Source organism: Photobacterium leiognathi (genome assembly GCF_030685535.1).
Taxonomy (GTDB): Bacteria; Pseudomonadota; Gammaproteobacteria; order Enterobacterales; family Vibrionaceae; genus Photobacterium; species Photobacterium leiognathi.
The window spans coordinates 1,095,757-1,211,099 of sequence record NZ_CP131599.1; the positions used below are offsets into that span (position 1 = coordinate 1,095,757).

Genomic DNA, 115,343 nt, shown 5'->3' on the forward strand with positions numbered 1-115,343 from the left:
AATTTGCAGACTCATCATCTGGGTTTACACCTTGCTCCCACAAGCTGACGTGATGTAAACGCTCATTTTGCTCTGTCGAGTCCATCATTTCACGTAAGTGATACGCCTTTAGCAAATCATGAGGAGCAAGTGCTTTACCACGGGCATTTTGTGAATCGAAAAACTGGAATGCTTCACTCAAATCATCCAACGTAACTTGGATTAGTTCGCACTTGTTAAGTACAAAATTGAGTAGTTCCTGTTTTTCTGTCGCAGGCAGGTTCGCTACTCGCTCAGATATCAGTTGTGCATTATTCTTGAGGTTTTCGATACTGACCGATGATTCAAATCTATGCTCAAGCAAGCTAGATGAAATGCTGTTCTCTTCACCGTCCAGAATGGTGCAAAGCAAGGTTAGTGTCAGCAAGCGCTGCTGACCATCAACGATATTAAGTACGGCACTTTCTGAATCTTTGTCTTGATGCAGTACCACCGTACCAAGCCGATAACACGGCTTAGTACGGTGATTAATAATGTCATCAATCAGTTGATTAACGTGCTTGGGTTGCCATTTGTATGGACGTTGGTACTCGGGAATCGTAAGCGATTTCTCCAACAACTGCGCAATGGTTTGAGGCTGATTGAAGACAATTGCCATGGTTATATAGCCTGTTCAACGATAGCGTCAGTGAGGTGTAATTGAGTTGTTTTAGATCGTTCTAAGCGAGCTTTGAGTTGGTTACATAAAACCATCATTTCTTCGACTTTAGTAACAATTCGATGTTGCTGAGCTATCGGAGGCAATAACAGTGGCATTTTGTTCAAAATACCGTGGTTTAAATTTGTCATCGTTGTACCTATAGACTTTCCACCTAGATACTCACGTACATAACTAGTTCTAAACATCAAAAGTATGTATTGCCTTGATAGACTTTGATTAAACTTCAACACAAAACTTCCAGTACCGCAAAGCCACCCTTCTTCACGTTTACTTACAAGAGCACAACGCCCCATCTCACCACGTCTAGCCATTACGATATCGTTTTCAAAAAGTTTGTATGAACTCAATTCACTAACTTTTATATCACTGACAGTTATTGAATTATCTTCGATAATTTTGGAATCAATCATATGTGATGGATTAATTAGTGGAGTTCCACCCTCAATATAATCTCGTTTATGAATCATGGAACCAAATGGACCTGTAGCAACCTCATTTGACATATCTGAAAAACGACACCACTCCCACCCATTCGGCAGGTCAAACGGCTTTTCATCATCAGCGATCGGCGGTAGTGCTTTTTGCTTTTTGATTTTCTTCTCTTTGATGAGCTGCGCTTTTTCTTCTGCAATACGCTCTAACAGCACTGATGCAGGTTCATCGTTTGGATCTTGTGGGACAAGTTTACCCATCACCGCCAGTTGCAGAATGGTTTGTTTTAGCTGGTCGATGCTCTCTTCTGTGGTGAATAATGTATCGAAGTGATCGCTAATGCGAGCCCAATTTTCCATTAACTCATCGGCATCTGCTGAGTGAGTTAATGTGTTGAGTAGTGTGCTCACTAACAACTGATGCGCTTCAATGCTGTCTTCAGTTTGTTGCTCAAGCTGATCGCAGAGTGTCATTAATTCATCGACTTTAGCGACGATGCGGTGTTGTTCTATCGTAGGAGGAACTGGAATAGTGAGTAGTGCTAAAGACTCAGAGTTAAGAGTGAATCCCATAATGGCATTCTTCTTATTACCTGAATTTGCAATGCTAGGAAGCACTTTGAACAAGTAGTTTTGTTGTATTCCTGTATATGGAAAAATGGAAATAATGGCTTCATTATGGTAGGCATCCACATCTAAAATAGAAACTTTGCCGACCGTCAATTTAAAGCTCATTAGCATAGTGCCTGAACGTACGGGATTCTTTTTGAATACCTGCTCACATGCTACTTCACTTACTTTTTTTGATGAAGTTTCTACAGTCCCTGTATCATTAAGATCTGCAATACTAATCCATGGAACCCCTTTTTCTGTTTCATCCCAATATGTCGCGTTTTTGGTAGCAGGAGTCTTACCCGGCGCATAATCTGCGATATCAGGGAAATACGCCCATTCCCAGCCTTGGGGCAAATTAGGAAGATCTTGTGAAGTCAGAGGCGGAAGCAATTTAGGCTTCTTAATTTTCTTCTCTTTCACTAACTGTGCTTTTTCAGCCGCAATGCGTTCAAGCAATACAGACGCAGGCTCATCATTCGGATCTTGCGGCACTAACTTACCACGCACCGCCAATTCTAAAATCAGCTCACGCAGTTTCTTCATGCCATACAGCTCTAATTTTTTGCTGCTGCCACGCCCAGAAGTGGATTTGGTTTTTACCGCTGATGTCCACGTATCAATGTGTTGGGTAATTAACGTTTCAACTGTCATGATCACGCCTCGCTGCCAGTTGATGATTTCAGCGCATCACCCAAGATGTTCTTTAACTGATTACGTAATTCTGTGATCTCTTGTTGCTGCTGTTGGTAGCTTGCCAATAGCTCTTGGGGATCATGAGCAATCACTTCTTCTTGGTGCGGATTTTTAATGTCTAAGTTGAAGTTACGCGCAATAATGTCTTCAATCGAGACTTTCCACGCATGTTCATTTTCAACACGTGTTGCAAAACCGTCCGCTTCATTGCCCCACCAATCAATCTCTTGCTGGAACTCTTCAAACTTCATTGGTTTGGTTTTGCTGTAGTTCTTCACACCTTCAGGGTATGGGTGCTCATAGAACCATACATCTTTGGTTGGTTTGCCTTTAGTGAAGAACAGAATGTTGGTTTTAATGCCTGTGTATGGGTTAAATACCCCATTTGGTAAACGCACGATAGTGTGTAGGTTACATTCTTCCGTCAGCATTTTTTTGATTTTGGTTTTAACGCCTTCGCCAAACAGCGTACCGTCAGGCAATACCACGCCTGCACGACCATCTTGATCTAACACTTCTACAATCAGTTGTAAGAACAGATCGGCGGTTTCACGGGTTTGCATCTCGGCTGGGAAGTTCTTTTCAATGCCGTCTTCTTCCGTACCACCAAATGGCGGGTTGGTCGCAATCACGTTAATGTTGCTGTCCCAGTTCGCCAACGGTTTGTTTAAGGTATTACCATGTTTGATTTGCACTGGTACTTCAATGCCGTGCAGCATCATGTTAGTAGTACATAACAAGTGCGGTAGCTGTTTCTTTTCAACACCGTGAATTTGGGTTTGCAGTGTTTGGTGATCTGCTGCGGTTTTCACGTAATGTTCTTTAACGTGATCCACTGAACAAGCAAGGAAACCACCCGTACCACATGCTGGATCCATAATGGTTTCACCCAGCTTAGGATCAAGGCGATTAACAATAAATCGCGTTACCGCACGAGGCGTATAGAATTCACCCGAATTACCTGCGCTTTGCAAGTCACGAAGAATTTGCTCGTAAATATCACCGAATAAGTGACGCTCTTTTGAATCGGTAAAATCAATTTCGTTAAGCTTATTGATCACTTGGCGAAGCAATGTGCCGTTTTTCATGTAGTTAAAAGCATCACTGAATGCCGCTTTTACAACTAAACCACGGGGATTCTTCTCGCCATTAACGGGCATATTTTTAAGATGATGGAACAAGTCATCATTCACAAACTCAAGTAACTTTTCGCCTGTGATCCCTTCAGCATCTGCAGCCCAGTTACGCCATAAGTATTTTTCGTTTATCGGTGCTTGGTAATCATCTTGTTCAAGTTCTAGCTCTTCTTCCTGAGCATCGAAAACTTTAAGGAATAATAGCCATGACATTTGACCAAGGCGCTGTGCGTCACCATCTACACCTGCGTCTTTACGCATAATGTCTTGAATAGATTTAATTACGGAACTGATAGACATGTTTTACTACTTTAGCTAACTGAAATTGTGGGGAATTATAACAGAGTAGATGTTGAAATAACTGATAGATACCAGTCTAAATTGATAGGTATTTGCTCAGTTACGACAAATTACAAGTTACTCGACTAGTTTTAAAACAACCCTTTCATACAAGTATGTGATGAAAGGGTCATCGTTTATGCGGATTGATCTAATTGAGGCTGATAGATAGCGGCTTCTAACTCATTAACTGCTTCTAAATATTGCGGTTTACCACCAAAGCCTTTATTAATGATTTCTTTTGGACGACCCATTTCATCAAATGGTTTTACTTTTAGAACGTGAATATTTTCAATCTCTTGCACACCTTCATCGGCGTACTTTTCAAGTAGATTATTCAACACATGCTGCGCTGTTTCACCGTACTTAGTAAAGTAATTACGCTTTTTAACGTTCTCTGCACGCTCTTTTCGGGTTAGTGGTGGCTGGTCGTAAACGACATGACAAATCATATCGAATGGATCCATTTCTTTACCCACTTCTTGCTCTAAAGCATCCCAAATAATGCCAAGCTCAGCTAATTCATCAATAATCGCTTGCTTGCGATCGGCATCATTCCAACGCTTGGTAAAATCATCTAACGAGGAAAATTGCGTTGCCATGGCTTTACGTGTGTAGTCTTTGAATGACTCTGTCACTAACTTGCCATCACTATCGTAATATTGCACACGCTCAGCAATTTTAGTGACGGTGACACCTGATACATGGAATTTCTTCACTTCTTCCTGAACCGGTTCATCTCCACCTTGCGGTGTATTGTCATCTCCCGAGGGCGTATATGGCGGTGGTGTCGGCTCTAAAATTGTATTCGGATCAATATCATCATCGTCAAACGGTGTTTCTAACGTATCTTCGCCATCAATGCCATTGACAATATCATCCAGATCTTCTGGGTTTTCAAAGTCATCAGGCTTCGCCACTTTTACTCGCTCAGGTGTTCCATCAAAGCGTTCATCAGCAAATAGCTCTGTCGCTTTTTTGAAATCTAAAATCGAAAACCATAATTTTCCGTAGCGATCATCAATTCGTGTTCCACGACCGATGATCTGCTTAAACTTCGTCATCGATTTAATCGTGGTATCGAGAACAACTAATTTACACGTTTTTGCATCAACCCCTGTGGTCATCAACTCTGATGTTGTTGCAATTACAGGGTATGCCTTTTTCGGGTTAATGAAATTATCTAGTTGAGCTTTACCAATTTCATCATCGCCAGTAATTTTCATCACGTACTTTTCATTCTTAGCCATTTGCTCAGGACAGCAGTTGGCAATGGCACGACGCATACGCTCTGCATGGTCAATGTCGTTACAAAAGACGATGGTTTTTGCCATTGGATCCGTACGTTTTAAATAGTTCGTGATGGTTTGAGCGACTAATTCTGTCCGCTCATCAATCACCATGGTGCGATCGAAGTCTTTCTGGTTGTAGATTCGATCTGTAATGGTTTCACCGTGTTTATCTTTTTGCCCTTTTGTTGGTCGCCAACCTTGTAAATCAACGTCTAAATCAACACGAACCACTTTGTAAGGGGCAAGGAAACCGTCTTCAATACCTTGTTTTAACGAATAGGTATAGACAGGTTCACCGAAGTATTCGATGTTAGAAACTTCATCGGTTTCTTTTGGTGTTGCAGTTAAGCCTATTTGAGTTGCAGAGCTGAAATACTCTAAAATCTCTCGCCATGCGCTATCTTCAGACGCACTACCCCGATGGCACTCATCCACAACAATTAAATCGAAGAAGTCTGGACTGACATTCTTAAATATTTTCTTGTCTTCTTCTTGTCCAGTCATTGCTTGGTAAAGGCCAAGATGAATTTCAAACGCAGGATCGATACTACGATTACCAATTTTGGTCATTGCGGTATCAAACGGCTGAAAATCGTTATTTTTGGTTTGATCGACCAAAATATTACGATCTGCTAGGAAAAGAATACGTTTCTTAGTCCCTGATTTCCAAAGGCGCCAGATGATTTGAAATGCGGTATAGGTTTTACCTGTACCTGTCGCCATCACTAGCAAGATACGGTCTTCACCAGAAGATACGGCTTCAATAGTCTTATTAATCGCATTTAATTGATAATAACGTGGAGACTTACCACTACCATCGTCATAGTAATCTTGCGTGATCAATGGTAATTGCGTAGCAGTATAGCCTTTCCATTGGCAGTACTTTTCCCAAAGCATTTGTGGGGAAGGAAAATCTTCTAAACTAATTTCAGACTCTAGCTTTGCTGGATTTGTTTTATCGTGAAATATAAAACCATCACCATTACTGGCAAAGACGAATGGAACTTCAAGCAATGATGCGTAATCCAACCCCTGCTGCATGCCTTTGCCGATCTCGTGCTTGTTAGCCTTAGCTTCAACAACGGCAAGTGGAATACTCGGCTTGTGGTACAACACAATATCGGCCGATTTCACTTTTTTACGAGCCGCAATCTGCCCACGTACGACGACCTTACCATCTCGTAATTTTACTTCCTGGCGTATTTGCGTCATATCATTCCAGCCATTAGCTTTAATAGCTGGAAGGATAAATTTAGAAATAATGTCGGCTTCAGAAAGCTGAGATTTGGAAAATTTTTCGACCATGTGACTTTCATTCCATCTGTTATTGCAGATGATTATATAACAAAGTTCATATGATTGTAGTATTTGATCGTAACAAGATTTGTTATTTATGTTGTTTGATCACATAGTTAGCTTCACTTTAATTAACTAAAAGCTGCAATTACTCGCTCTCTATATTGCCCTAATTTGATACGTTCAGATTCTTGATAAATCATTTCACTGCTACTGTTAGAACTATTTGACACTTCGTCTTCCCAATCAATTAAAAGTGAAGAAAAACCACTATCTGAAGTCGTACTACTTTCATTGGCTTTTATTTTCCTGTTACTAATGATGCATTTGACAGACTGAGCAGCATCGATATACATACAAGACTCTGGTATATCTTGTTCTATACGTTCAGCAAACTCGACCAAATTACTTTCAGCAAATGTATAAAACCATGCATCTTGATTAACGCTATTCGTTACACGCAAAATACGCCCCAATACCTGTCTAAAATATAACTCGGTTTTAACCGCACTTAAGTGACAACAAACTTGAAGTCTTGGTATATCAGTACCTTCACTAATCATTCCCACACTGACTATCCATTGTGTTTTATCATTTCTAAAACGTTGAATTTCTTCCATTGGAGATTGATGGTGATAAGTAACGATAGAAACAGTTTGCTTAAGTTCAACATCTAACAACTTTTGTATCCATTTAGCGTGTGATACTGAAGCTGCAACAATCAGCCCTGCTGCATTCGGTGTTCTTTTTCTAATCTCGCAGAGCTTTATACAAGCCGACTTTAATATATAGATAACAGCAGCCTGATTATGGATAATCGATTGATATGACGCTTTTGTATGTTGAAGTAAGTCAGCAATTGATGAAAATGAGTGACTAGATTCATCTTTAATCGATAAACCTTCATTATCAACTAATACAATCTTAGGCCGACGACAGACATTATCTTTAACAGCTTGATTTAATGTATATTGATAATCACAGACTAACATTCCTTCAGGATCAGAATATTCCGCCATTGCTATGGGTAAACGATCAGAGCGCCAAGGCGTACCTGATAGGGCTAATGTATATTTAGCTAGTCGCTGTACTTTACATACGACTTGCTCTCCCCATGAATTACTTTTCCCATCTTCGTCAAACGAACAATGATGGATTTCATCAAACACGACAAAAATTCGATATTTCTTTAATGTTTCCCAAAAAGAATCATCAAGATATTTGATGCTTTGGTATGTGTACGATGCTCCTAAAGTTCCTAAGCCCCCACTAAACGCGCATGATAAATAAATTGAAAATGTCGCTTTGATTCCCTCTGCGACTGCAGAAGAAGGCGAAAAACAGAGTACTAAGTCTATTTCATCATTATTCAATAATGATTTGGCGACATCCGCGGCCATGATTGTCTTTCCAGCACCTGGAGTCGCTTGGCAAAAGAAGTGTGAATGTCCATTGATATATTTATCTAACGCTTTATTAGCGCACTCCGACTGCCACAACCTCAGCATAGGGACACCTTGCTATTTTTTACCTCCAAACGATTTGTTAACGCATTAACTTTGCCCAAAAGTTTAGCGGAGCGTTCTTTAGCTGTATCAAAAAGCGGGATCAATATTTCCTCGTCATTAGGGAAACGATTAAGTAATGATTGGTATTCTTCTACTTCGCCCAGTGTTATTGCGAGCTCAGCTTCATACTCCTTTTTCTCTTGAACTAGGATTTCGATAATGTTGCCAACACAATTTGATGTTTTTAGCTTTTCATCACTTTTTGGCGCAAAAGATTGAGCTCGAAATTTATCTGTTATTGAGTAACGTTTATCTCTTCTTTTGCCTAAAGATGTTAGCCATCCATTTTTTTCAAACGATAGAAGTTGTCTATAGACATATTGCCTTGCTTCTTCTTTATCAGTAAACGACATATCTTGACTCAGTAGCGCATCTCTAAGCTCTATCACCGAAAAATCATCCATCTTATTTTCAATCAATAGGTTAAACATATGAGCATTTATTTTGATGATTGTATTCATGTGTAAATTTATACCAATAAAAACTTAGGATTGCTAAGTATACAAAAATCAGTAAAACTTAGACAATCTAAGTTATCTATAGGTTTAAAAGAAATGTCTAAGTGGAATACAACAACCCCATTCCAGCGAGGCTCAAGGCTGCGCGTAAAAAAGCAAAAATCACCCAGAAGGATTTAGGGGTGAAAATAGGTATGGAAGAAAGCTCTGCAAGCGGCCGAATGAATCATTATGAAAAAGGGCGTCATGTACCAGATATTGGTACTTTGAAGCGTATGGCAGAAGAGCTAGGTGTTCCGCTGCATTATTTCTTCTGTGAGAATGAATTAAGTGCAGAACTTGTGTGCGCCATTGAAAAACTGAGTGATGAAGATAAAGCTGCGTTACTTGAAAAGTTGTGTTCCTCTAATTAAAGAAATCTTTTATCTTCTCTAAGACACTGTAACTGACTATCTATTTCAAAGTGCGATATTCAATACTTAGTACATTAATCCCGACAGAATCGCTTGGTAGTTAAGGTACGACAGAATCGCTTGGTGATCACAAATAAACGAAGCGAGTGGCTAACTCGCTTTTGCCCCTTTATGTGTTAGATCTTTTACTCATTCATATCGTGTTAACGTGATTTTGGATTAGTTATATTGACTGTATATATAAACAGTTTAATGAACCGTGGTGACTTTATTGCGTGAGTTCTGTTTTTAATAAGACTGATTAAATACATTTCTTACTTTTCATACCCTCTAACAAAGCGTTCAGTGTGATAAAGTGCTATCAACTTCATGATATATATAGATTATATCGATTATGATAAAGGTATTTTATGAGTATATTTTTGCGCGAAGGTAAGAATGCTTATTAATATACTGTTAGCAGTCTCATTGTCGTATCCTGAATAGGTCGTTATAGAATGAAATATAAATTTACAATCTCAATATTTAGTCTTTTTGCCGTAATAATTTTACTTTTATATGTTAAAGAGTTCCATGGTGGGCTTTCCGATTCTCATTCAGTTTGGGGTGAATTTGGTTCTTTCTTTGGTGGTGTTCTAAGTCCGATAGTAAGTGTTCTTGCATTTATCGGTCTTCTGTACTCTATGGATCAAACTAAAGCACAGTTTAAACAACAAAGTGAAGAAAACTCCTTTTATTCTTTGCTAAATTTCCATCAGTCCAAGACTAATCAAACTGTATATAAAGGCTCTGTTGGTTTTGATGCTTTCAAAGCTTTATCGGAACAATTCGATATTAGCTATAATGATTTTTGCTTTTCTTTTGCTAGAAGAAAAATTCAGGAAGATCCGACTGAACTTCCGAGCTTTGCCTACGATTTTCTATCCCGTATCATTGAAGAGCGTTCCCCTTTAAATGAAGGCACTGGGAGAGAGTTAGTTATTTACTACTTCGGGCTAAGTGAAAATAAAAATGAATTATTTAAAGGTCTATTTGATGCAAGTATCATAGATGATGATAAATCTAGAATTGAAGCAATTGGAGATACTCTAATAAGACAAATGAAACCAGATGATCGGGTTAAATTAATAGGGGAAATCTATAATAACTTTTACCACGATCATGGGCATATATTAGGGCATTATTTTAGAAACCTTTATTACACTCTTCAGCTAGCAGACTCTACAGGCAAGAACGATTCATATGCAAATATATTAAGAGCGCAATTATCAAGATATGAGTTAAATCTATTATTTTACAATGCATTGAGTAAGTATGGGTCGACCAAATTTAATGCACTATTAGTTAAATATAATATTCTTAATGGCTTATATAATTGGGATGTTTGCTACAAGCCAGAACCAGATGATTTAAAAAAAGACTTAGCTCTTTTATATTGCTCGAACTGCTAACAAGGAATTTAAGCGGCGTTATCCCTACTTTTCCTAATACGTACCAGCTAAAATAGAGCAAAGTGCCTAACAAACTTTTGTCCAAAAACGAGTTTAAAAGTCGCAAAACAACTTTGATAAGTAACTCTTACCATTTGTAAAAACATGAGAAATTCAGGTTTAGTTTCTCATGTTTTTTCACTTAAAATATAAAAAAGCTAAGAGTTACCATAAAGCCATAGCGGGTAAAGGTTCTCTCACCTTTCTGAATAAGATAAGTTATTCGATGAAGTACGTAAAACGGTTATCGAAAGTGGCGAAATCGTACAGTAACTAATCTGTTATTAGTTAGATATAGGGCAGCGAAAATATTCACTGCCCTATTTTTTATTCTTTAATATGCTCAAGGTAATAGTTGTAAAGCTGTTCAACATCGCCACTGCACATCAATTGCATGGCTTGTTTTAGTTGTTGCTCTGACCAATCCCACCATTGCATTTCCGTTAGCATCTCAACTTGTTCTGGCGTAAAGCGCTCTTTAACCACATGGTTATTAGCGACGACAACAGTATAAGGCGCAACATCTTTGGTGATCACTGAACGTGAGCCGATCACCGCGCCATTACCAATGTTAACTCCTGGCATTATCATCGCTTCAGAGCCAATCCAAACATCATTACCAATCACGGTATCACCAGCACGCTTAAAACCACTTGGGACATCGTCACCAAACGCATTACCAAACGGGAATGTTGAAATCCAATCAATGCGGTGACCTTGATTTCCCGCCATCATGAATATTGCCCCTGACGCAATAGAGCAAAATTTACCAATGATCAGTTTATCAACCTCGCCAAATACCCCACTTTGCCAAACCTCTTGTGTGACCTGATCACCAAGCAAGTAGCGAACCGCTTGCTCCTCAAACGATTTACCATGGTAATAACCTGAATAATAACTGTAATCACCGATTTCTATATTAGGGTTAGTAATAGTGTCTTTAAGCTTTTGACTTTCAAGCCATGTTTCAAACTGCATATTTAACGCCCTGTTCATTCATTGCAGTCAGTTTAATTGTTCTTTATTCTTACCAGAAGTGAACAATTAGAGATTCAAAATTACCATATGGAAATAAAGTGGCTAAGTTACGTCCCTATTTATTTGGCGTTATGCGAAGAAAAGAGCATCGCAAAAGCAGCAGTAAAATTAAACTGTTCAAGTGCCCATATCAGTCGTCAACTACGCCAACTTGAAGCGCTTTTAGATACTCAACTTATTCAGCGAACAACAAGACAATTCAACCTAACCTATGATGGATTAGCATTCTACAAACAAGTAAAAGCACTATTTGCGCACGCAGAATCTATCAATAAACAATTACATGTAACCAATTCAGTATCAGGAAAACTTCGTATTGCAGCATCAGCATCTTTTGGTTCAACGCTACTGAGTGAACATCTTGCTGACTTCAATTTGTGCCATCCTAATATTGAATTAGAAGTCGCCTTTACTGAAACACCACTCGATCTGATCGATCAAGGTTTTGATGTCGCTTTTTACTTCACAGAAACGCCACCTGATGGTTATGTGGGCCATTACATTCGCCACCTTCAATGTAAACCTTTCGCCCACTCAAGCTATATAGCGCGTAATCCTGCTATTACTCATCCATTGGATTTGATTGAGCACCAGCACATTATTTATCGAAATAGCGAATTCACGCTCGATAAATGGTGCTTTATTAATCAAACAACACAAGAAAAGACAAATATTATTCTTAAACCTTCAATGAGTTTTAGCCTAGTCACTGTTATGACCGAGGCAATGATCAAAGGCTGCGGTATTGCTATGCTCGATGAAATGGCACTCAGTCACTTAGATAGTGATAAACGAACACATATTATTAATATATTACCAGATTGGTTTACACCCAATCGTTTGCCTTTATATATCCTTTATCCGAAACGTAAGCACCTAGCCCAGCGTACAAGTCTATTTGTTAATTTTATTCGTCAACAATTTGAAAAAATAAATTAGCACTGAAAGATAAAATGAATGAAATAAAGAGAAGAATACTGTTTTAAAATTTCTAATATCGTCCCATCAACGTTGAGTCAGTCATATTTTATTTGAATTAGGTATGAGATATAATTTAAAAGATTTGTATAATGATTATAAAAATGAATGTAATAGCTGCTCAATGCTATTGATTCTTAATACCCATGATCGATAAATAACACTGCCCTACTTATTTATCTTTTAAAAATATATTCAATTTTCTTTCATAATCATTAACTGCAAATAACCAAGCAAATATTGCTGCCGAGTAAATAAATAACAATAGAGGCAATTAATGGTTACTATTACTATTGATGGACAATCTTATAACATCGATAAAAACCAAACCCTTTTAGCAGCCGCAAAAAAATGTGGTATTGAAATTCCTTCTTTATGTGATGTTGATGGTTTCGGTCAAGACTGCATACTTTGCGATGTTGAAATCGCAGGAAAAGGGATTGTAAAAGCTTGTGATATTCAACCCATCGACGGCATGGTTGTAACTACAGAATCGCAAATTCTAGCGAATATTAGAAAACACAGCCTTGAACGTATTTTACAGCGAGCCAATACCAACTGTAGCGTGCCACCTTGTCAAATTGCCTGCCCTGCAAACGTAGATATTCAGTCATATCTGTACTTCATTGCCAATAACGAACATTTAAAAGCCATTGAAGTGATTAAAAAAACACTGCCAATGCCGCTATCTATTGGTCGTGTTTGTCCTGCTTTCTGTGAAGCAAAATGCCAACGTAACTTAGTTGATGAACCATTAGCGATTCGCCAGCTTAAACGTTATGCTGCAGATATCGATCTTAAAAAAATTGAAAACTACACGCCAGTTAAGAAAGAAAGCAAAGGCAAAAACATTGCCATCGTTGGTGCAGGCCCTGGTGGTTTAAGTTGCGGTTACTTCCTTAGCAATGAAGGTTACAACGTCACTGTATTTGAATCAATGCCGCAAGCTAGTGGTTGGTTACGTTACGGCATTCCCGAATACCGCTTACCTAAAGCCATTCTAGATAAAGAAATCGACATCATGTGTCGCAATGGCATGACAATTAAAACCAATACAAAATTAGGTGAAGATTTTACCCTTACTTCTTTAAGTGAAGAGTTTGATTCTGTTTGCTTAGCCATTGGTGCGTCACAAGCAAGTGAAATGAACTATACGGGTAGCGATCTTGATGGTTGTTACTTAGGTGTTGATTTCTTAAAAGATCTGGCGATGGAAAAACAATACAGCGTTGGCAAGAAAGTCGCTGTTATTGGTGGTGGTAATACTGCAATTGACTGTGCCCGCTCTGCATTACGTTTAGGCGCTGACACTACCCTTATTTACCGTCGTACCCGCGATGAAATGCCAGCAGAAACCTACGAGATCGAAGAAGCAGAACACGAAGGCGTGAAATTCCACTTTTTAACCAATCCTGTTGAGAATATTGCTGATGAAAACGGCCGTGTTTGCCAAGTGAAATTAGAAACAATGGCACTAGGTGAACCTGATGCCTCTGGCCGCTGCTCACCAAAACCAACCAGTGAGTACACACTTGAAGACTTTGATACTGTGATCGCAGCAGTATCACAAAAAACAGATACCAGCTTTTTAGCTAACGAAGACATTGAATTATCATTTAGCCGTTGGAATACCATCAATGTTGATAAAGCGACCATGCACTCTGGGGTCAAGAATATCTTTGCCATTGGTGATTTTCGTCGCGGTCCAGCCACTGCAATTGAAGCAATTGCTGATGGCCGTAAAGCAGCAAAAGCCATTGATGAATACTTTGGCGGTAACATGGAAAAGCTTTACACGGAGTCTTTCCGTTCTCGTAATGTTGAACGTAGCCATTTGATCCGTCCTGAACATGCAGAAAAGCTAAAACGTGTGATGGCATCGATAACAACAGGTGATAATACCCAAGAAATTGATGCTAAGTTGAATCATGCTTTAGGTAAATTACTACGCGCTAAAATGCCAGAGCTTACCCTAGCGCAAAGAGAACAAAGCTTTAGTGAAGTAGAAACAGGGCTTTCACAGCAAGCAGCTATTGATGAAGCCAACCGCTGCCTAAGCTGTGGTTGTGATGCAGGCAACGACTGTAAACTGCGTCACTACGCAACAGATTATAAGGTTGATCGTAAATTGTTTATCAACCGTGCCGTACCTTTAGCAAACTAAAAATCACGGTCAACAATGACGTTTATATCGTCTTTGTTGACCGATTTTCATTAAGACGCCAGCTGAAAATCACCTAACAGCGCGTTATAAACATCTTTGTTATGTAATACCCCAACCAATTGATTATTTTCAACCATGAGCAATGGTTTGTTATTGAGTCGCTTCAGCTCAATGGCATCTCGCATAGTAATATCAGGGCTGACCATCACTATAGTGGTGTCATTAATATGACTTGGAATAGCATCTGTAAGTTGCCATGAAAGACAATCAACATTACCTTCATTCACGATAGACAGCGTGTCCTGATTCTGGGCGATCCAAAGCTCATCAGCATCACAGACTTTATAAGTATTCCCCCGTTGCTCTAACGCGTTTACTGGCGTCATCAATGAGCGCCCTTTCAATACATTTAACGGATTAGTATATGCGACAAAATCACGCACATAATCTGTTTTCGGATTCAGTACAATCTCTTCAGGTTTTCCGTGTTGAATCAGCTCTCCTGACTCCATGATCGCGATATTGTTACCAATTTTAAGTGCTTCATCTAAATCGTGACTGACAAACAAAATCGTCTTATTTAGTTTGCTTTGTAGTGCTAATAATTCATCTTGTAGCTGCGCACGGATTAATGGATCAAGCGCTGAAAAAGGCTCATCCATCAGTAAAATATCCGTATCCATAACAAATGCACGTGCTAGTCCCACCCGTTGCTGCATCCCGCCCGATAACTCTGATGGATACTTATCTTCCCATTCAGCCAGCCCCACCATTTCTAACTGCTCTCTAGCGCGCTGATGGCGCTCTTTTTTCGGGATATTTTGCATTTCAAGCCCAAAAGCAACGTTATCTAATACAGTTAGCCATGGCATTAAGGCAAATTTTTGAAACACCATCGAGACACGATGAGTACGAAGATGCTGTAACTTAGCTTTTGAACAGTTTGCTAAATCTACAGTTTGTTCACCATCTTTAATCAACAATTCGCCACGGCTTATATCGTTCAATCCATTAACCGCGCGTAATAAACTTGATTTACCCGAACCAGACAACCCCATTAGTACGCAAATCTCGCCTTCTTTGATTTGCAGGCTAACGTTATTAACCCCAACAACTTGGTTTGTTTCATCAATAATTTGTTGACGGCTTTTACCTTGATCTAATAACGCTAAGGCTTGTTGCTGTTTATCGCCAAACACCACATCCAGATTGTTAATCGTTATTGCATTCATGATCACAGCTCCTTTTGTGCTGGTGTTTTACATAATCGGTCTAAAATAATCGCAACCAATACAATCGCAAGTCCCGCTTCAAAACCTTGCGAAATGTTCACGGTATTTAGTGCACGTACAACAGGTTTTCCTAATCCATCAGCACCGACTAACGCGGCAATAACCACCATAGACAAAGACAACATAATGCATTGGGTGATGCCCGCCATAATACTCGGCATCGCTGCGGGTAACTCGACTTTTAACAGTAACTTCATTCGACTTGCACCAAACGCTTTGCCTGCTTCAATTAAATCTTCAGGTACTTTCGTGATCCCTAAATACGTGAGTCGTATTGGCGCTGCAATGGCAAAAATAATGGTCGAGATAAGTCCCGGTACAATACCTAGTCCGAACAAAACCAGCGTTGGAATTAAATAAACAAACGTCGGCACTGTTTGCATTAAATCTAAAATAGGTCGCATCAGGGTGTACAACCAAGGACGATGCGCAGACATGATCCCGATTGGGACACCAATAAGCACTGAAATACTTGTGGCAGCAAAGACTAACACAAAGGTTTCTAACATCTCCTGCCAGTAGCCTAAGTTTAAAATAACTAATAATGCTGCGACAACAAAAACCACTAATGAAATTTTACGGTGTAAGTACCATGCTAACGCCGCGGTGATTAAAATAGGCAGTGCTGGCGGCATCCACTTAAATACATCAACTAAAAATAGAATTACGGTTTCTAAGAAAAATGAAATGGCGTCAAATAACCCTGCAGCATTGATAGTTAACCAATCAACACCTGCTTCCATCCATTGACCCAAAGGGATTTTATTATCCGTAATGAAATTCACACTTTTGCCTTTTATTTGATAAGACGATGCTTACCACCTTATTTTTATGAAGTTTTACAATAGCTAATAACAAAGAAGTACCTGCGCTAATAAACAAGAAGTGATTATTAATGCAGTATTTGAAGAAAGGATTAAGATTGCTTTAAGTAATCCAACACCGCAGTGGTGACTACTTTACCTTCGCGAGTTTTAACGTCTTTGAGCCATGCTTCCACTTGCTGTGGGTTTTCGCTCAACCATTGACGTGCTGCTTTTTCAGGTTGAACCTTTTGATTAAGGATCGCTTCCATTAAGCTATTTTCCATTTCTAAGCTAAATGAAAGATTTTTCAGAAGTTGTCCAACGTTTGGACACTCGGTTAAATAGTTACTACGAACATTGGTGTACACATTGGCACCACCATAGTTAGGTCCAAAAAAGTCATCACCACCAGCAAGGTATTCCATTTCAACGTTGCTATTCATTGGGTGTGGTGCCCAACCTAAATAAACAATCCACTGATCACGGCGTACAGATCGAGATACTTGCGAAACCATCCCTGCTTCACTTGATTCCACTAAACTAAAGTCTTTTAAACCAAACGCATTCGTATCAATCATTGATTGAATCAAACGGTTACCATCATTACCAGGTTCAATACCGTAAATACGGCCTTTAAATTTATCCGCATGTTTTGCCAAATCTGCAAAGCTCTTAACACCTGCGTCATAAACATACTTAGGTACAGCTAACGTATATTTTGCACCTTCTAAATTCGCTTTTACTGTTTCAACCGTTTTGGCTTCACGATATTTCGCAATATCGCCTTCCATGGTCGGCATCCAATTACCTAAAAAGACATCAATATCACCATTCGCCATTGATGAGTACGTCACGGGTACTGACAGTAAATCAGTTTTCGTACTGTAACCCATTCCTTTTAAAAGCTCAGAAGTTACCGCTGTGGTTGCTGTAATATCCGTCCAGCCTACATCAGCAAAACGTACCGTATCACATTGGTTAGCATAACTATTAAAAGCAACTGAGCTTAACGCTAAGGCAAGAAGTGTTTTTTTAGTAACAGACATAATTATTCCTTTGTCTTTTTATTTATCATTATTAAGTACGTATATCCCACGTACTTATTGTGAATTATTTCGTTGGGTCGTTTCCCAATCAGGGGCAATCCATACAGGTACATTGCCTGCAGGAAGCGGGGTTCTCTGTAAAATAAAGTCAGCAGCTCGCTCAGCAACCATGATTGTTGGCGCATTAAGGTTACCGTTCGGAATCGTCGGAAATATAGAAGAATCAACAACACGCAAGTTTTCAATACCGCGAACACGACACTGTGGATCCAGTACTGCCATCACATCGTCATCATCACCCATTTTACAAGTACAAGATGGATGATAAGCACTCTCGACATTTTCTTTTACCCACTGATCAATAGCCTGATCAGACGTGACATCCGCTCCCGGTTGAATCTCATCACCACGGTATTGATCCAATGCTGATTGCGCCATAATTTCACGGGTTAAACGAATACAATCTCGCCAATCCTGCTTATCTTGCTCGGTAGAGATGTAATTGAATTCAATTTTAGGTTTTGCATGCGGATCATTAGATACAACAGAAACTGTACCTCGGCTCTGTGGCTTATTAGGCCCCACATGCACTTGGAAGCCATGACCATCAAATGCAGCACGACCATCGTATCGCATCGCTGCAGGTAGAAAGTGATATTGAATATTTTACCACTTTAACCCTTTACGCGAACGAATAAAGGCGCAAGATTCAAAATGGTTAGTCGCACCTAAACCGGTATGAGTTAATAGCCATTGCGCGCCAATTTTACCTTTGCTGACTAAATCTAATTTACTGTTCAAGGTAATAGCTTCATTACAGTGGTATTGGAAGTAAACTTCTAAGTGATCTTGTAAATTAGCCCCCACCCCTGGAAGATCATGCACAAGATTAATCTGCGCGTTTTCCAATACTGCAGCAGGTCCAATGCCTGACAATTGTAATAACTGGACTGAACCAATGGATCCAGCACTAGATATCACTTCTTTTGTGCGTCAATACTTGAGATAGCTTACCTGACTGTTCAAATTCAACGCCTACCGCTTTTTTACCTTCTAAAAGGACTTTTCGTGCCACAATACCTTTTTTCAACGTCAGGTTTGGACGTTTTAATGCACGACGTAAATAAGCATTCGATGTCGATGCACGCACACCTTTATCAACAGTCATATGCATGGCACCAAACCCTTCTTGTTGGTAACCATTGTAATCATCCGTTTCGGGATAACCAGCTTCTTTACCAGCATCAATAAAGGCTTTGTAAAGTGGATTGAGTGCCATGTCATTACCATTACACGTGCCAACAAGACCTTTGCTACCACGATAAGCGTTACCGCCTTTGAACCATGTTTCAGCACGACGAAAATACGGTAAACATGCTTGGTAATTCCAGCCTGTAGCCCCTTCTTGTTCCCATTCGTCATAATCACATGCGTGACCACGTACATACACCATGCCGTTGATAGAAGAACTACCGCCCAGTACTTTGCCTCGTGGACAATGTAATTTACGTCCGTTTAAGCCTTGTTCTGCTTGAGTTTCAAACTGCCATGCATATTTTTCACTGTTCATTGGGTATGACAGTGCCGTTGGCATTTGAATAAAAATACTGCGATCACTACCACCAGCTTCTAGCAATAACACATCATATTCACCGCTTTCACTTAAACGGTCAGCTAATACACACCCTGCCGAACCCGCGCCAACAATAATGTAGTCATAATGCTGGGGGTTATTTTGCTGCTTATTTTGATCCATCAAAATCGACTCCATCCATTAAGCATAAGGGCTTTGGTAATCGCCCAATTCAATCAGTACACTTTTGGTTTGGGTATAATGTTGTAAGGTTTCTATTCCATTTTCGCGTCCAATCCCTGATTGCTTATAACCGCCAACAGGCATTTGCGCAGGAGAATCCCCCCATGTATTAACCCAACAGATCCCTGCTTGTAATTGATGGATAACGCGGTGGGCTCTCGCTAAGTTTTGGGTAAACACCCCCGCAGCTAAACCATAGTGAGTATTATTGGCGCGAGCGATAACATCGGTTTCATCGCTAAACTTAATTACCGACATCACAGGCCCAAAAATTTCATTTTGAACATGAGACATAGATTCGTCGCAATCAATAAAAACGGTAGGTTGAACGAAATTACCTTGGGCTAACCCATTATCAGTACATTGGTATCCGCCAGTCAGCAAGGTGGCACCACTTTGTTTAGCGGTATCAATGGCTGATAGCACTTTTGATAAGTGTGATTTTGAAATCAATGCGCCAATTTGAGTCTCCATATTCATCGGATCGCCAACGATTAATAACTCAGTTCGACGCTTAAGTTGCTCTATAAAGGTGTCGTAAATAGTCTCATGAACATAAACACGTGTGCCATGTGTACATACTTCACCTTGGGTATAGAAGTTAGCCACCATTGCTGCAGAAACTGCATGATCGACATTAGCATCATCAAAAATGATCATTGGCGATTTGCCGCCTAATTCCATCGTGACCGACTTTAAGGTTTTAGCACTATCAGCCATTACCGCTTTACCTGTGCCGATTTCACCCGTAAATGACACTTTAGCGATATCAGGGTGTGCCGTTAGCATCTGTCCTACTCGGTAATCACCTTGTACAACGTTAAAAACGCCATCCGGTAGACCTGCTTCAGTAAAAATCTCAGCAAGCTTTAGAGCTGATAACGGTGTTTCTTCCGATGGTTTGAAAATCATGGCATTACCCGCAGCAAGCGCAGGCGCTGATTTCCACATCGCAATTTGAATAGGATAATTCCACGCACCAATACCAGCACAAATGCCCAATGGTTCTCGACGCGTGTAAAAAAACTGATTTTCACTTAAAGGTTGCTGCTCGCCTTGAAGCCCAGGTGCTAACCCAGCAAAGTATTCAATAACATCAGCACCGGTTTCTATATCAACTGCTATCGCTTCTTGTAACGGTTTACCAGTATCTTTTACTTCCAATGCTGCTAATTCGTCATTGCGCTCTCGCAGTAACTCCACAGCACGTAATAAAATACGGCTACGCTCAGTTGCCGTCATAGTCGACCATGTAGAAAAGCCTTTTTTAGCTGCACTAATGGCTAACTCAAGATCCGCTTGAGAGGCTTGCCCAATAGTTGCTAGCGGTTGACCATTAGCTGGGTTATACGTTGTAAATTGAATATCAGACGATGCAGTAACATAGTTACCATCTATGTATAGTGATTTCATATCCATTTGAAACTCTGAGAAATTATAATTTTGAATAAAAAGCCAGTTGCTTTTCTAAATAATCATTAATGATCATGCGAGCATTATTCGCATCAATACCTTTAGGGTTTAATGTTCCGCGTAACCAGATACCATCAATTAATGAAGCTATACCATGGGCAACCAGTTCAGCTTGAGAATGTGGTAGTAGCCCTTTTAATTCGATCTTTAAATGCGATAGCAAACGTTTTTCATTAACTCGCTGCAAACGTCCCAACTGTGCGTCATGCATAGCGTAAGACCAAAAAGCTAACCATGTTTTCGCTACTTTATTTTCAGCTTGGTAACCATCAAAATTACTCATGATAATGGCATTAATTCGAGCTTGATGATCATTGCGTGGGATTTGGCTTAATGAGGTTGTAACACTCATTGACAAACGACGTAAAATTTCACGCATAGTCTCTTCTAATAAACCATGCTTACCACCAAAATAGTGATTGATAATCCCCGTTGACACCCCTGCTTCTTTACTGATCAAAGAGATACTTGCTGCATGTAAGCCAACTCGTTCAATGACTGCCATCGTGGCATTTACAAGCTGTGGTTTACGAATATCAGGCATTCCAACCTTTGGCATAATGCCCCCATTTATTTTTATTGAACGATCAATTAAGTATAAATGGTTACACATTTTTAACATTAAATCAAAATAAAACCAAAATCACAGTTTAAAAAACCATCAAAACAAAGAAAGCCACTAGGTAATCAACAGAATGGTAAATGTAACAATATATTCACAATGAGAGTGTGAATTAAAAAGTGATACATACAAGTCAAATAACCAATACACATTGGGAATAATTATTAAACATAGGGAAATAACATGTATCGATAGAAATGAAAATATTAGTAAGGTGAGCTCGATAGCATAAACTCAATTTGATTTTTTAATTTAGTCATTTTGGTTTATAGTACTCAAGCTAATAACTAGAAGTTCATAGACAATGAGTATAAAAAATAGAATTAATAATGTTTACCGATACTTTGAACCTAATTTATCAATTATTGGCTACCTAGGTGCAATTGGTTTTCCTTTGTACTATATTGTTTGGAACTATTTATTCCCCCAACAATATGAAAACTTATTGCTTAGAGTTATTTGTGGCTCCCTTTTTATTCCTTTTATTTTAAAAGATCACATGCCCAATTGGTTTTCACGTTTTAAAGACATCCATTTTGTCTTTACGTTAACCATTGCTTTGCCCTTTTTCTTTAGCTATATGTTACTAATGAATGATTGGTCAATTATCTGGATCATGTCATTCATGACAGCCGTCTTTCTTTCTATTTTATTGATTTATGATGTCTACATCATTACTGGTATGTCGATTATTGGTATTGCCACAGGTGTTACTGCTGCTTTATCTTTCAATCATGTCGAAATCCATAATTTTCACTGGGGCTATGTTGCTGTCATTTCCTTTGCTTATGTAACAGGCATTGCATCCCACTATCGAAATCACGTCCATTATGAGGACCAATTGCTTTTTGCTCGTAGTTTCAGTGCTGGCATCGCCCATGAAATGCGTAACCCATTCAGTTCGCTTTATTCTTCGATGGAGTTAATGTTAGATATTCTGCGCCAACGTAGCGAGCAATGTGCACATAATAATGAAGAAAATATCAATGAATTAAAGTCTATTATTAGAAGTAACATGACGGTTATTAATAATAGTAATGAAACAATTAACCTATTATTAAGTTCAATTAACGAACATGCTATTTCAAAAAACACATTTCAAGAATACTCAATCGTTAATGTTATTAAAAATGCCGTTGAAAGCTATGGCTATCAATCATCTGAAGACAGAAATCTAGTTACCGTTAAATATAATAAGGATATGACTTACTTTGGTAGTGATATTTTGTTTCGCTACGTTATTTTCAACTTAATGAAAAATGCACTTTATTATAAAGGTAAAAAGAATTTTAGTATCGAAATTAATATTGATATAAATAAATTACACAATGTTATTAAAGTAAAAGATACAGGTATTGGTATCGCTAAAAGCAACATAAGCTCTATTTTCGATGAGTTTTATACTCATGGTAAGAAAAACAGTTCAGGACTTGGTCTACCTTTTTGTCAAAAAGTTATCACTGCATTTGGTGGTTCTATTTGCTGCCAGTCACAGCAAGGAGAGTGGACTGAATTCACTATCCTACTTCCAAAAATTGATTCAAAATCAACAAATAAGCTTAAATACGAACTGCTAGCGCAAAAGCGCCTTTTGTACATTGGTGATAACAATCAAGATGTGTTTGAACTACAAAAGAACTCATTTTCTTTTGGTTATCACTTCCTAACGGTAAGCCCATTCCGCCTTGTTGATATTGATCAGCACTTAAACCAAGCTGACATGATTTTAGTCAACCTTGATAGTTATGGTGAGCATAATTATTACATGACAAAACTTCAGCATAAATTAGCTTTATCAACAACCAAAGTGCTTTACCTTTACCGTGAAGAGAAAGCTTTACACTTAATTTTAAATCCAAAGGTTAATTATAAGTTAGTAAATCTAGATAAACTTAAGCCGGGAGTAACAGAAGGGATCTGTAGATACTTTTTCACTCACTTTAATCAAGAAACAGTTCCCAGCCCAAATAGTTTAGAAACTCAATCAATTTTATTGGTTGATGATAATACTTCACTTCGGATGTACACAGGTATTTTATTACAGCGTAGTGGTTACCATGTTATTCACGCAGAAAACGGACTAAAAGCACTACAACATTTAGATACACATAATGTTGACCTTATTATGATGGATTTAGAGATGCCATTAATGGGGGGATTGGAAACTGCGAAACAGATACGTGGTAATGACCAATACAAAAACCATCATCATACTCCGATCATCTGTTTCTCTGCTTCTCTTAATACAGAGCAACAGCAAGAGTTAAAAGCCGCTGGCATGAATGGTTTTATCTTCAAACCAGCGACAAAAGATCAAATATTTGAAACCATAGATCGCTACCTTAATTAATCATCAAAAAAATACCCACTACCCTCATAACGTTTACGTGAACGTAAGGTGGTAGTGGGTAAAAAATCTAAATTACTTTAGTGCTAAATCCTCTCGCATAGCTTTGCAAACAGATACGATGGTTTCAATTTCCTCATTGGTTACATCGCTGTTTAATGAAATACGAATAACGTTCTTATTCTTTGGTGTCGCTGGGGAGCAGAACACAGAACCAAAAACATCACGTGATTCTAGATAATCACGGATCACTTCGGTATTTTCATCATTACCACTTTCCAATGCGATAATTTGGGACTCACTTTGAATGCGATATCCAGCATTCCCTAAGCCTGCACGTAACTTTTCAGACTGAATAAATAAGTTTTTACGCTTATCATCAGCCCCTTTAATCACATCCAATGTGGCTTTTAAGATCTCTAATTCATGATTGAGCAAAGCTGAACTAAAAATCGCAGGAAACGCAGTAAACGGGAATGACTGTGCAACTTCCTTACTACATAAAATCGCCCCTGCACGATAAGCAAAGGCTTTTGCTAAACTTGCCGTTAAGAAATCAACTTGATCTGTAAGCCCTAATTCAGCCACCAGCCCTGCACCATTTTTACCATGCGTACCTAATGAGTGAGATTCATCTACCAACAAGGCACAACCGTAGCGATTCGCTATCTCCACTAATGTATGCAGCGGAGCAACCGTACCAATGGTGCTGTAAACCGAATCCACCATGATCAATCCAGGTCCTTCACGTTTAATTTGTTTTTCTAAATGACGCATATTGTTATGCAAGAAAGTTTGAATATTCCCTTCAGCGCGTTTTGCCCCATCCCATAACGACATGTGAGCAAAGAAGTCGATATAAATCGGCGTGCCTTTAGGAATAATGGTTTGGATCAGTCCGACATTTGCCGCCCAACCTGATTGTGAAAGGACACATTTATCAAAACCAGTCAGTGCTGCCAATTGCTCTTCAAATGTATCGCCTGTTTCTGATTGGTGTTGAAAAACAGCAGACATGACCACTTCATGTTTATGTTCAGTGATGGCTTTTAAGTGTTGTTGACGAATATATTCGTTACCGATGATCGCCAAGTAATCATTACTTTGCAAGTTAATTGATGTTTCTGAAGGAGCTTTACCTAATACAAGATGTTTTTTATTTTTACGAGAGTAAATATCTGCCTCTAAATGAGCATCAACTTTTTTTTATAAAGCTAGGAAGTGATTTAATTTTTACATTTTTCATTGTTATTACTCTTTTTATTAAAAGGAGTAATAATTCTACCAATAAGATTTCTTAAATCCTAAATAAGTAAGTATTTAATTAATATGCTTATGTCACAATTAACAAATTTAATGTTGAGTAATCAATCTAATTTAACAACGCATTTATTTCAATAAAACTTACTTATTAGTATAATATAATTTTCTTATTTAAAAGTTAGCCGATCAAATGAAATTCAGCGCATTTATTTTTGATATGGATGGTTTATTACTTGATACTGAACGTGTTTGTATGGATGTTTTTAAACAAACTTGTAAAAGTTTCAACCTTCCCTATTTAGAAACAGCTTACCTTAATATCATTGGACGTAATGAGTCAGGTGTTGAAGAAGTATTACGTGCTAGCTATGGCGATACTATGGACTACCCTGTTTTTAGAAAACAATGGAAACAGACTTACCTTAACATTGTCGAAAATCAGGCAATTCCAGTCAAAAACGGTGTCATAGAGCTACTGCAATGGCTACAACAGCAACATGTACCTATGGTTGTAGCGACATCAACGAATAAACAATTAGCATTAAAGAAACTTGAACTTGCTGGGCTTAGTTCGTTCTTCTCTGCTATCACTGCGGGTGATGAAGTCAGCAAAGGCAAACCTGATCCAGAAATTTACCTACTTGCGGCTAAACGACTGAATGTTAAACCAGAGCAATGCCTTGCGTTTGAAGATTCTAATAATGGTATAACTGCAGCGATTGCTGCCAATATGCACGCTTTTCAAATCATTGATTTAGTAGAACCAAGTGATGAAGTAAAAGCCTTTGGTCATCATGTTTTCTCTTCAATGCATGAAGCACTAGCATTATTAAAGCAACAAGTTTGATAAACAATATTAAAGCGAAATAACTCTAACTCTGGCGAACATGTCAGAATTAGATCCATAGAACAGGAATTCAACCAAACAGCTCAAGTTTTCCCCTTCTTGAGCTGTTTTCATTTATCTCATTCCTAACAAAACTAACCATTATCTAGCGTAACTTAGTAATAAATATTGCTGATGTTTCATTTTTTATACTAAAAATAACAATGACATATTTATAACACTTGTTTAGTTTTATTTATGCTTAATATGTATAGAATAGTGCAATTTTGCATTGTTCAATTACCTATAAACAAAGCAAATATCACTGAAACAATACATAACATAAGGGATACTGATGTTTAAATTTCCAAAAATGCTGAAATGGGTATTTAGCCTTGCTCTACTTCTTCAATTAACAGTTTGTGGTATCAACACCATCCCGACACTTGATGAGCAAGTAAACGCAGACTGGGCACAGGTAGAAAATAACTACCAACGTCGTGCAGATCTTATCCCTAACCTTGTTGCGACAGTAAAAGGTTATGCAAGCCATGAAAAAGACACATTAACCGCTGTGACTGAAGCGCGTTCAAAAGTCTCTTCTATGCAAGTCACACCAGAGACATTAAATAACCCTGAAGCATTTAAGAAGTTTGAAGCAGCCCAAGGCGAGCTAAGCAGTGCGCTGTCTCGTTTAATGGTGGTTTCAGAGCGCTACCCTGATCTAAAAGCAAACGAGCAATTCGTAGCCCTACAAGCACAACTTGAAGGCACAGAAAACCGTATTGCTGTGGCACGTCGTGATTACATCAACAGCGTAAAAGCATTCAATACTGAAATCCGTACCTTCCCTGGTCGTATTTGGCACTGGATCATGTACAGCGATCTGAAAGCAAAACCAAACTTCTCAGCAACAACACCCAATGCTGATGTTGCACCTAAGGTAGCCTTCTAATGATGAAAAAAGTCCTGTTATTTGCCGGACTCTTGTTATTCATAAGCCATGCTAGCTTTGCTCAACCCGTGTTTCCTAAACTCACGGGTCGAGTAGTTGATGAAGCGCATATACTCAATGCCACACAAAAGCAGCAGCTAGAACAGCTGCTTGCTGATGAAGAAAAAACCTCATCAAACCAAGTAGTGGTGGTTACCGTGCCTTCAACTAATGGCGTCCCTATTGCTGACTACGGTTATCAACTGGGGCGTAAATGGGGCATTGGCACCAAGCAACATGACAATGGCGTGTTATTGATTGTTGCTTATAACGACAAGAAAATCCGAATTGAAGTCGGTTACGGTTTAGAAGGTGCATTGCCTGACGCAACCGCAATCAGCATCATTAACCATGAAATCAAACCTGAATTTAAAGCTGGTCGCTTTGCCCAAGGTATCGAAAAAGGCACATTAGCCATCATTGGTGCCATTAAAGGCGAATACAAACCCGTTATTCAAGAAGAGCAACCACCATACGATCTCTACTTGTTTATTCTGTTTGTAATTGTTATTCAAATCATTGCCTTTAGTCGACGTCGCAGTAACCGTTCACGCTATTACCGTCGTAATGGCGATGTCTTTAGTAGTGGTGGCTTCGGCTCATCAAATCACTTCCCACACTCTGGTGGTAACGGCGGTTTTGGTGGTGGAAGCAGCGGCGGCGGTGGCTTTAGTGGTGGCGGTGGCGGCTTCGGTGGCGGCGGCGCATCAGGAGGATGGTAAGTGAAGCTATTTACAAATGAACAACTAGAAACAATTAGCCAAACCATTGGTGATATTGAGAAAACAACCGATGCCGAGTTAATGACCGTTGTGGCTACCCAAGCTGACGATTATTACTTTGTACCAACGTTATGGGCAGCGATCATTGCATTATTTATCCCTGCCCTACTCAACTTCACGCCTTTTTGGTTAGAGCTAAACGATATTCTAATGTGTCAATTAGCAGGCTTTATCGTCTTTACTCTGCTATTTAGAATACCAGCGATTAAATACCGCCTAGTGCCAAAATCCGTCAAACATCGCCGTGCGAGCTTAGTTGCGAGAGAGCAATTTCTTGCCAACGGCATTCACCGTACAAAGCAGCATTTAGGCGTGATGATCTTTGTTTGTGAAGCTGAGCATTATGTTGAAATAATCACTGATTACGGCATTAGCGAACACATTAGCGATGAAGCATGGAGCTCGATTGTCTCCGACTTTACCCATAATGTGCGTGATGGCAAAACTTACGAAGGCTTTCTGCAATGCTTAGAGCAATCGAGTAAGTTATTAGCGAATGCTTATCCACTAACAGAGGCTAAAAACGAATTACCTAACTGTTTAGTGGTCATTGGCGAAGCCTGATTTACACTTGCTATATAACAATAAAGGCGCTCATTGAGCGCCTTTTTCTTTATTACCATTTTGATGTGTATATAAGCAGCTAGGCACTTCTCGGCAACAACGTATTAAATAGCTTAATCAGTGTTTCGCCCTAATATCACGCCCCGTCATTTGTTAAATAAACAATGTTTCATGTATCACCCATTAATGTTATTTTACAAAAGATTGGCAGTTGTTAACAAAATAACACTATATTTTTTGTTTAACGTACCCAGCTACGTTGTATACAGTAATTAAACATTTAAAAGGACATCCGATGAGAAAATGTTCACTTTTCGTAACAATGCTCCTGGCTATTGGTACCCTCTCTTTTTCAAAAGCTATGGCTGAAACCGTAATAATGCATAAAAATATTCAAGGGGTTTCCAAGATCACTTTAAATTCCGCGGGGGATCTTTTCATTAAACAAGGGAATAAGGACTCTCTAAGAATAGAGATAGATAAGGCACTCGTACCTGAACTTGATGTATTTAAAACTCGGAACACGCTCAATTTAAACCTAAAACATAGTAATAACTATCAGCCTAACTCGGTGAAATACTACGTTGTTATGAAAGACATCACTGAGATTAGTACAAAGAACTCAGGAAAAGTTGTTATTTCCTCTAACATCAAGGCAAAAGATCTTGATTTAAATGCCGAAAATAGCGGTAGTATTTCGGCTGAAAAAATTAATGTCCGTGATTCAACCAATATTGCACTCGTTAATAGCAGCAGTATTTCAGTTGGAAATTTAAATACAAATAACTTCCAGCTTAACCTGAAAAATAGTGGGTCAATTAATATCAGCAACCTTAATGCAAATAACCTTAATTCATCACTTGCAAATAGTGGTTCCATTAATATTTCAGAAGGTAAGGTAAATTTGCAAACGATTAAACTTGAGAACTCAGGAACATATAAATCAGGCGTCCAAGCTAGTCATGCAGATATTCATATTTCAGGCTCTGGTAGTGTTTATGCCGATATAAAAGATCAGGCTTCAGTCAATATTTCAGGTAGTGGTGATCTCTATCTTACAGGAACACCCGCGCTTAAATCGGTATCTATAACGGGATCAGGGCAAATACACTCAATGTAAGCTTACCCATTTAATCTTATCTAAGATAATCGTCACGAGCATGTGATTCGATATAAACAATAAACAACTGATTTTAAAAATAGAAAACTCACATAAACCAGCTGTTTTTATTCTTATCATGCTGTCTTTTTTGGAGTTTTAAAAAGTTAAAACAAAACAGGAAACTAATGAATAATTCAATAAAAGCTAAGCGCTACGACTACCTGGATAATATTAAGTGGGTGTTGACGATAATTGTGATTTTGTTTCATAGTGCGATGACGGCATACTGGAATGACATCGGGTATAATTTGCCTCCCGTCAAAGCATCGATGCAATATCAATATTCGATATTAGACACATTTGTGAAAATCAATGTGTCATATTTCATGTCACTATTTTTCTTTATCTCCGCTTACTTCGTTCTCCCCTCCTTTGAGCATAAAGGGGCTGTAAAGTTTATATTGGATAAACTAAAGCGCCTCGGACTTCCTACTTTAATGACCTTACTGGTGATCTTTCCAATCATGTCGACTGAATTTGCCATATCAAACATTAAAGACTTTTTCCTTTCCGGAAATATTGAATTAGGCGTTACCTGGTACTGTTGGACCTTGTTCGTGTTTTGCGGGGTATTTACACTCTACTCTCAAATCAGCGCTAGAAATCAAAAAGTTTTCGTTGATAAACCGATCCCTTCATTTTGGACGATTCTACTGTTTACGATCATTATGATCCCTTTCAATTTCTTTGGCTTGTACCTAATGAAAACGCTAGGTAGTGATTTCTTGGGCTTTCATCTCCTTAAAAATTTTCCTATGTATATCAGTATGTTTTACTTAGGTATTATGACTTACAAGTACCAATGGCTAGATAAGCTGGAATTGAAACACGCCTTTTATGGGATCCTTATGTGGATTATAGCGATGTCATTCATCAAGCCGATAGCTTCCGGCTATGGTTTTGATGCAGATATGGTTACTCGTGGATTCACCGTGATAGGTATGTCGATGTTTCTGCTATATTGCTTCAAAGAGCTATTCAATACCAAGGGGCGATGGAGCTCATTATTGACCCGAACCGCTTTTGCTGCTTACGTTGTGCAGAATGTCCCAATGAAATTTACCGCAGATTTTTATCAGTCTTTTATGACTCAGACTCCCTTAATAAACTTTGTCGTTATTGCTATTCCTTCGGTGATAGGCTCTTTTGCGATTGGCTATCTTATTTGTAAGACACCCATCCTAAAACGTATCTTCTGAAAAACTAAATATGTGACTCTGTCATCGGGTGACGGAGTCACATCAAGTTAGATTTATAACTCATATAACCCACAGTAGCAGTCACAAATACCCCCATCTACACTACATCTCCTTACTTTACACTCTATCCTTAATCGTCTTGCGATCCCTAGGTTTTGTGAATAAAAGAATCGTTCTGATGGTAAATCGTATCCATTTTGCTTGCGTAAGTATTTAACATATCGACGGCTTCAGCAAAGTGATATTGCTCGCTGGCATGGTGTGATAGTTCGGTTTCATCAATCGTTAACTGCATATCTTTCTGATACTGAGAGTGATATTCCACCTCTGTAGAAAGCTCAATGTTCACATTCGTATCAAAATAGGCGGTTTCTAAACGCATCTTTTCATGCGCTGATAAGGTTTTATTGGCATCAACCACCATTTGCGCTAATTCTTGCTTAACATCTTTAACTATTTGATCTGTGGCATCGGTGATCGTCAAAATAGGGGTTTCATTATCGTCACCGATGATCGTGACTGTGGTGGTGAGTTGCTCGTCATACACTTCCCCTAGCCGAACTTCCCCACTGGCGACATTGACAATATTTTGTGATGTGAGCAAATGGTAAAAAGACTGTCCACCAATAACGATAGCGCCTGTAATAATTCCTAAGGCTATAATCAATGCGTTCTTCATAAACATATCTACTATCAACGAGTTATGTTTTTAATATTATGCTCGAACCAAAACCTTTTTGTGATTAACCTCACACTATTTTGTTTTATCGCAGTAGCAATAGCTGACGTTTACAAATAAACAAACACTGTATTTTATAAATCCCTATAAAACCAAACAGTTAAAGTAATTACTCTATAATTGAAAAATACAATTACATATCTCACTGTTTATAAAAGGGAAAAGAAATCCACACCAAAATTGAGCAGAATAAATCACCATGCTATTACTGGTAGGCATTGATATCTTCTGAATATGCCCCCAAATAATAAGCAATAAACGGGGTAAATAGAAAAGCAAATAGCGATCAAACATCGCTAACCATAAAACGCTTATACTCTATATAAACAACGTGTTACGACGTGCGTTGGTTCCTATTTTTTCGTTTTCTTTGTTATCTCCAATATCAAAGAAAATTCGTGGAAGGACATGACTGTGAATACAAAAACAACAAACGTGGCTCAAGATCTTCAAGCGCCGATTGCCAAGAAAATCCCCCACACAATGACCATCCATGATGATACTCGCATCGACAACTATTATTGGATGCGAGATGACAATCGTGCCGATCCTGAAATCATTGCGCATCTTAACGCTGAAAATGCCTACACTGATGCGGTAATGGCGCACACAGAGGCACTACAACAACAGCTATTTGAAGAAATTAAAGGTCGTATCGTTAAAGACGACAACTCAGTACCAGTTAAACAAGGGAACTATTTCTATTTCAGTGAAGTGACTGGTGATAACGAATATGCCGTATCTGTTCGTGCTGATGACTTTAACGGCACGCATAAAACAGTCTTACTCGATGTCAATGAACTCGCTAAAGGTCATGAGTATTATAACGTTTCTAGTATGAGCGTTAGCCAAGACGAGAATCTATTAGCTTATGGCGAAGATACGGTCAGTCGTCGTATTTACACCATTAAAGTGAAGAACTTAGCAACGGGTGAATACCTTGCCGATGAAATCACAGGCACCAGTGGTTCTATTGCATGGCAGAACGATAACAAGGCGTTCTACTACATCAAAAAAGATCCACAAACCCTATTAGGTTATCAGGTTTATCGCCACCAGCTAGGTACTAACCAAGCTGACGATACGCTTATTTTTGAAGAAACCGATCCGTCTTTCTACACCTCAATTGGTAAGAGTAAAGATAACGAGTTGGTGTATATCTGGCACTCAAGTACTGAAACCAGTGCGGTATCAATCATTGACGCTAATGATCCAAATGCCACTGCAACGCCATTTTTAGAACGTGAAGAGGGCTTGGAATACAGCATTTCTAAATTGGGTCAGCAGTTTTACGTATTGACGAACTATGAAGCGGTTAACTTCCGTTTAATGAAAGTCGATGCTGATAAGCTGGGCGATAAAACAGAGTGGCAAGATGTGATTGCACCGCAAGAAGGTGTAATGCTGGAAGACTACGAGCTATTTGATAACTTTCTTGTTTACCAACAGCGTTCTAATGGCTTAACCCATATTACGGTTCGCCAATTAGATACCAATGAAGAGCGTGAATTACGCTTTAATGATGAGGCTTTCACCGCTTTCTTCTATGGTAATAAAGAGTTAAATACCAATAAGCTACGTCTTTACTATTCAAGTATGACAACGCCAGCCTCTCACTACGATATCAACCTTGATAACAGTGAGTTTACGTTATTAAAGCAAGCTGAAGTGTTAGGTGATTTTAACGCTGATAATTACCAATCTGAACGTTTAATGATCTCTGCACGTGACGGTAAATTAGTGCCAGTTTCTTTGGTTTATCGTAAAGATCTATTCAAAAAAGACGGCACCAACCCGTTATATCAATACGGTTATGGCTCCTATGGTTCAACTATTGACCCAAGCTTTTCATCATCACGCTTAAGCTTGCTTGATCGTGGTTTTGTTTACGCGATTGCCCATATTCGTGGCTCTGAAATGTTGGGTCGTCCTTGGTATGAAGACGGTAAAAAACTGACCAAGCAAAACACCTTTAATGATTTTATTGATGTGACCAAAGCCCTTGTTGAGCAAGGCTATGGCGCTAAAGATAAGATCTTTGCCGTTGGCGGCTCTGCAGGTGGTTTATTAATGGGTGCTATTGCCAACCAAGCACCTGAATTATATTGCGGTATCGCAGCACAAGTGCCGTTTGTGGATGTGGTAACGACTATGCTTGATGAGTCGATCCCACTGACAACGAACGAATACGATGAATGGGGTAACCCAAATCAAAAAGAGTACTATGAGTACATGCTAAGTTACTCGCCATACGATAACGTAGGCAAACACGACTATCCAAATATGTTAGTCACAACAGGTTTGCATGACTCACAAGTACAGTACTTTGAGCCAATGAAATGGGTTGCTAAGCTGCGTGAAATGAAAACGGACAATAACCGTTTGCTGTTTAAAACCGATATGGAAGCTAGTCACGGTGGCGCATCCGGTCGCTTTAAAGCACTGCATGAAGATGCTCTAGAATATGCTTTCTTTATCGATCTATTAAATGAAAAAGAGTCTAAATGATTAGTTAATAATCTAAACAAATAGGTTTAATCGCATTAATATCATGGCGTGTTCGAGATTGAAATCATCACCGATCACGCCATATTCTCTGCATTAATGTATATAAGCTTGAGATTTAGTGTTCATGTCTCCGTTCATGTCACCATTCCCCCTATCTCACACTATTCTCTAACCTAACTCAATGCAGGGCTAAACTTTGTCCACCCCATTAGTAACAAACAAGCAAAGAACACCCACACTAATGCTGCCAATGATAGCGTCCAAACTAGCTCATATTTATAACTAAAGTAATAAACAGCAATAAGATATGCCGCATAAGGGATTAACGAATAGAGCCCAAATAATGCCGTCATACGCAAATCTGCCATGGTGCGTTCTGTACCGACAATGTAGTGAGCGATTAAAGCAAAGGTGGGAAATAACGGCACTAAGCCTGAGATATAAAAGCTCTTACTTTTAGAAAGTAACGCAATGAGTAAAACAGCAAAAGCCCCTAACAAGCACTTGAAAAATAACGCTACCATCGATGATCTTCCTTTATCAGATCGCAGTGATCACTTCTTAGATGGCAGCAATTTACCTTAAAATTCAAAACAAGAGTTAATAGTAAAGTGTTACACCTTATTAACTGTTTAAATACGCTTTGCACGCAATGCTTGAGCAATACAAAACTTAGCTACCAACTTATGAAAAGGCTTAATGAACGCCATGTATAAACGTCCAGATCGTGTTTTTAAATTCACCAATGTTGAAACCGCATATTCTCTTTCAGAAAGCTTTAATACGGATAACCACATATCCATATTTTTCTCATAAGCTGCAGCAACTACCTCCGTTTCCGATACCGATTCAAATACAAGAAAACCAGCTTGTTTACCTGTGGCGATTTGCTCTTTTGGTAACGACATTTCCGTTGCGCCCGCTGAAAAACCTAGCCACCCCATGATCTTATTTCTTATTTTCATTGCAATAATCACAGGCTTAGGTAGATGGGCAAAAATCGCATAATACACATCAATAGCATTTAAGTTCTGTTGACTAATATTGACGGAAAAGGAATCACGATAATAGCGACCTTTTTCATTGCCTGAGATCCCTGCTGAATTTGGAAAGGTAATTTCTTTGATCATTGTAAGCTCTCCCTGATAAACGTATCTCTACATTAACAAATATTCCATTTCCAGATACTTGGGATAAGTGGTGCGAACGCACATTCCTAAATGATATTTACAATTAATCTACATCATCGTTTCTACACTTTTTTCACCTTGGTACTTTTATCCTTTCCAGACTCTTCAATTCACTGTCTTTATCCAAGGATAACAATGTCAAAACTGACTTTATCAAGGCTATTACTGATCATTGGCTCAATCTTTTTTCTTGGCAGTATGGGTCTAACATTAAGCCATATCGGAGATCCCCATTACCAAACACACAGCTGGTATCACTTCTTTCGAGAAGCGAGCAGTAACTTGATTTTATTAGTGATGGTTTACTTGATTTACTTTGGCTCAGCTGCATGGAGAACACCAACATCGTGGAAAATATTATGTGTGATTTTTGCCGCTTTCTTTTTACCGTATTGGATGGGTGCGCCTTTTAATGATGCATTGAGTGCGCCACATTTTCGTGCTGCCTTAACGCATACATTACAAGCGGGATTAATGTACAGCTCTCTCTTGATTGCTTATTCAGAATTTAAATAGTTGAGTTTTTGATGATTGAACTTTTCAGAGCAAAAATATTAACCTAATTTGCTAATGCTTTAACTCGTTATACATAGAAATATTCTATTCATAAAAACACATAAAACTAAGCTGTGATTTATATTAATAAACAGGATTTCGACAATACTTAATATAATTAAAAACAAAAGTATCAGTTTGTAAATATCAATCACCTGTTCAGCTTTCATTAATTAAAACACTGTTTAATTTAGATTTTAATATTCCATGGTTATTCCAAAGAGAATATCCATACATAATAAACATGCATCTTTATAAGGTTTATCGAAATGTCTATTCAGAGCATAACATCAGGTACGGTGTTTAAGCATGGATCATTTTTATCAAACATGCGTTATTCAGACACCACAGGGATTGATAGAATCAGGAAAAAGTTTCGCCTCTATTGCTGGTGTGTTTTATCGCCTAAAGTAACTAATGAATTAATAAGCTGCTTCGATGTTCCATTGCTTAAAAAATTAATTACGGTACACCCATCTTTTATTGAAAAACCATTAAAACCATACGGTTGCTTGTCATGGGATAAAAACCAAAGAACACGGATGCTGAAAAAGCATCTGCAATTTATGCTGAACAATTTTTCTTCAAACCTTTTAAATATATACCAGCATAAAGGCTATAAACTTTGGCAAATAACAGATAAGAACGACAATATTTACAATATATATCTTGATGCAGGTTACTCACGCGAGGGCTCTATCGGCATTACATTAACGGATAATAACGATACACAGTTGTATTGTATTAGTTTTACCGTTAACCAGGAGCAAAGCCTTTTACATATTGGTGCTTTACAAGGCCCAGACAGTGATATTGAGAACCGTCAAGCACTTATTAAACAGTTAACCAAAGGATTGTATGGCTTACGCCCTAAAGCATTAATGGTTGAATTAGTTCTTATTTTTGCGGACTGTTACCAATTAAAAAATATTACTGCCGTTAGCAATAAAGGTCATATTTACCAAGCACTACGTTATATTGGTTCAAAACGCACTGCTGTTAGTTGTGACTATGATGAGTTATGGCAAGAATATAATGGTATTAAGCAAAACAAAGAATTATATCAGTTGCCGTTATCACCGAAACGAAAAGACTTAACCCTACTCAATAGAAATAAGCGCAAGCTGTATAAACATCGTTATCAGTGGCTTGATGAGTTAAAGCCATCACTGCAATTAGCTCTTCAATCATCAAAGTAAAAAAGAAAACGCTCTACAAAAACAGAGGCTCTGAACAAGTCAGAGCCTTTTTTCAATCTTTTGTTCTAAACCTAGGATGTCTGTTAATGGTTGTTATTAACATTTCCTAGCTTTAACCAAGTATCAATCACAGTGTCTGGGTTTAATGATACCGAGCTAATACCTTGATCCATTAACCACTTAGCTAAATCATCATGGTCTGATGGTCCTTGACCACAAATTCCGACGTACTTACCCGCTTTTGTTGCCGCATCAATCGCCATTTTCAGCATTGCTTTAACCGCAGGGTTACGCTCATCAAAGAGGTGTGCAACATCACCAGAATCACGATCCAAACCAAGCGTTAACTGAGTCATATCGTTCGAACCAATGGAGAAACCGTCAAAGTACTTTAAGAAATCATCCGCAAGTACGGCATTTGATGGCAGTTCACACATCATGATCACTTTCAGACCTTGATCACCTCGGCGTAAGTCATTTTTCGCCAGTAACTCAATAACCGATGCAGCTTCACTAGGCGTACGAACAAACGGGATCATAATCTCTACGTTCTTTAAGCCCATATCATTACGAACACGTTTGATCGCTTGTGTTTCAAGCTCAAAGCAGTCTTCAAACACTGGAGAGATATAACGAGATGCACCACGGAAACCTAACATAGGGTTCTCTTCATGTGGCTCGAAACTTTGACCACCAATTAAGTTACTGTACTCATTCGATTTGAAATCAGACATACGTACAATCACACGTTTTGGCCAGAATGCCGCAGCAATGGTTGAGATGCCTTCCGTCAGTTTACTTACGTAGAAATCAATAGGATCGTTATAACCTTTGATTTTCTCGCTGATCTGCGCTTTTAACTCGTCACTTTGCGCATCAAAATTAAGTAACGCTTTAGGGTGAATGCCAATCATTTTATTGATGATAAATTCTAAACGCGCTAAACCTACGCCTTCATTCGGTAGCTGCGCAAAATCGAATGCGCGCTCAGGGTTCCCCACATTCATCATCACTTTAGTTGGTAGAATTGGTAGTTCATCTACCGATGAGCGTCGAACTTCATAGTTCAACTCACCTTGATAAACATAACCTGTTTCACCTTCTGCGCATGAAGCAGTAATAACAGCGCCATCGATTAGTACTTCTGTAGCATTACCACATCCGACAATCGCAGGAATACCTAACTCACGAGCAATAATAGCAGCGTGACATGTACGACCGCCACGGTTAGTAATAATCGCTGAAGCACGCTTCATCACAGGTTCCCAATCTGGATCTGTCATATCAGTAACAAGGACATCCCCTTCTTGAACCAGTGACATTTGATCAAGTGAATCAACCAAGCGGACTTTACCGCTACCGATACGTTGACCAATAGCACGACCTTCTAATAACACATCTGCTTTATTATTAAGCTCATAGCGTTCAATTACGTTTTGAGATTCTTGCGAACATACCGTTTCAGGACGCGCTTGAACAATGTAAAGCTTGCCATCAATACCATCTTTAGCCCACTCAATATCCATCGGACGTTGATAGTGCTTTTCAATGATCATTGCTTGTTTTGCAAGCTCTTTAATTTCTTCATCATTAATTGAGAACTGGTGCTGTTCTTCAGCTGAAGTATCAACAATGTCGACTTGCTTACTAATTTCTTGGTTATCTGAATAGATCATCTTGATGAGTTTTGAACCAAAGTTCTTTCTTACGATCGGCGCATGTCCAGCTTCAAGCATTGGTTTGTGAACATAAAACTCATCAGGGTTTACAGCACCCTGCACTACCATTTCACCTAAACCCCAAGAAGAGGTAATGAACACCACTTGATCAAAACCAGATTCAGTATCAAGCGTAAACATCACACCAGAGGCTGCTTTATCAGAGCGCACCATGCGTTGAATACCCGCAGACAGTGCAATACCCTTGTGATCAAAACCTTGGTGAACACGGTAAGAAATGGCGCGATCATTAAACAATGATGCATAAACATGCTTCGTTGCTTCTAAAACAGCATCAACGCCTTTTACATTAAGGAATGTTTCTTGTTGCCCCGCAAAGGAAGCATCAGGTAAATCTTCTGCGGTTGCAGATGAACGAACCGCTACAGAAAGTGCTTGATTACCATCAATCAATTCAAGGTAATCACGACGGATGCTCTGTTCTAATTCACGTGGAAACGGCGCATCTAAAATCCAATTACGGATGGTTGAACCTGTTTCACGTAGTGCATCTACATCATTAACATCAAGAGTACCTAGCAAATCGTAAATACGATTATTCAGCCCTTCATATTCTAAAAACTCATGGAATGCGTGAGAGGTAGTCGCGAATCCGTTAGGAACAGACACTCCCGCATTTGAAAGGTTTGAAACCATTTCACCAAGCGAGGCATTCTTACCGCCAACTTGGTTCACATCATTCATTGATAACGTATTGAACCAAAGGGTGTGCTTTTGCATGTGTTTCTCCGACAATAATCAACTACCATGTAAAGAAAAGGCAAACGTTTGCTTTAATCAGCAAAAAAATTTTCACTTTTAAGTCAGGTTGTGGACTTAGTAGCAAAATATTTGATCACTTTTCTATACCTTAAGCGCATCTTATCTAACTTTATTTCATGATTTAAACTTATTATGCATCCCAAAATTAGAACTCGTGACGTATTCTACATTTCTGATGGAACCGCTATTACTTGTCAGACAGTTGGTCATGCTGTGCTTGCTCAGTTCCCTCTTAAAGTCAATGAACAGACCTTTCCCTTTATTGAGAATGGGCACAAAGTCACTGAAGTGATAAAAGAGATAGAACGATCTTTTTTAGCGACGGGAGAAAAGCCTTTGGTTTTCTTCTCTATGGTTGTGCCAGAAATAAAACAACAGCTATTGTCAGCAAATGCCCTGTTCTACGATGTATTACAAACCATGGTCAATTTCGTTGCTGAAGATCTACAGCTAGAAGCCAAGCCACAACTGCAACGCTCACACAGTGTCGGTAAAGATCAAGACGGCTATTTTGATCGAATAGCGGCTATCGAATACACCCTTTCACACGATGACGGCATCTCTCTTCGTGGTTTAGAGGAAGCTGATTTAATATTGCTTGGCGTGTCACGCAGTGGGAAAACGCCCACCAGCCTTTATATGGCAATGCAATTTGGTTTAAGAGTAGTGAACTATCCGTTTATTGCAGAAGATTTAGCAAAAATGCGTTTATTACCTGAATTTGAAATTCACCGCCATAAGCTGTTTGGCTTAACCATAGATCCAGAGCGCTTAACAGAAATTCGCAGCAGCCGACTCGCTAACAGTGACTATGCCAGTGAAAAACAATGTGAAGAGGAACTACTGAGTGTCGAGAGCTTATTCAGACGAGAAGCGATTCCTTACATCAATACATCAAGTATGTCGGTAGAAGAGATCTCAACCCGTATATTAGAGAGAACGGGATTACAACGTCGTTTATTCTGACACCCTTTTGTAATGACACTTATTACTTCAACTAAAAAAGCTCTGAACAATCGGTTTGTACAGAGCTTTTATTATTCAGCTTAGATATTAGTTCTTTGGTGGTTCTGGTAATACCGGAGGCGTACTGTCCATATAAGTTAAGAAATGCATCCAGATATCATGAGTTCTTTCTTTGGTTAGCTGGGTTTTACAATCTAACGCCATTACATTACGGATCGTACCGTCACGCCACTGCGTATAAACCGCACTACACTGGGCTTTCATATACACTTCCCAATCTTGTTGGGCTTGTTCAATCGCCTTAACGAGCTTTGGATCTTCTTTATTATGCTCAAGACTAGCTGTAAAATATTTCGATAATTCCGCTTGAGCTGAATCTAACTTACCTGCAGCACATTCATTGATTTCAAGGGTGTTACGAGGATTATCGCAATCCAATACTTTCTTTGCTGCAAACGTTGGAAACGATACACAAACTAAAACAAGAAACAGATACTTATTCATATTTGGTCTCTAAATAACAATAAAAGTCACAGCATTTTCACCAAAGAAGTACGTCGTGTGTCCTTTAAATGAATCTGCAAATTCGCCACAAACAATAAAACCTTGTTTTTAAATGAGGAGCTTAATTGAATATCCAAAATTTAGGTACTGATTTGTGTTAACAATTTTCCTCAGCTAACACCGCTAATTGCCCTATAAGCTTAGCACCAATCCCTCAAAATCGGGCTTCTTCTGATAGCCAATTAGCTTGCAATCCGCCATCATTAATTATATACGGCCTAAATTGATCTTTGAGGTGAGGCAGTTGATAAAGAAATGTGTAATAGTTTGTAGTTTGCTATTGGAACGCGGTAGATTTCTGCAGCAGTAAGCAGAAAATGAATACGAACAACCTAAGTTGTCCGTACCATTCATTGATATTACAACCGCTTTATTTTTATGGATGAAGATGTTTTACCTAAGATAACTTTTATCTTTATGAGCTATATAGCTCCTCGTTGAATAGCTATATCATTTAGATGATATTTCCCACACGGCAACACTGCCTGAAATTTCATTACCAATAATAACAAGTGGCTTACCTGTTGCGCTGTTTTCTGCAGAAACAAATGTCATCCCTTCCGGTGCTAAATCACCCGTAATCGCTTTGCCTTCTTCCAAACCACGGTTGATAAAGTAATCAACATAATGTGCCTTACTCGGTTCAGTAATATCATAAACAACTACACCACCCATACGCTCTAGGCCAATGAAGGCGTAAGTTCTATCACCTACTTGACCCACTGTTAACGCTTCTGGTTCTGCACCTTTTGCATCAGAGCGTGCATCACCTGCATTTTCATCTTCATCATTATTAAATGCTTGACCGTGGATCTTGGCAGTTAGCAGCCCAATTTCATCACCAGAATCAAAAATCATCTTGCCTTGGCTGTCTAGAATAGAAAATGAACGCCCACCGAAGGTATATAGTGCTTCATATTTTCCATCGCCATCTTTATCACCTAATTGAGGATTAACTTTTAGACGACCAATATCGGTTTCATCATTTTTTAAATAATTAAAGTTACCAGTTAGAGTTAATTTCTTAGCGCGAATATCGTTAACAAACGAGAGACAACCGTCTTTTTTATCAAAGTCTAAACCGCCTTGTTCTTTACAGGCGTCTTCATCTTGGGCGTCAAAGAAATATTCACGCCCATCACCTTCATTGGCAATCACAACGTAGCTTTTGCCGTTAACGGTATAACTGGCTAACGTATCAGGTTGGTACATACCATAAAGACCAGGATAAGCCTTCATATTAATGCCACCATCTTTATCAGATGCATCCATTTTATATTTCGACCAATCTTTAAAACCTAGCCCTTGTAAGGTAATCGTGTTCGTTGCTAAATCGACTATCGCAATACCGTTATTTTCTTGTAATGAAGCGTAAGCTTTTTTACTGTCTTTTGAAACAGCAACATATTCCGGCTCAATATCTTGCGCGACTGTACTAACAATTTTCTTCCCCTTAATGGTCTGTCCATTAGGATTTGAGAAAACCATTCCTTGTTGCTCAAGCTTGGTTTGCTGCACATTAAATTGGTTAAAGCCTAGTAATGTTGCTTTATCAGCTACTTTTCCATTATCAATCGTAATAATACCAATAGAACCCTCTGGATCTGTGAGGTAATCACCTGATGGCTCACCTTCATTGGCAACAATAACTTTGGTTTCATCTGGCGTAAATGTCACCATATCTGGCAAATAGCCCACTTCGACATTCTTAATAAAAGCAGGCTTATCTCCACTTATGTCATAAAAAGCAATCGAGCCTTTTTCACAGGTTTTATCTGCTGCAATAGCCACAGCAGCCAATGCCTGTGTTTCAGCTATCGCAATACTATTTGCATTACCTTTCGTATGTTCTGCTAAATTAATTGTATAAACAGAAGATAGATTACTATTATTGGTTACACCTTTAGCAGATTGTTTTAAATCAGATACATTAAATTTAGTGGCGTCAATAATTTCGACTGTCGATGTTTTGCCTGAGCCATTAATTGCAAAAATTCGTTTTTTACTATTTTGATAGGCGACAATTTCTGCTGCACCTTCGGGAGATTGTGCATTTAATAAAGCACGACCAATAAGATTTATTTCAAACGGCTTTTCAGTGGCGTGAGCAAAATTAAATGAAGAGGATAAAGAAGAAATTACTAGTGCTGTCAATAATGGCTTTTTCACGGTCAATCCTTAACGTAAACAAAAAACCGCCACACTTTGGCAAAGCGATATTTAATTTTTACTACAATCGTGGGATATATTTATGACAACCAATATAAAATTCATATTTCCTAACAACACTGCTCTTTCACTAAGTCTTTAATTTAATAATAGAAATTTCTTATATGAATGTAATTTGACAGATTAATTCACTTTTTTGGATTGCGCTATTTACTTGATTTAACTAAAATCTACTCATCGGATGAGTCGTATAGTGCGACACACTCCACAAATATATTTGTGCGAATGTAAATTATCGCTACAATACGCGCCCTCCCCAAAGGCGGGATTTTCAACGAAGGTTATGCTCTATGAAAGAAAAAGTAGTCGATTTTATCAAACGTAAGCGTGAGGTTTTAGCGCATCACCAGTTTGAATTTAAAGACTGGCTATCACCAACAATTCGCGACTATTGGGTTGAGTTCCTAAACAAAGCGAACAACAGCCAATTAGCTTCATGGGTGAAAGAGCATAATTTAGTCTCTGTTGCGAATGGCAACTCTGTTGAGGTTGAGAAACCTGAGCCAATTGAAATGCACCCAGAAGCTGAAAAGCTAATGAATTCATTGGTGGAAACATTGGGTGAAGAGATCCATGTTGGTCAATGGCTAACAGTTGATCAATCACGTATTGATCGCTTTGCCGAGGTAACAGATGATCACCAATGGATTCACACTGATCCTGAGCGTGCGCAAACAGAATCACCATTTAAAACAACCATTGCTCATGGCTTTTTAACGCTATCCCTACTATCTGTATTAACAGATAGCGTTGATCCGGCGAATCAGAAGTTTCCAACAGCAAAAATGACTGTGAACTATGGTTTAAACCAAGTGCGTTTCCCGTACCCTGTGAAATCAGGTACGAATGTACGTGCGCGTACTAAAATTCAGTCAGTTACGCCTATTAAACGTGGTTTAGAGATTGTTCAAGAAATTACAGTTGAAATCGAAGGCTGCCGTCGCCCAGGTTGTGTAGCTGAGTCTGTTGTACGTTTATACTTCTAAATCATAAATGCATTACGAAAAGCCGAGCCTCTGCTCGGTTTTTTTATATCTAGAGATCAAACACTCGTACGTTTCAGAGTAAACCTAACTTTTCATTAATCGATCTTTATCAAATTAAATACGGTGGTAAGGTACAACGCTATTCCGACTATTGGTATTTCATCATGAAAAAGTGGCTTAAATTTATCCCTCTTATCCTGCTTGTAGGTTACTTCATTACTTACGATATTGTGACTCAAGTTGAAAGCACTCACCCTTCTGCACAAACAAGCCAACAATAAACTTATTCTCATGATTAGCAGCATGGTTTGAATGCCATGCTCTGATCGCTACTTTTTTAGCAATTGGCTTTTCAGGTCAAATTTCTTTGACTACGCTTAATAATGAAGCGGTTAGAGAAGAAACATTATGTTGTAAACCTAACCTTTCAATTATCGCTATACATAGATTTAACAAGCAATGTTATGCTTAAAACACGCACTAGAAAGCATTAAGACTCTCTAAAGCGAAAAACACTGTTACCAAATCATATATTCTTCCAGTTTATAGTATATGATTTGGTTTTTTTCGTCTCAGCCTCATCAATAATTCCACTAATAGCTTTGCTATATAAGACAGAATTTATCTCAATTCTCTATATCAACAGAATGTTATATACCCAAGCGACTTCAAGATGCCTGATTCAGAGCGAAGTCACTGAGTTGAATTCAAGGAAGACAACGAAGCGGAATAGCTAGCTCTTTCCAAGTTGTCTGACGCAAGAAGTCAGCTCAGTGACACGCTCCCAAAGGGCGAGCGTCCTTAGCTCTCAGACTTTGTTAACGATTCTCAATGTAGAACCACTATATCTTCGAATCGTTGCCGCGCCTGAGAACTAAGGTCGTCTCGCTGAACACTGCATCTTGAGGTTGCTTGGGTATACTGCTTTACCTACATAAACTTACCATGTAAATTTAAAAATATTCTCTAAGTTACAGTTAGGTATATTAAATGCCATCCACTACTCGCGTTTTTATTTCTCAATCCACACAACCATGGTTCAACCTTGCTGTTGAAGATGCTATTTTCCGTAATATGCCAGCCGACCAACAGGTACTTTTCTTATGGCGTAATGCTGACACTGTGGTTATTGGCCGAGCTCAAAACCCATGGAAAGAGTGTAATACAGGGAAAATGGAACAAGACGGGATCACTCTTGCACGTCGTCAAAGTGGTGGTGGCGCAGTTTTTCACGATCTTGGTAATACCAACTTCACTTTTATGGCTGGTAAGCCACAATATGATAAGAATGTCTCAACTAATATTGTGCTATCAGCATTAAAAACGTTAGGCATTAATGCTAAAGCAACAGGCAGAAATGATCTGGTTGTTGAAGTGGGTGAAGATGAGAGAAAATTCTCAGGTTCAGCTTACCGTGAAACCATGGATCGCGGCTTTCATCACGGCACATTATTGCTTAATGCTGATCTTACTCGCTTAGCAAATTACCTAAATCCAGATAAAAAGAAACTCGAAGCCAAAGGGATCACATCTGTACGCTCTCGTGTGATAAACCTTAGTGATATTAATCCTAATATTCATCATGATAACGTCTGTGAAGCCATTAAAGAGGCTTTCTTTGCTCACTATGGTGAGAGCGTAGAAGTTGAATATATCTCAACAGAAAATCTGCCTGATATGCCCGGCTTTAGCGAAAAATACCAAAACCAATCAAGTTGGGAATGGAATTTCGGTAACACGCCTCAATTTATGCATAGTATGGATGAACGCTTCGCATGGGGTGGTGTTGAATTACACTTAGATGTGAAAAAAGGCCAAATTATTGCAATTAAAACCTTTACTGACAGCCTTGATCCAGCTCCTATCGAGTTACTCGAAGCTGCTTTGCTCAACATTGAATATAATGCGTCAGCCATCAATAACGCGACTATAGCGCTTGTAGAGCAACACCCTGAATATACCGATACCCTTAACGATATTAACCAATGGCTTAAAAATACCATTGCTTAATTAATATACGAGCTACTCTTATATCGCGCGAATGAGAGTAGCTTATTAGCTATAATCCCAATTAATCACTGAACCATGATCATAAACACCATCGCTGTAAGCTGGTGTAAAACTAATGAAGATATTGCCTTTATTAATCGGTAAGTTTGATGATATATCTTTCGCTATCAACCCAATGAAAAACATTGTGTTTTGATTATGTAATATTTGGTATCGATTAATTGCTGATAAATTAAGCATTATTATAAGCATAGTATTTTATATACACTTAATAAAGCTTACAAACTATGGCTAACTATATAAGTCCCTTATAGTAAGAAATGCGTAATATAAGCATAATGCAGATACTTAAACAAAAACGGCGATGTCTTTAACATCGCCGTTTTTGTTCAATAATGATTAAGAAAGCGTATTTATATCACTGTCACAGTCATCACAACAAGGATTAAGCACCCTTTCTTTGCAATTGAAAGGCTCAATGTGAATAATGATATCGACGACTTCATCTAACTCGTAAAGCAAGTGAGATTTGAAATTCTCAGCAATGGTATGCGCTTTATCAACACTCATTACTGGATCAACCAGCAAGTGGAAATCAAGTAAAATCGTACTGCCTGTTCTGCGGCTACGAATCGCATGGACTTCTTTAATATCACTGTCTTCTGCTGCATAAGCCTGAATTTTACTTTCGATATCAGCATCTGCTTTCGCTTCTGTGATTTCTAATACTGCTAACCATAAAATTTCTGCCGCTGCTTTTAAAATCATCGCGGTTACAATCAATGCTGCAATCTGATCTAAATAATGTAACTCTGGCACGAAGTAATTCGCAATCACAGCGATAGCGACAGGCAATGAGCTAAGAGCATCTGAACGATGGTGCCATGCATTAGCATATAAAGCACGACTATTGATTGCTTTGGCTTTAATTGCTGTCCAACGGTAAAGGAGTTCCTTTACAACAATAGATACAATTGCAGCAGCAAAAGCTAACATGCCCGGCTTACTATGTGCCTGCTCACTGATCGATGTTAACGATTCCCACCCAATACCGATGCCAACCAGCGCTAGCAAAACACCAATAAAGATATTTGTCAGGGTTTCAAAACGACCATGCCCATACGGATGCTCTTTATCTGCTGGTGCAGTCCAATAACGAGAACCAATAAGAATAGCAGTATCAGTGACTAAATCAGAAAAACTGTGCACACCATCGGCAATCAAAGCCTGACTACCTGTCATTGTACCTACTGTAATCTTAATAAAAGCCAGTGCGATGTTCGCGAGAGACCCTATCCATGTGACTTTTTGTATAACTTTAACTGCAGTATCAGACATAACCGACCAATCGAATCACTATATAAAGCTACATATGATAACGAACTTCATTAATAAATGAGACATTTTTATGAGTAGATTTATATGAAGACTTACATAGCATGATAGAAGAACTTAATTATATTCATGAAACTGTAAGCTTGTATATGTTCTAATGTCTTTTCTTGAGATATTAAGAATTATTTGCCAACAACCATGTAGTTAATAGTTAAAGTATAACCACAATGATGATATGCCTTTTAAAAATATAGACATACCTCTTAAAAATAATAGTGAAGTTCATGCTTGTTAATGTTTTAATTACAAATGTAAATACAAATTATTGATAGAAATATTAATTACCTTAAATGTAATTTTTGATCACATTATCCATAAAAAATATCAGGTCTATATTTCATAATCCATAATTTTGTACATAATGAAATATGTGAATCAATATTCTATATTGTTCAACAGAAAGGAAACTTTATGAGAAATCTTGCAGATTTTATACATCATATGGAAGGTGGAGACCAAAACTTCACAATTTGGGTACATGACTCAAATAAACGCTATAAAAAACTGCTTGTTTCGGATTGCAAAAGCATAAACTTAAATGATTTCTTGGAAAATCAACTTAATGTTATCGTTGAAATCACCGCATTAGACGGCTCTAACCAAGCCTACCTACTGCTTCCAGAAATCAACGCAGCGTCAACAATCAGCTTCGATAACGGAGAAGTCATTTCTTATATCGATGCTAAAGCAGCTTAATTATGGCAAGGGAAAACTCGAACAATTAAGAAATACTACGGCTAGGCTTTCTTTATTCTTCCCTCTAAAAACAGATCCTCGGATCTGTTTTTTTGCCTCCACGAAGACAATATCCATTTTCTTTTAGGTGATATTATACGAATCATTATCTACTTACTAATAATTTTATAAATTTATTAGAAGTGAATCTCAAATTATAAATAACTACTATTTTTCGATTTGTTAATCATAAGCTAGGGGTATTTGACGATAACCCATGGATTATTTTGCGACTGATAAGACGAACAAGCTTTTTCACCATCATCCCAGCCTTCATTAAACCGCGTATTAGAGCCATCTAGCGTAAATATATAACAGCTTCAGCAATGCTGACTCACAACCTTGGTTATAGCCATAGTGATAAATACTATTGTATTCCACATTACTTACGTACTTATCTGGTACAAAACGAAAACCATCATCAGTTGTGTGGGCACATCCCGTTACCATCAATGTAGCAAAACAAACTAAGCCTAATTTTTTCTTCATCACATTACTCAATCGAATATTTATACTGAGACAAAGAATGTTTGGTTCACATAAAAAAAACTGTTAATTTAAAATCGCTCTTTTTTACAACCGATATCACATTTGAAGCAAAAAAAGCGGCTACCAAGTTAATTACTTGATAACCGCTTCAATAACATTAGTTATGACGATTAAGGCTCATCAACAACTGGTTTTGGTTGGTAATGCTCAGGCTTAAGACCTAAGAATTCTGGAAGTAGTGTGCCTACAGAAATCGAAGACCATGTACCCGTTAAGATACCAATGAACATTGCAATCGAGAAACCTTGTAGCGAGGCACCACCTAATAACCATAGTGAGCCTACAGTCATCAGTGTTGTACCCGAAGTCACCATTGTACGTGAGAATGTCGCAATAATAGCTTCGTTGTTTGTCGCTTCAATATCTTGGTTTGGTTTCGCAATCAATAGTTCACGAATACGGTCTGCAATAACGATGGAGTCATTCAATGAGTAACCTAGAATTGCCAAGATTGCAGCAAGTACTGTTAGGTTGAACTCCATTTGTGTCATCGCAAAGAAACCAACCGCTAAGATAACATCGTGTAGTAGTGCAAGTAATGAACCAGCAGCTAGACGCCATTCAAAACGGTAGCTCAAGTAACCTAGGATACATAGCATAGTAACCAGTAATGCTAGGCCACCTTGCTCAGCAAGCTCTGCACCAACTTGAGGACCAACGATACTTGTATTTAGCACTTGTACATTTGCATGTAGTGGCTCAAGTACTTTAGTGATCTCAGGGTACTGAACGCCCTTCGCCGGTGCGGCATAACGTAATACCCAACGACCAGGCTCATCAGCGGCAATAACAACTACTTCTTGATTAAAGCCTGCATCCATCAGTGGAGTAATTTCACTGCTAGTGATCTGGCTGTTCATTTGTACTTCACTAACGACACCGCCAGTGAAATCTAAACCCCAGTTAAGACCACGAACACAGATAAACGTGATAGAAATAACCATTAATGCGATCGAGACAATACCCGTCATGTAACGCAATTTGGTTAAGTTTTTAATAATCCAATTTTTCATTGCGTTAAACCCTTACATCTCGACGCGAATCACGACCCCAAACCAAGTTAATAATGGCTCGAGAAGCGAAAATACCAGTAAACATACTTGTTAGTAGACCTAGACCTAGCGTTAATGCGAAGCCTTGGATTGGACCGTTACCGATAGAGTAAAGAACAACTGCAGTGATCATGGTTGTGAAGTTAGCATCGAAAATAGTACCAAATGCACTACTGAAGCCACGGTCAATTGCTTGGGCAAAGCTACGACCTTCACGGATCATATCGCGGATACGTTCAAAGATAAGTACGTTGGTATCAACCGCCATACCGACCGTTAATACCAGACCAGCGATACCTGGAAGCGTAAGAACTGCACCTGGAATAAGCGCTAACAGACCAAATAGCATGATCATGTTACAGATAAGTGCAACGTTTGCTACCCAACCTAGACGACGGTACCACACAGCCATAAATAGCAGTGTTACACCCATACCTAGAGCAAGTGCAGCGAAACCATTTTTGATGTTTTCAGCACCCAGTGTTGGACCAATAGTACGTTCTTCAACGATAGTAACAGGCGCTGTTAATGAACCTGCACGTAGAAGAAGGGCTAATTGTTGTGCATCTTCCAAAGAACCAGCGCCAGTAATACGGAAACGACTACCTAGCTGAGTTTGAATCGTTGCAACACTGATGATCTTGTTAGTTTGTACTGTTTCGCCTTTCGCATTACGGCTGTACTCACTGTAAGAGGTTGCCATTGGCTTGCCCACGTTCATACGTGAGAAGTCAGACATCATCTTACCGCCTGCACTATCAAGCGTAATGTTTACTTCAGGCGTACCATTTTCACCAAAGCTTGCACGTGCATCAACAATGTGATCACCACCAAGAACAGGCTTACGGCTAACACGTACTGGGTTACCGTTTTTGTCAGGTAGGATCATTGTGCTACCTGTACCTTCTTCTTTCACCGCGTAGAAAGCAAGGCTTGCCGTTGCACCGATAACGTTCTTCGCAGCAGCAGGATCTTGAACACCTGGTAGCTCGATACGGATACGGTTTTCACCTTGACGCTGAACTGATGCTTCAGTAATACCTAGCTCTTCAATACGGCTACGCATTGTTTGTAGGTTTTGCTGAACAGTTAGGTTGCGAAGATCTGTTTTTTCTTTTTCACGAAGAGCAAGAACTAGGTTATCACCTGAACCATTTGTTGCTTGCCATTGTGGATATTGTTCACGAATGAACTGACGGATCTTGCTGTTCGCTTCTTCGCTAGGTAGACGAACAATGACTTCATCGTTGCCTTTAAGCTCTGCACGACCACCACGGATCTCTTGCTTACGGAAATCAACACGTAAGTCATCAGATAGTTGCTGCGCATGGTTTTTGTAAACTTGTTTTACATCAACATCTAATAGGAATTGAACACCACCACGAAGGTCAAGACCAAGTTTGATTGGCTCAAAGCCCATGTCTTGAAGCCACATTGGCGCTGCTGGCTCTAATGCAAGCGTTAGACGCTCTTCATTTTTCACCAATGTGTTTAACGCAGCTTTTGTGTCTGTTTGTTGCTTAGTGCTGTCTAATACAACAATCGTACGATCTGGTTTTTGCTCAATTTTAAGCGGATCGATATCGTGCTCTTTTAACACCTTTTGAATTTCAAAAGGTGTTGGCATTGCACCGCCCTTCTTACTGATTTGAACTGCTGCATTTTCGCCAAACCACGTAGGAATAGCACTTAATAGCATTATCGAAACCGTCACAATTAGCACAACATATTTCCATGCTGAGTAATGATTCAGAATCTGTTTCGTATTCTTTTTTCTCATTATTTTTAGCCATGTATCTTGCAACAGATAGCCTGTTGCAGTCGATAGAACACCTATAATTATACCTTTATAGCATGAAAATGTTGCGAGTACTCTTTAATGCATTCGACATAAAAGGAGCAGTACAACTATAGGTACGATAACAAATCTTAATAACGCGATGATTATTAATAATTTTATTAATTTATTGAGAGATTATTACTGTTAGAAGAAAACTATCGTTATCTAATCAATAATAACGTTAGGCAACTTGACGAAGTTGACCGTATTGGGAGTAAATCAAATTGGAGTCTTTCCAACCTGAAATACGGGATGAGGAGGATTTAACCTTCAATGCCCACTCTACTGTTGGCGATAAAGGTTCAGCATATCCCACCGTGAGTGGAATCGCCGTTAAAATAGGAAATTCAAACGCCAGTCGATAGTCAGGAGAGACCTCTTCCGGACTTAAATGAATAGCATTGATCAAGCGGTTCGACGTACCCAGTGCAATATTATAATTGCTAAACTCGATACGATGATGTTTACCGTGTTCTGAAACACGATTTGTGCTTGAAAGCGGGAAATTCCATACCAATTTAGAACCATTCACTGATACTGGTAAACCTTGATTCGTTTTACCTTGCGTTAATGGATGATGCTTACCAGATGATTGACCAAGATGATGCTCCGAATTCGAAGATGATGACACTGGTGCAATATGGGTATGAGAAACATAATCTGAGAAATCATCAGCCGAATGGCTAATAGTCTGCATTGTTGGTGTTGAATTAATTAACCCTAACGTTTCTACATGTGTAGATGCCGAAGCTAATGAGGTAGCCCCTAAACAAATACTCAAAATTAGAAAACGCAAGAAGGTTAAAAACATAATACCTAAAAACAATGTACAAAAAAGATTATCTCCGCAATGATAAGGGGCGATAGTCAGTGACACAAGGAAATTATTAACAAAATAGTGTTATATTTTAATTTTATCGGTATTTATCAAATAATTTCCTATCGCAACAAGCCTTTATAATCCATGAAGATAGTTAAACCATCAGGTTTAAGACAAATTTAAGATATAAAAAAGCCGCAGAGCGAACCCCACGGCTATCAATTCTTACGCTGTTATCTCACACTTACAGTGATACAAAGATACCTGCAAGTGCTGCACTCATTAAGTTAGCCAGTGTCGCAGCTAAAACCGCTTTCACACCAAGCTTAGCCACATCACCACGACGCTCTGGTGCCATTACACCAATCGAACCAATTTGAATTGCAATCGAACCAATGTTTGCAAAACCACATAGCGCGAAAGTAACAATTACTTGTGTGTGCTCAGAAAGTGCTTGTTTTACAGATGCGAAATCCATGAAAGCAACGAATTCATTTAGGATCAGTTTTTCACCAATGAAGGTACCTGCTTTCATCATCTCGTGTGCAAGCACACCCACAGCAAAAGCTAATGGTGAGAAAATGTAACCTAGGATTGCTTGCATTGTTAACGGTGTTGTTGCAAACCAATGTGATACCGTATCAAGACCAATTGCACCTGTAATTGTTGCTAGCCAGTGACCTACACCTTCAAGACCTGCGTTTGCCATTGCAATCACACTAACGAATGCAATTAGCATAGTACCGATAGCAACCGATACTTTCATACCGTTCATCGCACCCGCAGCTAATGCATCAATCGCATTACTGTGTTCACTTTTCGCCATTTCAATTTCAGTCTGCTCTTGTGGCGTTTCTTGCTCTGGTACAAGAATTTTCGCCATTAGTAGACCACCCGGTGCAGCCATAAAGCTTGCCGCGATAAGGTATTTAAGATCAACGCCTAAACCTGCGTAACCGCCTAGTACAGAACCTGCTACAGATGCCATACCACAGGTCATAACAACAAATAGCTCAGAGCGAGTCATGCTTGCAAGAAATGGACGAATAAGAAGAGGAGACTCACCTTGAGAAAGGAAGATGTTACCAGTAGCTACTAATGATTCTGCGCGGCTAGTGCCAAGAACTTTTTGAATACCACCACCAAGGACTTTAATGATCCACTGCATGATACCAAAGTAATAAAGAAGAGAGATTAAAGCACTAATGAAGATAACAAGAGGGAGAACACGAATGGCAAAAACGAAACCGCTTTTTTCAATATTAGATAAATCACCAAAAACAAAGTTAATACCAACATCAGCAAAACTAAGAAGACAAGCAACACCATCGCTCATTGCGCCTAACATCTTCTGACCGATCGGGATATATAATACAAGAGCTGCAAAGCTTGCTTGTAAAAATAAAGCACCACCAACGGTTCTCCAATTGATCGCTTTTCTATTATCAGAAAGCGCCACTGCGCATAGAACCAGTACTACGATACCAGCCAATGTAATTAACAACTGCATTATTTCGTCCTGCTGTTTTTTAAATGGGTGTCGAATAATGAAGGTATTGCTGTTTGTTGCCATTGAGGAACGATTGCTTTTGGGGAAAAAGCAAAAAAGGTAGGGATGACGTTAAAACACGTCAACTGTAAAAATGTGTTCGCCCAAGTGTACAACATACGAGTCACCTAAATTAACAAGCTACAAATAACGCAGGTCCAACTCCGTGGGTCGTTCACTTATCCCTGGTGACAGCTTGTAAAATAAGGTGGCTGAACATAAGTGTTCTGACCGAGGCGAGAGTATATAGAGATCTTGCTCACATTAACAATATCATTTTTCAAAAATTGCATATTGAGCAGTTAAATGAATACAATCTGAACAAATGAGAGAAAACGTATTATCTTAAAAAGCATATTCATTACGTTCTGATTTATTAATAACAAAAAGCCAAGCATATTTAGCTCGGCTTCGTCTACTATAGAATCACAAACATTATTTGGTTAATGCTTCATTTAGCCATTGGTCAAAGTGCGATTTAGGTAATGCACCGTTTAGCATGTCAACCATCTTGCCACCTTTAAATACCATAATCGTTGGGATACTACGGATACGGTATTGCGCAGCTAACGCTTGTTGATCTTCAGTATCAATTTTAACGAAACGCGCTTCGCCATCACGCTCTTTCGATACATCAGAGAAAATAGGAGCAAAACCAACACATGGGTTACACCACGGTGCCCAGAAATCAACAACGACAGGCTTATCACTTTCTAATAGTGTAGAGAAGTTATCGCTAGTACCTTCAATTGGCATACCGTCGAATAATTTTTCCTTACATGAGCCGCAGCTTGCTTCGTCATTTATGCGCTCAGAAGGTAAACGGTTCAGTGCTTTACAGTGTGGACAGCGTGTTGTGATTGTAGTCATTGTTATCATCCATCTTTAAACTTTATCTGTGTTTACTGTAACGCTTACAGATAAAAAAACAATATGATTCAACTTATTAGAGCAATAGTTTAAAGCTATCAATCACATAAACGCATAGCTGAAATCAAAACACTGTGTAGAAAAGCAACCGAGATTGTTTTTTAAAACAAAAGAAAATGGGATGCTAATAGCACCCCATTCTGTATTCTTATTTATGAAGCAATCATTTTTGCTGATTACTGACTTTATGACCCTCTAAATTTACGCATGCCCTCTTCTATTTATTGATAGCTATCAATATGTGACACGGTAACAAGAAATCTATTATTCTATTAGTTAGGTGTTGATTCCCTTTCTCTACACTACGCATACAATAGTTATGTATCGAGTTAAATGACGTTTATTTCCTTATTACGTTTTAGTGTAACAGCCCAAGTTCACGTGCTTCTTCAATGGTTAAGCCACTGGCTTGAATATCACGGAAGAGTTCAATACGTCGTCTTGCTGCTGCTTGTTGTTTTTTACTCTCAGCAATATTAGAAGCGGATTCATCTTTGTGTTCCCACTTAGATGAGACGGATGAGATTTCTGAATAATCGATAGAGTTAATAGACACAACAACCTCCTAAAGCAACCTGTGTCGTCATGAGTTACTTAGTATCAAAGGAAATTAACCGAGTTAAGCCGATAAATTTCAGTTTGTGATCAATTCGAGGTTCACGAAATAAAGTCATCAAATCAGAATGAAATGACTAGTCAGTAGTTAATAACAAGCGTATTAATAGAAGTTCTGGACAATTAAATAATGGTGAATATTTAGACATATTTGACCCAACGTCCTTATATATAAGAAATCGTTCTCTCCTCTCGATACAAAATAAAAATCAGACTTGGCTCAAATATTTTCTTATTTATTTCTTCGGTTATTTTATTTGTGATATTGGTGTGTTTTTATTTGATATTAATTGATATCAGAAGGTAAATTGATTAATAACAACTGCCCCTCTCTATTCTTTGTTCTCAGCCAGTCTGCTTTATGTTGAAGCAAGGAGATGAATTTAAAATAATCTATTAATGTCAAATGGTTACTTATAATTTTAAGTTTTGTTTTTGGCAACTTAACATTACATTTTTTATACTACAGTTAGAAAAATAAAAGGCGTAATGTAAGTAAAAAAATACTTAAGGTTTCTATTATGACTAGTCAATTAGCTGAACGCGCTCAACCAGGTGCTATTTCAAATCCAAACACTTTTGCTGAATATCTCACTTTTGTGTTTAAGGAAAATAGTAATAATGATGACGTAAAAGAGATCTTCGCTAAAATACAAGTGATTGAAAAATCAATTGCTCAAAAAGATTTAACCGCACAACTTTCTTTAACCATTGGTATATCAAATCATGGTTGGTCAAAGGTATTCCCTGACATTCAGGCACCTGCGTTATTGCATGATTTTATTGAAATGAAAGACGGTGAACGTCACTTCCCAAGTACACCGGGTGATGTCTTCATTATGATTAAATCTGAGCGTATGGATTTGAATTTCCAAGCCGCCAAATACATTGCAGCAACTCTACAACCTGTGGCAACGCTAATTGAAGATATTCAAGGATTTAAATACTTAGATAACCGCGATATGATCGACTTTGTTGACGGGACCGAAAACCCAAAAGACGAAGCACGATACAACGCAGTATTAGTCGCAGATGACAGTGACATTCACCAAGGTGGTAGCTACCTAACTGTGCAACGTTATGTAGATCGCCAAGGTTTATGGGATAAACAAGCCACAGAATATCAAGAGCAAGTGATTGGTCGTACTAAGCTTGATGACATTGAACTTGATGATGATGTGAAGCCAGCTTGGGCACATAACAATAAGAGTAAAGTGATCATTGATGATCAAGAGATCAAAATGCTACGTCAGAACCGTCCATTTGGTAATGCGATGGAACACGGTACGATGTTTGTAGGCTTTGCAGCATCGCCTGAAATTTTAGATATTTCGCTAAAACAAATGATTTATGCCGACGACAACGGCGATTACGACCGTTTACTTGATTTCGTTGATGCAAAAACAGGCACACATTACTTTATTCCTTCGCAAACATTAATGAATACTTTTGCAGATTAATCTCTTTAGTCTCTTCCCCTGCCCGCCGATGAAAATTGACGGGCATTTTTCTTTTAAAATCATAAACTAATAAAACTATAAATAATTAAAATTATAACTTATTGAAAAATAACAGATACATTATATTTTACAGAATAATTTCTTGATTCCTCGCACGTTCTGTTGTCCCCTATACACTTAATAATTAACCCAATCTATTTATTAGCACTAACGAAGACAATTTCTGGGGGCAAGAATGCGCAAAACCCTTTTAACCCGAGTATCACTGGCAGCTCTTGTTGCTACCGTTGCGGGTTGTTCATCGACACCACCTCCGCCGCCAGCACCAACGGTTGAAAAGAATTTCAAAACAGTAGCAAGTCAATTTATGACTTCTGATGCAACGCGTAGCCAAGGCACCGTTGTCGATCAAGGTATGTTCTACCCTAAAGAAACCTTCTCTTTAAGCTACCGTTACTGTTCAGCAAGCCCAGAGCAAGCAACACAAGATATTGAGCAGTTCTACCAACTAGCGAAGAAGACATGTAAAGCCAACTCTGGCACCATGATCAACCAAGAAAACGATGCTTGGTGTGTACTTCATCCAAATACCGCCGAAGAAACACCAGTGTTCTCAGCACGTATTACATCAACAGATCTATGGGCTGATGTGTGTCCAACAGGACCTTTTGTGACCATGCGTGTAATTGAGAACAAAGACGTTGATCAAGCAGCATGGATTGATGGTGCAAAACAGCTTGGCTACCAACCTTTTTCTGTACACCGTAAGATCGTACCGTCAAGCCAATCACAAGCCGCTTTATTTAATGAAGAAGAAACACCTGCACCAGAGCAAGAGCCATGGACAGAAGAAACTGGCTTTATTGCAACACACGTAGGTGAAACGGTTTGTATGTACAAAAAGACCAAAGATGAAGCTTACGGCGTTACCTATAAAGGTAAAATCCAAAGCGTCAAAGATAACCGTGTTAGCGTACTGGCAACAGAAAAGCTAAAAGGCGATATTCGTGTTGCCCCTGAAATGGATCAACTGCCTTGGTATAAAGAAGCGGTAATTGAAGCTGATGCGCGTTCTTGGTTCATTTGTAACTAATTTCGTAGATTGATTACCAAGTTTAATTGCCCTCTTTTCACTGGTAATTAAAACTATATAAAAATAATGAAGCCCAGCGATACACATGTTCGCTGGGCTTTTTGTTTTCCGTTTACATATACCCAAGCGACTTGGGTATATTAATTTAGCTATAAGATTCAAAGAACTCTAACGTATCTTTTAACGCTTGATTACGTAAGCAGTCTTTTTCCATCAATAGCTCATGGCGAGCATGGGGGATCACCTTCATTTCACATTCAGTGCATTTAGTGCAAAAAATCACATGAGAGTGATTATCTACTACCTTATCATCCCCTGCTTGTAGCAATAATACCTAGCGTATCAATGTGCTCAACATCGCGTATACAGTGCTTAGCCGCAGCCAGTGCTTGCCATACCCAACGAGGGCTAGGACCACCTAAACGTAACTCAGGATGCAACTGATACAAATGTTTTGCCCAGCCATAACGTAATTGGCTTTGGCATTGATCATTAGCCTCAAACGGCTCCTCACGATACGGCTTTTTACCTAACACATAAGAAGGTTGCGACTGATAATGCTCCATGATTTTTGCTATAGATGACGCCACCAGCTTTAATGGAGCGGGCATATTAATACCAAACATTGGAGCATTGAGAACAACCGCATTAAACGGTGTTTGATAGTGCTCTAGATATAAGGTTGCAACAGCGCCTCCCATTGAATGGGCCAGCAAAAAACGATGTTTATAAGCATCTTTGTTAACGACATTTTCAATAAACGTGTGAAGATCAGTGACATAATCATCAAAACAAATCACATGCCCTAATTCACTGTCATTGGTTAACCGACCAGATGCTCCTTGCCCACGATGATCGTAAGCATAAACATCATAACCTTTGCGTGAAAACTCATAGAAAAGCTCCTGATATTTCCAGAAACTTTCATTACGACCATTCACCATTACAACACAGCGTTCATTCTGAGGTTCACGAATACTGATCCAACGGATCGGCACACCGTCTACCCCTTTAAACTCACCCTGTTGCCTCTTCTGCCACATGGCATGCACTTCGCCTGCCATTAATTGAGTAAATACCGATTCCTTGGTAATAAAATCCCTCTCACAATAATATTTCATCATGACAGCATCTTATTTTTATAATTTTATGCGTATTTACATAACCCTTTAACGTCTTCTTGCGTCAAATGAGAGAAATCACAGTAAGGTTCTTGAAGATGAATATGGCGACCCGTCGTATTTAGGAAATACTTTCCAGATTGAAAGCCCAAACGGTAATCATCTTCTAATGATGGTGCATCACTACCAATCATTTTAGATTTCAACGCTTTCTGTGGATGGATTTCATAAATAGTCACATCATCAGGAGGATTACTAAGAAATTCTTGCGTTTTTCTGTAGTTATCTTCGTGCTCAAGTAACATTTCAATCATGCCAGCAGCTTTTGAATGGCCTAAAGCACGACGAATATTGGTCATCCAGCAATGATCAAAAGAAGTATCAATCGGCACAGTTCGGATCACAACAATATGGCGGTACCCACGCTCATAAGCCTCCTGAACAGGGATCGGTGCACATAAGCCACCATCAACCCAATACTCATTCTGAGAATAAATTGGTTGCCTATTTAGCACTGGAACAGCACAAGATGCTTTTAATGCTAAAGACCAGTTTTCAGTATTTAAATTAAAATACGATGCCTGATGGCTGACCATGTTACTTGCTGAAGCTAATACCGTGCGATTACGCATATTCTCACGTCCTTGATGCCAATCTAGCTCAAAGCGTGTTTGCGTTTGCTGCATTAACCAATCGAGATCTAACCCTTCACGACCGAACAAGAATCGGTACACATCGAAGAAATGATGATTTGTGGTTGCCTCTGTAATCACCTTATAGGCATGTTTTTTCTGTCCACAAATATAAGAAGCTAAGTTTAGCGAACCCGCTGATGTACCAATCATTAAAGAGAAAGGATTAAAGTCTTGCTCTAAAAATGCATCCAATACGCCTGCAGTAAAAATCCCTCTTTGACCGCCACCTTCCGTAACCAGTGCTATCTTTGAAATATTCTGAGGTGAAAAAGACAATGCGTCATAATTTTGTACTGCATAAGACACATGCTTACCTATCATGCTCCCCTCTCAACACGTTACGTTTTCGATGCTAATTCATCATACAATAATTACGGGTGATACTAACAAACAGAGTTATAATGTCGAACTGCAAAGTATCAATATTTGATTGTAAAAATATTTGCCTAAATATCTAAATCATTATGCCTTGATATATTTAACTCGCTCATTTGTGAACATTTTTTAAACACTTTTGAACACATGAATAAGCACTCGTTTGAATTACTCAATCATGTAAGGTTTAAACAGTGCATAAACATTCACTCGCGCTTTTAGCTTGGCTGCCAATAGATACAGTCCACCTAATTTACGGTGTAAGAAAATCGCATCAGCGGGCGGTGTATGCCAATAACCACTGTTCATGCTCAATGCGCTGCCAGCATCACGAATACGCTTACCCATATCTGTAACACCGAAATCATATTCACCATTAAAGGCTAATGGTTCGCACGCTTCTAAACACAAATTTACAACGGCTTGTTTTGCGACATCTTCAATAGGCTGATGGAAAAAACCAATCTGCTTTAATGCCGCTAACATGGCGTCACGATCTTGTGTAATAGCCCCAGACATTAACTGACGATAACCTTCCGCAACATGTTCAGGATAGGCACGTGTTGCACCAAAATCTAACAAGATGAACTGTTTTGTCTCTGGGTTATAGCGGTAATTCGCAAAGTTAGGATCGGTTTGGACTAAACGGAACTCAAACACTTCTTTAAACAATAAGGTGAATGCCAAACTCATCACTTCATCACGAACTTCTTGAGGTTGTTTTGCTAATTGCTCAATTTCAATCCCTTCAACAAAGCTCATGGCAAGAATGGTTTCACAAGTTAAATCATCATAGATATCAGGAATTAAGAAACGAGGATCGTCAGCCATTAAGCGTGAAAAGCTTTTTAGATAGTTGGCTTCTTGCTGATAATCTGCCTCTGTATGTAACTGCTTTTTCGCTTCTTCTAATAATTCAGAGACATCAATCGACTTGGGGATCAATCCAGAAAGATTCAGTAAAGTTGAAACGTTATGCACATCGCTATCAATACTTTCACCAATACCGGGATATTGAATTTTTAATGCCAGATCTCTGCCATCTTTCGTTTTGGCGCGATGCACTTGACCAATCGAAGCAGCAGCAACAGGGTAAAAAGAAAATTGCGCGAATTTATCTTGCCAATCTTCTCCCCAATTATGGATCAATACATGATTTAGCTGGCTGATCGGCATCGGTTTCGCATCAGCTTGCAAGCGAGATAACAACTCAGTTAACTCTTTCGGCAGCAAATCACAGGCATCCATCGAAAGCAGTTGCCCAACTTTCATAGCTGCACCACGCAATTGCGCTAATTGATCTGCCACACGCTGGGCGTTTTTTGGGGTTAATAATAACTCTGATGCTTTAGGACGATGCCCTGCAGCCAATTGTTTCACCCCTTCCGCCACCATGCCAGTTGCCACTTTTGATGCTAACGAGCCTAGCTTAGTTAAACGAGATAAACGCCCTTTCGGCACTTTAGAATACTGGTGTGAGTCTTTCATTATTAAACCTTGTTTATCTTGTTTGGTTATTGATGCTAATGAGCTATATCATTTTGCACATTTCTTACAGCGCATCTAAATCATTAAGGTAATGCTCCGCTTGGGCAATAATCGCCGCTTGTTCACTATCATCAAGCTTATCCCAATGCATGAATAACATGCCTACACGAGGGTTCTTGGCTAACAATACCCGATGTTGTGCCATAAAACGCCAATATAAACTATTAAACGGACAAGCATCGCTACCGACTTTCTTTTTAACGTCATAATGACATGATGCGCAGTAGTCACTCATTTTATTAATATACGCACCACTCGCCGCATACGGTTTAGTGGCAACAATACCACCATCAGCAAACAGTGCCATACCTAGGGTATTAGGCTTTTCAACCCACTCTATTGCATCAATGTAAATACCCAAATACCACTGTTCAACCTCACTCGGTGCTATTTCAGTTAATAGGCAAAAATTCCCCGTCACCATCAAACGCTGAATATGATGAGCATAACTGTACTCTAACGACTGTTTTATCGCATAAGACATACACTGCATCTGGGTTTTACCGTGCCAAAAAAACGCAGGCAATGCTCGGTTAGCTGAAAGTGTGTTGTTCTCGCCATAATGGGGCATATTGAGCCAATAAACCGCACGAATAAACTCTCGCCAGCCCAATATTTGACGCACAAAGCCTTCAACTTGCGCAATGTTAATCTCGGAATTAGGCTGCTGATAAGCATTCATGGCGGCTTGTATGACTTGCATCGGGTGCAGCATTTTTGCATTTAACGCAAACGACAACCTAGCATGATACAAGCTCCATGCACTATCACTATGGGTGGTCATCGCATCTTGAAAACGACCAAAATGCGGAAGTAAATAACGACAAAAGTGCTCTAATAAAGCTTGAGATTGTTTACGGCTAACAGGCCATAATAAATACTGCGGAGAAAAGCCTATCGTGCTGATGCTATGCCTTGCTAGTCGCTCTGTAATATCACTAACGTCATTAGTGAACATCAAAGGCTGTGGAATGGCTGCAATATCAGTCGGTTTTAGCTTATTTCGATTCGCTTGATCGAAATTCCATTTTCCCCCTTCAGGCTTCTCTTCACACATCAAAATATTAAATCGTTTACGCATCGCACGATAGAAATGCTCCATCCTATTGTGCTTGCCCGCTGTTAAATACTGATCGATTTCAGTTAACGGCAATAAGAAATGATCCGTGTCTGTGGTTTGGATAGTGACACCATCAAGGGTGAGAGAGCTAAGTTGCTCCGATAAGCGATACTCATCAGGTTGTTGATATTCAAACCCTTGGCATTGGTATTGTTCACAAAGTGAGGCAATTAGCTGCAATAAATCTGTATATGACTCCGTATCATCAAGCGTTAGGTGTAAAACCTCATGTCCGGCTTGCTGTAAAGCCTTAGCAAAGTTTTCCATTGCGGCGAAGAAAGCACAGATCTTTTGCTGATGATGTACCACATAATCGGTTTCTTGCTTTAACTCAGCGATAACGTACAACACATCAGGATTGGTCGACTGATACCAATGATGCTTCGCATTGAGTTGATCGCCAAGAATGAGGCGCAGCATGGTATAACCTTGTTTCATTATTCTGTCCTAATCACTTATTGGTCAATCATCAATATCATAAGTATCTAACGGGTACAGCGTCTCATCTCCGTGCCAATGACGTATAAATGCATGATCAGGATCGAATAAGCGAGTCTGCTTTTCAATATCAAACCAACGTTTGTCTCGGCTATCTGTACCTACACCTGCAATGTATTGCCAGTTCCCCCAATTTGATGCCACATCATGATCGATCAATTGCTGTTCGAAATATGCCGCGCCATAACGCCAATCAAGCGATAATTCATTAAGCAAACAACTGGCGACGATCTGACGGCCGCGGTTAGACATATAACCAGTCTGATTTAATTGCTTCATAAAAGCATTCACCAATGGATATGGCGTAGAGCCCGAGCACCATTGCTTAAAACGTGAAGGATAAAAGCTCGTTAATAAACGTTTGTTTTGAACGCCAGAGAATCGATATAAATGCCGCCCTACCACATGAGCATGCCATTGAAAGAACTCACGCCATAACAATTCAAAGAAAATCCAATAAGTCGAACTGTTAGCAGTTACATTCTGCTCATAGTCCTTAAGCGCAGCCATAATGGTTTTGGCAGATAACGCCCCACAAGCCAGCCATGGTGAGAGCTTAGTTGATAATTCCCAGCCTGAGAGTGCATTACGCGTCTCTTTATAATTAGCTGGTGCATCACAAGAGAAATAACGCTGTAGATGCATTAATGCTGCGTTTTCGCCACCTTGCCATTCGACATTTGGGTTATCTGCAATATAGACACGGCCAATATCTAAATAGTCCGAGCTATTCATTTTAGGTGGCGGTGGTAAATATTTAGGCTGTGGTAGTGGCTTGGTCACGTTTGTATCACGCTCAATCAGCTTACGAAATTTCGAATAGCCGTTTGGCATGTCAGATAAATGAAACGGCAGTTGTTGTTGCGAATATAAAGTATGTGTATCAACTTCAACAAAGCGTAAATGAGGGAAATACTGCTTAATATATTGCCACTGTTGTTGCTCATACCAACCACAATGACGACTTCGATAAATCACATTAATTCTGTGTTGTTGGATCAAGGCAGGTAGTGATAGCAAGGGCTCGGCTTGTACCACCACTAACTGCTGCCCTAACTTAGTAAGATTGGCATGAAGTGTTTGTAAAGATTGCAGCAAAAACCGATGTCGGATCTCGCCCATAGATTTAAGCTGATAGCGATTAAACGTCTGCCATTGAGGCTCGATGAAATAAACACATAGTAAGTTATCAGCATGATCCCGTACTTGATGAAAAATTTCATTATCATGTAAACGAAGATCTTGAGTTAACCAATAAAGAGCTCGTACCGCCATAAACAATGCACCTTGTTTTTATTATCTGGCTAATACGAAACAAACAGCAATAGCGATCGTTTTCTCCCTAGTTTATTACTATTTATGAAATATAAAAAAGCCAGTGTTATTAACGATAAACGCAATAACACTGGCTAATGTGTACTTAATAAATTCCCGAGTGATTAATCGAATTCTGGTTGATTACGGTTAAAGAAGTTCACCAATAAACCAATCACTAACACCACAATCGTTACCACTAAGATAGACTGGAATACATGGTGATATTGCGCCGCAGATGTGATCAAATCAAGCGCATCACCTTTAGGTGTATCCGTTGCTGTTAGCTCTGCAATATTTGCCGCTAAGTAGTTTGCTACCGAGCCACCCATTAGCATGTAAATACCTGCAACTGTACCTGTTGCCCCTTGAGGGTTCATACGAGTGATCGCAGACAAGGCTACAGGGTCAATAAACAGTTCAGCAACACCAATTAAGAACAGACCAATGAACAACCATAGGAATGTAGTGTGACCTGTTGCCATTGCTAGTTTAGAAGATAACGTGATCAAACTAAAACCTGCAGTTAACAGCAATAAACCCATGTTTAATTTAGTTAATGTACGTACAGAGATCTGACGTGACGCTAATACTTTCCATAACCATGTTACCGCCGCACCACCCACGATAACCGCAACTGGGTTAACTGACTGGAAGAAAGCCGTTGGAATATGGAAACCAAAAATATCCGTATCAATGTTACGTTCGATGAATAGGCTGATTGAGCTACCGCCTTGTTGGTCAAATGCCCAGAACACAGTACCGAAGATCATGAAATACATAATTGAGTGTAATTTCTTACGATCTTCTGCATCACTCTTACGGTATAGACGTAGCATCTGTAGTGCAGAGAACGCTAAAATCACTGCAAGTATGTAGCCTGCAAGTAAATCTTTAAGTACGAATACCAAGCCAACCGCTGCGGCAATCACACCTACAATGATTAATAGCCAGTGGCTAACACCTGCAGTTTTACGGGTTAATGCAACCTTGTTAGCTTTTTGAACGTGAGCAAAGTTCTTACGACCAGTACTGAAGATCACTAAACCAACCAACATACCGATACCCGCTAAGGCAAAACCAACATGCCATCCCCAACGGCTTGCTGCATAACCACAGAAAATAGGCGCTAATGCTGAACCAATGTTACCGCCGATATAGGATATCGAGAAACCGGATTCACGTGCACTCTCATGACCTTTATATAACTCACCTAACAAACAACTTGAGTTAGTTTTAAAAAAGCCATAACCACAAATAATCAGCGCAAGTGCTGTATATAGCGTCATGTGATCGTTACTAGGAATACTCAATACAACGTGACCAGCAACCATTAATAATGCGCCAATCACCACAGACCAATAATTACCTAAGTAACGGTCTGCTAAATAACCACCTAAAATGGGAGTCACATAAACTAATGACGTATATGCACCGTACAATGCATACGCATGTTCATCTGACATTAAAAGTTTTTGGGTTAAAAAGAGAATTAACAACGATCGCATACCGTAGTAGCTAAAAAATTCCCACATTTGTATCGCTATGAGGTGAAAAAGCCCTTTAGGCTGAGAGGATAATTGCATATTGATTCCTATAAAAGGCCCGTTTAGCTAACGGTTGTCATTCTTATTTATATACCCAAGCCACTTCAAGTTACTAGGTTCAGCGAGCATATCTTGGTTTGTAGACTAGGAGACGATTTGAAGATCTAGTGGCTCTAAATCAAAAATTGTCGACAACGTATACAAGCCAAGAAAACTCGCCCTTTGGGAACATGTCACAGCAACGATTTCTGTGTCACGCAACTTGGAAATAGACAACCATTACACTGCGTTGCTTTCCTCGAACTCGAAGCTGTGGCAGTGTTCTGAATACTATAACTTGAAGTCACTTGGGTATACGGTAATACCAAGGGTATTTAAGAATGAAAATACACTGAACTCCCCTAAGCTCAAGCATATTCTTGACTCATATTTAGCATCTTAATTTTCACAGTTTTAGAGATTTATTCGTTGCTTCAATGAAAAATTCCTATTCTATTTACATGCAATAAACAAACATCATTCCATTTCTGAGATTTAGATCTCAGCATATTTGTAACCATTAATAAATTCATAAGGTTACTAATAATAGATAAGTATAAAAGTATTACAGCAATCGTTATCTTGTGACATTAACCACAACATTAATGCAACAAAAAAGCCGTTAACTGTCTCCAGCAACGGCTTTTTGAAAAACATTTTATAACCTAAAATTACAGTGTTAAATCCAATTCGTTATGAATAAGAACAATACACTGCGAAGCAAATAGCATTTTAGGTCCTAAGCTGATTTTCTGAGCACCTAAACGTTTTAAACTATTAAAGCTCTTTTTCGGCATTGGCATATGATCGGTTAATAAGAAGCAAGGGTTATCAGCCAATTCAATATCACGTACGAAATCACCTTTTTTATCCAACATATACAGTTGGTAATCTTCAGCTAACTCGCCCACTAACTTTTCAAAGCTAATAGTACGTACAGTAATACCTGGCTCAACCACACGTGATTGCTCTTTACCCATACCTAATGACTTATCAAGCGCATGGGCAATTTTGTCTAACCATGCTTGCTCATGAAAACCAGTCAGATTAGTAATATCATTTGAGCTAAAACTAATGGTACGAGAGAAATCTTGCGTACTTTCAAGCACTAAATGCACCATGATATCTTCACGATGAGACTGCGCCACAAAAATAGCATTCATTAAAACGTGAGCCAAAATTTCAGTGTGAGCATCTTGACCAACAGATGCTAATAACATTTTGCTGTCTGTTGGGGCTGAACGGGCTCTTAATACGAAAGCGCGCATAGTTAATATCCTAGAAATTGAAAGTGACACTTGCTTCGCTACACAATGGTACATATCAATCATATACCTACAGCGAGCGCCGTATTATCCCCGCTTTTTAATAATATGTAACCCCTGTTGATCATATTCCTATTTCCATTCGTATTATTTGGTGTTTTTACCAATGTTTGCTAACACTAATCAACAGAAGCGTATACAAGGAAAGAATAATGGAAAAGATGATTATCTTTTATGATGGCAGTTGCCCACTGTGTGTTGCTGAAATGAAGCAATTGCAACAACTCAATGTGCGCAAACGTCTTACGTTCGAAGATATCTTAGCCGTTGATTTCCAACAACGCTTCCCGAATATTTCGGTCCAGAAAGCCAGCAACGTTTTACATGGTCTACTGTATCAGGACACTGGCATCATAAATAAGTACCAAGCAGAGACAACCTTATTACTCGGCTTAGATGTCACCTATCAAGCGTGGAAAATGGTAGGCAAAAAACCTTGGTTAAAGCTATTACGTTTACCTGTGATTCGTTTTTTTGCCGATAAAGCTTATTTGTTCTTTGCTAGAAATCGTTATCGTATTTCAGCACTATTAACAGGTAAGGCTCGTTGCAAGCAGTGCTCAATAGAATAAGAAATCTAATCAGTGCTCACAGCAATATTCCTTACACGCAAGCTTGTCTCAATGCTTTTTACGCTTTCTTAAAGTGTAAGTAACTCATTCGTGTATTTATTAAATAAATAGAACAAAACGCCATAAAATAGACACAGATTAAGAATTAAAACGTCAATAAAAAATTCTTTGTAGTCATATATCTAACTTTTACACTTTTCTACGTGCATAAATAAAAAACACTATTTACACTCGCCGCACTTTCTAACACCACATTTTTCTGAGACAACAATGCAACTATCACTAAAACAAAAGCTGATCAGCGCGAGCTTGTCTGCTGTTGTCCTTATGGCAGCAGTATTAACTTGGCTTGCAGCCAGTAATTTACAAGAACAAACCAACGAAAATATCTTAGCGCGCGTGCAAAGTGTGGCAACCACAGCCACCAGCGGTATTGAAGATTGGGTTAATATCCGTCGTAGTATTACCTCCTCAGTTAAAGAACCCTATCAACAAGCGGATCTTGTGCCTTTCCTAGAACAAGCACGTGATGCTGGCGGTTTTGACGATATCTACTACGGTTCAGTTAATGGTGAAATGACCCGTTCACACCCAGAACGTAACCGTGCTGATTACGATCCTCGTACTCGCCCTTGGTACGGTGACGCCGTAAACAGCAACAAACAAGTGATCACCACCGCTTATCAAGATGCCATCACTAATGCCCTATTGGTGACAATTGCCGAGCCTATTCGTAATAAAGGCACACTGGCAGGTGTTATCGGTGCCGACGTATTAATTGATCAACTTATTAACGATGTGATCAGTTTGAACATTGGTGATAATGCTTATGCCATGTTGATCGATAAAAAGAATGGGACTTTCCTTGCTCACCCTGATAAGTCACTGTTATTAAAACCGATTGCGAACTACAGCAATCAGTTAAACATGGGCAATATCGAGCAAAGTGCCAATACAAATAGCCTAGAGCAGATCTCTATTAAGGGGAAAGATAAGCTATTTTACTTTGCGAATATCCCAAATAGTGATTGGGTATTTGGTCTTGAAATGGATAAATCCACAGAAGAAGCCAGCTACTATTCACTATTAACCGAGCTTATTATCACAGCTATTGTGATCACCTTGATCGTGGTTGTCGCGGTGGCATGGTTAGTTAACTTCTTGCTACGTGATTTAGATCGTGTATCAAAAGCACTGGCTGAAATAGCTAACGGTGAAGGCGATTTAACTCAGCGTTTAGAACCACGCAGTGATGATGAAGTAGGTAAACTGGCACTTAACTTCAATCAATTTGTTGGCAACATGCATCAAATGGTGACTCGCCTGCGCCACGTATCAGAATCACTCAATCAACAATCACATGTTACTGCATCACAAGCTGAAGAGCGCAGCGCACGTATTCAGCTTCAACAAGATGAAATCAACATGGTAGCAACAGCTATCAATGAAATGGCGGCCGCAACGCAAGAGATCGCATCAAATGCAGAAAACACCGCAAGAACATCTGAAGAAACGGTAACGGCATCTAATCATGGTGCAACACAAGTAAACCAAAGCCAGCAATCAATCAGTACCTTGGCACAAGAAGTCGAAAAAGCAACAACAGTGATCAGTGATTTAAACCAACATGCACAAAGTATCACTACGATTTTATCGACTATCCAAGGCATTGCAGAGCAAACTAACCTCCTTGCTCTTAACGCTGCTATCGAAGCGGCACGTGCTGGTACACAAGGTCGAGGTTTTGCCGTTGTTGCTGATGAAGTACGTGTTCTTAGCCAACGAACTCATGCTTCAACCCAAGAAATCCAACAGATGATTGAAGCGCTACAGCAAACCACACGCCAAGCAGTCGGTATTATGGATGATAGTCGTCACTTGTCTGAAACCAGTGTTGATGATGCTAATGCAGCGGCGGTTAGCTTGTCGCAAATCACCACATCAGTAACCACCATTAATGATATGGCGACCCAAATTGCCTCTGCAGCAGAAGAGCAAACCTTAGTCACATCGGAAATTACCCGTAACACAGAAGGGATCCGTGATGTGTCTAACGAGCTTGCCGTTGAAGCAGGAGAAGCGGCAAAACAAGCAGCGGAGTTGTTTAACTTATCCCACGAACTGCAACAAGAAATCAGTCGTTTTAAACTCTAAACATACCGTTATAACAACGAAAAACTAACGACAAAAGCTAGCATATAACGTGCTAGCTTTTGTTCTATATATAGCTAACTATTATGCCAATATTTCTATTTCTCTTAACAATAAGTTTCAGTATTAGCGCCAATGCGGCATGGGATAACCCAACCGATCGCTATAAAGATGAATATAAAAAACACTTAAGCGCAAGCTGTCCTATTGCCAGTGATAGCATGAAACATTTCGTCTATTTTACTAAAGACAGAAAAGCCATTAAATCTCATCCTTTACTCAACAATCCTCGTTTTGTAGGCGCACAAATCATGTATTCATGGTCTGACTTAGAACCTCAAAAAGACGTTTATGATTTCTCTATCATTCTTGAAGATTATGAGTACCTAAAAAAGCACGGTAAAAAGCTCTTTATTCAACTTCAAGATGCGACCTTCTATTCTGAAAATAAAGCCGTACCTAATTACCTTCTCGATAAAGTCTATGATGGTGGCGCAGTTCAGCAATACACTGATGATGGAAATAGCGAAGGATGGGTAGCTAAACGCTGGAATAAACAAGTTCGAACTCGCTTCGCACTATTAATGCAAGCATTAGGACGCCAGTTTGATGGAAAAATTGAAGGGATAAACCTACAAGAAACCGCTATTGGTGTATCAATAAAAACCGATCCAAGCTTTAATGAAAAAGACTATGTAACAGGTATCAAAGCAAACATGCTGGCCTTGAAACAGGCTTTTCCTTCTTCAACAACCATGCAATATGCCAACTTTGTTAACGGTGAATGGCTTCCTTGGGAAGACAAAGGTTACCTTAAAAGTATTTACCAATACGGCGAAAAAATTGGAGTGGGATTAGGTGCACCCGATCTCATGGTTAAGCGTCGAGGACAACTGAACCACGCTTTAGCTATGATGCATGAAAATAAGTATTCCGTCCCTTTAGGCATTGCCATTCAAGACGGTAATTACATAGGGCAAACCAACACGACTGAAGTAGTTGAAAAACGAAACAACATCGTACCCATGCTGCACTCATTTAGTCAGCACTTCCTGAAAGTAAAATACATGTTCTGGGGATACCAAGAGCCCTACTTTACAGAAGATGTTCTTACTTGCTTCAACGCTTAACTAAACCCACATAAGGTTAACAGCAAAGCCAGCACAATCGTTGCTGGCTTTCACGAAACACCCCTAAAACTCAAAGTTATCTATTCGATTAAATTCGGTAATTCGTCCTTTACCTTGCATCTTAGATTGGTACATCGCCATATCCGCGCAATGTAATACGCTATCAATACCTGTCACATCATTAGATTCAATATAATAACAACCAATACTCGCCCCAACGTGGATCATATGTCCTTTAATATTAATCGGTTGAGAAATGTTATTAATGATTCGATTACCAATATTCAAAATCGATTCACGTGTTTTTACTGGGTTTAATACAGCAACAAACTCATCCCCAGCTAAGCGCGTTACAATGTCATTTTGACGAACACTCATCATTAATTTCTTCGCTACAATTTGCAGCACCTGATCACCAATTTCATGACCATAAGAATCATTCACAAATTTAAAGCCATCTAAATCAATAAATAATACTGCCATGGTTTCAAGGCGCGGCATCGATAGCTTTTCAATTAAATAGCGATGTAAAAACTCACGATTCGGTAAATGAGTTAACGTATCATGCTGCGCAATATGTGCTAATCGTTGTGCTTCTTTAACGGAGCTAATGTCAGAAGCTAATACCACAATTTGGCTATCACGTGTTTCACTATCAATGATCTGACTAACCTTCAATTGTAATGGAATAGAGACCTTACGTTGCTGGTTATAAATAGCGCATTCCCCTTGCCACTGTTGGTGTAATGACAACGCCATCAAAATCTCTTTCTTCATTGGTAAACTATCCGTTTCAGTTAATACTGAACGGTAATATTTACCGATAACATTGGCACGCTTCAAACCAATAAGACGACAAAACGCACGGTTAACCATTTCAATATGTACACAATTATCAAGCAATAAAATGGCTTCATTGCTGTTTTCAAAGATCTTTGCAGCCAGTTGTTGTTGACGCTCTGCTTGGCTTTTCTCTGTCACATCTTCAAGGGCAAATAAAATCTGTTGTTTGTGTGGCAGTGGCTGACTAACCACTTGATAAATGGAAGTACCTTTCACGCCTTCAGCTTTGATCAATTCATGATTAAACTGTGCTCGCCCTTCTAGCACTAACTGTAACTTCTGCTCGAAAGCTTCAAACTCAATCGGGTTAATAACTTTGCAGAAATTACGAGATTTCATCGCAGGAACAGAGTAAGGAAACAGTGACGCACAACTTTCATTGGCTAAAATAATACGCCCATTACGATCCACAACTACTAAGGCATGTTGAACCGTGCTGATCACATCATCTGCAAATGCTTTCTCATTTTCTAACTGCGAAATCGTATGTTTAATTTTGGACTCACGCTGATTAAGCTTTACAATCATCGTGTTAAAACAATCAATTAATGCATTAATTTCATCTTTGGCATCTGATGCCTGTTTAATTGTATCGGTTTGATTAAAGTGAATGACATTGATCATCGCATCATTTAACTGGCGAATCGGACTGATCATCCAATGACGTAGGCGATGTATTACAAAAAAGCTAAGCAGTACCAAGGCTGCCAATAAGTACATACTGACTTCTAACTGAGAGGTTTTTATTTCCTCTAATGCCGCTAATGACACAACAACCTTTAGCCTTGCTAACTCTTCCTCTTCAAAGACTACAGGAACAACCATAAACAAGTGGTTATGGCTAAAAATATACCCTTTACGCTCAGCAATCTCCTTCTCCGACTCTGTTGGCATAACTGACGGTTGCTTCTGATTCTGATATTTAGCAAATACCATTTTTGCATCTCTCATCACAGATACAGAAGTGATCATAGGGTCGGCACAAAATGCGGATAATATTTCATTTGCCGTTAATGGATCATCAAATTGAATCGCAGCAGTTAAGTTTGTACCAATACCTGTTGCGAGAATATTGATTCGATTAACTAAATTCTGCTTTTCACTTTCGATATATTTATACGAACCTAATGTTTGGAATACCAAAAACAACACCACAACAAAAAAGACCAGAGGCAAATATAAACGTTGGCTTAATGATAAAGAGTTCATCCAATTTTTGCTCATGGCTGCACTCCTTTCACAGGTTGTGTTTCTAGCTTTGGCAAAATGGCAATTTTTAATAATTTAGAGCTAATAGAAAGCTTTGCTCTTTTAGCGTTAACCAGTGCAATTGCAGGACGAACTTTATTGTCCATTGAACGCAATTCAATCATGCCGCCTTTATTTAAAAATGATTGACCTGAGCCAATAGTTAACACCCCTTGCTCAATAGGTATTTGATTCAATTTTTGCTCTCGTTGAGGAGATATATAGGCAATTTGGCATTGGTCAATTTGATTAATATTCGTTAACGTGACGATGTTATTTCCAATGTTATTGGCTTTAAGTAAACGACTTAATGTTAACGCTACCTTATCAGTACCGAGTGTGCAGTACGTTAATTTTTCGCTTGTTTTTAGCTACGTGATAAATTGCGAGAAACGGTAAATATACACTGCGGAAATTTCATAATCGGCAGCATTATGAGCATGCACTTTATGAGCTAAGGTATTAATACAAAGCGCCAAGGCAACCACAAAATATAAAATGTACAGACGGCAAAAATGGTAAGGCTTACCGATAAGCCCTACTACTTTCTGTTTCATTTTATTGTTCGGTGCGCAATCGTTACTTTGCATTTAGCCCCACTAAAGTGTTGTCCACGATAGACGCATAAATACCGTTTCTTCTAACGGTGCTTTATTGGGCATATCTTCATAGGTCGAACTGCCTAAACCATCAACAACAAACTCTACCAATGACCACGAGTGTTTTTGCTGCCATGCAACGCGTAAATCCAATGTAGTAATCGCAGGTGCTTCATAATATTCCAGTGATGATGACACTGAACCTTTATGTTTTAACCACCAATCAATTTGCCATTGAGGATTAAGTGTCCACATCATTTGGATCGAACCATAATGGTTCGGCTGATGATCATATAATGCTTTATAACCGCCATTGAGATATGTATCACACGTTCGATAGCGTGAATCGCACTCTGCTTGTGTATCAATAAAGCTGTATGAGGTATTGAAATTGATCGCTTCTGAGGGTTGCCAAAACAAAGCTAACTCAGCGCCATAACTCTGTGCTGTTAAATTATCACTATAACTGTTTCTAAAGATCGCCGTTCCACCTGGTAATGTAGTGCCATCTTCACAATAACCATAAGTACAGATCCAACGACCATCATCAATCATACGTAGGTTATCGTACTCACTGTAAAAAACAGTGGCATCAAGGGAAAATGTGTCAGTTATTTTTCCACGATAGCCCGCATCCCAAGTAACAACTGATTCATTATCCATATCCTTATTACCCGCGGTATAGTTCATCGCAGGATACATACCGACACAAGACGGATGCTGAGATAAATCACAATTTGGAATAGAAGCGATCGCATTACCTAAAACAAACATGTCCGTTGTTGAATCAACCGCAGATGGCGTTACTACAGCGCGACCAATACCAGTCCACAATTGATGATCATCTGTCGCTTTATAATGTAACCTTAATTGCGGCTGTAACTCTGTTGTATCGTTACGTGTAAAGTGCTCAACTTTAACACCAAGGCTCGATGTCAGCTTATCCGTTAGTTGTGTTTCTAACTGTGAGAACACATTATAAATCTGCTCTCGCTGCACACGCTCATAAGCCAAGCGCTGATAAGGTTGCATACCAGTATAATAATTAGCTTTGGCGGTTGGGATCTTTAGGCGTGTATAACGGGCACCAATACCCATTGTTAACTCATTTTGTTCATTAAGCTGTTTGATCATTAATAGATCACCATTCACAGTACTATATTGACCATTCGCTGTTGGCTCTGTACGTGAATTATTATCAATCCAAAATGAGCCTTTATATTGGGTGTCATCAAGTGTCTTACCAAAATTAAGGCTCGAATAAACCCCACGTGAATAATCCTTTAATAACGAAGGATTAGCGACAATAGCAGTATCAGGATACAAAGGATGAAGGGGTTGTTCTAAAAAATCATAGGTGTACCAACTAGAATGCTCAGACTTGGTGTGATAACCACCTAGCTGGAAAGTTAAAAACTGATCGTCTTCAATATAATCCGTTCTAAAAGCAACGTTATAGTTATTCCACTCATCATCATTAAACGAGTAATAATCAGATTGAACACCTTTTACTGATAATCTTGCTGTTGTAAAATCATTTAGCTGAAAGCCATAACGATAGTCAGCTTCTTTATAATTATATTTACTATGGGCTATTTCAAAAAACTGACCGAGAGTCTCATTACTATTTTTAGTAATAATATTAATGACACCATTGGTCGCATTACCGCCCCACATCGTGCCAGCAGAACCACGTAAGATTTCAATACGATCAATATCATCTAAAATGGTATCAATGGTGTGCCAGAAAGTACCTGACATTAGAGGGCTAAAAACACTGCGCCCATCTACCATGACGAGCAATTTATTAAATAGCGTTTCATTCAAACCACGAAGAGAAACTTGCCAGTTAAATTCACTGAGCTTTGTTACCTGCACACCCGGTGCCAACGCTAATGCTTCAGCAATAGAGCGAACACCACTTCGACGAATTTGTTCATTCGTGATCACATAGATAGCAGCAGGTACATCATTAAGCGGCTGCTCTTTTTTTGCTGCCGTCGTTACCGTTACGTTCTGACTTGTTAACTCATCTAAGTCCATCGACATCAGATTATCAATGTCAGATGACGCCGAAGCTGCGCTATAGAATGACAATATGAATGCCGACAAGAAATACGATAACGAATGTAAATTTTTCTTCATGGTTATTATGTTAGGTAAACGTTCCCTCCTAAATTCTATCAAAGTAGTTATGGTTATTAATAATAAGGTTATATATATCCATACCACTCAAAAATACCAAAAAGGCATAACAAACAGGTTATTTTCATTTAAAAAATAAACAATTTTTATATTAACCATCCAACAATATAAGCTTAATACTAAAAAAAAATAATAATACTCATCAAAGGCCATAGTTATTAATATTTAGTTACGCTTTAAATTCTTTTAGAGAATAATTTTTTTCTTAACCAAATGTAAATAATTAGACGCAGTTAACAACTAGATAGCTTACCTATTACTTAGATAACAAAATAATCAAATTCATTAACTAACTAAATCTCATGAATCTCCGTTAATAGCAGCCTCATGCTCATCTTTTTGGTACTATATAACACTTAGTCGGGGAGCCTTGTGCTGAGATCACATCCAATGTGGAACCCGTATTCACTTGAACCAGTTAGTACTGGCGTAAGGAACTAAAATCAATTGCTATTTAATTGACGCTTAAAGGTAAGTTTTGATACACGCTTTTAAGCGAGCACTTCTTACGCTTTATTATAGAGATATGCTATGTCAGTCACTTTCAATAAAGCAACAACCCCCATCGTTCTTACCATTGCAGGCTCAGACAGCGGTGGCGGTGCAGGTATCCAAGCAGATATCAAAGCAATATCAGCCACTGGCGGGTATGCGTGCTCTGTGATTACCGCTATCACCGCACAAAATACCCTTGGGGTTTCTGCCGTTCACCCTATCCCTTTGCCGATTATTGAAAAACAGTTAGATGCTGTATTTAGTGATTTAAACATTGTCGCAGTTAAAGTCGGTATGCTTGCTGATAGCGATATCATTGAGCTGGTCGCGGCGAAAATACGTCAATATAAGCCACGTTTTTTAGTGGTCGATCCTGTGATGATTGCCACCAGCGGTGATCCTTTATTAAAACAAACAGCAATAAAAACCCTTAAAACAGCACTACTACCGCTTGCTGATAACATTACCCCAAACCTGCCAGAAGCCGCGGCATTAACCCAGTTAGCTATGCCAAATACCCAAGATGGCATGTTGGCAATGATAGATGAACTACGTTTACTTGGTGCAAAATCAGTATTGCTTAAAGGTGGGCATCTTGAATGCACTAACGAAAGTAATGATGTACTGATTCTGCCGCAAGAGATAGAAATCTTCTCTGCGCCAAGAATCCAAAGCCGTAATACCCACGGAACAGGTTGTACATTATCATCAGCTATCGCCTCTTATCTTGCTCAAGGCTATACACTTATGTCTGCCGTACAACTGGCAAAGCACTATATTACCTCGGCAATTGAGTATGCCGATCAGCTCGATATCGGGCATGGTCATGGTCCTGTTGATCATTTCTTTGCATTACGTTCCAAAACAACGAACAACCACGGCTCTTAATCGCTTATTACGACGAAATATCCCTCATATATCAATATGATAAATGAGGGATAACACATGAACGAACATCACAACCGCAGTGTAACCACGCTACACTTTGTCATTTTTTTCCTAATTTTATTTATTCTTTTAAGCGGATCACGCTTATTTCGTCAATTAGCAATTTAGTGCTATTAGTCTTCTTATTTTTATTTATCTTCAAGTAACATAAATATAACAAGTAATATGGTATTTCGTGATCTAGCATTAAGTGATAAAGCCTTACTACTCAGATAAGGTTCTTATTTTTATTAGATTGTCAGGATATTTATCTCCAAGCGACTAAATTAGACCTTATTACGGCTCCCCATCGCTTAGAGAAAAATATGAACTTAAAACCTTTAGCATTCAGCATTGCCTTACTATGTTCGGTTCCTACTATGGCAGCAAAACCTAATACAGATCTTCAGTTAATGCCTTACCCTCAGCAAGTGTCATTAACCAATAGCACCCCTTTAGTAATTGATCGTCATTTCAATGCGCAATTAACGGGCTTCACTTCACCACGATTGATCTCATTGGTTGAACGCCTAAATCACCGCATTGAAAGGCAAACAGGGCTGTTTCGCACAACACCTATTCAAACTAAAAACCAAACACCTACACTGACGATTGATGTTAAAGCGCCAGCACCAACAAAAGTGCAACGAGCAAAAGAAGATGAAAGCTACCAGTTAGACGTAACCAGTAAACAAGCCAAATTAACGGCTAATACGCCTTATGGTGCAATGCGCGGTATTGAAACCTTCTTGCAGTTGATTCAATCCGATACCAATGGATTCAACATTCCTACCGTCACCATTGAAGATTCACCTCGCTTCCCTTGGCGCGGAGCATTAATTGATACAGCTCGCCACTTTATTCCTGTTGATGTGATTAAACGTCAACTTGATGGTCTTGCATCAGCCAAACTCAATACATTCCATTGGCACTTAACCGATGATCAAGGCTGGCGTTTAGAATCTGTTGCCTACCCTAACCTACAAGAGAAAGGCTCAGACGGACTCTTTTATACCCGAGAACAAATTAAAGATGTGGTGGCTTATGCCAATAGCCTTGGTATTCGAGTCATTCCAGAAGTGGATTTACCCGGTCATGCTAGCGCAATTGCCGCGGCTTACCCTAAGCTAATGACCGAAGTACAAGATTATCAAATAGAGCGTAAATGGGGGGTTCATAAACCCTTACTGGATCCGACTAAACCTGAAGTCTATAAATTCATTAACACCTTAATTAGGGAAGTTACCGAGCTATTTCCTGACGAATATATTCATATTGGTGGTGATGAAGTTGATCCTGAGCAATGGAATAACAGTGCTCATGTTCAGCGTTTCATGAAAGAAAATAATTTGAAAGATGCGCTCGCCCTTCACGCTTATTTTAACCAACGCGTCGAGCAGATTTTAAAACGTCATAAACGAAAAATGATCGGCTGGGATGAAACCTATCACCCAGATCTACCTAAGAGCATTGTGATCCAATCATGGCGTGGTCACGACTCTTTAGGTGAATCTGCTAATGATGGTTATCAAGGTATTCTTTCCACGGGCTACTACATTGATCAGGCGCAACCTGCTGCAATGCACTATCGTAATGATCCGATGCCAAAGCCACTTCAAGTCAATGATGTCATTGCCGAAGGTGAGCAATGGCAAACTTGGGCGTTTTCTGCTCCTCGTAAAAAAGGCAGTCCCGTTACAGGAACATTTACTTTGATCACTGCGAAAGATGGCACTCAACGTGGCTTTATCGATTACAAAGGTAAATCCCGTCGTGCGATTTTTGATATTCAAAGCATTAAGGGTGTCACCCAATTTTGGATGGATTCTTGGATGGGTAAAACCATACCTAAAGTAGTGCTAAAAGATGGCGTACTAACTGGTGATATGCAGGTCGGTAATGCCAACTATCCAATGACAGGAAAGCTAATTGCAGCTTCAAACATCGAAGGTAGTCAATATCCAACCGCACCCAAGCCAGTTGAATTGAAGCAAAAACAACAAGATCGCATTCTTGGTGGTGAAATCACTTTATGGGCTGAAAACGTTAAATACGATACGCTTGAATTACGCATGTGGCCTCGCTCTTACGTGATTGCCGAGCGTCTATGGTCTGATGCTTCTATTACAGATGAAGATAGCATGTATCAGCGTATGGAAACCATGGATGATTGGTCAACACTATCGGTAGGATTACAACATCAATGGAATAGTATGGTAGGGCTAAAGCGTCTTGCTAACGGACATGATATTGCGCCACTGCAAGTGCTATCAGAAGCGATTGAACAAGCACAATACTATCATCGCCACCATGAGAAATGGGTGAACGAAAACTATGATCAATTCGATCCTCTCAATCGCTTAGCAGATACCTTACCACCCGAAAGTTTAGAAGTTAGAGCGTTAACACAAAAGGTAAATGCCTTTGTGAAAGATCCAAATAACGCAACGCTAAGCACAGATATTAAAGCAATGTTCCAACGTTGGGCTGATAATACCCAAGCGGTGATGCCAATTATTGCTAGCAACCACTTACTTACCCAAGTTGAACCTATTGTTCAGCAAGTTGATTTGTTATCACGCACGGGGATTGAGTTAGTCGATATTATTCAATCAGGTAAAAAGCTCGACCAAAAGCAAATCATCACAATTAAACAAATGATTGCTAAAGCAAAACCGATCCAAGATGAATTAATCGTGGCTATTGTCTACCCAGTAGAAACGCTACTGAGTCATGCTTACTAACAGCTATAACCATTAATAAAAAAGGAGCCAATTGGCTCCTTTTCTTTTACGTATCAAGCAATTAACTTTCGTGTTTATCCACTAAATCTTGCTCAACTTCTTCATTGAATCGCTTTGGCGGCGGTGTCCAACCACGCTCAGACTTAGTATGTTTGTCCGTACGTTCTTGTTTCATTGCCTCACCTAAAGTGGACTCTAGCTGCATGAATAGCTCAACATAAGAGGTATTAAAGCGATCTTCATCAGTACTTTCTGCCCATGTTTGATACAGCTTCTCTTTACTCTTCGCTTCTGTTTCCACAAAGGTTGCTTTTTGCTGCTCAGCTCTAAATGGGTGTACACCAAGGTTTTTCAGTGCTTCAGTACCTAATGCCAATGCAGAACGGTAAGTTTCACTGATCACATAATCAGCACCAGCACAGCGAAGTGAATAGTGATGACCACGATCATAAGCTCGGGCTAAAACACGTACATTCGGGTATGTCTGCTTCACATAATGCACCAGCTCTGTCGCGCGATCTTTATCGTCAATAGCAACAATGAATAATTTTGCTTCTTCAATTCCCGCGGTATGTAACAAGTCATGGCGCGTTGCATCACCAAAGAAACTCTTAATGTTAATTTGACGCATGTTATCAATTTGCGTTACCGAGTGGTCGAGCACCACGGTTTTTACACCGTTCGATGCCAATAAGCGGTTAACGATTTGACCAAAACGACCAATACCAGCAATGATCACTTTACCTTGTTCATCAATTTCATCGGCTTCTCGTTCATTCTTCGCTTCACTAAAGCGCGGCAAAATAACGCGATCAAACAAGATAAATAAGCCCGGAGTTAGGAACATCGACAACGCCACAACTAGCGATAACGTCTGGCTTATTGACTCAGGCAGTACATTGTTTTGTACGGTATAGCTTAATAATACAAAGCCAAATTCACCAGCTTGTGCCAGACTTAGTGCAAATAACCAGCGATCACTTCCCTTCACTTTGAAGATAAACGATAGCAATAACAGCACCAAAAACTTCACTAGCATCACACCAACAGTAATGCCAATAACAGTACCGAATTGATCAAACAGCACGCTAAAGTCGATACCCGCACCGACAGTGATAAAGAATAATCCTAATAACAAACCTTTAAATGGCTCGATATTTGATTCTAATTCATGTCTAAATTCACTGTTTGCCAGCACCACACCCGCAAGGAAAGTACCTAATGCTGGTGATAAACCGATCAAACTCATTAATGCCGCAATACCAATCACTAGCATCAATGCCGTTGCGGTGAAGATTTCACGTAAGCCTGATGAAGCAACAAAACGGAACAATGGACGACTTAAATAATGCCCACCAACAACCACACCAGCAATCGCAAGAATAACCACAATCGCATAAGCCCAGCCAGGAAGCCCTGCCACTAAACTAAGCTCTTCATGATGCTCTGCCGCTTTTGCCACTACCGCTTGTGATTTTTCCACCAGCTCAGGAACAGCTAATAGTGGGATCAACGCCAGCATTGGGATCACAGCAATATCTTGGAATAACAAAACAGAAAACGCACTTTTACCACCTTCTGTTTTGCTAAGCCCTTTCTCGCTGAAAGTTTGCAGTACAATCGCTGTAGAAGAGAGCGAAAAGATAAGGCCGATAGCAAGTGCATAAGACCATGCAATATCAAACAGGTGCGCAATCCCCATAACCGCAAGTGCGGTCACAATCACCTGCAAGCCACCTAAGCCTAATAAGCGATGTCGCATACCCCATAGAATTTTGGGTTCAAGCTCTAAACCCACCACAAACAGCATCATCACCACGCCAAATTCGGCAAAGTGCTGAATCGTTGTCGTTTCGCTACCAACTAAACCGATCACAGGGCCAATCACGACCCCTGCAATTAAATAACCCAATACCGAGCCTAAACCTAATCGCTTAGCTAACGGTACGGCAATAACAGCTGCCACCAAATAGATGAAAGCCTGTAGAAAATAACCTGTCATTATGCGCTCTCTATTTAATGATCAACTCTAAGCTATGATTCATCTTTGATAACTTACTTGCCACATCGTAGTTAAACTTATTATCTTGAATCGCAATTAGCACTTTTTTCCAGTTCTGAATATGTTGTTCGATACGACGTTCTTCATTAGCTGTACCTGCCCCAAACAAAGCAAACGGAGCAAGAAAATCCATGCCAGTTAATTCAGCCATTTGCTCTAACGGCTGTAATAGCTCACGAATAGTAAAATGGTTAAAACCATCTTTACGATAGCTTGATTCAGACCCTCCTGCGGTTAAGGCACAGAAGAATTTTTTACCAACGAGAGCGTTCCCTTCACTACCATAAGCAAAGCCATATTCCAGCACTAAATCTTGCCATTCTTTTAATAGCGATGGTGTGGAATACCAGTATAAAGGGAACATAAACACAATAATGTCATGTTCAATGAGTCGCTGCTGCTCTCTATCAATATCAATACGATAAGTTGGATATTCTGCGTATAAATCGACGCAAGTCACATTGGCGATCGTTTTTGATGCATTAAACAACGGCACATTAATTTCTGAACGATTTTGTGACGGATGAGCAAATAAAATCAGTATTTTCGGTTGAGACTCAGGCATAGTTTTCCTGTTTTAATCATTATTTATCTACGACTGCAATGTGACACTCAATAGCGCCTAAAGTTCCACATAACACATACAAACAACAATTTACATTCTTTCAAGGGATAATATTGTATATCAAAACAGCTTTTTATTACTGCTAAAAAGCAATAACTATTTCATATAGCCGTTATTAGACTTTGAAATAAACCCTGCATTTTCATCAATACGGCTGGGCGGCACTCCAAAATAGCGTTTAAATTCACGGCTAAACTGTGCTGCACTTTCATAGCCAACCCGCTGCGCTGCTAAATTAGCCGCTAATCCTTCCTGCAGCATATGGTTTTTTGCATGATTTAAACGGATCTTTTTGATGTACTGCAACGGAGGATCAGTCACCACTTGCTTAAACACTTTATGAAAAACAGAAACACTCATACCTGCCATCTCAGCCAGATCATTCACATTCAGCTTTTGAGCATAGTTGCCCTGTATAAAGCTAAGCACTGATGCAATTTTTGCCAATGAGCTATCTTGCTCACAATAATGCGCTAATAAATAGCCCTGATCACTTTGCAATAAATAATAAAAGAAACGTCGAAGCAAAGCCGTACCGAGTACTTTAGTATCAAGAGGATTATGCAAAATTGATAATAATTCCAACATACAAAGGTACATTGCTTCTGTCATTTGCGATGTCGCCACACCACAGCGCGTATCTTCAGTTTTCCAATACGGATGCTCAGATTGCATGATTGAGACTAACTCTCTGATAACATTAATATCTAAATCAATATTTATCCCCATTAATGGTGTCTCTGGTGACGCAAAAGTCTCAAAACTAATAGGATAAGGTGTAGTCACAATCAAGCAACGTTCTACATCATAGCCAAACTGATGTTGATTCAAATGACCGATCTTATTTCCTTGAAATATAATAACAATACCTTGCTCGTACATTTGAGGAGTCAGTCTATGGTAACGATCAATCCGAAATATTCGCACCCCTGGTAGTAATGTATGAACGCGATTGGTTTGATCGGCTATACCATAGTATTCACATAAGGTTTTTGCTGTTTTTGCAAGCTGCTGTTTTAACTTCTCATTCATCTATCAATTCTCGGTACTAACGCATTACACATAATGGGCTCATCCTCAAAATGGCTGTAATTGGCTAGATTTCACCATAGCATATTCATCACTCTCTCTCGCCCAATAAAATAGAAATAGGCAAGAATTAAATAGGATTATGTATGTAATTACATTGTGATTCCCCTAAACTGACAACCGAAAAGAACAACAATATTTTATGTGTCAGTTATAGATATCGGAGCAAACAATGGACAAGTTTACTTACCAAAACCCTACAAGTATTCACTTTGGTCAAGGTCAAATTGCCGCAATCACTACTGCTATTCCAAAAGATAAAAAAGTGTTAGTTATTTATGGTGGCGGCTCAATTAAACAAAACGGTGTTTACGAGCAAGTCGCTAACGCATTAGAAGGTTTCAATTGGGGCGAGTTTTCAGGCGTAGAACCAAACCCTCAATACGACACACTAATGCAAGCTGTCGAACTAGTAAAAACAGAAGGTTATGATTACTTACTTGCTGTCGGTGGTGGTTCAGTGGTTGATGGCACTAAATTTGTTGCCGCAGCGGCTTGTTACCAAGGTGAAGATCCTTGGCATATTCTGTTAAAACAAGAACCTGTAACACACGTAATACCACTTGGTTGTGTGCTCACATTGCCAGCAACGGGCTCTGAAAGTAACGGTGGTTCGGTTGTTTCTCGTGGTAAAGATAAGCTGTTCTTTGGCTCACCACTAGTTAGACCTGCTTTTGCTGTGCTTGATCCACAAACCACATTAAGCTTGTCACCGCGCCAAGTTGCTAATGGCGTTGTTGATGCATTTGTTCACACCATGGAGCAATACCTAACCTACCCTGTGAATGCCAAAGTACAGGATCGCTTTGCGGAAGGTCTACTGCATACACTGGTTGAAGAAGGCCCTAAAGCACTAGCAACACCAGACGACTTAGCAGTGCGTGCCAACATCATGTGGTCGGCAACCCAAGCGCTAAACGGCTTAATTGGTGTGGGTGTTCCACAAGATTGGACAACCCATATGATTTACCATGAGCTAACTGGTAACTACGGTATTGATCATGCGCGTACACTAAGCATTGTATTACCAGCGGTAATGAAAGTACGTCGTAAAGAGAAAGAAGCTAAATTACTGCAATTTGGTGAGCGTATTTTCGGTATAACATCTGGCACAACTGATGAGCGTATTAATGCTGCGATTGAACACACTATTGCATTCTTTAAGCAAATGGGTGTACCGACCAGCCTTGCAGACGTTGAACTCAATGAGAAAGATATTGATGTGATCCTAGCAAGCCTTGAGAGACATGGCATGGTGGCATTAGGTGAGCATCAAGACATTACCTTGCCAATTAGCCGTGAAATCCTAAACACCGCGCTATAATTAATTGTCGCATTAATAAAAAAGGGAGCTTAGATGCTCCCTTTTGTATATTCCCAAATCGCTTAACTATCACATTTAAACTGTAATCGTAAAACGTTGACGCGTTACATCACCCCAGTACGCATCGTGGTAAATGTCTTCAACATATTGATCATTGGTATAGGCACCAATCGCACGACGCCAAAAAGCGATAGCATGCTCTGCACCTTCAATTTGCTTACTTTCCCACTCTCCCGGCATCATTGAAAATAGGCTGTGGGCAAAACGCTGTCCTGCTTTATTCTTACGAAATACTGGCACAACGTAGAAATCACATACCTCGTAACGAGAGTTACCATGATCCGCAATCGCTGCAAGTCCTGCAGGTACACCATCAAAATACAAAAGAAAGCCCATTACATTGCCTTCTACTGGCGTATCTAATGCAAATTTTCCATCATTATCTGGCACTTTCTTAGTAAGCGGAGAGAACTCGGCTTCATAAGCTTGAGTTAGATTTAAGTAAATTGATAGATTTGAGGCATTAACTTGTACTAATTCCACTGCAGATACCTTCTTTTATATATTTATTTTGCTTTGTTCTATATTGGCTCAATTCACTGCACAATGTGCAAAAAAAGTGTTAAATCTGAAAAACAATAAAAAAGGAGCGCCAAAGCGCCCCTTTCTTCATTCAGAATCGATTACTTGAGCTTTTCAGGTAACAACACAGTATTCACTTGGTTCTTTTTCGAACCTTTTGCTTTCATCACTTGTGTCGCTAGATTATAGCTGATCTGAGCAGCTTTAATGGTGCTACCGTCCTGAGTAATTTTTGCTTTATCTTTTAATACCATCATATTATTTGATGGCGTATAAATGCCGTACAACGATTCGCCGTCGACTACTTTGCCATCTTCCATTACACGATGGAAATAAGCTGGCTTACCATAGACTTCAACACTTTTTAAGTCTTTCGTTTTGCTATCAAGCTTAATGACGGCCTTGTCTGCCTTGATCTGAACACCACCTTGAGTGATGTCTACTTTACCTGTCAATGTAGTTACATTATTGATTACATCAACATCTTGTGTAATTGCTGATAAATGAATAGGTAATTGGTTTTGCGTTTGTTCAGCCAATACTGATGAACTCAGTAGTAACATTAATCCAGCTGTAAATAGCTTCAATTTCATACTTAGTCTTCTACTTCATTATTGCTTTCATCTCAGATCATTATACCCAGAAAATCAGCAAATTGCGGGCAAAGGTGAGAATAATTTTAAATAGTGTTTTTTATTACAGTAAAAAACACGTGCTAATACAAAGTTTAGCTTTTCTTATATCACAATAGTCAAAATTAATGTTATCTGATGGTTAAATACCATTTTTTAGGTGATTTAACTGCTGCCATTAAAAATGGCGAAATTATACAACTATAACTATAAAAATATAGAAAATATTTATTAATCAGATCCTTAAAGCGTATAAGGTTTGACCATTCAATTTTGACACCTTGTTAACATAACGACCCCGTTGCATGTTATTAAATAAATATAGATATGATAAATACGGGAGAGAACCATGGTTAGCAAACACAAACTGTACATCTCTTTTGGATTACTGCTTACACTAATAGCTGGTGTTGACAGTAATCTTCCTTTAGCCATCTTTGGTGGTATTATTGTTGCCACGTCTGCATTTCTGCTCGCTTAAAACTAAGACTCATTTCCGTTAGTAAGTGAAGTACACTACCATTTACATGGATTTCACTTTTAGTCGTCTATCCTAAATGTTATAACATAACACCTATTATTCTTTGAATACCTCAAAGCAACGTGCCACGCCTGTAAATACGGAGATAACATCTTTTATGCGCTGGATATCTTTCCCTGCAATTCTGCTTTCATCTTTCGCTTTCTTTTCCACATCTAGCCAAGCACATCCACACTCATGGATTGACATGAAAACATACATTCAAGGTGACAGTCAGCAGATCACAGGATTTAAAATGGTATGGACATTTGATGCCATGACATCTGCGTATATGCTGGATGGCGAAGATATGTCTGCTGAACACAAACAAGAAACATTGGAACGTGTTGGGCAATCTGTAATGCACAATATGATGAACGAACACTACTTCACCTATTTTTATAATGGCGAAGAGCCCATCAAATACAAAATTGCGAAAGATGGTGTTTTAACTAAAGATCGCGCTAAAGCGACATTAACGTTTGACCTGCCACTGTCAAAACCGCAACCACTAACTAGAGATTCACTTCGTTTACTGATTTTCGAGCCAAGCTACTATGTTGATATGTCATGGAAAGATAAAAGTGACATTGAATTATCACCAGAGCTTGCAAAAAGCTGCACATTACAATTAGTAGAGCCAAATCCAACGCCAGAGCAAATGTTATATGCACAGTCGTTGCCTGCTGATGCTGATCCCGATAATGCATTAGGTCAACTATTTACCCAGACAGTCAAACTGAACTGTAAGTAACCTGTGGCATTAAGGAATTGAAACAATGGATCATCAACACACAGAACATCACCACCACCACGATAAGGCACCTAAGAACTATTGGCTTGGTGCTAGCTTAGTTTTGGCCTTTTTAGCTATCGGTGGTTACTTTTTATGGCAATACTGGACAACCTTAATGATCAACACGATAAAATGGCAACGTGAAATTAATGGGCAATTAAGTGATTTAATCTATGATGCCAAAGATCATAATGGTGCTATTTATTCATTAGCAGGACTTAGCTTTTTATATGGTGTCTTTCACTCACTAGGCCCTGGCCATGGCAAAATGATCGTTACCACTTACCTTGCGACTAACCCTGCGAAAGTCAAAGCCAGCTTGATCATGACGGTCGTTTCAGCATTTCTGCAAGCCTTTGTCGCTATTGCTTTGGTATCGATACTGCTTGCCTTTTTTAACTCTTCAATGCGTGAAATAAATAGTGCTGCAGATAGGTTTATCACGCTTAGTTTTGTCGCCATGCTATTGCTCGGTGTTATCGTTGCTTATCGCGCACTAAAACAAGCATGGCAATTGATTAAACAACAAAAACACCATCATGCTCATAGCCATAGCCATAGCCATAGCCATAGCCATAGCCATGATTGTGGTTGCGGACATAAGCACTTTGCAAATGCTGATGAAATAAACCAAGCAACAAGTATACGAGAGTACCTTGCCATCATTGCCAGTATTGGTATTCGCCCATGTACAGGCGCAGTGTTGGTATTACTATTTGCCAATATGGTAGATATGTATTGGATAGGTGTGGTGAGCGCAATTCTAATGGCAATAGGCACGGCGATAACAACATCGACCATTGCGATAATGACGCTATCAGGCAAAAAACTGGTGACCAAATACTTATCTGCAAGTGATGATCACCAGCCCTCTTTTACCCCATTAGCTTTTAAACTACTCGGTGGTATTTTACTGATTGTTTTAGGAACAATTTTACTTAATAGTCAAAGCTATGGCATGTCCCCTGTACTTTAAATAGACTCACCCTGCTGGCGTTTAACAGACTCCGATAACTCTGTTAACGCCAGCATGGCTTGCTCTGCATGATCTTCATGAACAAAGATATGATCATGATGGAAAGCAGCCATCACATTCGCACTGATCCCACGTTTGGCTAACACACTAGAAACTGCCGCCGTTAAACCAACCGCTTCTAAGCTTGAATGTACCTTGAGCGTAATACAACGATACACATTGTTGATCTCAATATTATGTTGTACCGCACTTTCATGGTTAAGAATGAATGTCATCCCTTCTTCTTCATGAAATGTCGCTAAAGGTGACATGGATGCAATCGCATCTAAATTCGTATTTTCTGTGAAACAAAAAATATAACTTGTTGGACTTAAAACTGGCTGTAAGTTAGCTAAAAGCTCAGATAAATCAGTGATCCCAGACATTCTCTTCCCTATTTTTTCATTCATTACTCTATTGCGTGCAATATACCCAAGTAATTTGGATAGATATGGACACCCTTCATGACGCTTGTGACGTTGCTAATTGGTATCCCTTTAAAATTTTCCGCTCTTCTATTGTCGATAAAATGAACATCATGACATAGCCTAAACATAAGGCAACAATGATAGCGACAACATTTGCCGTAAAAATCGATAATAAATAATAACTTGCAACCAGTGTGACTATGCCGCTTAAGCGAATAATCAAACTCAGCGTAAACTTTCCATGTGCTTTGATATATGCCAATTGGTAGGCATTAAGCATCATAAAAATAAAGAAAATGGAGAAGTGAAATAACACTATCACTGCACCGTGATATTGAGGTGGGAAGACAAAGCCAATGATTTCAGGTCCAGCCAGCAGCATGATGAGGAAAAAGCACACACTAACTATGCCTGCTAAACGAAAGATCCAGCGTCTAATGGCTTTTACTTGCTCATGATCCCCTTGGCGAATACACAAGGTTAATTCAGGTAATACAAATCGATAAATAGGGAATACAAACAGCATGGTCATGTAAGTAAAGACGGGACGTACAACAACCTGAAAGTCGCCCAATTCATCCAAACTAAAGTGGGTGATAGTGAGTAATACCGTAATATAGATCATTAAGATACTCGCCCCTGCTTCCAATGAAGCGGTAAAACTCTTGCGAACATAGTTACGCATATTAGGATCAAATTGGACAGATTTTAGCGGCTTAGTTGCGATCTGCTTGCGACGTTTCCAATACATGAAATGCGCAGCCACCAGCGATGACACTGTCATGCTATAGAACAAGGAAGCCAATGGTGTGAGATGCAGCACGTAATAACAGAAAACAAAGCTGAGGACATTGGTTGTTGGCTCTATCCATGTGACCTTATTAGACACATCATAGAGGCGATACATGGCAATCAAGTTGGTAAAATAAACCTTCATCCCCATGCTAAAAATCACGCCCACCATCTCAAAATAGCCAACGTTAATATGCAGCTCATGCTTAATATAGGGTAAAACAATGCCCCAAGTGAGTAACACCATAGTGATCAAACAAAAGCGAAATATATTAATAATATCGCGGTCATTATTGGTTTGGCTGTAGGTGACAACCATTGATGAGCGAAAACCTGTCATCAGAATTAATGACAGTGATACAATATCCACTACGCTATTAAACAGGGCTAAATCATCTTTATTTACCCATTGCGCAAGCCATATTTTAAATAAGAAGCCAACAGAGATACTTGCTAATGTTGCAAGGATCCCAGATTTAAATGCACTTTTTAAACGAGAAAGTGCATCATCATTCACAGGTGAGGCAATGTTTTGCTTTTCCATAGATACAAATAATAAACGAGCGAAGAATTTATAATACGTTATTTATCACTAAATATCTTTCGGAAATATAACTATCATTCTATTGCTGAAAACTTTTTATTTTATGGCGCAGAGTAAAGTGTTTCAAAAATCGTTAATTCAGACTCTAACGCTTCCAACAAAATTGAAACATTTCTTACATCACCTTTTTTAACCGATGTTTTAATGTCTTCACGGATCATCTGAATTTTTTTTCGGCTTTTAGCTATTTGTGTCATCTTCTTTCTCTATAACTTTATACAACCCACTCTACATCGGATCATGCAACTACTGATGTTAGGTATTGTCAGCGAAACTTACTCGGCTTTGTTAGGGGAATGACATAAGTCAAAGTAAGAGCAAGACAATACACTTAAATGTAATCGATGTCACATACCTTTATATGAGCTTAATTGATTAAAAACTATAAACCTTCGAAATAGAACACTGATGAACAATAAGTGGAAAAATTAACAATTCAATGTCTAATTTGCTGGTTGTACAAGTTTTCAAAATGAATAAAGGCTGTATCTAATCGACGTAATAACATATTCGCGATCTCATTATATCGATGCGTGAGACAATAACGAATTGCGCGTTCTAAATTCTTAATCATAAAACGAGCTGAAGATAATCGGACACGCAGTACAATTTGGTTTTTATAAATATATTTCATCTTTGATAGCGATAATAGTTTGGTGTAGCCGAACTATAACGAATACCTTTGCACGAAATATATATATGAATTCGAAAACATACATACACAAAATGAACTAAGCATGAATGCATTGCCCTTCTTCACGTTTATAAAAATAATAACAACAAAGTGCTATATATATTGATTAATAAGCCTTAATTTATACTTAAAAATAGCAATAGTTTATTCTTTATTTAGCGCATTTTATTAATAAATATACTTTTATAATCAATACCGTTTGACGAATTTGTATCAAAGATCTAATTTAAAAATAACAGAGCGGGTATCGTATAATGGTATTACCTGAGCTTCCCAAGCTCATGACACGGGTTCGATTCCCGTTATCCGCTCCATTTCTGACTTTCTCCACCCATCAAATATAAAAAACCGCAGTGAAACACTACGGCTTTTTCTTCATTCTTTAGGTATAGATTACATCAAGATTGGATTCAGAGTGTCGATGGCAAGCCTTTATCACTAATCGCATTCTGCGCAACTTTTGCTACCATACGTAATAATAAGCGTCTAAATAACCCTATTTTCATATGAGCCAGTACGATACAACATGGCTTTCCATCAGCACTGTAACCAACTAATGTTCTAAAACCCCCTTTATCCAAATGTAAAGCAAGTACATTATCGGCTTTGGACTCTTGAGGCTGAAATAAAGACACTGGTGATTTACGATTCACTACTTTGTGCCATTGCTGTTTGTTGTCTAACGCAAATTTTGTTGCCGCTGCCGTGCCCAATAGCAGCTTTTTACCTTTCACTCGTTTTTCAATAAACATACGTAATTGATTAGAAGCAATGTACCAATGTTGTACCGAGGAATCATTTAAACGCAGTTCACTAAATGCCAATTGTTTATCATCAAAATAGCTATAAACGTTGATTAAACTGTTCTCAAGTTGATGAGCAATATTCAACGTATCACAGTGTTTTTTAGCATCAACAATCGCTAACGCTTTATCACTTAAATTTAAACACCCCACTTGCTGCTGTAATAAATCACTGTTTTGATATTGCTCAACCAAGGCATCAACGAGCAACGGGCGTTTAGATACAACATGAAACGTTTTTGATTCAATCACATTATCGTTTAAATCAAGTAATTCGATCTTGTATATACCAGCAACACACAAGCTCTTATGCGAAAACGTCCATCCCACATAACAGCTATAATCTAGTGTCACTTCCGAGTCCCACTGCGAAACATACCCGTCATGACTTCGAATATAAGGATGATGAACACGCACTTTAAACGCTAATACTTCAGGCAATGCTTGTTCTTCATCATCACTGAAGTAGCCGACCCTCATACCAATCATCACACCGACTTCCGCTTCTACTAGTAATGTTTCCTTTTGGTGTTCGAGTTGGGTAACAGTCACAAACTCATCATCAGTATCGTCTAGTTCAGCTAACTCTCCATCTTCAACTGTCCCTACTTCTGTATAAATACCGTAATTGATTACTTCAAGCAGAGAAGAATGCAATGGTGCATATTTGCCATTCTGAATGTCAGCGACTACATCACGGATCCGACGTGAAGCATGATCTTTAAACGAGGTAATAAAGTGTTCAAAATTGCCTAACTTAGCGACATTGATTAATAGCTTATATAAGGTTTCGATATCCAGCGTTTGTGCCTGCTCAGCAAGTATGTCTTGATTAGGTAATAAAACTAAGCAGTTATGCCACTGCTCTTTAAGGATCAACCGCAGCAATTGCAGTGTATTCATTCCTAATCCCAGTGCCCGTTCACAAAGCCAATATTGTTGCTCTTCATTACGCCACTGGCACAAAACATCAAAGGACATATCACGGTGATGAATATAGATCTGCATGAGATTGTCTTGCTGCACTGAAGACAAATGCCAAAACAGCTTATCAAGCTCAACACCACCATAAGGACTATTAAAGTCATCGATATAGCGTTTTTCCAACATTGACACAACAGCATCAATTTGAGCTGACGAGGCAGGTGTATCTAACAACAGATATTGACGCACAACTTCAATATCATGTCGTTCTTGCTGATTGAATTCGCGTTTATCATGAATCGTATTTTGAATACGTTGCGTGACACGATTTATCACTAAATCCAACAACGTTTGTTCAAAATAGTCAGGGATAAGAGCCGAATTAAATTGCTTCAGCTCCGTCATGAATATTTGCTGATAACGCGGCAAAATAATGGTCAGAGCATGATGTAAACTACGTTGCTCTTCTGGTAACGTTAATTCCTCTTGAAATTGCTTAAACCAAAGTTCAAACACCACTTGCATATCAGTATCGCTTGGCATCTCACCAATCAAGTTTTCTAACAAATAAGCGCTTTCACCAACAGGCGTTACACCTTCTAGTTGTTCGATAAATGCAATTTTTTGGTTATGACGTTTATCAAAGTCGCTGTAGGACTCATGACCGTAACGAGGTTTAACATGAAAATAAGCCAACATCTTCAAAGTTTTCGTTGGTGCAATGTGCAACCACAGCGCCACATAACGCTGAGCGAAAAGCTGAATCGATGATTGAGAAAACTGAGCAATAATTTGGGCACAAACTAATAATTTTTGGGCTTTATCATCAAAATCACGCAAAAATTCGTAATGCGGTAACGTACGGAAAGGTACATCTTCTTCATCGCAACGTACTTGATGCTTTTCAAACGCAGTTAAAGCAAGCTCAAAATCTTGTGCATCCCCTTTTAGGTATTGCTCTACGACTTGCCAATCCTGATTTATTTGGCTGATTTGAGCTTCATCTAGCTTACTGCAATCATTGCGATAACGACGTTTTTTTGCGCACGAGAACAGACTTGTTTCTGCCGTTTGCTGATAAATAGCAGCAACAAGCTGATCATTTAAGATCTGTAATACTTTTTGAGTGAGATCATCACTCATGGCATGTTGCTGATCAAAATAAGCAATAATGGCACAAAGACCCAGTAAGGTTATCTGTTCACAGTCTTCATCGCTTACCATATTAGCTATAAACTCAGCAACTTCTGATCTATGTTGTTGCGTCAATGCATACAAGCTTTCCGCTTCATTACGTTCAATGTTACTGCGATAACCTGAAAATGAATCCAGCGCGTGACTGAACATAGTTCGCCAATCGCCAGGATAACGAGCCATAAACTCACTATGACTAAAGAATTCATATTCAGTGACCATATGCTCGATAAAATTAGGATCAAACCCTTTATTACCATTGCATCGATAAAGCACATCTAATAGACGAAATAGCTTAAAACGCCCCTCAGACTCATTCGCTTCACCATCATCATCAAACGTCCAATCAGCAAGTACGTCATAAATAATCTTCTCTAATTCACTATCAAATGAATCAAAGCTGCCGACAAAATAATTTACTTTACCAATAAGTTGATAGTTACCTGCTCGGATCAACCCTTCAATATCGCAAGGTTCAATCTGTTCCAGTATCTGCTCATTGTCACCGCTAACAATAAAATCCCATATTTCTGTACCGTGATTTAATGCTCCAGTAATAAAAGCTTTCCACTGGGAAATTCCAGTTCCACGATAATAATGCTCAGTCAGATCGTCATCTTCTTCGATCGTTTTAGGTGCAACAATTGATCGACCTAAATAAGTTTCCACTTCTAATTTAAGATCCGCAGCAGCATCATCGGCAGATGAATCAATAAACCATGCCTCACTCATCGTAAGAGATTGTTCATCAGTATCGTACCAACCCGAACCGTCATCTGTGGCGACTAAAGACATGACAAAACTACGGATAGGATCTTCATTGTAATAACGTTCATCATCAACATACTGAAGATAATCTTGCTCAGAAAAACGTTGCTTAAGTAGTTTTTTAAATACTTCAAACTCTTGTGGTTGATGGCGGAAGGTATCTAGCAATGATTGAGGCTTAGCATCACCGACTGCTGCTTGATGCTCATCATAAGTCGTATGTTGCAAAGCAAACATTTTGGCGCGGGCACTGTCGTTATCGCAATAGCAAAATGCTTTTAGCATATCGTGACTGTAACCATGGTGGCTTGCAACCAGCGCTAATACCTCTTCACCAAAAGGCGCATGTTCTGTGTCCCAATATGGAACGATATAAGCGGCTAATAGATAGGTATATTTTGGATATTTAAGTGCTAAAGCAAGCAATGCTGATAACCCTAGTACCTCCGTATCAGATATCCACATTTCTGCAGAATCATTTATTCGACGAGACACCTGACTTAGCACTACCGCTGTTTGTTTAAGCTCGTCTTCTAATTCAGGATGCGTTAATGCTCGTAAGAAAAAAGCGGTTTCAGGCTCAATATAACAGTCTGCTAATTTATGATTTTGAGCTAATTCTGTAAGGCTGACATCACTAAATGATAAAAGAGTTTTTAAGATGGGATCATGCAGTAATTCAGCTAAGCTATCGTCGGTATTGTCTGCTAATTTAAAACGAACATGACAGTGAAAATCACTAAAGGCTTGTTCTTGTTGAATGAACTGACGGTAATCTTTCAGGCCATTGCTTAATGAATGAATATTTTTAGGATCGTATGTAATCGTAAACGCAGCAGTTTGTGCTTGTATCGTCATGCGGCTATTTTGAATTTAATAAATTAAAGCATATGATTTTAATATACATTTAAAACCAAACATACGCGTTACTTACTAATTCCCGCCTTTAATCACAAATTAATACCAACTAAAACTCATGCATAACAGCTCATTTTTGCCCACTTGAATCTATTTAGTGAACTGCGTAGAGTTTGTTTTCCTTGCCACTAATTTCGAGATAAACAATGAATAATTGGATCGTGCTAGCCTTTCTTAGCATATTCATTATCGGCTGTGCTCATTCCATGTCTGAAGGCACATCGATTCAAGCTCATGGCAACGTTGAAGTTAGCCGCAATATCAGTCGCTAAATAACCAGTAAAACCAACAGCACTTTCACTGTTGGTTTTATTTTGCATATATGAGCAACATATACCTTACCGCTTACCTTATATTTGTCTTTTATTTACATACCTATACAGAATTAAATAGTGGAATTTAAATCCACCCTACGCTTTACAACTTAAAAACAGTAACTTATATAGCCAAATCAACCTTTTAGGTCTAATATAAGTAATGTTATAAAAAAGTAGCATGGAAGCTGTATATGAAATTATCGCTATTAACTTATGAACTGATCTCAACAGGTCTAAAATTCCAACCTACCTACCAAAAAGGGTTGACTAACCATCTACCGATGACATTAGTTGCGCTTGATCAGATGGGTGCAGAAGATGAACGGCTATTGGGTTTTTATCACCAATATATTACCCAACTTGAAAATGTGGCGCGAAATGATGCCTTTTTATCTCAAGCCAATAAAATAGAACAACTTATTGAACGCAGTGGCATTGATACAACACTACAACAATATTTACCTAAGCTGATTGCCAGTTTCGCTTCTCAAGCATTCCACTGTCTTATTCGATTAGCTTATGCAGTTAAAAGCCAGCAACCACGAGAGATTGCCTATTCATTAGCCTATTGGGAACAAAACTATCGCCCCCTTGCGCCGTTAGCAACAACAGATAGTTACAACGCAGCAGAACAACTGAAACAGTTAACCCAAGTACTTTCTAATGCCTCATTTCATGCTGATAATATCAGTGAACGTATCAATGAAGTGGCTAAACATCCTAACTATCTAAAACTGGCAGCAGTACCTTGTGACATCACCCTTAAAAGTGCATTACAGTTAATCATTAAACAATACAGAACAACGAACGACTTTACTTTGCTCCATGGCATCACAGCGCTACATGCCTTTATTGAGCTGTCACCGTATTTTTCAGATCAAACGACCGCCTTACACTGGTTTTGGCAAAGCTACACTGCAGCTTTTGCTACTGCTTGTCATGTTTTCAACCACAAATCATCACAAACATCTGCACCGCATTTAAGCTGGCTAGAAACACTGTCACGAGGCTCATTAAGTCATAACGATCATACAATTAAACTTATTTATAGCTGTAGCGAGATCTATAAACGCTACCCGTTTGCTGAATTAAAACAAATTGCTCATCAGCGTATTGCTCAAGAAGGACTGTGAGGCACACGTCAACAGCCATGCGACATCTGTGGCATGGCTAAATTCTCATCAGGACGTTCAGAATCCTTTCATTTAATATCCCTTATTTCCCTCCATAATCTTTCTAGCATTCCCAAATATCCCCATCACAGGTAGAGTATTACTATCTACCAAGCTATTGTTGATATAGCTTACGTTTATTTCGCTATGGTAAGAAAAATGAAAATTGAACAAAACGTTATTGAGACGCTAGAAGAGTTAGAAAACTTTATTATTTCTATTGAAAATGGCGGCTTAGGTCTGAAAGACGTAGAAGGTATTGGTCTTGCAAAGAACAACGCTGATGGTCGTCCATTTATTGCGGTATTCGATCGTAATCAACAGCTACTTTACGGACGTTGGTTAAGCCAAGAGGCTTACGATAACGGTAAAGATATCGTACGTAACGGTGTAAAACGTCACTGATAGGTATCAAGGATCTAGCGTTAATCTTGGTTAGATCCTAATTTTGCACTAGAGATTAGCTTTTCAGCACTTTCGGCTTTTGTCTATATTGAAAGTAATTCGGCATAAAGAGTTTGGGTTCAGAAACTTTATCGCTGACTTTGACGATATAATTCTCAAGAATATGCCTTCCAACCCGTAGTGTTTCTTCCTTTAACGATAACGGTATTTGATCATGTATTTTCACTCGTCGAAGATCTGATCGTAACCGTGCATTTGTTGCCACGACACTCGCTTCGTGCCGTGTTTTACACAACACACACAAGTAATAATCAAACTTGCCAGAGCTGCCCCAGCCACTTAAAAACGTATTTTTAGCAGTGACGTAATACATGCATCCATACTCATAAGAACGAATAATGCACACACATTAAAGCAAGTTTTTACTTCTGTCACTTAAAGTACCTAATTATATTACTAATAATACTTTTGTTATTATTTTTAATAAGTTATATAAAATAACATAGAAGAATAAGACAATAAAAAAGCCCACTTTTAGAGTGAGCTTTAAGAAATACTTCTCAATTTTGATGAAAATGAATCTTACAACTCATTCCACATTGCAGCACCTGGTGCCCATACTTCCACTTTGTTTTTCTCTAAATTACAGCGGAAATTGATATTGCCTCGCTGAGCAGGTTTTATATGGTCAATAAACACCCAACCACGATTTGCTTCATCTTGGTTTTCAGTATTATTCACAGTAAGCGTGTCTGCAGTATATTGTGTTTTGCTCGATACCAGAATTTGGCATTGCTCAACGTCATTAGAAGAAGGTGGAGTGAATGGTGTTTCAGCCATATCACAACCAGTTAAAAGTAGTGTAAGCAGTAGGATCTTGGTTTTCATCGTAGACTATTCATCGCATTAAATTTTATCACTAATTTTTGGCGGCATATGAATGTCAATGATGTGCCATTAGCGAAGTTGCGCGGGGATTTTATAGATAAAAATATAAATTAACAGTTTTTATTCAACTCTCATGTCAATCTTTTGAGAAAGATCACTTCTCTCATCACATAAGAAATATTTAATAGGAATAATAACTAGATCACAGAATCCCTATTAGTATCAATCATACCTACAACCTCGTTATTTTTGATTGTTATAGCGCCATAAAAAAGAGATTTTCAATCATATATCTAGCTCATTAATCATCCTTGCTATTATTGACGTAATTAGAAACCTCAATCAGGTTACCATCAGGATCCCTAAAATAGGCAGATATGATGTTACCTAGAGCCCCCGTTCTATAAACTGGCCCCTCAAGTATGTTAATCCCATTTGCCGCTAAATCATCAATCGCTTGTTGGATAGGCATGTCGATGATGAAACATAAATCAGCAGAGCCAGCTGCTACATGTTGGGCTTTAGGCTCAAACTCATTGCCTAACTGGTGAAGGTTTATCTTTTGTTTGCTAAAAGCTAAAGCAATACGCCCTTCCCCAAACTCGATTTTCTCCATCCCCATCACTGAGGTATAAAACCGCACCGTTTCATCAATATCTTTCACTGTTAACACTAGATGATCAATTCTATTTATATTCAACATATTAGCTCTATCCCTAAAGGTGATGTTAATAAATGAGAGAAAAGAGAATTACCTAAACATGTATTATACGTAGGTGGAAATGTCATTGACCATTCACATATGAAGGAGTATTTGATCTAACACGTTTCTGGACAAAACTTTGTTAGTTTTTTGCCCTATTTCGGCTAGCTGGCATGAGGAAAATAAGGATATGTTCGACTTTTAATATCACCCTCCATGATATTAACTTAAATAAGATGGCTTGGGCTTGTCCAACACTTTGGATAGGTGTCGGCTTCGCGACACATATCCTTATTTGTTATGTTTGTAGTTCTTAAGCCCACGAAACAGACATTTTGAAGTAAGATACACCTGATTTTTGAAACTCTTCACCTTCAGCGCATAGTCCAAATTTCTGATAGAAAGATAACGCTGAAGTCCGCGCGTCACACCAGAAGTAGCTTGCGCTTGCCAGCTTTAACTCACGAACGACTTGCTCTATAACCTTAGAGCCAATTCCTTGCCCTTGATATTCGTGCAAAGTAGCGAACTTTCTGAGCCTTGCTTCATGTCCATTGATATAAACAGAAGCTACGCAAACCAATTTTCCATCAACAAACGCACCGTAATGAATTGCCGAGCTATCACCTTCAACTTCGCAAAAAGAAGGCGATTTATCAGGCCATAAAACGAGATGCCTAATAGGTAAAACCTCGGCGGTGGTGATCTTCCGTATATCCATATTTCCTCAAAAAACATAACGCCAAATTAAGTAGTGAGTAACGCTACCACCCACCTAAACCATTGTGCTGTAAACACTTAAGCTGATTCAAACCTAAAATGCCAAGCGTTACGAATCTGTCTTAAACGCTTTGTTGAACGAAGCCGCTGCGCGGCAGAGTGAAAACCCACAACCTCAACTACGGTAAATACACCTTTCCAAAAGGAGTATTTATCATGCATAAAGCACAGCAACATCGTTCAGATTATCTTTATGAACAACACCTTACCCATCTCACCTTGCAAGGTAAACGTCCCGCTACGATTGATGCTTATAGTCGTGCGCTACGTCGCATTACCCATCAACTGGATAAATCGCCAGACATGTTAACTAACGACGATCTGAAACGGTATTTTACACAACTGCTCAAAACACATTCATGGAGTACCGTGAAAATTGATCGCAATGGCTTACAGTTTTTCTTTAAACATGTCCTTCAACGTGATTGGGAGTGGCTGAACATTGTAAAGCCACCACATGTGAAAACCTTACCTGACATTTTGACGCCAACCGAAGTGAGCCTATTGATTAATGCCACTTCGCAACTGCGTTACCAAGTGTTTTTTCTGACCTTATATAGCCTCGGGTTACGGCTCGGTGAAGGGTTAAATCTCACAGTGGGTGATCATCGTATGCTTGTCCATATTCGACAAGGCAAAGGCGGTAAAGACAGGTTCATCCCACTACCAAAGCGAACCCTGTATGCCCTGCGATATTATTGGCAAACACACAAAAATAGTCGTTATCTTTTTCCTTCACAGTTCAATGTTAACCATACCGTAATGGATCGCGGTGGTGTTCAAAAAGCAATGAAAGCCGTCATTAAAAGCTGTGGGATCACGAAATCTATCAGTCCTCATAATTTGCGTCATAGCTATGCTACTCACCTGTTAGAACGAGGCTTGGATTTACGTTCAGTACAGCATTTATTAGGTCATAACAGTTTAAATACTACCGCTAAATATACCCATTTAAGCGACATCTCCCGCAAAAATACGACAACAACCGTTAATCAACTCACTAATGATTTAACGCTATCATGGGAACTGAACCTATGACATTTCAATCATTATTGCGTGACTATTACGATGACTTTTGTGCTACGTATTCCACCCAGATCAATCACGATATACGTTATGCCATGAAAGCGATACTCACGTGTCACACCGAAAAACAAGGACATAGTCGCTGGCAATGTTCGCATTGCGAACATCAATCTGAATATGCGATGTCTTGTGGACACCGTAATTGTTCTCAGTGTCAGCACCAAGCTACATCCGATTGGTTAGCAAAGCAGCAACAGAAATTGTTGCCTGTTGATTACTTTATGGTGACATTCACGCTGCCAGCTGAGCTTCGATATCAGGCAAAAAAGCATCCTAAAGCACTCTACCAAGCCATGTTTACTGTGACAGCCAGTGTGATAAAAAGCTTCGCTAACAATGATAAACACCTTGGTAATCGCATCGGTTTTACTTCTGTTTTACACACTCATAATCGGCGTCGAGATTTACATCCTCATATTCATATGGTGATCACTGGCGGTGGCTTTGATGACAAGAAACGACAATGGAATAACTGTAAAAACAAGTATCTCTTTAATGCGTTTGCGCTTGCGAAAGTATGGCGAGCGAGATTGTTAGCCTATCTCACCACTGAACTAAAATGGACGTTACCCGATCACATCACGAAAAAATGGGTGGTTGATTGTCGGCATGTAGGGCAAGGAAAGCCTGCATTATTGTATTTATCAACATACCTTTATCGAGGGGTGATGGCGGATAAAGATATTCTGTTTATCCATCATGATCAGGTGACATTTCGTTATAAAGAGAGTCAAACTCAAACGATGAAGACACGCACATTACCCGTATTGCAATTTCTTTGGTTGATATTGCAGCATGTGTTACCGAAAGGATTTCGTCGGGTACGTGATTATGGTTTGTTGCGAGGGCATGAAAAGAAGCGGCTTCAAGCTATCCAATTTATGTTCATGTTAGCCGGGCAACTAACGTTGCCCTCACCGAATAAAACGGTACGTATAAAAGCCCAACCCTTTTGCCCCTGCTGCCAACATGTCATGCAACTAACGGGAATATTTCGACCAAAATAACCGACGTTCAATAATAAGGATAATGGCTTTCACGCTGCAGAGCTAACGAGGATTTTATTATAAATCAGAGTGTTAAAGTTATTGGTTCACACCAAGGATAACGCTCGACTGCATTTTGTCATCCCCCTTCATGCTATTTCCAATATTTACTTATATAAGGCGGCTTGGGCTTGTCCAACACTTCGGATAGGTGTCGGCTTCGCGACACATATCCTTATTTGTTATGTATTATCCTTCGACAGCATTCAAACCGTGTTTTTGCGCAATAGCCCCTAATTGAGGCACAAGAGTAAACCTTACATCTGAGCTATAATTAAACACGATGTAGTCTCTATAATGTTCAAGAACAAATGGACGCTCCAACTCATCTAGCCCGAAAAGGTCATGTATTTCTTCTAGAAACTCACTAAAGTCACATTCACCTACAGCATTGTGACAGCCAGTATTTAGCAACTCCGCTGCGATTGTTCCCATTTTGAACTTCCGCCGCTTAGCCATCGTGTCTAGATCTGACCTCCACCGCCAGATAATAAGATTCCAACTCAAATTAATTACTCCATGTAATAGAGATACATAACAGTATATTAATAAGCATTCTTACTTTCGTGCAAAAATATACTCATAAAGTACCTTTATCATAATCGATATAATCTATATATATCATGAAGTTGATAGCACTTTATCACACTGAACGCTTTGTTAGAGGGTGTGAAAAGTAAGAAATGTATTTAATCAGTCTTATTAAATACAAACTGAAACATTAAATCATTTAACTATCAATTAGTTATAAGTTTACCTCTGTTTTTAACAAAAAATATTTCTTATTAAAAACAGAACTCACGCAATAAAATCACCACGGATCATTAAACTGTTTATATACACAGTCAATATAACTAATCCAAAATCGCGTTAATACGATATGAATGAGTAAAAGGTCTAACGCATAAAGGGGCAAAAATGAGTTAGGTTATTTAGCCTATTTCGGCTGGTAGATATTCGAAACAAAAAGTAAGGGAACACTGCCGTTAAGTAACGAGCTATGACTTCACCTAACTTAACCCATTGCACCGTAAACACAAAATTCAATAGAAGTTAAAATGCTGAGCATTGCGAATCTACCTTAAAGGCTTATTATACCTTAGTCGCAGATACGAATCTTAGCTTCCACTATTTTATTTGCAACTGCCAAATCATGCTGCGGGGATGCCGACAAACCTATATTTTGTTCAATTGTAGAAGAAAGAAATAGAGCTATTCTCGATGCATTCTTGCCTTCTAGCGCTAATCGAAATATGTGCGGAACATAACTGTCGTATTCGTCATTCCACTCATTTTCACCATCGTTAACACCGATTGGATCCCAGTCATTCCATAATATGGCAGCTATTTCTTCGAACAGTCTTCTTTCTTTAATTTTCACAATAATATTCCATATTAATTATTATATATTATGAGCTTAGTAGCGATTTTCACACCTTACGCTTTGTGAGAGCATTTCAAGAGATAAAATTATCATTTAAATGTTCATATGCAAATAAATCTAATTATAAATCGCGTCAACACAATAAGAATAAGTGTTTTCTATAACACATAAAGGGGAAATTTTGAGCTAGCTATTGAAGTTAGCTCAAATGTGGACAGAAATCAGTTTCGGAAAACACAATATTAGTAATTTATGAATAACTTTAAGTATTGGAAAGATTGCTTAGAATTTTTCTGCTGTGAATGGTGCGAATCAGTCAAGGTTTACACTACTCCTACTTATTTGAATTGTTTTCGATATAACGAAGGCGACATGCCTTTGTACTTCTTGAACGAGCGGTTGAAGTTGGAACGATTGGTATAACCGACATTCTCGGCAATTAAGCTGATGGGTTGTAATGTCGTTGTGAGTAACTGAGATGCGTGATTCAACCTCAGCTTAGTTAAGTAAGAGATATAGCTTTCGTTGAAGTGTTGAATAAACCAACGGTGAACCGTGTTTTCACTTACATACATATAATCAGCGAGTTTCTTTAACGTGATATCGGATGAATAATGATTATCAATGTACTTGCAGACTTGAGCTATCTTGCTGAAATCGTTGTTGGACTTTTCCTTTTCTGCTGATAATGCGTAGGAGAGCAGAATGGTGTGTGATTGATCGGCACATAGTTCCCCTAGAACTTGGATCAAAACCGCAAGCTGGCCGATTGGGGTAAGGTCATCAAAATTATTGAGGTGTTGAAAAACTTTTTCTGCGGTTTGCGTTGAGAACTTCACGCCTTTATTTGCATCTCTAATAATACTCGCTAATGGCCTTAGTTCGACACAGCTATACATCAGTTTGGCAATCCATTCTTTGCTAAACCAAATTACATGAGCCTCACATGGGTTCTGTTCATGAGAATTTATTGATTCAAAGCTATGAGCAACTTCAGGACCCAGTAAAAGCAGTTCGTTGTGCTCAATCAGCCCTTTGAAATGGGCGATCCTTGATTTTCCTTGAAAGTTTCTATGTAAAACCAGTTCAAATTCTTGATGAACATGCCAGTCTTCTGGTTTGACGACTTCTTTGAACATCTTATAGCGCCATGACCAGCCATGCCTTTGTGGTATTTTCTGTACTGTTGCTTTCATTCTAATAGCATCATTGCCGATTTATCAGTTAGATGCATGATTATACACAATTGGCTTTAATCAATAAAAGTATCACAAGTCGTTGGAATAGTATCAGATGTGAGTTTTAGAGCTGGTATGTTTATAAGGTCGGCACAGTATAGGAGACCCAGAAATGTCCGAGTATTTAAATTGCTTACTGCCAAAACTTACCTCCCTTGTAGAAGCAAACCAAAAGGCTTTAGCGGAGGCAACCAAGTTGTTTACTCAAGCCATAGTTAAAGACGACATGATACAAGTTCTAGGAACTGGTCACTCGCATATGATTGGTTTAGAAGGATTTATTCGTGCGGGAGGCCTTGGTAATATCAACGCTATTTTGGACTCAGTGCTGCTTACTAATGATGGCGCTTTAAGAGGCTCAGCAATGGAAAAGTTGTCTGGTCTGGCTGAAGTGATTTGGAATGATCAGAATATTTCCCCAAATGATGTGGTTATGGTAATTTCCAACTCTGGGCGCAATGCACTGCCAATTGAATTTGCCCAAATTGCCAAATCGAAAGGTCATTCGGTTATCGCGATTACGTCTGTTGAACAGTCATCAAAATACCCAAGCCGCCATAATTCAGGACTGAAATTGATGGATATTGCCGATATCGTTATCGACAATCAGGTTCCTCCTGGTGATGGATTGTGTAATGTGAATGGTAAAGTGACAGGAGCATTCTCCAGTATAGCAGGCATGATGATCATGAATATGCTGGTTGTAGAGTCTCAAAAAGAAGCGTTAAAGCAAGGAGTTACTCCACTTATCTTCTCTAGCCAGAATGTCGACGGTTTCGATAATGACTATGTGTATCAGCACTTTGGACCTCGATTAAAATCTATGTAAATGGTCGGCATGAAATTTAGTTTCTCAATTAAGTAACGAGCCAGCGCAAAATTCAAACACGGCTCACATTCTAATGAAATGAAGCAAAATTGAGCTAGCCATGAAAGCTAGCTCGTTTCTGGACAAAAGTGAGTCACGAACAAAAACATACTCTGACTCTTCGGATTACCTCAGGTATTGCCACCATATACTCAGCAGACATGAATGTAGCCAAATTCACATACCCTCTACATACATTCCCAATAGAAAATGAGATAGACAAACAAAAGATGAAGGCTTCGCTTCAATACTGAACGAATAATTGGCACGATCTGATTGAATGCTGTCGTCATTGGATGTCTAGTGGCGCAATTTGAGAGTCTATAATACCTCTATCAGTACGACGCTTAGCAAATAATAAGCACACTAATAGAGGCATTCTGCATGACAAACACGGCACTAATCACAGGCGCATCAAGCGGTATCGGCCTTGAACTAGCAAAAATTCACGCAAGCAAAGGTGGTAACTTGATACTTGTGGCTCGCTCTGAGTCCAAACTCAATAACCTTAAAACAGAACTAGAAAATCAGTATGGTATTCAAGTCACAGTCATTGCTTTAGATCTATCTCAACCTAGCTCAGCTCAAGCGCTATTTGAACAAACCGAAGCTCGTTCTCTACAAGTCGATACGCTAATTAATAACGCAGGTTTTGGTGCGCACGGCAAATTCCATGAACGTTCTCTGGTCGATGAACAAGCGATGATGCAAGTGAACATGGTTACATTGACTAATCTGACGCACCTTTATCTAAAGGGCATGGTTGAACGTAAGCAAGGAAAGATCCTTAATGTGTCATCAACCGCTTCATTTATGCCTGGTCCTTTGCAGGCGGTGTATTACGCAACAAAATCATACGTCACCTCTTTCAGTCAGGCGGTCGCAGAAGAAGTTAAGGGTAATGGTGTAACCGTGACAGCACTATGCCCGGGTACTGTGGCAACTGGGTTTGTAGAAGCGGGAAATTTAGAAGGCGTTGATGCGTGGAAAAATGCAAAAACAGCAAGCTCCGTTGCTAAGTGTGGCTATAACGCTATGGTAAAAGGTGAGCTAGTGGCATTTAATGAGCCTTCGTTGAAGTTTATGATTAACTGGATTATCCCGTTTTTATCGCGCAAGCTCGTGTTAAAAATCTCACGTAAAACAATGGAAAAGAGCACCAAATAAAGTAACGGGCTAATTTGATATAGTCGGAATCTGTAGTGTCAATAGGTTAAAGTTTTGCGATGAAAAGAGCGAGTAAGTTTGTTATATCTCCTACACCCGCGCTTACCCCTCAAAAAATAAAACAATTATTAAACATTAACTTACTGTCAATTTGACTGAGATTTATGGTGGTTACCAAAAGTTAACCAGTTGTAGTCTAACTCCAGGTAACCATAATAAACCGCAAGGCAGCGAAATCATCTTCGCTTTGTAAAGCAGTCAATTTATTGAAGGGTTAATTATCATGAGTAACGTTCTAATCATTAACGCACACGAGCCATCTCCATTTTCTGAAGGTAAGCTAAATGCTGCTCTAGTCGAGAAAGCTCGCACCAATCTAGAGTCAAAAGGTCATGAGGTTCGTGTGGTTACCATGCAAGATGAAATTGTCGTTGATGAGCAACTGGCGCACTTTGAATGGGCAGACCGCGTAATCCTTCAGTCTCCTGTAAACTGGATGACGATCCCATGGTCATTTAAAAAATACATGGATGAGGTATTCACCGCTGGTATGGGGGGGGGGGCGCTATGTGCATTTGATGGTCGCAGCGCAGAAGAACCGAAGAAGAACTACGGTACGGGCGGCACTCGCACTAACACAAAATACATGCTGTCTTTCACATTCAATGCACCTGAAGAGTCATTTAATGATGAAAACGAATACCTATTCCAAGGTCGTAGCGTTGATGATTTGATGTTCCACATGCACGCAAACTTCCGTTTCTTTGGTATGTCTGCACTACCAACGTTTGCGTGTTATGACGTAATGAAAAACGGTGATATCGAAAGTGATTTCGCTCGTTTTGAAGCGCACCTAGACGCTAACTTCTAAGGAGATAACCATGAGCACTGAATTTACTTATTACAACGCTGAAACTGCGCCTGAAGAGTCTAAAGCTCTGGTGGAACAGTCTCTTAAAGGCTTTGGCATGCTACCAAATCTGCACGCTGTTCTTGCTGAAGCTCCAGCGACGTACGAAGCATACAACTGTTTATCAAGAACACAACATTTAGCCCGCTAGAGCAGCAGGTGGTCTTCATGACAGCGAACTTTGAGAACAACTGTCACTACTGCGTTCCGGGTCATACATGGATGATGAAAGCAGGCAAAATGCCAGATGAAGTGATTGAAGCGCTGCGCGAAGGTACTACAGTTCCTGATGTGAAGTTACAAGCGTTGCATGATTTTACCAAAGAGCTGCTTGATAACCGTGGTCATATTGGTGATGAAAGACTGCAAGCCTTCCTAGATGCAGGTCTCACCACGCGTCAAGCACTTGAAGTACTGACGGGTTTGTCTGCAAAGCTTATCTCGAACTTCACTAACGCACTGGCACATACTGAACCTGATGCGCCATTCCAAAAATATGCGTGGACGCATCCTAACGAGCGTTAATCTAAACCAACAGCAATAACACCACTCAAGTACTGTTTGCGTAACGCCTACAGTACTTTCTAATAAGGAATCATCATGAGTAATATGATTAAACTCGACATAATTAGTGATGTCGTTTGCCCTTGGTGCATTATTGGTTACAACCACTTACAAGCCGCTATTAAAGAGCTTGGCATTGAAGACCGCATCGAGATTGAATGGCAACCTTTTGAGCTCAATCCGGATATGCCAGCTGAGGGAGAAAACCTTCGTCAGCACGTTGCACGTAAATATGGCAGTAGCGTAGAGGAAAGTAAAAACGCACGTATTCGTATCGCCAGCATTGGCGCGGAGCATGGCTTCAAGTTTAACTACTTTGATGACATGAAGATGGTGAACACATTTGACGCACACCTTCTGCTTGATTACGCCAAGAGTTTCGGCAAGCAGACTGAACTAAAAATGCGTTTATTTACCGCATTTTTCAGTGAGCAGAAAGACGTCTCTGACCGCGAGATTCTCAAGCAAGAGCTAATCTTTGTAGGCCTTGACCCTGAAGAAGGAATGCGCTGGCTAAATGATGCGGAGCAACGTAGTGCGATACGTAACGCAGAGAAACAATGGCAGCAAATGGGTGTTTCAAGTGTGCCAACGGTCGTCTTCAACCGTGAGTCTGGCGTTTCTGGGGCGCACCCAGTTGAAGGTTATAAACAAATCCTATCTGAACTGATGGCTAAGGCGGATGCAGAATAATACTTTACCGTTTTCATCCAGACGAGGTAGACATTCTCACGCCCATAACTAGGTTACTAAAAGTATACCAGTTGCAACTGGTTTCCTAGTGGCTTATCTTTTTATCTACTTAGTTGTAAACCCAATTCAAGGAGTCGAGATGACATACTCACAGAAGCTCAAAGCAGGTGACACTTTCCCTACATTAGAAGCAACAACCTTGGATGGGACCAAAGTTACGCTAGGTCAGCCTCAAGGTGATGCAACATGGCAAGCAGTGTTTATCTATCGTGGTAAGCATTGTCCACTTTGCACCAAATACCTTAATGAAATTGAGACCTACAAACAGGCCTTCAGCGATGCAGGCGTTGATATTTTGGCTGTCTCTGGCGATTCAAAGCAACAATTAGAGCAACATCTAGAAAAGCTCGATATCAGCTTCCCAATTGCGTATGGCCTAAGTGAGCAACAAATGAAGACGTTAGGACTTTATATTTCTCTACCGCGTTCTGAAGCAGAAACGGACCATAACTTTGCAGAGCCAGGGCTATTTGTCGTCAATGAGCACGGCAATGTCCATGTCGTTGACCTATCAAACAACCCATTTGTAAGGCCAGAGCTTGGCGCATTAACTCGCGGTCTAGCCTGGATTCGCGATCCAAACAACCATTACCCAATCCGAGGAACGCTAGACTACTAAGTCTCAAACCTCACAAGGCAAGAATGAAAAAGGCAATCTCGTAACAGGTTGCCTTTTTGTATCGGTTGTTCAGTGATTGTTTGAACCAACACTACATAGCCGAACATCATTTAATCTGAATATTGTTACTTTCAGACCACTTCCTCAATTCATCAAGAATTGTCAGAGCGCTTGTGCCAAACTCAGTCAGCTCATAACTCACCGCTAGTGGCTTGTCATTGATCACGCGACGTACCACCATATTTTCACTTTCTAGCTCTTTTAGGCGTTGGTCAACCATCTTCTTACTGGCTCCGCCCAACATTCTTGTAAGATCATTAAACCTCACTGGGCCGTCTTTCAGGTGGTAGATGATGGAACCCTTCCACTTAGAACCCAAGATCCGCATACCTTTTTCTATCGCACAAGGCTCAGAGCAGGCATTGATAACATTCTTACGTCCTTTGGGGTCTATTTCTACTCTTGCTTTCATACAACCTCACCAATCAAGAAACCAGATAGCTGGGGTTCATTCATTGAAAGAAGCCACAAATATCTGGTTTAAGTCTTACGCCATAGTAGCACTACGCGCCAATTGAATTAAGTTCTCAGTAGAGGTAATTAACGAACCCTACTGGTCTTGTTAATTAAAATAGCTCATTAAGGTGCGATTCAAAGCGTGCAAAGTCATTTTCAATATCGCCATTCTTCATCACGTCATAACAAGCGAAAGTCGGCAATGCTGACATACCAAAGAAACGAAAGTTAGCGTGCATGTGGAACATTAAATCATCCACACCTTTACCTTGGAATAAGAATTCATCTTGATCATCAAATGATTCTTTTGGTGCGTTGAATGTCAGTGAAAGCATATATTTGGTGTTAGTACGCGTGCCACCTGTACCATAGTTCTTAGTTGGCTCTTCTGCGCTACGACCATCAAAAGCACACAATGCGCCGCCCATACCAGCAGTGAATACTTCATCCATATATTTTTTGAAAGACCAAGGAATAGTCATCCAGTTTACTGGGGATTGTAGAATAACACGATCAGCCCACTCAAAATGCGCTAACTGTTCATCAACGACCCATTCCTCTTGCATGGTTACGATGCGAACTGAATGACCTTTCTGCTCTAATAATGTCGCCGCTTTATCTACCAAAGAAGCGTTAAGTTTACCTTCTGAGAATGGTGATGGTTCGTGGGCATTGATGATAAGAACGTTACTCATAGCTAATTACTCCGCAAAAAAATAGATTGGATACACAAATGAAACCCTCGTCTCTTGTATCTTGTATCTTGTATCTTGTATCTTGTATCTTGCGGTATATATTAGTTACCTGATATTGGATTACAATTAGTATACTTTTAGTAACCTACTCTTAAGAGTATGTGGAATGACTCATATAGGGTCACAGACTGTCAGAGACTAGCTAATTGGAACCCTAAGAAATAGGGCTCTTTTCAACTAACAATCAGTGTCTTCTGAAAGTAATAATGCATCTTCTAGTTCAACACCAAGATAGCGAATCGTGTTATCTACCTTTGTATGTCCCAGTAAAAGCTGCACCACTCGAATTTTTTCGTTTTTGTATAGACTAATGTAGCTTTGGTTCGCCTCATTGAGTGAGTACCATAAAGATGAGAATCCAACCCAAGATCTGATGCCCACTTTCTGACTAGGGACCTATAGTACGAATAACTAATTGGTTGTTGCTCTCGTCTTTGGCTTGGAAAAAGAAAATCGCTGGCGTCTAAAGCAGAAATCAAAATCTATTTCATTAGACTTTGTTGAGTTCTTGTCGTTATTTCAAATTGAACTTCAATGTCTGTTTTTCGTTGAGTATGCTTAGCACGACTGAATATCCTACCTTGAGAAGATACATCGCAAACCCTGAGCGAGAGCAAGTCACTTGCTCTAAGTTTGCTATTAATAGCTAAGTTAAGTAGCGCAAGCTGCATCAAACTATTTTCAATCTCTAGTCTGGTTCTGATCCGCCAAATTTCCTCAAGCCGAAAAGGCTTTTTGACACCACTTCGTTTTGTTTTGTTAAAACCACCATAATGACCTCCTTCTTTTTTATCATCACGATTGTAGTTGGAAGGAATTGGCAAAACTGATTGTATAATTAATCATTAGTAAAAGTAGGTCACTAGTGATGCAATAAACAAGTCAATATTGTTGCGCTAAGTAACTTTGGGGCAGAAATGAGCTTGGCAATATCCCCTCTAATCGATCCTAATCAGCAAAGAAAACACAGTTCTCAAGGCTCTTTCTAGTTAAAAATATCGATAAGCCAAGAGAAATAAAAAACCACAGGCACATGACGTGAACCTGTGGTTTTAAAATTTGATAAATAACTGTCGAAATTACTGACGTTGCTGTAGTTGTTCAGTCAGCCAATTTAACCATGCATCCACTCCCTCACCAGTTTTGGCTGACAGTTTGATCACTTGAATAGTTGGATTAACTTTACGAGCACTCGCAATGCAGTCTTCAATTTTAATGTCTACATAAGGCAATAAATCAACTTTGTTGATCAACATTAAGTCAGCGGCTGCAAACATATTCGGGTATTTAAGTGGCTTATCATCCCCTTCAGTGACAGAGAGGATTGCTACTTTACATGCTTCACCTAAATCAAAACTCGCAGGGCAGACCAAGTTACCCACGTTTTCAATAAACAAGAAACCCGGTTCATTCATGGCCAGTTGATGATAAGCATCATGCACCATTTGGGCATCTAAATGGCAACCTTTACCAGTATTGACTTGAATTGCAGGCACTTCAGTTGCACGAATACGATCCGCATCATTTGATGTTTGCTGATCCCCTTCAATTACCGCACATGGGAACTTCTGCTTTAGCAGCATTAAGGTTTCAGTAAGCAAGGTCGTTTTACCAGAACCAGGGCTTGAAACGAGGTTAAGTACTAACTGCTTATTGGCTTCAAAATGCTCACGATTATGTTCAGCCAGTTTGTTGTTATTGCCTAAAATATCCATCTCTAACGTCAGTAGTTGACGCTGAGAAACCCCAGCTACATGGACTTCTGCTTCACCTTTACCGTAATGTAAGTCGCCTTTCGCCATGGTTTCTGGTTGGTGATGTTCATGGCTATGATGGTCATGATGAGAGTGCTCATGGTGATCGTGATGTGAATGCGAATGACCATGATCGTGATGCGATGTTGCAGGTAAAGTGTAATGAACGTGATGATGCACGTCACCTTGATGGTGATAGTGATGATGGATCACAACAGGCTGTTCATTGCTCACTTGTTGAGCTTGGCTGTGATCATGACGATGTCCATTATGATGATGCTCGTGGTGGTCATGTTCATGGTGACTATGCCCGTGGTGATCGTGATAATGATCCCCGTGTGTGACACCTTCTACTCGGCTATCTCCGCAACCACATACATTACACATTACTCAACCTCAATATTCTTAATCATTAATTCGTCACCGGTTTCAACTTTGAGCTGATAACCATGGCAATGAGGGCAACAGACACCGCGCTCGTCCATATCGATATAGCGTTGACAATCCATACACCATACCTGAGCTTGTACTGGCTCAATGGCTAACTTAGCGCCTTCTGCAATCGTCCCTCGTGTTGCAAATTCAAATCCTGTTGCCAATGCATGGGGCTCAATGCACGATAATGTGCCAATAGCTAATGTCACCCGAGTTACACGATGAAAGCCTTGCTTTTTCGCTTGTTCAACCACGGTGTCCACCGTATTCATACTCAGTGATAACTCATGCATAGCATGTCTCTCTAATTATTATGTTGGAAAATGGCATACCACAGTTGCCCTGCCGCAATAGATGCATCATTAGCAGGAAGCATTTCGCCACAAAAAAGGGATAAATCCTGTTGTTTCGCCAGCGCAAATACCTTATCGACTAATACACGGTTTTGAAAAACACCGCCGCCTAACGCTATCGGTAAATGGCTGTAATCTCGGGCAATATCTATGATCACGTTGGCAATTGCGGTAATAAAACCTAAAGCTAATTCGTGACGTAACGTATCACTATTGTCAGTAGCGATACGTTGCAGTAATTGCGCTGAAAATAACGGCTGCCAGTCGATAAGATTGGTTTTACTGATATCAAACGATAACGCTGACTCAGAGCATGCGTACATGGCAGCGTGTTCAAGTTGTAAGCCGCATTCGCCTTCATAGCCAACTCTATCCACCAAGCCTAATAAACTTGCCCATGCATCAATTAAACGCCCCATGGATGAGGTATATGGCGATTGACTGCCTGACTGCCATAACAGATAAAGATTATTAAAGTAAAACTCACTCCAAGCACTGAATGCTGGCAGTTGCATCGCTTTAATGTCAGCCAATGAGTAGCATTCCAATAATATGGCAAACAATAATCGAGCTGGCTCTTTTATCGCTTTTTCGCCGCCAATTAAGCGAAATTGACGTAAATGTCCGACACGTTGGTAACTGTGTGGTGTTGAAAGTAAAACTTCCCCACCCCACACGGTTTGATCGTCGCCCCAACCTGTACCATCAAAAGTAAAACCTAATACTTGCTCGGTTAAATGATGCTCTGCCATGACCGCTAATACATGGGCATGATGGTGCTGTACCTTCAACAGTGGTGCAGTTAAATTCGCTTTTGCGTGGTAAGTTTGCGCAAATTGTGATGAGTGATAACCGGGATGTTTATCGCATACCAATTGCTGCGGTTTAACATGATACAGTGCGACCAAATGATGAAAGGTATCCTGGTAACGCTGCTCGGTATCAAGATCATCCAAGTCACCAATATAAGGTGATAATAGCCATTGTTTCGGCAATGCTAACCCAATCGTCGATTTTTGCTCTGCACCTAGGGCTACGGTGATATTACCTGTGTTTTGTTCGCTACCTATTCCAAA

The 115,343-nt window shown here is 39.3% G+C and carries 97 protein-coding genes, 1 tRNA gene, 4 pseudogenes and 1 riboswitch (2 of these 103 only partly in view); of the genes and pseudogenes, 41 read left to right on the forward strand and 61 right to left on the reverse strand.

Features of this window, described 5'->3' with window-relative positions; genetic code table 11:
• From Q7674_RS05095 to Q7674_RS05120, 6 genes are all read right to left on the reverse strand, one after another.
• On the reverse strand, positions 1–637 hold the 5' end (the start) of the coding sequence (locus Q7674_RS05095; RefSeq protein ID WP_045062147.1) for a DUF262 domain-containing protein. The gene continues 704 nt to the left of window position 1, outside the view; the window shows 637 of its 1,341 coding nt (coding positions 1–637); its start codon is at positions 635–637; its stop codon lies beyond the left edge, outside the window.
• A gap of 2 nt (positions 638–639) precedes the next feature.
• A complete protein-coding gene (locus tag Q7674_RS05100; protein ID WP_045062145.1) occupies positions 640–2,397 on the reverse strand; it encodes a restriction endonuclease subunit S in 1,758 nt (585 codons plus the stop codon).
• A gap of 2 nt (positions 2,398–2,399) precedes the next feature.
• The gene (locus tag Q7674_RS05105; protein WP_045062143.1) at positions 2,400–3,875 is read right to left on the reverse strand and encodes an N-6 DNA methylase; all 1,476 of its coding nucleotides are present in this window, start codon (positions 3,873–3,875) and stop codon (positions 2,400–2,402) included.
• A gap of 176 nt (positions 3,876–4,051) precedes the next feature.
• A complete protein-coding gene (gene hsdR, locus Q7674_RS05110; RefSeq protein WP_107229545.1) occupies positions 4,052–6,511 on the reverse strand; it encodes an EcoAI/FtnUII family type I restriction enzme subunit R in 2,460 nt (819 codons plus the stop codon).
• 122 nt (positions 6,512–6,633) lie between these two features.
• Positions 6,634–8,010, reverse strand: a complete 1,377-nt coding sequence (locus Q7674_RS05115) for a DEAD/DEAH box helicase (protein WP_107229544.1) — start codon at positions 8,008–8,010, stop codon at positions 6,634–6,636.
• Complete coding sequence (locus tag Q7674_RS05120) at positions 8,004–8,531, reverse strand: VspR family transcription factor (RefSeq protein WP_107229543.1); 528 nt, start codon at positions 8,529–8,531, stop codon at positions 8,004–8,006. Before Q7674_RS05120 ends, Q7674_RS05115 begins: the two co-directional genes overlap by 7 nt.
• 101 nt (positions 8,532–8,632) lie before the next feature.
• On the opposite strand from Q7674_RS05120, the gene Q7674_RS05125 reads away from it, so the two are divergent.
• Positions 8,633–8,941 (forward strand): helix-turn-helix domain-containing protein, encoded by a 309-nt coding sequence (locus Q7674_RS05125; RefSeq protein WP_107229542.1) that lies wholly within the window; start codon positions 8,633–8,635, stop codon positions 8,939–8,941.
• Positions 8,942–9,438: 497 nt separating this feature from the next.
• A complete protein-coding gene (locus tag Q7674_RS05130) occupies positions 9,439–10,392 on the forward strand; it encodes a putative phage abortive infection protein (protein ID WP_045065725.1) in 954 nt (317 codons plus the stop codon).
• Between the two features lie 366 nt (positions 10,393–10,758).
• On the opposite strand, the gene Q7674_RS05135 is transcribed toward Q7674_RS05130, so the two are convergent.
• Positions 10,759–11,409, reverse strand: coding sequence for a CatB-related O-acetyltransferase (locus tag Q7674_RS05135; RefSeq protein WP_045065727.1), 651 nt, complete (start codon positions 11,407–11,409; stop codon positions 10,759–10,761).
• Positions 11,410–11,496: 87 nt separating this feature from the next.
• Here Q7674_RS05135 and Q7674_RS05140 point away from each other — a divergent pair, with 87 nt between their 5' ends.
• Complete coding sequence (locus Q7674_RS05140) at positions 11,497–12,408, forward strand: LysR family transcriptional regulator (RefSeq protein WP_045065728.1); 912 nt, start codon at positions 11,497–11,499, stop codon at positions 12,406–12,408.
• Between the two features lie 316 nt (positions 12,409–12,724).
• A complete protein-coding gene (locus Q7674_RS05145; protein WP_305421947.1) occupies positions 12,725–14,611 on the forward strand; it encodes an FAD-dependent oxidoreductase in 1,887 nt (628 codons plus the stop codon).
• A gap of 50 nt (positions 14,612–14,661) precedes the next feature.
• Here the strand turns inward: Q7674_RS05145 and choV are convergent, their stop codons facing one another.
• From choV to betI, 6 genes and pseudogenes are all read right to left on the reverse strand, one after another.
• Positions 14,662–15,843, reverse strand: coding sequence for a choline ABC transporter ATP-binding protein (choV, locus tag Q7674_RS05150; RefSeq protein WP_045065731.1), 1,182 nt, complete (start codon positions 15,841–15,843; stop codon positions 14,662–14,664).
• A 2-nt stretch (positions 15,844–15,845) separates the two neighbouring features.
• Positions 15,846–16,688 (reverse strand): choline ABC transporter permease subunit, encoded by an 843-nt coding sequence (gene choW, locus Q7674_RS05155; RefSeq protein WP_006645056.1) that lies wholly within the window; start codon positions 16,686–16,688, stop codon positions 15,846–15,848.
• Between the two features lie 131 nt (positions 16,689–16,819).
• Complete coding sequence (locus tag Q7674_RS05160) at positions 16,820–17,755, reverse strand: choline ABC transporter substrate-binding protein (protein ID WP_305421950.1); 936 nt, start codon at positions 17,753–17,755, stop codon at positions 16,820–16,822.
• A 54-nt stretch (positions 17,756–17,809) separates the two neighbouring features.
• Positions 17,810–19,511, reverse strand: a pseudogene (gene betA / locus Q7674_RS05165) (choline dehydrogenase).
• A gap of 18 nt (positions 19,512–19,529) precedes the next feature.
• Positions 19,530–20,990, reverse strand: a complete 1,461-nt coding sequence (gene betB / locus Q7674_RS05170; RefSeq protein ID WP_305421952.1) for a betaine-aldehyde dehydrogenase — start codon at positions 20,988–20,990, stop codon at positions 19,530–19,532.
• A gap of 16 nt (positions 20,991–21,006) precedes the next feature.
• Positions 21,007–21,603, reverse strand: a complete 597-nt coding sequence (gene betI, locus Q7674_RS05175) for a transcriptional regulator BetI (RefSeq protein ID WP_045065764.1) — start codon at positions 21,601–21,603, stop codon at positions 21,007–21,009.
• Between the two features lie 367 nt (positions 21,604–21,970).
• Between betI and Q7674_RS05180 the strand changes: the two genes are divergently transcribed.
• The gene (locus Q7674_RS05180) at positions 21,971–24,016 is read left to right on the forward strand and encodes a hybrid sensor histidine kinase/response regulator (protein ID WP_045065736.1); all 2,046 of its coding nucleotides are present in this window, start codon (positions 21,971–21,973) and stop codon (positions 24,014–24,016) included.
• A 72-nt stretch (positions 24,017–24,088) separates the two neighbouring features.
• On the opposite strand, the pseudogene cqsA reads toward Q7674_RS05180, so the two are convergent.
• Positions 24,089–25,259: pseudogene (cqsA, locus tag Q7674_RS05185) on the reverse strand (alpha-hydroxyketone-type quorum-sensing autoinducer synthase).
• 207 nt (positions 25,260–25,466) lie between these two features.
• Between cqsA and Q7674_RS05190 the strand changes: the two are divergent.
• The 6 genes from Q7674_RS05190 (at position 25,467) to Q7674_RS05215 (ending at position 30,803) form a co-directional block, all read left to right on the forward strand.
• Positions 25,467–26,123, forward strand: coding sequence for an HAD family hydrolase (locus Q7674_RS05190; protein ID WP_045065738.1), 657 nt, complete (start codon positions 25,467–25,469; stop codon positions 26,121–26,123).
• A 334-nt stretch (positions 26,124–26,457) separates the two neighbouring features.
• Positions 26,458–27,057: a LemA family protein gene (locus Q7674_RS05195; protein WP_305421955.1), complete on the forward strand. Its 600-nt coding sequence runs from the start codon at positions 26,458–26,460 to the stop codon at positions 27,055–27,057.
• The gene (locus Q7674_RS05200; RefSeq protein ID WP_045065742.1) at positions 27,057–27,818 is read left to right on the forward strand and encodes a TPM domain-containing protein; all 762 of its coding nucleotides are present in this window, start codon (positions 27,057–27,059) and stop codon (positions 27,816–27,818) included. The genes Q7674_RS05195 and Q7674_RS05200 overlap by 1 nt, the downstream gene beginning before the upstream one ends.
• Entirely contained in the window at positions 27,819–28,442 is a 624-nt protein-coding gene (locus Q7674_RS05205) for a TPM domain-containing protein (protein WP_008989083.1), read from the forward strand.
• A 295-nt stretch (positions 28,443–28,737) separates the two neighbouring features.
• Positions 28,738–29,562, forward strand: coding sequence for a GIN domain-containing protein (locus tag Q7674_RS05210; RefSeq protein ID WP_045065743.1), 825 nt, complete (start codon positions 28,738–28,740; stop codon positions 29,560–29,562).
• Between the two features lie 167 nt (positions 29,563–29,729).
• Positions 29,730–30,803 (forward strand): acyltransferase family protein, encoded by a 1,074-nt coding sequence (locus Q7674_RS05215; RefSeq protein ID WP_045065745.1) that lies wholly within the window; start codon positions 29,730–29,732, stop codon positions 30,801–30,803.
• Positions 30,804–30,951: 148 nt separating this feature from the next.
• On the opposite strand, the gene Q7674_RS05220 is transcribed toward Q7674_RS05215, so the two are convergent.
• Complete coding sequence (locus Q7674_RS05220) at positions 30,952–31,482, reverse strand: hypothetical protein (protein ID WP_045065746.1); 531 nt, start codon at positions 31,480–31,482, stop codon at positions 30,952–30,954.
• A 468-nt stretch (positions 31,483–31,950) separates the two neighbouring features.
• On the opposite strand from Q7674_RS05220, the gene Q7674_RS05225 reads away from it, so the two are divergent.
• On the forward strand, positions 31,951–34,050 hold the full coding sequence (locus tag Q7674_RS05225; RefSeq protein ID WP_305421961.1) for a S9 family peptidase: 2,100 nt from the start codon (positions 31,951–31,953) through the stop codon (positions 34,048–34,050).
• 173 nt (positions 34,051–34,223) lie between these two features.
• Here Q7674_RS05225 and Q7674_RS05230 read toward each other — a convergent pair whose 3' ends face one another.
• Both Q7674_RS05230 and Q7674_RS05235 read right to left on the reverse strand, forming a co-directional pair.
• Complete coding sequence (locus Q7674_RS05230; protein WP_045065750.1) at positions 34,224–34,574, reverse strand: GlpM family protein; 351 nt, start codon at positions 34,572–34,574, stop codon at positions 34,224–34,226.
• Between the two features lie 108 nt (positions 34,575–34,682).
• Positions 34,683–35,180, reverse strand: coding sequence for a DUF2867 domain-containing protein (locus Q7674_RS05235; RefSeq protein WP_045065753.1), 498 nt, complete (start codon positions 35,178–35,180; stop codon positions 34,683–34,685).
• A 195-nt stretch (positions 35,181–35,375) separates the two neighbouring features.
• Between Q7674_RS05235 and Q7674_RS05240 the strand changes: the two genes are divergently transcribed.
• Entirely contained in the window at positions 35,376–35,756 is a 381-nt protein-coding gene (locus tag Q7674_RS05240; RefSeq protein WP_045065754.1) for a hypothetical protein, read from the forward strand.
• 368 nt (positions 35,757–36,124) lie between these two features.
• Positions 36,125–36,994, forward strand: coding sequence for a VirK/YbjX family protein (locus tag Q7674_RS05245; protein ID WP_237156714.1), 870 nt, complete (start codon positions 36,125–36,127; stop codon positions 36,992–36,994).
• Positions 36,995–37,077: 83 nt separating this feature from the next.
• On the opposite strand, the gene ppsA is transcribed toward Q7674_RS05245, so the two are convergent.
• On the reverse strand, positions 37,078–39,453 hold the full coding sequence (gene ppsA / locus Q7674_RS05250; RefSeq protein WP_107229540.1) for a phosphoenolpyruvate synthase: 2,376 nt from the start codon (positions 39,451–39,453) through the stop codon (positions 37,078–37,080).
• Between the two features lie 174 nt (positions 39,454–39,627).
• On the opposite strand from ppsA, the gene ppsR reads away from it, so the two are divergent.
• Positions 39,628–40,461, forward strand: coding sequence for a posphoenolpyruvate synthetase regulatory kinase/phosphorylase PpsR (ppsR, locus tag Q7674_RS05255; protein ID WP_045065757.1), 834 nt, complete (start codon positions 39,628–39,630; stop codon positions 40,459–40,461).
• 87 nt (positions 40,462–40,548) lie between these two features.
• Here the strand turns inward: ppsR and Q7674_RS05260 are convergent, their stop codons facing one another.
• Complete coding sequence (locus Q7674_RS05260) at positions 40,549–40,965, reverse strand: lysozyme inhibitor LprI family protein (RefSeq protein WP_045065759.1); 417 nt, start codon at positions 40,963–40,965, stop codon at positions 40,549–40,551.
• Between the two features lie 510 nt (positions 40,966–41,475).
• Positions 41,476–43,194, reverse strand: a complete 1,719-nt coding sequence (locus Q7674_RS05265) for a choice-of-anchor I family protein (RefSeq protein ID WP_305421969.1) — start codon at positions 43,192–43,194, stop codon at positions 41,476–41,478.
• A gap of 350 nt (positions 43,195–43,544) precedes the next feature.
• On the opposite strand from Q7674_RS05265, the gene Q7674_RS05270 reads away from it, so the two are divergent.
• The gene (locus Q7674_RS05270) at positions 43,545–44,240 is read left to right on the forward strand and encodes a MaoC family dehydratase (protein ID WP_045065762.1); all 696 of its coding nucleotides are present in this window, start codon (positions 43,545–43,547) and stop codon (positions 44,238–44,240) included.
• A gap of 990 nt (positions 44,241–45,230) precedes the next feature.
• Positions 45,231–46,250, forward strand: a complete 1,020-nt coding sequence (gene lplA, locus Q7674_RS05275) for a lipoate--protein ligase (protein WP_045064785.1) — start codon at positions 45,231–45,233, stop codon at positions 46,248–46,250.
• A gap of 399 nt (positions 46,251–46,649) precedes the next feature.
• On the opposite strand, the gene Q7674_RS05280 is transcribed toward lplA, so the two are convergent.
• Positions 46,650–47,588 (reverse strand): cation diffusion facilitator family transporter, encoded by a 939-nt coding sequence (locus Q7674_RS05280; protein ID WP_305421971.1) that lies wholly within the window; start codon positions 47,586–47,588, stop codon positions 46,650–46,652.
• A 468-nt stretch (positions 47,589–48,056) separates the two neighbouring features.
• Between Q7674_RS05280 and Q7674_RS05285 the strand changes: the two genes are divergently transcribed.
• Positions 48,057–48,341 (forward strand): hypothetical protein, encoded by a 285-nt coding sequence (locus tag Q7674_RS05285; RefSeq protein ID WP_045064790.1) that lies wholly within the window; start codon positions 48,057–48,059, stop codon positions 48,339–48,341.
• Positions 48,342–48,668: 327 nt separating this feature from the next.
• Here the strand turns inward: Q7674_RS05285 and Q7674_RS05290 are convergent, their stop codons facing one another.
• The 7 genes from Q7674_RS05290 to Q7674_RS05320 form a co-directional block, all read right to left on the reverse strand.
• Positions 48,669–48,869, reverse strand: coding sequence for a hypothetical protein (locus Q7674_RS05290; RefSeq protein ID WP_230625502.1), 201 nt, complete (start codon positions 48,867–48,869; stop codon positions 48,669–48,671).
• Between the two features lie 170 nt (positions 48,870–49,039).
• Complete coding sequence (secF, locus tag Q7674_RS05295) at positions 49,040–49,942, reverse strand: protein translocase subunit SecF (RefSeq protein WP_008989010.1); 903 nt, start codon at positions 49,940–49,942, stop codon at positions 49,040–49,042.
• Positions 49,943–49,946: 4 nt separating this feature from the next.
• Positions 49,947–51,761, reverse strand: coding sequence for a protein translocase subunit SecD (secD, locus tag Q7674_RS05300; RefSeq protein ID WP_042117628.1), 1,815 nt, complete (start codon positions 51,759–51,761; stop codon positions 49,947–49,949).
• Positions 51,762–52,002: 241 nt separating this feature from the next.
• Complete coding sequence (locus Q7674_RS05305) at positions 52,003–52,632, reverse strand: hypothetical protein (RefSeq protein ID WP_045064791.1); 630 nt, start codon at positions 52,630–52,632, stop codon at positions 52,003–52,005.
• Between the two features lie 253 nt (positions 52,633–52,885).
• A complete protein-coding gene (locus tag Q7674_RS05310; protein ID WP_305421974.1) occupies positions 52,886–54,151 on the reverse strand; it encodes a NupC/NupG family nucleoside CNT transporter in 1,266 nt (421 codons plus the stop codon).
• A gap of 474 nt (positions 54,152–54,625) precedes the next feature.
• Positions 54,626–55,060: a thioredoxin TrxC gene (gene trxC / locus Q7674_RS05315; RefSeq protein WP_045064793.1), complete on the reverse strand. Its 435-nt coding sequence runs from the start codon at positions 55,058–55,060 to the stop codon at positions 54,626–54,628.
• 418 nt (positions 55,061–55,478) lie between these two features.
• Positions 55,479–55,676 (reverse strand): hypothetical protein, encoded by a 198-nt coding sequence (locus Q7674_RS05320; protein ID WP_008989005.1) that lies wholly within the window; start codon positions 55,674–55,676, stop codon positions 55,479–55,481.
• Positions 55,677–56,256: 580 nt separating this feature from the next.
• Here Q7674_RS05320 and Q7674_RS05325 point away from each other — a divergent pair.
• A complete protein-coding gene (locus Q7674_RS05325; protein ID WP_045064795.1) occupies positions 56,257–57,195 on the forward strand; it encodes a Dyp-type peroxidase in 939 nt (312 codons plus the stop codon).
• Positions 57,196–57,430: 235 nt separating this feature from the next.
• Positions 57,431–58,288 carry a hypothetical protein gene (locus Q7674_RS05330; RefSeq protein WP_045064798.1) on the forward strand — a complete coding sequence of 286 codons (858 nt, stop codon included), beginning with the start codon at positions 57,431–57,433 and terminating at the stop codon, positions 58,286–58,288.
• Between the two features lie 308 nt (positions 58,289–58,596).
• Here the strand turns inward: Q7674_RS05330 and Q7674_RS05335 are convergent, their stop codons facing one another.
• The 7 genes from Q7674_RS05335 to trmY all read right to left on the reverse strand — a co-directional run bounded on the left by Q7674_RS05335 (position 58,597) and on the right by trmY (position 67,813).
• Positions 58,597–59,412: an alpha/beta fold hydrolase gene (locus Q7674_RS05335; protein WP_369526301.1), complete on the reverse strand. Its 816-nt coding sequence runs from the start codon at positions 59,410–59,412 to the stop codon at positions 58,597–58,599.
• 23 nt (positions 59,413–59,435) lie between these two features.
• On the reverse strand, positions 59,436–60,425 hold the full coding sequence (locus Q7674_RS05340; protein WP_045064801.1) for a patatin-like phospholipase family protein: 990 nt from the start codon (positions 60,423–60,425) through the stop codon (positions 59,436–59,438).
• A 222-nt stretch (positions 60,426–60,647) separates the two neighbouring features.
• Positions 60,648–61,967 (reverse strand): ABC1 kinase family protein, encoded by a 1,320-nt coding sequence (locus Q7674_RS05345; RefSeq protein WP_305421979.1) that lies wholly within the window; start codon positions 61,965–61,967, stop codon positions 60,648–60,650.
• A gap of 64 nt (positions 61,968–62,031) precedes the next feature.
• A complete protein-coding gene (locus Q7674_RS05350; protein WP_201798077.1) occupies positions 62,032–63,585 on the reverse strand; it encodes a cryptochrome/photolyase family protein in 1,554 nt (517 codons plus the stop codon).
• Between the two features lie 24 nt (positions 63,586–63,609).
• Positions 63,610–64,920 carry a DASH family cryptochrome gene (locus Q7674_RS05355; protein ID WP_305421983.1) on the reverse strand — a complete coding sequence of 437 codons (1,311 nt, stop codon included), beginning with the start codon at positions 64,918–64,920 and terminating at the stop codon, positions 63,610–63,612.
• A gap of 164 nt (positions 64,921–65,084) precedes the next feature.
• Positions 65,085–66,545 carry a peptide MFS transporter gene (locus Q7674_RS05360; RefSeq protein WP_008988997.1) on the reverse strand — a complete coding sequence of 487 codons (1,461 nt, stop codon included), beginning with the start codon at positions 66,543–66,545 and terminating at the stop codon, positions 65,085–65,087.
• A 671-nt stretch (positions 66,546–67,216) separates the two neighbouring features.
• Positions 67,217–67,813 (reverse strand): tRNA (pseudouridine(54)-N(1))-methyltransferase TrmY, encoded by a 597-nt coding sequence (gene trmY, locus Q7674_RS05365; RefSeq protein WP_008988996.1) that lies wholly within the window; start codon positions 67,811–67,813, stop codon positions 67,217–67,219.
• A gap of 209 nt (positions 67,814–68,022) precedes the next feature.
• Here trmY and Q7674_RS05370 point away from each other — a divergent pair, with 209 nt between their 5' ends.
• The 3 genes from Q7674_RS05370 (at position 68,023) to Q7674_RS05380 (ending at position 71,723) form a co-directional block, all read left to right on the forward strand.
• Positions 68,023–68,442, forward strand: coding sequence for a thiol-disulfide oxidoreductase DCC family protein (locus Q7674_RS05370; RefSeq protein ID WP_045064809.1), 420 nt, complete (start codon positions 68,023–68,025; stop codon positions 68,440–68,442).
• A gap of 270 nt (positions 68,443–68,712) precedes the next feature.
• Positions 68,713–70,596 carry a methyl-accepting chemotaxis protein gene (locus tag Q7674_RS05375; RefSeq protein WP_045064812.1) on the forward strand — a complete coding sequence of 628 codons (1,884 nt, stop codon included), beginning with the start codon at positions 68,713–68,715 and terminating at the stop codon, positions 70,594–70,596.
• Positions 70,597–70,679: 83 nt separating this feature from the next.
• A complete protein-coding gene (locus Q7674_RS05380; RefSeq protein ID WP_045064813.1) occupies positions 70,680–71,723 on the forward strand; it encodes a hypothetical protein in 1,044 nt (347 codons plus the stop codon).
• 63 nt (positions 71,724–71,786) lie between these two features.
• Here Q7674_RS05380 and Q7674_RS05385 read toward each other — a convergent pair whose 3' ends face one another.
• The 4 genes and pseudogenes from Q7674_RS05385 to Q7674_RS05400 all read right to left on the reverse strand — a co-directional run bounded on the left by Q7674_RS05385 (position 71,787) and on the right by Q7674_RS05400 (position 76,558).
• On the reverse strand, positions 71,787–73,790 hold the full coding sequence (locus Q7674_RS05385; protein ID WP_305421986.1) for a diguanylate cyclase domain-containing protein: 2,004 nt from the start codon (positions 73,788–73,790) through the stop codon (positions 71,787–71,789).
• Positions 73,787–74,164: pseudogene (locus tag Q7674_RS05390) on the reverse strand (YfiR family protein); the annotation flags it as partial. The pseudogene Q7674_RS05390 and the gene Q7674_RS05385, both read right to left, overlap by 4 nt.
• 21 nt (positions 74,165–74,185) lie before the next feature.
• On the reverse strand, positions 74,186–74,404 hold the full coding sequence (locus Q7674_RS05395; protein ID WP_305421988.1) for a hypothetical protein: 219 nt from the start codon (positions 74,402–74,404) through the stop codon (positions 74,186–74,188).
• Positions 74,405–74,413: 9 nt separating this feature from the next.
• The gene (locus Q7674_RS05400; RefSeq protein ID WP_305421991.1) at positions 74,414–76,558 is read right to left on the reverse strand and encodes a TonB-dependent receptor plug domain-containing protein; all 2,145 of its coding nucleotides are present in this window, start codon (positions 76,556–76,558) and stop codon (positions 74,414–74,416) included.
• A 411-nt stretch (positions 76,559–76,969) separates the two neighbouring features.
• A riboswitch (TPP riboswitch) is annotated at positions 76,970–77,071 on the forward strand.
• 78 nt (positions 77,072–77,149) lie between these two features.
• Here Q7674_RS05400 and thiD point away from each other — a divergent pair.
• Entirely contained in the window at positions 77,150–78,001 is an 852-nt protein-coding gene (thiD, locus tag Q7674_RS05405) for a bifunctional hydroxymethylpyrimidine kinase/phosphomethylpyrimidine kinase (RefSeq protein ID WP_045064821.1), read from the forward strand.
• 365 nt (positions 78,002–78,366) lie between these two features.
• Positions 78,367–80,784 carry a beta-N-acetylhexosaminidase gene (locus Q7674_RS05410; RefSeq protein WP_045064823.1) on the forward strand — a complete coding sequence of 806 codons (2,418 nt, stop codon included), beginning with the start codon at positions 78,367–78,369 and terminating at the stop codon, positions 80,782–80,784.
• A gap of 61 nt (positions 80,785–80,845) precedes the next feature.
• Here Q7674_RS05410 and Q7674_RS05415 read toward each other — a convergent pair whose 3' ends face one another.
• The 3 genes from Q7674_RS05415 to Q7674_RS05425 form a co-directional block, all read right to left on the reverse strand.
• On the reverse strand, positions 80,846–82,786 hold the full coding sequence (locus tag Q7674_RS05415) for a monovalent cation:proton antiporter-2 (CPA2) family protein (RefSeq protein WP_045064824.1): 1,941 nt from the start codon (positions 82,784–82,786) through the stop codon (positions 80,846–80,848).
• 10 nt (positions 82,787–82,796) lie between these two features.
• Positions 82,797–83,411 (reverse strand): NAD(P)H-dependent oxidoreductase, encoded by a 615-nt coding sequence (locus tag Q7674_RS05420; RefSeq protein WP_045064826.1) that lies wholly within the window; start codon positions 83,409–83,411, stop codon positions 82,797–82,799.
• A 156-nt stretch (positions 83,412–83,567) separates the two neighbouring features.
• Complete coding sequence (locus Q7674_RS05425; RefSeq protein WP_052679889.1) at positions 83,568–84,503, reverse strand: AraC family transcriptional regulator; 936 nt, start codon at positions 84,501–84,503, stop codon at positions 83,568–83,570.
• A gap of 229 nt (positions 84,504–84,732) precedes the next feature.
• Between Q7674_RS05425 and Q7674_RS05430 the strand changes: the two genes are divergently transcribed.
• Entirely contained in the window at positions 84,733–85,884 is a 1,152-nt protein-coding gene (locus Q7674_RS05430) for an iron-containing alcohol dehydrogenase (protein ID WP_305421996.1), read from the forward strand.
• 75 nt (positions 85,885–85,959) lie between these two features.
• Here Q7674_RS05430 and Q7674_RS05435 read toward each other — a convergent pair whose 3' ends face one another.
• Together Q7674_RS05435 and lptA are read right to left on the reverse strand one after the other, a co-directional pair.
• Positions 85,960–86,427, reverse strand: coding sequence for a GNAT family N-acetyltransferase (locus tag Q7674_RS05435; protein WP_008989641.1), 468 nt, complete (start codon positions 86,425–86,427; stop codon positions 85,960–85,962).
• Positions 86,428–86,567: 140 nt separating this feature from the next.
• The gene (gene lptA, locus Q7674_RS05440; RefSeq protein WP_008989642.1) at positions 86,568–87,059 is read right to left on the reverse strand and encodes a lipopolysaccharide transport periplasmic protein LptA; all 492 of its coding nucleotides are present in this window, start codon (positions 87,057–87,059) and stop codon (positions 86,568–86,570) included.
• Positions 87,060–87,447: 388 nt separating this feature from the next.
• Here lptA and Q7674_RS05445 point away from each other — a divergent pair, with 388 nt between their 5' ends.
• From Q7674_RS05445 to Q7674_RS05455, 3 genes are all read left to right on the forward strand, one after another.
• Positions 87,448–87,579 carry a hypothetical protein gene (locus Q7674_RS05445; protein WP_008989643.1) on the forward strand — a complete coding sequence of 44 codons (132 nt, stop codon included), beginning with the start codon at positions 87,448–87,450 and terminating at the stop codon, positions 87,577–87,579.
• A 157-nt stretch (positions 87,580–87,736) separates the two neighbouring features.
• A complete protein-coding gene (locus tag Q7674_RS05450) occupies positions 87,737–88,372 on the forward strand; it encodes a DUF1007 family protein (protein ID WP_107229539.1) in 636 nt (211 codons plus the stop codon).
• Between the two features lie 25 nt (positions 88,373–88,397).
• A complete protein-coding gene (locus Q7674_RS05455) occupies positions 88,398–89,390 on the forward strand; it encodes a nickel/cobalt transporter (RefSeq protein WP_305421998.1) in 993 nt (330 codons plus the stop codon).
• On the opposite strand, the gene Q7674_RS05460 is transcribed toward Q7674_RS05455, so the two are convergent.
• From Q7674_RS05460 to Q7674_RS05470, 3 genes are all read right to left on the reverse strand, one after another.
• On the reverse strand, positions 89,387–89,815 hold the full coding sequence (locus tag Q7674_RS05460; protein ID WP_008989647.1) for an ACT domain-containing protein: 429 nt from the start codon (positions 89,813–89,815) through the stop codon (positions 89,387–89,389). The genes Q7674_RS05455 and Q7674_RS05460 overlap by 4 nt on opposite strands.
• Before the next feature lie 76 nt (positions 89,816–89,891).
• A complete protein-coding gene (locus tag Q7674_RS05465; RefSeq protein WP_045064831.1) occupies positions 89,892–91,193 on the reverse strand; it encodes a lipopolysaccharide biosynthesis protein in 1,302 nt (433 codons plus the stop codon).
• Between the two features lie 101 nt (positions 91,194–91,294).
• Complete coding sequence (locus Q7674_RS05470; RefSeq protein WP_167335102.1) at positions 91,295–91,450, reverse strand: hypothetical protein; 156 nt, start codon at positions 91,448–91,450, stop codon at positions 91,295–91,297.
• 737 nt (positions 91,451–92,187) lie between these two features.
• Between Q7674_RS05470 and Q7674_RS05475 the strand changes: the two genes are divergently transcribed.
• Positions 92,188–92,261: transfer RNA gene (locus Q7674_RS05475), tRNA-Gly, on the forward strand.
• A 96-nt stretch (positions 92,262–92,357) separates the two neighbouring features.
• Here Q7674_RS05475 and Q7674_RS05480 read toward each other — a convergent pair.
• Both Q7674_RS05480 and Q7674_RS05485 read right to left on the reverse strand, forming a co-directional pair.
• Positions 92,358–96,494, reverse strand: coding sequence for a DUF3859 domain-containing protein (locus tag Q7674_RS05480; RefSeq protein ID WP_107229538.1), 4,137 nt, complete (start codon positions 96,492–96,494; stop codon positions 92,358–92,360).
• A 224-nt stretch (positions 96,495–96,718) separates the two neighbouring features.
• Positions 96,719–96,874 (reverse strand): hypothetical protein, encoded by a 156-nt coding sequence (locus Q7674_RS05485; RefSeq protein WP_305422002.1) that lies wholly within the window; start codon positions 96,872–96,874, stop codon positions 96,719–96,721.
• Positions 96,875–97,062: 188 nt separating this feature from the next.
• On the opposite strand from Q7674_RS05485, the gene Q7674_RS05490 reads away from it, so the two are divergent.
• Positions 97,063–98,004, forward strand: a complete 942-nt coding sequence (locus Q7674_RS05490; protein WP_045064833.1) for a questin oxidase family protein — start codon at positions 97,063–97,065, stop codon at positions 98,002–98,004.
• Positions 98,005–98,202: 198 nt separating this feature from the next.
• A complete protein-coding gene (locus Q7674_RS05495; RefSeq protein WP_045064835.1) occupies positions 98,203–98,448 on the forward strand; it encodes a hypothetical protein in 246 nt (81 codons plus the stop codon).
• 582 nt (positions 98,449–99,030) lie between these two features.
• Here Q7674_RS05495 and Q7674_RS05500 read toward each other — a convergent pair.
• The 3 genes from Q7674_RS05500 to Q7674_RS05510 all read right to left on the reverse strand — a co-directional run bounded on the left by Q7674_RS05500 (position 99,031) and on the right by Q7674_RS05510 (position 100,760).
• Complete coding sequence (locus Q7674_RS05500) at positions 99,031–99,336, reverse strand: hypothetical protein (protein WP_008989656.1); 306 nt, start codon at positions 99,334–99,336, stop codon at positions 99,031–99,033.
• A gap of 301 nt (positions 99,337–99,637) precedes the next feature.
• On the reverse strand, positions 99,638–100,036 hold the full coding sequence (locus tag Q7674_RS05505; RefSeq protein WP_305422563.1) for a VOC family protein: 399 nt from the start codon (positions 100,034–100,036) through the stop codon (positions 99,638–99,640).
• 316 nt (positions 100,037–100,352) lie between these two features.
• On the reverse strand, positions 100,353–100,760 hold the full coding sequence (locus Q7674_RS05510) for a GNAT family N-acetyltransferase (RefSeq protein WP_045064838.1): 408 nt from the start codon (positions 100,758–100,760) through the stop codon (positions 100,353–100,355).
• Positions 100,761–100,975: 215 nt separating this feature from the next.
• Between Q7674_RS05510 and Q7674_RS05515 the strand changes: the two genes are divergently transcribed.
• Positions 100,976–101,857: a tyrosine-type recombinase/integrase gene (locus Q7674_RS05515; RefSeq protein WP_045064840.1), complete on the forward strand. Its 882-nt coding sequence runs from the start codon at positions 100,976–100,978 to the stop codon at positions 101,855–101,857.
• Complete coding sequence (locus Q7674_RS05520; protein ID WP_107229537.1) at positions 101,854–102,912, forward strand: IS91 family transposase; 1,059 nt, start codon at positions 101,854–101,856, stop codon at positions 102,910–102,912. Before Q7674_RS05515 ends, Q7674_RS05520 begins: the two co-directional genes overlap by 4 nt.
• A gap of 228 nt (positions 102,913–103,140) precedes the next feature.
• On the opposite strand, the gene Q7674_RS05525 is transcribed toward Q7674_RS05520, so the two are convergent.
• The 3 genes from Q7674_RS05525 to Q7674_RS05535 form a co-directional block, all read right to left on the reverse strand.
• Positions 103,141–103,386: a hypothetical protein gene (locus Q7674_RS05525; protein WP_146146566.1), complete on the reverse strand. Its 246-nt coding sequence runs from the start codon at positions 103,384–103,386 to the stop codon at positions 103,141–103,143.
• Between the two features lie 664 nt (positions 103,387–104,050).
• A complete protein-coding gene (locus Q7674_RS05530; protein WP_201798076.1) occupies positions 104,051–104,332 on the reverse strand; it encodes a hypothetical protein in 282 nt (93 codons plus the stop codon).
• Between the two features lie 341 nt (positions 104,333–104,673).
• Complete coding sequence (locus Q7674_RS05535) at positions 104,674–105,531, reverse strand: AraC family transcriptional regulator (protein WP_045065349.1); 858 nt, start codon at positions 105,529–105,531, stop codon at positions 104,674–104,676.
• A 154-nt stretch (positions 105,532–105,685) separates the two neighbouring features.
• Between Q7674_RS05535 and Q7674_RS05540 the strand changes: the two genes are divergently transcribed.
• The 7 genes from Q7674_RS05540 to Q7674_RS05570 all read left to right on the forward strand — a co-directional run bounded on the left by Q7674_RS05540 (position 105,686) and on the right by Q7674_RS05570 (position 110,454).
• Positions 105,686–106,402, forward strand: a complete 717-nt coding sequence (locus Q7674_RS05540) for a sugar isomerase domain-containing protein (RefSeq protein ID WP_005534955.1) — start codon at positions 105,686–105,688, stop codon at positions 106,400–106,402.
• 423 nt (positions 106,403–106,825) lie between these two features.
• The gene (locus tag Q7674_RS05545; protein ID WP_305422010.1) at positions 106,826–107,608 is read left to right on the forward strand and encodes an SDR family NAD(P)-dependent oxidoreductase; all 783 of its coding nucleotides are present in this window, start codon (positions 106,826–106,828) and stop codon (positions 107,606–107,608) included.
• A 283-nt stretch (positions 107,609–107,891) separates the two neighbouring features.
• The gene (locus Q7674_RS05550) at positions 107,892–108,479 is read left to right on the forward strand and encodes an NAD(P)H-dependent oxidoreductase (protein WP_045065344.1); all 588 of its coding nucleotides are present in this window, start codon (positions 107,892–107,894) and stop codon (positions 108,477–108,479) included.
• 10 nt (positions 108,480–108,489) lie between these two features.
• Positions 108,490–108,669, forward strand: coding sequence for a hypothetical protein (locus Q7674_RS05555; protein ID WP_237156694.1), 180 nt, complete (start codon positions 108,490–108,492; stop codon positions 108,667–108,669).
• A 17-nt stretch (positions 108,670–108,686) separates the two neighbouring features.
• A complete protein-coding gene (locus Q7674_RS05560) occupies positions 108,687–109,043 on the forward strand; it encodes a carboxymuconolactone decarboxylase family protein (RefSeq protein WP_237156693.1) in 357 nt (118 codons plus the stop codon).
• Positions 109,044–109,118: 75 nt separating this feature from the next.
• Positions 109,119–109,775 carry a DsbA family oxidoreductase gene (locus tag Q7674_RS05565; RefSeq protein ID WP_045065343.1) on the forward strand — a complete coding sequence of 219 codons (657 nt, stop codon included), beginning with the start codon at positions 109,119–109,121 and terminating at the stop codon, positions 109,773–109,775.
• Between the two features lie 139 nt (positions 109,776–109,914).
• Positions 109,915–110,454, forward strand: a complete 540-nt coding sequence (locus Q7674_RS05570; RefSeq protein ID WP_045065341.1) for a peroxiredoxin family protein — start codon at positions 109,915–109,917, stop codon at positions 110,452–110,454.
• Positions 110,455–110,560: 106 nt separating this feature from the next.
• On the opposite strand, the gene Q7674_RS05575 is transcribed toward Q7674_RS05570, so the two are convergent.
• The 6 genes and pseudogenes from Q7674_RS05575 to hypF form a co-directional block, all read right to left on the reverse strand.
• Positions 110,561–110,926 (reverse strand): winged helix-turn-helix transcriptional regulator, encoded by a 366-nt coding sequence (locus Q7674_RS05575; protein ID WP_045065339.1) that lies wholly within the window; start codon positions 110,924–110,926, stop codon positions 110,561–110,563.
• 154 nt (positions 110,927–111,080) lie between these two features.
• Positions 111,081–111,665: an NAD(P)H-dependent oxidoreductase gene (locus Q7674_RS05580; protein WP_045065338.1), complete on the reverse strand. Its 585-nt coding sequence runs from the start codon at positions 111,663–111,665 to the stop codon at positions 111,081–111,083.
• 237 nt (positions 111,666–111,902) lie between these two features.
• Positions 111,903–112,438: pseudogene (locus tag Q7674_RS05585) on the reverse strand (tyrosine-type recombinase/integrase).
• Between the two features lie 366 nt (positions 112,439–112,804).
• Positions 112,805–113,866, reverse strand: coding sequence for a hydrogenase nickel incorporation protein HypB (hypB, locus tag Q7674_RS05590; RefSeq protein ID WP_045065337.1), 1,062 nt, complete (start codon positions 113,864–113,866; stop codon positions 112,805–112,807).
• Positions 113,866–114,207, reverse strand: a complete 342-nt coding sequence (gene hypA, locus Q7674_RS05595) for a hydrogenase maturation nickel metallochaperone HypA (protein ID WP_008989662.1) — start codon at positions 114,205–114,207, stop codon at positions 113,866–113,868. Before hypA ends, hypB begins: the two co-directional genes overlap by 1 nt.
• A gap of 11 nt (positions 114,208–114,218) precedes the next feature.
• Positions 114,219–115,343 carry the 3' portion of a carbamoyltransferase HypF gene (gene hypF / locus Q7674_RS05600; RefSeq protein WP_080892245.1) on the reverse strand. The gene runs 1,251 nt beyond the window's last position, so only the last 1,125 of its 2,376 coding nucleotides appear in the window; its start codon lies off the right edge, out of view; its stop codon occupies positions 114,219–114,221.

Coding starts and splice junctions, on each gene's coding strand:
- Q7674_RS05480 (WP_107229538.1), bottom strand. CDS start 96,494: ATGACGATACAAGCACAAACTGCTGCGTTTACGATTACATACGATCCT.
- Q7674_RS05190 (WP_045065738.1), top strand. CDS start 25,467: ATGAAATTCAGCGCATTTATTTTTGATATGGATGGTTTATTACTTGAT.
- Q7674_RS05200 (WP_045065742.1), top strand. CDS start 27,057: ATGATGAAAAAAGTCCTGTTATTTGCCGGACTCTTGTTATTCATAAGC.
- Q7674_RS05285 (WP_045064790.1), top strand. CDS start 48,057: ATGAGAAATCTTGCAGATTTTATACATCATATGGAAGGTGGAGACCAA.
- Q7674_RS05230 (WP_045065750.1), bottom strand. CDS start 34,574: ATGGTAGCGTTATTTTTCAAGTGCTTGTTAGGGGCTTTTGCTGTTTTA.
- Q7674_RS05105 (WP_045062143.1), bottom strand. CDS start 3,875: ATGTCTATCAGTTCCGTAATTAAATCTATTCAAGACATTATGCGTAAA.
- Q7674_RS05560 (WP_237156693.1), top strand. CDS start 108,687: ATGACAGCGAACTTTGAGAACAACTGTCACTACTGCGTTCCGGGTCAT.
- Q7674_RS05270 (WP_045065762.1), top strand. CDS start 43,545: ATGAAAGAAAAAGTAGTCGATTTTATCAAACGTAAGCGTGAGGTTTTA.
- Q7674_RS05485 (WP_305422002.1), bottom strand. CDS start 96,874: ATGCAAAATAAAACCAACAGTGAAAGTGCTGTTGGTTTTACTGGTTAT.
- Q7674_RS05470 (WP_167335102.1), bottom strand. CDS start 91,450: ATGACACAAATAGCTAAAAGCCGAAAAAAAATTCAGATGATCCGTGAA.
- Q7674_RS05420 (WP_045064826.1), bottom strand. CDS start 83,411: ATGCCTGAGTCTCAACCGAAAATACTGATTTTATTTGCTCATCCGTCA.
- Q7674_RS05210 (WP_045065743.1), top strand. CDS start 28,738: ATGAGAAAATGTTCACTTTTCGTAACAATGCTCCTGGCTATTGGTACC.
- trxC (WP_045064793.1), bottom strand. CDS start 55,060: ATGACTACAATCACAACACGCTGTCCACACTGTAAAGCACTGAACCGT.
- Q7674_RS05510 (WP_045064838.1), bottom strand. CDS start 100,760: ATGGATATACGGAAGATCACCACCGCCGAGGTTTTACCTATTAGGCAT.
- trmY (WP_008988996.1), bottom strand. CDS start 67,813: ATGCGCGCTTTCGTATTAAGAGCCCGTTCAGCCCCAACAGACAGCAAA.
- Q7674_RS05240 (WP_045065754.1), top strand. CDS start 35,376: ATGTCAAAACTGACTTTATCAAGGCTATTACTGATCATTGGCTCAATC.
- Q7674_RS05500 (WP_008989656.1), bottom strand. CDS start 99,336: ATGAAAACCAAGATCCTACTGCTTACACTACTTTTAACTGGTTGTGAT.
- Q7674_RS05310 (WP_305421974.1), bottom strand. CDS start 54,151: ATGCAGTTGTTAATTACATTGGCTGGTATCGTAGTACTGGTTCTATGC.
- Q7674_RS05445 (WP_008989643.1), top strand. CDS start 87,448: ATGGTTAGCAAACACAAACTGTACATCTCTTTTGGATTACTGCTTACA.
- Q7674_RS05100 (WP_045062145.1), bottom strand. CDS start 2,397: ATGACAGTTGAAACGTTAATTACCCAACACATTGATACGTGGACATCA.
- Q7674_RS05380 (WP_045064813.1), top strand. CDS start 70,680: ATGCCAATATTTCTATTTCTCTTAACAATAAGTTTCAGTATTAGCGCC.
- Q7674_RS05450 (WP_107229539.1), top strand. CDS start 87,737: ATGCGCTGGATATCTTTCCCTGCAATTCTGCTTTCATCTTTCGCTTTC.
- Q7674_RS05565 (WP_045065343.1), top strand. CDS start 109,119: ATGAGTAATATGATTAAACTCGACATAATTAGTGATGTCGTTTGCCCT.
- Q7674_RS05215 (WP_045065745.1), top strand. CDS start 29,730: ATGAATAATTCAATAAAAGCTAAGCGCTACGACTACCTGGATAATATT.
- hsdR (WP_107229545.1), bottom strand. CDS start 6,511: ATGGTCGAAAAATTTTCCAAATCTCAGCTTTCTGAAGCCGACATTATT.
- Q7674_RS05280 (WP_305421971.1), bottom strand. CDS start 47,588: ATGTCTGATACTGCAGTTAAAGTTATACAAAAAGTCACATGGATAGGG.
- secF (WP_008989010.1), bottom strand. CDS start 49,942: ATGAAAAATTGGATTATTAAAAACTTAACCAAATTGCGTTACATGACG.
- secD (WP_042117628.1), bottom strand. CDS start 51,761: ATGAGAAAAAAGAATACGAAACAGATTCTGAATCATTACTCAGCATGG.
- Q7674_RS05410 (WP_045064823.1), top strand. CDS start 78,367: ATGAACTTAAAACCTTTAGCATTCAGCATTGCCTTACTATGTTCGGTT.
- Q7674_RS05340 (WP_045064801.1), bottom strand. CDS start 60,425: ATGATAGGTAAGCATGTGTCTTATGCAGTACAAAATTATGACGCATTG.
- Q7674_RS05195 (WP_305421955.1), top strand. CDS start 26,458: ATGTTTAAATTTCCAAAAATGCTGAAATGGGTATTTAGCCTTGCTCTA.
- Q7674_RS05415 (WP_045064824.1), bottom strand. CDS start 82,786: ATGACAGGTTATTTTCTACAGGCTTTCATCTATTTGGTGGCAGCTGTT.
- hypB (WP_045065337.1), bottom strand. CDS start 113,866: ATGTGTAATGTATGTGGTTGCGGAGATAGCCGAGTAGAAGGTGTCACA.
- Q7674_RS05520 (WP_107229537.1), top strand. CDS start 101,854: ATGACATTTCAATCATTATTGCGTGACTATTACGATGACTTTTGTGCT.
- Q7674_RS05375 (WP_045064812.1), top strand. CDS start 68,713: ATGCAACTATCACTAAAACAAAAGCTGATCAGCGCGAGCTTGTCTGCT.
- Q7674_RS05395 (WP_305421988.1), bottom strand. CDS start 74,404: ATGCAAAGTAACGATTGCGCACCGAACAATAAAATGAAACAGAAAGTA.
- betI (WP_045065764.1), bottom strand. CDS start 21,603: ATGCCAAAGGTTGGAATGCCTGATATTCGTAAACCACAGCTTGTAAAT.
- Q7674_RS05550 (WP_045065344.1), top strand. CDS start 107,892: ATGAGTAACGTTCTAATCATTAACGCACACGAGCCATCTCCATTTTCT.
- Q7674_RS05545 (WP_305422010.1), top strand. CDS start 106,826: ATGACAAACACGGCACTAATCACAGGCGCATCAAGCGGTATCGGCCTT.
- Q7674_RS05570 (WP_045065341.1), top strand. CDS start 109,915: ATGACATACTCACAGAAGCTCAAAGCAGGTGACACTTTCCCTACATTA.
- Q7674_RS05400 (WP_305421991.1), bottom strand. CDS start 76,558: ATGAAGAAAAATTTACATTCGTTATCGTATTTCTTGTCGGCATTCATA.
- ppsR (WP_045065757.1), top strand. CDS start 39,628: ATGCATCCCAAAATTAGAACTCGTGACGTATTCTACATTTCTGATGGA.
- lptA (WP_008989642.1), bottom strand. CDS start 87,059: ATGAAATTGAAGCTATTTACAGCTGGATTAATGTTACTACTGAGTTCA.
- Q7674_RS05325 (WP_045064795.1), top strand. CDS start 56,257: ATGACTAGTCAATTAGCTGAACGCGCTCAACCAGGTGCTATTTCAAAT.
- ppsA (WP_107229540.1), bottom strand. CDS start 39,453: ATGCAAAAGCACACCCTTTGGTTCAATACGTTATCAATGAATGATGTG.
- Q7674_RS05495 (WP_045064835.1), top strand. CDS start 98,203: ATGAAAATTGAACAAAACGTTATTGAGACGCTAGAAGAGTTAGAAAAC.
- Q7674_RS05145 (WP_305421947.1), top strand. CDS start 12,725: ATGGTTACTATTACTATTGATGGACAATCTTATAACATCGATAAAAAC.
- Q7674_RS05220 (WP_045065746.1), bottom strand. CDS start 31,482: ATGAAGAACGCATTGATTATAGCCTTAGGAATTATTACAGGCGCTATC.
- Q7674_RS05350 (WP_201798077.1), bottom strand. CDS start 63,585: ATGAAACAAGGTTATACCATGCTGCGCCTCATTCTTGGCGATCAACTC.
- Q7674_RS05540 (WP_005534955.1), top strand. CDS start 105,686: ATGTCCGAGTATTTAAATTGCTTACTGCCAAAACTTACCTCCCTTGTA.
- Q7674_RS05465 (WP_045064831.1), bottom strand. CDS start 91,193: ATGGAAAAGCAAAACATTGCCTCACCTGTGAATGATGATGCACTTTCT.
- Q7674_RS05460 (WP_008989647.1), bottom strand. CDS start 89,815: ATGTCTGGGATCACTGATTTATCTGAGCTTTTAGCTAACTTACAGCCA.
- betB (WP_305421952.1), bottom strand. CDS start 20,990: ATGGATATGAAATCACTATACATAGATGGTAACTATGTTACTGCATCG.
- Q7674_RS05555 (WP_237156694.1), top strand. CDS start 108,490: ATGAGCACTGAATTTACTTATTACAACGCTGAAACTGCGCCTGAAGAG.
- Q7674_RS05430 (WP_305421996.1), top strand. CDS start 84,733: ATGGACAAGTTTACTTACCAAAACCCTACAAGTATTCACTTTGGTCAA.
- lplA (WP_045064785.1), top strand. CDS start 45,231: ATGCCATCCACTACTCGCGTTTTTATTTCTCAATCCACACAACCATGG.
- Q7674_RS05140 (WP_045065728.1), top strand. CDS start 11,497: ATGGAAATAAAGTGGCTAAGTTACGTCCCTATTTATTTGGCGTTATGC.
- Q7674_RS05370 (WP_045064809.1), top strand. CDS start 68,023: ATGGAAAAGATGATTATCTTTTATGATGGCAGTTGCCCACTGTGTGTT.
- Q7674_RS05160 (WP_305421950.1), bottom strand. CDS start 17,755: ATGTCTGTTACTAAAAAAACACTTCTTGCCTTAGCGTTAAGCTCAGTT.
- Q7674_RS05535 (WP_045065349.1), bottom strand. CDS start 105,531: ATGAAAGCAACAGTACAGAAAATACCACAAAGGCATGGCTGGTCATGG.
- hypA (WP_008989662.1), bottom strand. CDS start 114,207: ATGCATGAGTTATCACTGAGTATGAATACGGTGGACACCGTGGTTGAA.
- Q7674_RS05135 (WP_045065727.1), bottom strand. CDS start 11,409: ATGCAGTTTGAAACATGGCTTGAAAGTCAAAAGCTTAAAGACACTATT.
- Q7674_RS05130 (WP_045065725.1), top strand. CDS start 9,439: ATGAAATATAAATTTACAATCTCAATATTTAGTCTTTTTGCCGTAATA.
- Q7674_RS05260 (WP_045065759.1), bottom strand. CDS start 40,965: ATGAATAAGTATCTGTTTCTTGTTTTAGTTTGTGTATCGTTTCCAACG.
- Q7674_RS05330 (WP_045064798.1), top strand. CDS start 57,431: ATGCGCAAAACCCTTTTAACCCGAGTATCACTGGCAGCTCTTGTTGCT.
- Q7674_RS05115 (WP_107229544.1), bottom strand. CDS start 8,010: ATGCTGAGGTTGTGGCAGTCGGAGTGCGCTAATAAAGCGTTAGATAAA.
- Q7674_RS05335 (WP_369526301.1), bottom strand. CDS start 59,412: ATGATGAAATATTATTGTGAGAGGGATTTTATTACCAAGGAATCGGTA.
- Q7674_RS05580 (WP_045065338.1), bottom strand. CDS start 111,665: ATGAGTAACGTTCTTATCATCAATGCCCACGAACCATCACCATTCTCA.
- Q7674_RS05180 (WP_045065736.1), top strand. CDS start 21,971: ATGAGTATAAAAAATAGAATTAATAATGTTTACCGATACTTTGAACCT.
- Q7674_RS05490 (WP_045064833.1), top strand. CDS start 97,063: ATGAAATTATCGCTATTAACTTATGAACTGATCTCAACAGGTCTAAAA.
- Q7674_RS05360 (WP_008988997.1), bottom strand. CDS start 66,545: ATGCAATTATCCTCTCAGCCTAAAGGGCTTTTTCACCTCATAGCGATA.
- Q7674_RS05245 (WP_237156714.1), top strand. CDS start 36,125: ATGCGTTATTCAGACACCACAGGGATTGATAGAATCAGGAAAAAGTTT.
- Q7674_RS05525 (WP_146146566.1), bottom strand. CDS start 103,386: ATGGGAACAATCGCAGCGGAGTTGCTAAATACTGGCTGTCACAATGCT.
- Q7674_RS05305 (WP_045064791.1), bottom strand. CDS start 52,632: ATGTTTTTAACCTTCTTGCGTTTTCTAATTTTGAGTATTTGTTTAGGG.
- Q7674_RS05355 (WP_305421983.1), bottom strand. CDS start 64,920: ATGGCGGTACGAGCTCTTTATTGGTTAACTCAAGATCTTCGTTTACAT.
- Q7674_RS05575 (WP_045065339.1), bottom strand. CDS start 110,926: ATGAAAGCAAGAGTAGAAATAGACCCCAAAGGACGTAAGAATGTTATC.
- Q7674_RS05120 (WP_107229543.1), bottom strand. CDS start 8,531: ATGAATACAATCATCAAAATAAATGCTCATATGTTTAACCTATTGATT.
- Q7674_RS05385 (WP_305421986.1), bottom strand. CDS start 73,790: ATGAGCAAAAATTGGATGAACTCTTTATCATTAAGCCAACGTTTATAT.
- thiD (WP_045064821.1), top strand. CDS start 77,150: ATGTCAGTCACTTTCAATAAAGCAACAACCCCCATCGTTCTTACCATT.
- Q7674_RS05455 (WP_305421998.1), top strand. CDS start 88,398: ATGGATCATCAACACACAGAACATCACCACCACCACGATAAGGCACCT.
- Q7674_RS05235 (WP_045065753.1), bottom strand. CDS start 35,180: ATGATCAAAGAAATTACCTTTCCAAATTCAGCAGGGATCTCAGGCAAT.
- Q7674_RS05345 (WP_305421979.1), bottom strand. CDS start 61,967: ATGAAAGACTCACACCAGTATTCTAAAGTGCCGAAAGGGCGTTTATCT.
- Q7674_RS05515 (WP_045064840.1), top strand. CDS start 100,976: ATGCATAAAGCACAGCAACATCGTTCAGATTATCTTTATGAACAACAC.
- choV (WP_045065731.1), bottom strand. CDS start 15,843: ATGAATGCAATAACGATTAACAATCTGGATGTGGTGTTTGGCGATAAA.
- Q7674_RS05290 (WP_230625502.1), bottom strand. CDS start 48,869: ATGAAGAAAAAATTAGGCTTAGTTTGTTTTGCTACATTGATGGTAACG.
- Q7674_RS05225 (WP_305421961.1), top strand. CDS start 31,951: ATGACTGTGAATACAAAAACAACAAACGTGGCTCAAGATCTTCAAGCG.
- Q7674_RS05425 (WP_052679889.1), bottom strand. CDS start 84,503: ATGAATGAGAAGTTAAAACAGCAGCTTGCAAAAACAGCAAAAACCTTA.